Consider the following 112,332-nt stretch of genomic DNA (forward strand, 5'->3'; position numbering starts at 1 on the left):
TACAGAGCCCGATCAACCTCACCCCGTAGGAGCCGGCTTGCCGGCGAAGAGGCCCGCAAGCCTTGCACCGCCCTGGCAGCCGTCTTCGCTGGCAAGCCAGCTCCTACAGAGCCCGATCAACCTCACCCCGTAGGAGCCGGCTTGCCGGCGAAGAGGCCTACAAGCCTTGCACCGCCCTGGCGGCCGTCTTCGCTGGCAAGCCAGCTCCTACAGTGGCATTTGCGTGGGGGGGACCTTGGCGGCGGAGCACTCAGCCGAGGGCATCCTTGAGAAAGCCGGGGGCGATGTAGCGCTGGTAGTGGGCTTCGGACAGCAGGAAGAATTCCCGATCAATGGCGTCGCGCAACTCCGGCAGGGCCCAGTCGCGAAACTCAGGCAGCAGCACCATCCCATAGGCATCGAGCTGGTTGATCACCCGCGCGCCACGGGCAATCAGCTGGTAGGCCCAGCAATACTCGGACTGATGGGGCACGAAGCGGATCTTGCGCTGCTCCAGCTGCTCGCGCAGGCGCACCGGATCGAAGACTTCCAGCTTGGCCGCCATCACCTGCACCAGCAGGTGCTCAAGACGCAGCCAGACCGCGCGTTTTTCCTCCTCGTTGTAACCATTCCAGTTGATCACTTCATGGTGGAAACGCTTGCAGCCACGGCATACCAGATCGCCGTAAACCGTGGAACAGAGGCCGACGCAGGGGGTCTTGATGGTCTGATTGGGCATAGATAGACAACGCACGCAAAAGCAAAACAGTGGGCAATGTTAGCCCTTTGTCTAAGATTGATCACCCCTCAAACTTCAATACAGCAACTTACGTTGAGGCTTTTTTTACCGTAGAATCAGCCAGCCTTTTTAGGCGCCAATGTCCGTTTGAAGCTGTTTTCAAAGCGTCACGAGCACAGTCGTTCCTTCAGAGCGGTGTTGGCGAGGGGTTTTTCCAGCGGGGAAAAACCCAACGCCAACCCTCATCAGCTCCCCGTTCTGCAGGCGTAAAACTTTGAAAGCAGCTTCTGTAAGGAATTGTCGGTAATTCTGGCTAAGTGGCCCACAACGCCACGCAGCGCATGAGTACGGCAATTTCGGGATGAGCGTCCCGGACACCCATTTGGGACCACTGATGAGGGTAATAACTGTGCTTGAAGCCTACCGCAAACATATCGAAGAGCGTGCAGCACTGGGTATCGTTCCCCAGCCGCTTAACGCCGAACAAACTGCAGGCCTGGTCGAGCTGCTGAAGAATCCCCCGGCTGGCGAAGAAGCTTTCCTCGTTGACCTGATCACCAATCGCGTTCCACCAGGAGTCGACGAAGCCGCCTACGTCAAGGCCGGTTTCCTCTCCGCGCTGGCCAAAGGCGAAGCCTCCTCCCCTCTGATCGACAAGAAGCGCGCCGTTGAACTGCTGGGCACCATGCAGGGCGGCTACAACATCGTGACCCTGGTGAACCTGCTGGACGACGCCGAACTGGCGCCAGTGGCCGCCGCTCAACTCAAGCACACCCTGCTGATGTTCGACGCCTTCCACGACGTCGCGGAAAAAGCCAAGAACGGCAACGTTCACGCCCAAGGCGTACTGCAATCCTGGGCCGACGGCGAGTGGTTCAAGAACCGCCCGGTACTGGCCGACAAGATCAGCCTGCGGGTGTTCAAGGTCACCGGCGAAACCAACACCGACGACCTCTCCCCTGCTCCTGATGCCTGGTCCCGCCCGGACATCCCGCTGCACGCCCTGGCCATGCTGAAAATGGCCCGTGACGGCATCGTTCCGGACGAGCAAGGCAAGACCGGCCCGATGAAGCAGATCGAAGAAATGCGCGGTCAAGGCTTCCCGATCGCCTACGTCGGCGACGTGGTCGGCACCGGTTCCTCGCGTAAATCGGCCACCAACTCGGTGCTGTGGTTCTTCGGCGACGACGTGCCTTATGTTCCGAACAAGCGTGCCGGCGGCTTCTGCTTCGGCAGCAAGATCGCCCCGATCTTCTACAACACCATGGAAGACGCCGGCGCCCTGCCGATCGAATTCGACGTGTCGAAGATGAACATGGGCGATGTGATCGACCTGTACCCGCACGCAGGCAAAGTCTGCAAGCACGGTACCGACGAAGTCCTGGCCACCTTCGAAATGAAGACCCCGGTCCTGCTCGACGAAGTCCGTGCCGGCGGCCGTATCCCGCTGATCATCGGCCGTGGCCTGACCGAGAAGGCTCGCGCCGAACTGGGCCTGCCTGCGTTCGACCTGTTCAAGAAGCCCGAAGCCCCTGTTGAAAGCACCAAGGGCTTCACCCTGGCGCAGAAGATGGTCGGCAAGGCCTGCGGCCTGGCAGAAGGCAAAGGCGTTCGTCCTGGCACCTACTGCGAACCGAAGATGACCACCGTGGGCTCCCAGGACACCACAGGTCCAATGACCCGTGACGAACTGAAAGACCTGGCGTGCCTGGGCTTCTCCGCTGACCTGGTGATGCAGTCCTTCTGCCACACCGCGGCGTATCCGAAGCCGATCGACGTGACCACCCACCACACCCTGCCTGACTTCATCATGACCCGCGGCGGCGTTTCCCTGCGTCCGGGCGACGGCATCATCCACTCGTGGCTGAACCGCATGCTGCTGCCGGACACCGTCGGTACCGGTGGTGACTCCCACACCCGTTTCCCGATGGGCATCTCGTTCCCGGCCGGCTCCGGCCTGGTGGCGTTCGCCGCTGCCACCGGCGTCATGCCGCTGGACATGCCGGAATCGATCCTGGTGCGCTTCAAGGGCAAAATGAAACCTGGCATCACCCTGCGTGACCTGGTCCATGCCATTCCTTACTTCGCCATCCAGAACGGCCTGCTGACCGTCGAGAAGAAAGGCAAGAAAAACGCCTTCTCCGGCCGCATCCTGGAAATCGAAGGCCTGGAAGGCCTGACCCTGGAGCAGGCGTTCGAACTGTCCGACGCCTCGGCCGAACGTTCGGCTGCCGGTTGCACCATCAAGCTGTCGAAAGAGTCGATCACCGAGTACCTGCAGTCCAACATCACCCTGCTGCGCTGGATGATCGGCGAAGGCTACGGTGACGCACGTACCCTGGAACGTCGCGCTCAAGCGATGGAAGCCTGGATCGCCAACCCTGAGTTGATGGAAGCCGACGCCGACGCCGAATACGCCGAAATCATCGAAATCGACCTGGCCGACATCAGCGAGCCGGTACTGTGCGCGCCGAACGACCCGGACGACGCCCGTCTGCTGTCCAGCGTTGCTGGCGAGAAGATCGACGAAGTGTTCATCGGTTCGTGCATGACCAACATCGGTCACTTCCGCGCTGCCGGTAAACTGCTGGATCAGGTCAAGGGCCAGCTGCCAACCCGTCTGTGGCTGTCGCCGCCGACCAAGATGGACGCTCACCAACTGACCGAAGAAGGCTACTACGGCATCTACGGCAAGGCCGGCGCACGCATGGAAATGCCAGGCTGCTCGCTGTGCATGGGTAACCAGGCACGCGTCGAGCCGAACAGCACCGTGGTGTCGACCTCGACCCGTAACTTCCCGAACCGTCTGGGCGATGGCGCCAACGTCTACCTGGCTTCGGCCGAGCTGGCGTCGGTGGCTTCGATCCTGGGTCGCCTGCCGACCGTCGAGGAGTACATGGAATACGCTGGCAAGATCGACAGCATGGCGGCCGATATCTACCGCTACCTGTCCTTCGACCAGATCGCCGAGTTCCGTGAAGCGGCTGCCAACGCCAACATCCCGGTGGTGCAAGCCTAAGGCTGTAGCGTTGTAAGAAGGAACGCCGCGTATTCCACGATACGCGGCGTTTTTTTATGCCTGGGAAATAGCCCCGGCCTTCCAGCCCCGCAGGCTCTCCTGCAGCGTGTCGTCGACGCTGGTGCCGCTGAGCAGCACCTGGTACTCGCGGCTCGACGGCAGCAGTGCCAGGGCGTCCTTGGCCTCGTGCTTGAGCCGCGCCAGGGCCAGGTGCTTGTGCTCCAGGCTGACCTGGCGGAAGAACTCGTCCAGGGCCTCGATGCTGGTGCCGTCCAGGTCCGGGGACTCCTCCAGGCTGAGGATGATGCTGTGGATCGGCGCCTGCACATGGCGGATCAGGCGCAGGGCGCCGCCGAGGATGCGTTCGGCGTTGGCGAAGAACAGCGCCTCCCCCGGCCGCAGGATCAGCACGCCGGGCACCTGCCGGGCCTGAGGATGACGGCTGAGATCGACAAAGTCGTGGCCGCTGCCCAGTTGCCCGAGGATCTGGATATCCGCCGCCGACATCTGCCGCAGCAGCAACAGGATGCTGATGCCCACTGACAGCAGCAGCCCGTCCAGCACCCCCAGCACCAGCACCGCGCTGACCGCGCAGATCACCAGCACCCGGTCACGCCGCCAGATGAAGTAGCGCCCCAGGGGTTGCAGGCTCAGGCCATGGCCCAGGGCGTACATGACAATCGCCGCCAGCACCGGCTCCGGGGTCAGGGCGATATAGGGCAGCACGGTCAGCACGATGAGCAGCATCACCGCCGCCGCGGTCAGCCCTGCCAGGCGCGAGCGCGCCCCGGCCGCTTCATTGGCGGAGGTGGCCGAGTAGCCGGCCCCCGCGGGCATGCCATGGAACAGCCCCGAGAGCAGATTGGAAGCGCCCAGGGCCAGCAGGTCGCGGTTGGAGGAAACCCGGTCGCCATGCTTCAGGGCAAAGGAGCTGATGGAACCATAGGATTCGGCATACAGGATCATCACCAGGGCGAACGCCAGCTCCCCCAGGCGCAGCCAGTCGGCAAAAGGCAGTTGCGGCAGGCTCGGCACCTCCAGCTTGAGTTCGATGACCCCGATCAGGTCGACGCCATGGGCCGGCAGGTTGAACCACTGGCCGGCGCCAATGCCGATCACCACCGCCACCAGCCCGCCGGGCACATAGGGAATTCGCGAGCAGATCCCCAGCACCAGCAGCGCCACCGCCGCCACCGCGGCGCCGGCCCAGTTCCATTGCGGCCACTGCTCCAGCAACTGCGGCAGGAAGCGCACCAGGTTACCGGTGCTCAGGTGCACCCCGACCACGGTGGCGAACTGCTTGAGGACAATGGTCAACGCCAGGCCGAAGGCAAAGCCGCGCAGCACCGGCTTGGCAATGAAGGCGGTCACGCCCCCCAGGCGGAACAGCCCGGCCAGGAGGAAGAACACCCCAGTGAGCAGCACCAGGGCAAAGGCCAGGCTCAGGCGCAGCTGGGCGTCGCCACCGGCCAGGGACAGGGTGGCCGCCGCCAGCACCGCGGCCGACGATGAAGTGGCAGAAACAATGGCAAAGCGGCTGGTGCCCAACAGGCCGTAGCACAGCAACCCGGCAAACAGGGCAATGACCCCGGCCTGGGGCGGCAAGGCGGCGATGCTGGAATAGGCTACGGCTTCCGGCAACAACAGGCCGGCAATGGACAGGCCGGCCAGCAGGTCGCGGGTGCGCTTGGGTGCAGCGGTTGGGTGGGTCAGGGGTTCAGTGGCCAATCGGGTTCATCCGTGACAACGCAAAATCCAGATTCAGGGGGTGTCGCCCAACGGAATAAACGTGTTTGGGCAGGCTTGCAGCCAGAGGGGCGGGAATGGCCACGGGCGGGTTCCTGGCAGCAATAAGAGCACCAGCTTAGCCCTTTATTCAAGGCAGCAAACAATCCTGATCAATGCCTTGAACGACAACGCCGCCGGTACAGTGAAGTACCGACGGCGTTGTGTGCAGCAGCGGGTTCGCCAGGGAGGCGTCCGCGCGCCTTGCAGTTGGCTTGCGGGCCTCTTCGCCGGCAAGCCGGCTCCTACCGGAAGGCGCCGGGAGGCTGTCAGGACGCCAGGGAGTACACCAGGGCAGTAATGGCCACCAGGCCCACCAGGGTCACGAAGACGTTGGAAGCCTGGCCGCGGTAGCGGGCCATGGCCGGCACCTTGCGAATGGCGTACATCGGCATCAGGAACAGGATCGCCGCGATCACCGGGCCGCCCATGGTCTCGATCATCGTCAGGATGCTCGGGTTGAGGGTGGCCACGGCCCAGCAGATCACCAGCATGAAGGCGGCGGTCACCCGGTCCAGGGTTTTCGTGCCCGGGCGCCGGCCGCTCTTGCCGATCAGGCCCTTGAGGCCTTCGCTGGCACCGATGTAGTGGCCCAGGAAGGACTTGGCGATGGCCACGAAGGCAATCAACGGCGCGGCGAAGGCGATGGTCGGATTCTGGAAATGGTTGGCCAGGTAGGACAGGATCGACAGGTTCTGCGCCTTGGCTTCCGCCAGCTGCGCCGGGTTCAGGGTCAGTACGCAGCTGAAGACGAAGAACAGCACCATGCCCACCATCAGCAGGTGGGCGCGGGAGAGAATCTGCGAACTGCGCTCTTCGGCGTGCACGCCATAGCGGCGCTTCTGGTCCACGGCAAAGGCCGAGATGATCGGCGAATGGTTGAACGAGAAGACCATCACCGGAATCGCCAGCCACAGGGTATGCAGGAAGGCCGAAGGCGCCGGGACATCGCTGACGGTGGCGAGGATGCCGCCATTCCAGTGCGGGATCAGGAACACCGCGAGGAACAGCAGGGCCACGATGAACGGGTAGACCATCAGGCTCATGGCCTTGACGATCACCTGCTCGCCGCAACGCACCACCACCAGCAGGCCGAAGATCAGCACCAGGGCCAGGATCGCCCGCGGTGGCGGCGCGATGTGCAGTTGGTTGGTCATGAAGCTGTCGACGGTGTTGGTCAGGGCCACGCTGTAGATCAGCAGGATCGGGAAGATCGCCAAAAAGTACAGCAAGGTGATCAGGGCACCGGCGGTGAGGCCGAAATGCTCTTCCACCACGTCAGTGATGTCCGCACCGTCACGCCCGGAAAGCACGAAGCGGGTCAGGCCGCGGTGTGCATAGAAGGTCATGGGGAAGGCCAGCAGCGCCAGGATCAACAGCGGCCAGAAACCGCCGATGCCGGCATTGATGGGCAGAAACAGGGTACCGGCACCGATGGCCGTGCCAAACAGGCCGAGCATCCAGGTGGTGTCTTGGCGGTTCCAGCGGGTTAGGGTCGCTGGGGCCGCGGTTTCAAAGCGTTGATCAACGCTGTTGGCCTGATCATTCATCCGGTGGGATCTCCACATTCCGGTCGTTTGCCATTCACCCGGGCGTATCGGAGTACCCGACAGGCAGTGCCCGAGCGAAAAGAGGGGGCGCGATTGTCCGGGATTCCAAGGGCGCTGCATAGACTCAGCTGAGGAACGGTTTATGCGCTGCAGGTATTTTTTCGTTTGATGGGAAAGCGTCTGGCCCGGCCCTCTCCCGCTCAATCCGGGTTCCGCAGGAGCTGGCTTGCCAGCGAAAGGCGCCCGCCTGAAGACGCCATTCGCCGGCAAGCCGGCCCCTAGTAGGCCGCGTTGACAAGCCTCACGGGCAGGCGGCATGATCGGACCCCATGAATATCTACGCGCTGAACCCTACCTCCACCACCACGACTGCCTCCGGCGGGTCGTGTGGTGGCTGTGCGGGATGACACAAGCACAGTAGAACCAAGGCCCCGCCAGCAATGGACGGGGCCTTTTGTTTCTCCGTCCAGCTGGCACTACAAGGAGAGACAAGATGCCTTTATCCAACGCCAAGCGTGCCCTGCTGGTGATCGACATGCAGGTTGGCCTGTTCAATGGACCGGACAAGCCCTACAAGCGCGAGCAGGTCCTGGAAAACATCAACCAACTGATCCGCCGCGCCCGCCAGGCCGGAGCGCCGATCTTCGCCGTGCGCCATACCGGCCCCGCCGAATCCCCGATTGCCGCTGGCAGTGCATTCTGGCAACTGCTGCCGACCCTGGAAGTGGATGAAGAGCTGGACTGCGTACTGGACAAGACGCGCCCCAGTTGCTTTGTCGGCACCGGGCTGGCCGAGCGCCTGCAGGAGGCCCAGGTCAATGAACTGGTGATCGCCGGCATGAAGACCCAGTACTGCGTCGATACCACCTGCCGCGCCGCCGGCGACCTGGGCTTTGCCGCCGTGCTGGTAGAGGACGCCCATACCTGCATGGACACGCCGCTGATCGGGGCAAGAACCATCATCGCCCACCATAACGCCACCCTGAACGGCCCCTTCGTGCGCCTGGCCACGACCGCCGACGTAACCTTCTGACCCCATCGTCCCCACACCGCCCCGGGCACGCCGAACATGGCGTGATGCCCCCGGGAACGGTGCCGGCGAGCATTGCCAAAATCCCTCGCAACCCGCACCCTTGAGCCTTCGCCCCTGCCCGTATGGAACCCTCCATGAGCGCCACGACGATCGCCGGCTGCCTCCTCTACAGCCTTGATCCACCTTCCCTCGCCCGCTTCTATGCCGAACTGCTGGGCTGGCCCATCACCGAACAGCAAGCCGACTACCAGCAACTGGCCCACCAGGGCTTCGAGCTGACCCTGGTCCAGGTGCCGCCAGCGATTGCTGCGCGCATCGTCCTCCAGGAACCGCCGCTGCCCCGCAGCGATTGCGCCTGCAAGCCGCTGTTCCAGGTAGACGACCTGGCCCGGGCCCGGCAGCGCGCTGCCAAGGCCGGTGGCCGGGTGTACGAAGCCGAGCGCGAATGGCAATTCAAGGACGCCCGGGCCTGCGACGGCATCGACCCGGAAGGCAACATCTTTCAATTGCGCCAACCCCTGCCCCGCTAACCCACGAGGAGTCCGCCATGCGCGCCACCGTTCTGGTCCTGGTTGAAAACGTCAACGCCTACCTGCCGCACCTCGAAGACCTGGGTTTCAGGCTGATCCTGGCGCCCACCCCACAGACCCGGGCCCAGGCGATCCGGGACCACGCCGGGCAGATCGATGCGGTGCTGACCCGTGGCCCCCTGGGGCTGAGCGCGGCGGAAATCGCCGCCCTGCCCCGATTGCAGATCATTTGCGTGATCGGCGCCGGCTATGAGCAAGTGGACCTGCAAGCGGCGAGCAATCGCGGGATCGCAGTAACCAATGGCGCCGGGGTCAACGCCTCGTCCGTGGCCGATCATGCCCTGGCCCTGCTGCTGGCCCTGGTGCGCGGCATTCCCCAGTCCGACGCCGCGGTACGCCAGGGGCACTGGCCGAAGGTGCTGCGCCCGTCCCTGGCCGGCATGCGCCTGGGGGTGCTCGGCCTCGGCGCCGTGGGCCAGGCCATCGCCCGGCGCTGCGCCCTGGGCTTCGACATGCCGGTGAGCTACCACAGCCGCCAGCCACGCCCCGACCAGCCCTACCGCTTCTGCCCGACCCTGGTGGAACTGGCCCGGGACTCGGACGTCCTGGTAATCGCCACCCCGGGCGGCGCCGACACCCGGCACCTGGTGGACCAGCCGGTGCTGGAAGCCCTTGGCCCCGAAGGTTTCCTGGTGAACATCGCCCGGGCCAGCGTGGTGGACACCAACGCCCTGCTGCAGGCCCTGCAGCAGCGGCGGATTGCCGGCGCGGCCCTGGATGTGTTCGATGACGAACCCCAAGTCCCGGACGCCCTCAAGGTGCTCGACAACGTGGTGCTCACGCCCCACGTCGCCGGCCTTTCGCCCCAGGCCAGCCGCGATACCGTGGCGATGGTCGGCCAGAACCTGCTGGCCCACTTCGAAGGCCGGCCACTGCTGACCCCGCTGGCCCTGCCGGCACCGAACTGACCCAGCCCCGAGTCAACGCCTATGCTCGTGGGGCGGACAACCTCTGTGCCTGCATGACTGGTGTAGGAGCCGGCTTGGTCTCATCGGGTCGTAGACACACGGGGCTAAATTCAAACGCTTGTATCAAAAGCAATGATTGTCCGGCAACACGCGCACCTATAAAGGCCCGCCGCGATTGTGAGGGGCCGGTAGGCGCATTAGATTAGCCAATAATCTCTGGCCTCCAGAATAAGCAGAAGGGATAAGCATGGCGCTTACAGACCAGTCCACCCGCACTCGCTCCGGCGAGGAACTCGATGCCAACCTGATCGACCCGTACCTCAAGGCGCACATTCCCGGCCTGAGCGGTACGCCGCAGATCAGCCAGTTCCCGGGCGGTGCCTCGAACCTCACCTACCTGCTGGAATACCCCGGGCAGGAGTTTGTCCTGCGTCGCCCGCCCTTCGGCCACAAGGCCAAGTCGGCCCACGACATGGGCCGCGAGTTCCGCATTCTCAACCAGCTCAAGGACGGTTTCCCCTACTGCCCCAAAGCCTACGTGCACTGCACCGACGAGTCGGTGATCGGCGCCGAGTTCTATGTCATGGAACGGGTCAAGGGCATCATCCTGCGCTCCGACCTGCCGCCGGAGCTGGGCCTGGATGCCGGCCAGACCGAGGCCCTGTGCAAGAGCTTCATCGATCGTTTCGTCGAGCTGCACCGGGTCGACTACAGCGCCTGCGGCCTGGGTGACCTGGGCAAGCCCGAAGGCTATGTGCAGCGCCAGATCAAGGGCTGGAGCGACCGCTACGAGAAGGCCCTGACCCCGGACGCGCCGCACTGGGAAAAGGTCAAGGCCTGGCTCAACGAGAAGATGCCCGCCGACCACCCGACCTCGAGCATCGTGCACAACGACTACCGCTTCGACAATGTGATCCTCGATCCACAGAACCCGATGCAGATCATCGGCGTGCTGGACTGGGAACTGACCACCCTGGGCGACCCGCTGATGGACCTGGGCAACACCCTGGCCTACTGGATCGAGGCCGGCGACCCGGCGCCGGTGCAACTGATGCGCCGCCAGCCGAGCAACGCCCCGGGCATGCTCACCCGCCAGCAGTTCGTCGACTACTACGCCGAGCGCGCGGGAATCGAAATCGGCAACTTCGACTTCTACTACACCTACGGCCTGTTCCGCCTGGCCGGCATCGTGCAGCAGATCTACTACCGCTTCTACCATGGCCAGACCCAGGACAAACGCTTCGCGCAGTTCATTCACATGAACAAACTGCTGGAGCAGATGAGCCTGCAGGTCATTCACAAATCCAGCCTCTGACCGCGCCCCGGCGCTCGACAGCCAAAACAAGGAAAAACCATGTCCAAGACTCAGTTGTTCGACCTCGACGGCAAGATCGCATTCGTCTCCGGCGCCAGCCGCGGCATCGGTGAGGCCATTGCCAAGTTGCTGGCCCAGCAAGGCGCCCATGTCATCGTGTCGAGCCGCAAGCTCGAAGGTTGCCAGCACGTGGCCGACGCGATCATCGCCGCCGGCGGCAAGGCCACCGCCATTGCCTGCCACATCGGTGAAATGGAGCAGATCAGCCAAGTCTTCGCCGGCATCCGCGAACAGTTCGGGCGCCTGGACATCCTGGTCAACAACGCCGCGACCAATCCGCAATTCTGCAACGTCCTGGACACTGACCTGGGGGCCTTCCAGAAGACCGTCGACGTCAACATCCGCGGCTACTTCTTCATGTCGGTGGAAGCCGGCAAGCTGATGCGCGAAAACGGCGGCGGCAGCATCATCAACGTGGCCTCGATCAACGGCATCTCGCCGGGGATCTTCCAGGGCATCTACTCGGTGACCAAGGCCGCGGTGATCAACATGACCAAGGTCTTCGCCAAGGAATGCGCGCAGTTCGGCATCCGCTGCAACGCCCTGCTGCCGGGCCTGACCGACACCAAGTTCGCCTCGGCCCTGGTCAAGAACGACGCCATCCTCAAGACAGCCCTGGCGCAGATCCCCCTCAAGCGCGTGGCCGACCCCAGCGAAATGGCCGGCGCGGTGCTCTACCTGGCCAGCGACGCCTCCAGCTACACCACGGGTGTCTCGCTCAATGTGGACGGCGGCTTCCTCTCCTGAGGCCCGCTTGCACCACAAAAAAGGCAGCCTCCGGGCTGCCTTTTTCATTTCCCGAAGGAGCTGGCTTGCCAGCGAAGAGGGCCTTGAGCCCAGCGCAACCCAAGCGGCCCCTTTCGCCGGCAAGCCGGCTCATGCAAGCGCCTTTCAAAATTTCAATTCCACCAATTGCAATTAAAGAATATTTATTCCATAACTAGCCCTCCCTAGAACAATGATTCTGCAGGTGCGGTTATGGACGAGCTCGGCATTGGTTTGATCGGCACCGGTTTCATGGGGCGTGCCCACGCCCTGGCGTTTCGCAGTGCCGGCGCGGTCTTCGAATTGCCGGTGCGCCTGCACTTGGCGGCCCTGGCCGACGCCGACGCCCAGCGCGGCGAACACTGCGCCGGCGCCTGGGGCTTTGCCCAGGCCCATGCCGACTGGCAGGCCCTGGTGGCCAACCCCCGGGTCAACCTGGTGGCCATCACCACCCCCAACCACCTGCACTTCCCCATGGCCATGGCGGCGCTGGCCGCAGGCAAGGCGGTGTACTGCGAAAAGCCCCTGGCGGTCAGCGTCGAACAGGCCCGGCAGATGCACCACGCGGCCCAGGCCGCCGGGGTGGTGACCCGGGTGGGCTACAACTACCAGCACAACCCGGTGATCGCCCAGGCCAGGGACATGATCGGCAACGGCGAACTGGGGCAACTGGTGAGTTTCCAAGGCGAGTTCAGCGAAGACTTCATGGCCGACCCGGATGCCCCCTGGTCCTGGCGTTGCGAGCCGCAGCACGCCGGCGGCGCCCTGGCGGACCTGGGCAGCCACCTGCTGGCCATGGCACGCTTTCTCATGGGGCCGGTGCAGGCGGTGTGCGCCGATACCCAGACCGTGCACCTGCAACGCCCCACCGAAGCCGGCAGCCAGGAACGCCGCGCCATCGCCGTGGATGACCAGGCCCATGCCCTGCTGCGCTTTGCCAATGGCGCGCGGGGTACGCTGAGCAGCAGCTGGATCAAGCATGGTTACAAGAACCACCTGAGCTTCGAGATCAGCGGCACCCTCGGCACCCTGGCGTTCGACCAGGAACGCCTCAACGAACTGCGCCTGTACCGGGTCGGCCAGAAGGGTTTCCAGCACCTGCTGGCCGGGCCCGCCCTGCCCGGCTACGCGGCCTTCAGCCCGGCCCCGGGGCACCAGCTGGGCTACAACGAACTCAAGACCCTGGAAGTTCACGAATTGATCATGGCCCTGTGCGGCCAGGGCCGGGACGGCACGGATTTCGCTGAAGCCTGGGAAGTGGAGCGCCTGGCCGCGGCGATCCGCACTGCCGCCGCCGAACAGCGCTGGGTGGCACTGTAGGAAGCGGCTTGCCGGCGAAGGCGATCTTGCGGGCGCCTTCGCTGGCAAGCCAGCGCCTACGGTTGGTGGTTGGCCAGGCGCGCGGCCAGGGCCTTGGCCTGCAGGGCAACGTCGGTGACGGCGGTGCTTTCCCACCACAGGCCGCGCAGGGGCGGCCCCATGGCGAACAGGCGCTCGCAGGCCTGGCCCTGGGCGTTGTGCACGGCACCATCGGGTGCGGCGCTGATGCCCAGGGCCAAAGGCCCGGGTGTCACCAGGCCGCGGGCCAGCAGCTGGCGCGGCAAGGGCCGCGCCACCCGGCGCCAGTCGTATTCGATGCCGCTGGAGTTGATCAGGGCATCGCCCGCCATGCGCACGCTGTCCTGGCTGCCGCGGTAGCGCAGGCGGATCGCCAGCCGGCCTTCGTCGCCCGGCTCCAGGCCCTGGTAGCAAGCGGCATGAATCCGCAACCGCCCTTCTTCATGCAGGCGCGCCACCAGCTCGGCGCTCAGGGGCGGCGAGCGATGGTGATGGCTTTCCCACCAGGGCCGTACATGGCGCACGAACTGGCGTTTGTGCACCTCGCTGGCCTGGCTCCACAGGCGCCCTATATGCACCCGCACCGTGTCCAGCGGGGCCTGCCAGTCGATGCCCTGGGCCTCGGCCACGCGGCATTGCTGGCGCAGCGCCCGCAGCAGTTGCCGAGGGCTGCGGATGCTCGGGTCGGCGCCGAGAAAGTCTTCCCAGGCCGGGGGCTGGCGGCGCACGTGCGGCAGCAGCCCATGCCGGGAAAACACCTCAATCGGCCCACGATGCCCGGCCTGCTCCAGGGACACCACGGCGTCCACCATGGTCAGCCCGGAACCGATGATCAGCACCGTCGCCCGGGGATCGAGGCGGGCCATGGCGGCCACATCCCAGGGGTCCAGCGCCGCGGCATTCAGGCCGCTGGAGCGGGTCTGCGGGGTACGCGCCGCCGGGAACATGCCGGTGGCCAGCACCGCCACCGCGCCGGGCAGTTGCCGGCCATCGGCCAGGGTCAGTAGCACGCCGTCAGGGCCGGTTTCCAGGTCCACCGCCTCGCCCTGCACATGGCTCAACGAGGAGCCCTGCGCCCGGCCCTGCACCTGGGCCTCGGCCAGGCGCTGCTGGACGTAGACACCAAACAGCCCGCGAGGTGGAAACAGTTCGCTGACCGGCACATGCTGGCGGTCCGACTCGGGCCAGCCGCCCTCGGCAATGTGTCGGGCCAGCCATTGGGTCAGGTCGTCGGCGTTGTCCGGGTCGACGCTCATGCGCGCGGCGTTGCCATTGAGGGTGTGCCCCAGCTCCACGGCGCTGTAGGCCTCGCCGCGCCCCAGCTCGCTGCGCGGTTCTATGACCAGGATCCGTCGCTGGCCCGGCAGGCGCAGCAACTGGGCGGCCAGCAAGGCGCCGCTGAGGCCGCCGCCGACAATCAGGATTGGCGCATCACGGGTGGCAGGGGTTGCCTGTCCGGTGTGGGTTTGGCTCATGGAATGCTCACGGTCAGTGTTTGCCCAGGTAGAAATCCTGCAGGTCGCCCCGGGCCAGCAGTTGCTCGGCGCTGCCGGACAAGGCCACCCGGCCGGTGTCCAGCAGGTAGGCATGGGAAGCGTACTTGAGCGCCAGATTAATGCTTTGCTCGGCGATCAGAAAGCTCACCCCCGCCTCGCGATTGAGCTGGGCGACGATCTGGAAAATCTCCTGGACGATAATAGGCGCAAGGCCCATGGACGGTTCATCCAGCAGTACCAAAGTAGGACGAGTCATCAACGCCCGGCCGATGGCCAGCATCTGCTGCTCGCCACCGGAGGTCAGCCCGGCGCGCACCCGGCGCTTGGTCAGCAGCCGCGGAAACCAGCTGTAGATACGCTCCAGGTCCTGTTCCAGCTGGCGCCGGCCCAGGCCACGGACAAAGCCGCCGGCGCGCAGGTTGTCTTCCACCGTCAACTGGGGGAAGACGTGGCGCCCTTCCAGCACATGCACCATGCCCTGGCGCACCCGCTGGCTGGGGTCGACCCCGGCCAGGTCCTGCCCGGCAAAGGCGATGGCGCCGCGGCTGAGCTCGGCACGCTCGGCCCGCACCAGCCCGGAAATGGCCTTGAGGGTGGTGCTCTTGCCGGCGCCATTGGCCCCCAGCAAGGCGACGATGGCCCCCCGGGGCACGCTCAAAGATACCCCGGCCAGCGCCAGGATCACGCCGTCGTAGATCACCTCGATGTCCTGTACCTGCAGCAAGGTCTCGGCCGTCGCGGCCGTAGCGCTGTGGCTCATGGTTCAGTCACCCTCGTTGCATGTACGGGGCACCAGGCGCTTCTCCTTGGCAAAGGCCGCGGCCTTTTCGTCGATCAGCGGCCGTAGCAGCGCGCGGTCGGCGGCAATCCACTCGCTGATCAGGGTCCAGTTGGCGCCGTCCCATTGCTGCACCCGGGCCGCGCCGCCACCTTCGTGATCGCGGCAGGACAGCTTGAGGTTCTGCATCAGCCCCAGGTAACCCATGTCCTTGAGCCGGGCGTCGTCGATGTTCAGGTGTTCCAGGCCCCAGCGCCCTTCCTCGCCATTGAGCGGGCGCTTGCCGAACTTGCCCTGGGCGGTCCGGATCGCCTCCACCGCCACCGCCGCGTTCACCAGGCCGGAGTTGTAGTACACGCTGCCGAAATTCTTCAGGTCCTTGAGGTCGCTCTTGCCGGTATCGAGGATGTACTGCTTCAGGCGCTTGTGGATCTCGAAGTCACTGCCCGCCGGGTAGGGCGTCAGCGCCAGGTAGCCCTTGGCCGCGGCGCCGGCCGGCAGCACGTCTTCGCTGGAGCTGGCCCAGATATCGCCGATGATGTGGTCCACCGGGAAGCCGAAGCGCGCGGCGGTCTTCACCGCCACCGGGGTGGACACGCCCCAGGTGCGCAGGAACACCCAGTCCGGGTTCTGCTGACGGATCTGCCGCCATTGCGCCGATTGCTCGTTGCCCGGGTCGGCCACCGGGATCTGGATGTTCTCGAAACCGTACTTCTCGGCCAGCAGCTTGAGCGGCCCGAGGGTTTCCCGGCCATAGGCGGAGTCGTGATAAAGCGTGGCGATCTTCTTGCCCTTGAGCCGGTCGAACCCGCCCTCGCGCTGGGCGATGTAGTTCACCAGGGTCGAGGCCTCGCTGTAGAAGGTCAGCATCACCGGGAAGTTGTAGGGGAACACCGTGCCGTCGGTGGCTTCGGTGCGGCCGTAGCCCAGGGTGATCAGCGGGATTTTGTCCACCTCGGCACGCTCACTCAGGGCATAGGCCGCCGGTGCGCCGTTGGGCTGGTAGACCGCTACCGGTGCGCCATCCAGGCCGTTCTTGAAGCGCTCGTAGCACTCGATGCCCTTCTCGGCGGTCCATTCGGTCTCGCACTCCTGCCACACCAGCTTGACCCCGTTGATGCCGCCCTCCACCTGGTTGATGTAGTTCAGGTAGTCGATCATCCCGGCCCACACCTGCACCCCGCTGGAGGCATAGGCGCCGACCCGGTAGGTGGCCAGGGGGAAGAATTGCTGGTCCGGCCCGGCCTGGGCTGCCGGGGCAACGGCCGCCGCCAGCAGCAACGCCGCGCCGGCCAGGGAAGCTTTCAAGGATGCACGCATGTTGTCTCTCTGTTCTGGGAGGAGGAATTCAGAAGCGCAGCGGCCAGTGCCGCAGGCGCTCGCGCAAGTTGCCCAGCAAGCGGATCAGGCCCTCGGGTTCCTTGATCAGGAACAGGATGATCAGCACGCCGAAAATGATTTTCTGCAGGTTCTGCAACTGCCCGGCGTCCACCGCCCCGCCCAGCAGCGCCTGCCCGGCATGGCTGAGGAGAATCGGCAACAGACTGATGAAGGCCGCGCCGACGAAGTTGCCGGCCACGCTGCCCATGCCGCCGATAATGATGATGAAGAGGATCTGGAACGAACGATTGATATCGAAGCTGCTGGCGCTGGCGGTGCCCAGGTAGGCGAAGGCCCACAGCGCACCGGCGATGCCCAGGTAGAACGAGCTGACGGCAAACGCCTGGCGTTTGTAGCGGGCCACCGGGATGCCGATCACTGCGGCGGCGGTGTCCATGTCGCGGATCGCCATCCAGTTGCGCCCGACCTGGCTGCGCACCAGGTTCTGCGCGACCCAGGTCAACAGCAGCACCGTCACCAGGGTCAGCAGGTAGCGCCCCTGGGGGTGGTTCAGGTCATGGCCCAGCAGGCTCAACTGCGGCGCCGAAATGGTGCCCGAGGAACCGTAGTTGTAGAACCAGGGAAACTTGACGAACAGCCACTCCAGGAAGAACTGCGCCGCCAGGGTGCTGACCATCAGGTAGAAACCCTTGATCCGCGAGCTGGGCAGGCCGAACAGCCAGCCCACCAGGGCGCTGATCAGGCCGCCGCCGAGCAGGGCCAGGGGCAGCCCCAGCTGCGGCAGGCGCAGCAGAATACCGTAGGTGGCAAAGGCCCCCACGGCCATGAAGCCGGCGGCGCCCACCGAGGTCTGGCCGGTGTAGCCGGTCAGCAGGTTGAGCCCGAGCCCGGCCAGGGACAGCACCAGGAACGGAATCAGGATCGCGTTGAGCCAATAGTCGTTGCCCAGCACCGGCACCACGCCGAAGGCCAGCAGCAACAGGCCGGCCAGGCCCCAGGGCAGGCGGCGCTGGACCAGCAGCAAGGGGGCGGTTTGCCGCGTCAGAAGAAGGGACATCAATTCACACTCGCTCGATGGCCCGCTCGCCGAACAGGCCGGCGGGGCGGATGTAGAGGAAGGCCAGGGCCAGGACATAGGCGAACCAGGGGCTGATGCCGCCGCCAATCAGCGGGCCGATATAGACCTCCGCCAGGTTTTCGGCGGCGCCGACGATCAGGCCGCCGGCAATCGCCCCGCCGATCGAGGTGAAGCCGCCGATGATCAGCACCGGCAGCGCCTTGAGCACCACCAGCGATAGAGAGAACTGCACCCCCTGGCGTGCCCCCCAGAGCAGCCCGGCCACCAGCCCCACCACCCCGGCCACCGCCCAGACGATCTGCCAGATGCGGTTGAGGTTGATGCCGATGGACAGCGCCGCCGTGGTGTCGTCGGCTACCGCCCGCAGCGAGATGCCGATGCGGGTCTTGTTGAACAGCAGCGCCAGCACCGTCACCAGCACCAGGGCGGTGGCCGCGGCAATCAGGTCGAACTGGCTGACCATCAGCGGCCCGAGGAACAGCGGCACATCGTCGATGCCCAGGTCCAGGGCCCGCACCTGGGAGCCCATCAGGCCCTGGGCCAGGCCCTCGATGATGAACGACAGGCCCAGGGTGGCCATAAACAGGGTGATCGGCGAACGGTTGACCAAGGGTCGCAGCACCAGGCGTTCGATCAGCCAGGCGCCGAGGATCATCACCAGCACCGTCAGCAACAGTGCCAGGGCGAAAGGCACGCCCTGCTCGTGCAGGCTGACGAAGGTCAGCGCGGCGAACAGCAGCATCGAGCCCTGGGCGAAATTGAACACGCCACTGGCCTTGTAGATCAGCACGAAGCCGATGGCCACCAGTGAATACAGGGTGCCGGCCAGCAGACCGCCGAGCAGGGTTTCGAAGAAGAATGCCATCAGTGCACGGCCCCCAGGTAAGCGGCGATCACCTCGGGGTTGGCCTGGACCTCGGCCGGTGTGCCATCGCCCACCTTGCGTCCGTAGTCGAGCACCACCACGTGGTCGCACAGGTCCATGACCACCGCCATGTCGTGCTCGATCAGCACCACGGTGGTGCCCAGGTCACGGTTGATGTCGGCGATGAAGCGGGCCATTTCCTGCTTCTCCTCGGCATTCATTCCGGCCAGGGGTTCGTCCAGCAGCAACAGGCTGGGCCCGGCGATCAGCGCCCTGCCCAACTCGACGCGCTTTTGCAGGCCATAGGCCAGGTTGCCCACCGGCACATCGCGCAATGCCTGCAATTCCAGAAACTGCAGGATGCCTTCGGCCAGCTGGCGGAATGCCCGGGCTTCACGGCGTGCCCGGGGCAAGCCCAGGGCCTGTTCGATGAAGCGCGCGCGGGAGTGGCGCGAAAGGCCGGTGAGCAGGTTGTCCAGCACGCTCATCTTCTTGAACAGCGCGTTGTTCTGGAACGTCCGGCCGATGCCCCGGCGCGCGGCGTCCAGCGGGTCGATGCGCTGCAACGGCTGGCGCTCGAACACGATGGTCCCGGCGTCAAAGCGATAGACCCCGTTGAGCACGTTGAGCAGCGAACTCTTGCCCGCGCCATTGGGGCCGATCAGGGCACAGATCTCGCCCCGGCGCACCTCGAACGACAGTTGATTGATGGCCTTGACCCCCTTGAACGACAGGGAGATGTCACTGACTTGCAAAATGGATTCGGCGTGGCTCATGCAATGTTCCGTGTGAATTCGACGATCCAGGCCGGGGTGGCCGGTGGCGTCGTGGCCTGGGGGGCCTGCCAGATGAATTGCAGGCGAGAAAAGCCCAGCAGGCGGCGCACCCGATGCTTGAGCAGGCGCGCCAACAGGCCCTGGGGATGGGCCAAGGCCCACTCGCACAGGCGTCGGCGCCAGCTGTCGGGGGGCGCCAGGCGGCTCTCGACCTCGTCCGCCAGGCGTTGCAGGCGCTGGGGCGACAGCAGCAGGCCGCTGGGGGCTACCTCCCGCCGGTCGCGGCTGGTCGAGCCGCGGCTTTCGGCGAAGGCCAGGCACTGGCCACTGCCCAGCCATTGCTCCAGCAGCACCGTCAGGCCCTCCTGCCATTGCGTGCCCTCCTCGCTCCACAATTGGCCGCTGCCGACCGGGGCGCGCCAATTGGCCTGGCGCCGGGGTGGCTCGCCCCGGCCCAGCAGCTCGCGCAATTCCAGCAGGGGCAGATGCGCGCCTTCCGGCAGGCGCGGCAAGGCTTGCCCGGCAATCAGCAACTGCGGGGCCAGAGCGTTTTCACTGGCGGCGACCCAATCCAGCACCTGCTGGCGCGAATGCACGAAGGCGTGGCTCGGTTGCAGGCGCCACAGGGTCTGGCGCAGGGCTTGGGGCGGCAGCTCGTCGTCCAGGCTCAGCACCTCGGCGCCAAGGCTGTGGGCCGCCAGGGCCAGCAGGAGCAGGTCCGGTTCGAAGCGGGCGCTGACTGCCAACCGCGAATCCGGCGTCAGGCCCTGCTGGCGCAGGCCGTCGGCCAGGCGCTCGACGTCCCGCAGGGCGTCGATCCAGCGCCAGGCGTACCAGTGGCCGTGGCGCTTGTGGCGCAAGGCGTTGTGCAACGGGCTGACCTGGGCCCAGTGGCGCAACCGCTCCAGGGCCCCGCTCAACTGCAGCCGGGCCTGGGGCGCTGGCGAATCCGCGCTCGGCGCACGCTTGAGTTCATGCACGCTCATGAGTTGACCTCGATCTCTTGGCAATCGCGTGCGGTGGTCCGCTGGCTGGAAATGAACGGGGGGCCTTGTGGGCCTTTTCGCTTGTAGGAGCCGGCTTGCCGGCGAAGGCGTGGACCCCTTCGCTGGCGAGCCAGCTCCTACAGGGCGCGGGGTTCAGGCGCTGGCACGTTGTGCGGCTGCTTGGCGTTGCCCGCCCAGGTTGCGCCAGGCGCTGCCCGGGTGGCTTTCGGGCAGGCGCGGGCCGGCGCCGAAGAGTTTTTCCCGCAGGGTGCCCGGGGCGTATTCGGTCTTGTAGACGCCCCGCTTCTGCAACTCCGGCACCAGCAGTTCCACGGCGTCGATAAAGCTTTCGTGGGTCAGCGCATACGCCAGGTTGAAGCCGTCGACGTCGGTTTCTTCCACCCATTCCTGAAGCAGGTCGGCGACGGTTTCCGGGCTACCGACGAACAACGGGCCAAAGCCGCCGATGCCCACCCAGTCCGCCAGTTCATGGGGTGTCCAGACCTTGTTCGGGTCTGCCGTGGAGAAGGCCTCCACCGCCGACTGGATGGCGTTGGTGTGCACGTGCTTGAGGGGCTCGTCGGGCTTGAAACGGCTGAAGTCGATGCCGGTCCAGCCGGAAATCAGCGCCATGGCGCCCTCGTAGCTGACCCAGGATTTGTATTCCTCGAACTTGGCCTTGGCCTTGGCGTCGGTCTCGCCCAGGATCACCGTCTGCAGGTTGAAGATCAGGATCTTCGACGGATCGCGCCCGGCCTCGGCGGCCCGGCGGCGGATGTCGGCCACGGTCTTTTTCAGCAGCACCTTGGACGGCGCGGCGACGAACACGCATTCGGCCTGCTCGGCGGCGAACTGCTTGCCCCGGCTGGATGCCCCGGCCTGGTAGAGCACCGGGGTACGTTGCGGCGACGGCTCGCAGAGGTGGATGCCCGGCACCTGGAAGTGTTTGCCGACATGGCGGATCTCGTGGATCTTGCTCGGGTCGCTGAAGATCCGTCGCTCGCGGTCGCGCAGGATCGCGCCGTCTTCCCAACTGCCTTCCCAGAGCTTGTAGCAGACCTCCAGGTACTCCTCGGCGTAGTCGTAGCGAGCGTCGTGTTCGGTCTGGGCCTGCTGCCCGATGTTCTTGGCCCCGCTCTCCAGGTAGGAGGTGACGATGTTCCAGCCGGCGCGGCCCTTCGTCAGGTGATCGAGGGTGGATAGGCGCCGGGCGAAGGGGTACGGGTGCTCGAAGGACAGCGACGCGGTGAGGCCGAAGCCCAGGTGCTCGGTGACCAGGGCCATGGGCGGGATCAGCTGCAGCGGGTCGTTCACCGGGACCTGGGCGGCCTGGCGGATCGCTGCCTCGCCGTTGCCGTTGTAGACGTCGTAGATACCCAGCACATCGGCGATGAACAACCCGTCGAACTTGCCCTTTTCAAGGATTTTCGCCAGGTCGGTCCAGTACTCCAGGTCCTTGTACTGCCAGGAGCGGTCCCGGGGGTGGGCCCAGAGGCCCGGCGACTGGTGGCCGACACAGTTCATGTCGAAGGCATTGAGGCGGATTTCACGGGACATCACACAACACTCCTGAAACCTTGGGGTGGCACGCCATTGAGGCGGTAGTTGCCGATCAGTTGGTATTTCCAGCGCAGCGGGTCATCCAGGGTCTGGGGCTGCGGGCTGCGCTGACCGGTGAGTTCGAACTCGGCGTCGCTGGCCGCCAGCAGTGCCTGGCCCGCGGCAATCGCCGCCTCGGCCAGGGCCACCGCAACTTCCGCCGGGTCCGGCTCTTGTTCTATCTGGCGCTGGGCCCGCTCCTGCAGGGCCGCGGCCAGGTCGATGCGGATGTTCAGGTCGCCAAAGCGGCTGATCACATAGGGGTCGTCGCTGGCCCTGGCCAGGCCGCTGCCGCTCCAGGGCCGGGCCTGCTCGCGGATGAAATCCAGGGTTTGCTGCAGCAGGACGCGGGCCCGCTGCAGGACCTGGGCGTTGTGTTCCAGGGCCGCTTGGGGGGTGTCGGGGCGGGTCAGTGCATTCATGGCGCAGTCCTTCAGTTCCAGGCGTGGCGGGCCGGCTTGATGCCGTTGAGCAGGTAGTTGCCGATCAGGTGATATTTCCAGCGCGCCGGATCGTGCAGGGTGTGGGTGCGGGCGTTGCGCCAGTGGCGGTCGAGGTTGTACTTGCCCGACACCGAACGGGTGCCGGCCAGTTCGAAGAGTTTGCTGGCGGCGAGCAAGGCACTCTCCGCCGACAGCACCTTGGCCTGGGCCACCACCAGGGAGGCCTGGGCGACGCTGTCTTCACCGGGCTGGGCCAGGGCCTGATCGACCGCCTCGGCGGCCTTGGCGAGGATCGCCTCGGTGCCGTGCACCCGCCATTCCAGGTCGCCGATGGCGGCGATGGTGAACGGGTCCTGCCAGCCATGGTCCAGGCCGCTGTCGATCCACGGCCGGGATTGCCGGGCATGATGCTTGGCGTCTTCCAGGGCGGCGACGGCGATGCCGGTATCCACCGCGGCCTGGATGATTTGCGAGATCGGGCCATCGGCGGTGGGCTGGTCGAAGGCCCGATGGGCCGGGATCACCGCGCTGCGCGGCACCCGCACCGCCTTGAGGCTGACCCCGCCGCTGGCGGTGGTGCGCTGGCCGAAGCCGTCCCAGCTGTCGACCACCGTGAGGCCAGGGTTGTCGCGCTCGATAAAGGCAATGTGCGCCTGGTTGTGTTCGTCCACCGCCACCGTCGGGACGATGTGGGCGAACAGCGCCCCGGTGCAGTAGAACTTCTCGCCGTCGATCCGCGCCTGGTCGCCGGTGAAGCGGATCTGGGTTTCAAAGGCGCCGACGTGCTTGCTGCCGGCCTCGGAAAACGCATTGCCGAAGCGGTAGCCCTGCAACACCTTGGCGAAGTAGTGCTGCTTCTGCTCTTCGCTGGCGGTCTGCAGCAGGATGTCCACCACCCCCAGGTGGTTCTGCGGCAACTGGCCGAGAGACGGGTCGGCGGCGGAAATGAGCTTGATGACTTCCACCAGGGTGGCGTAGGACACCCCGGCACCGCCGTACTCTTTGGGGATGGTGATGCCCCACAGGCCGCTGGCGGAAAATTCGTCGAGCTCTGCCCGGGGCAGGCGCCGTTCGCGGTCGCGCACCGCAGCCTCCACGGCAAAGCGCTGGGCCAGGGCCTGGGCCACGCTGATGGCCTCGGCATCGCTGCGGATGATGTGGGCACTGCGAGAGGGTTGGGCTGGGACTGTCATGGGCCGACTCCGCTTCCTGAAGATCAAGATGAACACCGCTCGGGTGCTCGCTATCAGGACAATTGCAGGAGTCGTGCCTAAATATAATTTCTTTTATTATCAGTAAGTTAATGAGTTATCTAGAGAAAGCTCATCAACTGAAAAAAGGCAAAATGTTCAACCACTGTTGGTCAGCCAACAGTGGCCGGCACGCGAGGGGAATCAGAACACCACGTTGCGCACGAAGCGCGTGGCCTGGGCGCCGTCATTGCGATAGCCGTGGGGAACATGACTGGCGAACATGAAGAAATCGCCGCTTTCCAGGCGCCGTTCAGTGTCGCCAAAGAACACCGTCAGGCAGCCCTCGAAGACGTAGATCTGCTCGCTCCAGCCTTTGGCATCGCATTCCGAGTGATAGACCTCGCCGGGCTCCAACTGCCACTCCCACAGCTCCACCTCGCGACTGGCCTCGGCCTTGGCCAACAGCACCGCCTTGCTGCCCGGGATGGCACCGGCCCAGGCCAGCTCATTGATGCGGCTCGGGTCCCGGGCATCCGGGGCCTGGATCAGGTCGCTGAAGGCCACGTTCAAGGCTTCCGCCACCCGGTCCAGGGTGCCGAGGCTGACGTTCTTCTCCCCCGCCTCTATCGCCACCAGCATCCGCCGGCTGACATTGGATTTTTCCGCCAGGGCGCTCTGGCTCAAGCCCGCGGCATTGCGCAGGCGGCGGACGTTGAGGCTGACATGTTGCAGGACCGAGGCCCGCTGGACGTTTTCTTTGTGCACTATATTGCTCACTCCCGGGGCCTGCGCAGTATACTGCCCAACTTCCGGCGCATTGTGCGTCCCCCTCAGGTAGCACGCAAGGCCATGACAGCAACGCCCTCCCGCGGATTCCAGTTCAAGTTGAGCAAGGCCGAAGCCGTGCTGGTGCTGATCACCATGATCTGGGGCGGCACCTTCCTGCTGGTGCAGAACGCCATGAGCGTCAGCGGGCCGATGTTCTTCGTCGGCCTGCGCTTTGCCGCAGCGGCGTGCATGGTCGGTGCATTCTCACTGCGCCACTTGCGCGGCCTGACCCTGTTCGAACTGCGCGCCGGGGCCTTTATCGGCACCGCGATCATGCTCGGCTACGGTTTGCAGACCGTGGGCCTGCAAAGCATTCCCAGCAGCCAGTCGGCGTTCATCACCGCCCTTTATGTGCCCTTCGTGCCGCTGCTGCAATGGCTGTTCATGGGCAAGCGCCCGGGGTTGCTGCCGAGTATCGGCATCATGCTGGCGTTCACCGGGCTGATGCTGCTGTCCGGGCCCAATGGCGCCTCCCTGGACTTCAGCCCCGGGGAGATCGCCACCCTGATCAGTACCGTGGCCATTGCCGCGGAGATCATCCTCATCAGCAGCTTCGGCGGGCGGGTGGATGTGCGCCGGGTCACCGTGGTGCAACTGGCGGTCACCTCGCTGCTGGCGTTCGCCATGGTGTGGCCGACCGGGGAAGCGCTGCCGGGGTTTTCCTGGCTGCTGCTGGCCAGCGCCCTGGGCCTGGGGGCTGCCAGCGCGGTGATCCAGCTGGCAATGAACTGGGCGCAGAAAAGCGTCTCGCCGACCCGCGCCACCCTGATCTATGCCGGCGAGCCGGTGTGGGCCGGGATTGTCGGGCGCATCGCCGGGGAGCGCCTGCCGGGGCTGGCGTTGCTGGGCGGCGCCTTGATCGTGCTGGCGGTGATCATCAGCGAATGGAAGCCCAAGGCAGAAGCCGGACAGCAGAGCGGCGAGGCGGTGGAGTCCTGAGCAACGGCCCGCTGCGGGGGGTGGCTTGCTGGTGAGGGAGCTCTTGAGGGCCCTTTCGCTGGCAAGCCAGCGCCTACGGCTGGCTGGGGTAGTGGTGGGGACTGTAGGAGCCGGCTTGCCGGCGAAGGTGCTCTTGCAGGCGCTCTCGCTGATAGGCCAGCGCCTACAGTGCGGGGTCCCCGGGGGCGTAGAGCCAGGTGGGGACGGTCAGGGAGCCCTTGTGCTTGGGCTCCAGCAGTACCCGGTCATTTTCAGGCTCGCCGTGATAGTAGAAGTAGGCGTGGTAGAGCGCATGCCCCTCGGCAAAGGCGCGGTCGAAATAGAGCACCGTGCCAGGCGGCAGCACATAGTTGCGCTCATCCCCCTGCGGGCCTTCGATGACCAGCGCCTGGCGGGTCTTGAGCATATCGGGGCGGTCCAGATAATGCTCCAGGCCAATGCCCGATGCCGCACCGAAGGCGGTGAACAGCACGGCGAACGCGCCCCGTCGAAACAGCCGGCCCAAGGCCGATCCTTTAATCATGTGCACCCTTGTCGATCCTTGTGGCGGCTTGAGCTGGGCAGGGCATTTGCCCCACAGCACCCGGTGAACGGGCGCATCAGGCATTTGTCTCCTACCTTTGAAAGCGTATGTAACATTTCTTAGGGGGCCCGGGCCGCGCATGGCGGTTGGTGATCCAGGGCCTGGCACGTATTATGCGTCATACTTTTCCGCAGATTAGAAGCCTATGTCCCTGATAGTTCTACTGCTTCTGCCATTCATCGGCAGCTGTCTGGCGGCCCTGTTGCCGCACAACGCACGTAACACCGAATCTCTGCTGGCCGGCCTGGTGGCACTCATTGGCACCATCCAGGTGGCTCTGCTGTACCCACAGATCGCCGATGGCGGGGTGATTCGCGAGGAGTATGCCTGGCTGCCGAGCCTGGGGCTGAACTTCGTGCTGCGCCTGGACGGCTTCGCCTGGCTGTTCTCGCTGCTGGTGCTGGGCATCGGCAGCCTGGTGGCGCTCTACGCGCGTTATTACATGTCGCCGCAAGATCCGGTGCCGCGTTTCTTCGCCTTCTTCCTGGCCTTCATGGGGGCCATGCTCGGCCTGGTGATTTCCGGCAACCTGATCCAGATCGTGTTCTTCTGGGAGCTCACCAGCCTCTTCTCCTTCCTGCTGATCGGCTACTGGCACCACCGCTCCGATGCCCGCCGCGGCGCCTACATGGCGTTGATGGTCACCGGTGCCGGGGGCTTGTGCCTGCTGGCCGGGGTCATGCTGCTCGGCCATGTGGTGGGCAGCTACGACCTGGACCAGGTACTGGCTGCCGGAGACAAGATACGCGCCCACGCGCTCTACCCGATCCTGTTGCCCCTGATCCTGCTGGGCGCCCTGAGCAAGAGCGCGCAGTTCCCCTTCCACTTCTGGCTACCCCACGCCATGGCCGCGCCGACCCCGGTCTCGGCCTACCTGCACTCGGCGACCATGGTCAAGGCCGGGGTGTTTCTCCTGGCCCGCCTGTGGCCGTCGTTGTCCGGCACTGAAGAATGGTTCTACATCGTCAGCGGCGCCGGGGCCTGCACCCTGGTGCTGGGCGCCTACTGCGCGATGTTCCAGAACGACCTCAAGGGCCTGCTGGCCTATTCCACCATCAGCCACCTGGGGCTGATCACCCTGCTGCTGGGCCTGAACAGCCCGCTGGCCGCGGTGGCGGCGGTGTTCCACATTCTCAACCACGCCACGTTCAAGGCCTCGCTGTTCATGGCGGCCGGGATCATCGACCACGAAAGCGGCAGCCGTGACATCCGCAAGCTCAACGGCCTGATCAAGCTGATGCCCTACACCGCGACCCTGGCCATGGTGGCCAGCGCCTCCATGGCCGGGGTGCCGCTGCTCAACGGCTTCCTGTCCAAGGAGATGTTCTTCGCCGAGACGGTGTTCATCAACTCCAGCGCCTGGGTGGAAATCGCCCTGCCGGTGATCGCTACCATCGCCGGGACCTTCAGCGTCGCCTACGCCCTGCGCTTCACGGTCGACGTGTTCTTCGGGGAGCCGGCCACCGACCTGCCGCACACGCCCCACGAGCCGCCGCGCTGGATGCGTGCCCCGGTTGAACTGCTGGTGTTCACCTGCCTGCTGGTGGGGATCTTCCCGGCGCAGATCATCGGCCCGCTGCTGGCCGCCGCGGCGCTGCCGGTGGTGGGCGGGACCCTGCCCGAGTACAGCCTGGCCATCTGGCACGGCCTCAATGCCCCGATGATCATGAGCCTGATCGCCATGTCCTGCGGCATCGTCCTCTACCTGCTGCTGCACAAGCCGCTGGTGGCGGGCCGTTTCGCCTACCCGCCGGGCGTGGGCCGTCTCAACGGCAAGCTGTTGTTCGAGCGCAGCCTGGTGGGCATGACCCGCCTGGCCCGGCGCCTGGAACGCCGCTTGAGCACCAAGCGCCTGCAGACCCAGCTGTTCGTGCTGATCCTGGCGGCGGTGATCGCCGGGCTGATCCCCATGCTCTACAGCCAGCTGACCTGGGGCGACCGGCCGAAGATCCCCGGTTCCATCGTCTTCGTGACCTTCTGGCTGCTGGCCATCGCCTGCGCCCTGGGCGCCGCCTGGCAAGCCAAGTACCACCGTCTGGCCGCCCTGACCATGGTCAGCGTCTGCGGCCTGATGACCTGCGTGACCTTCGTCTGGTTCTCGGCGCCGGACCTGGCCCTGACCCAGCTGGTGGTGGAAGTGGTGACCACGGTGCTGATCCTCCTCGGCCTGCGCTGGCTGCCACGGCGGATCGAGGACGTCTCGCCCCTGCCCAGCAGCGTGCCCAAGGCGCGCATCCGCCGCCTGCGCGACCTGAGCCTGTCGGTGGCCGTGGGCCTGGGCATGGCAGTGCTGTCCTACGCCATGCTGACCCGCCCCACTCCCAACGACATTTCCTCGTTCTACCTCAGCCGCGCCCTGCCCGAAGGCGGCGGCACCAATGTGGTCAACGTGACCCTGGTGGACTTCCGCAGCTTCGACACCCTGGGCGAGATCACCGTGCTGGCGGCGGTGGCCCTGACCGTGTTCGCCCTGCTGCGCCGCTTCCGCCCGCCCAAGGAAAGCATGCAGTTGCCGGCGCAGCAGCGCCTGCTGGCCCCGGACGTGGTCACCGACCTGGTCAACCCGCGCCAGGCCAGCGACACCGCCCTGGGCTTCATGATGGTGCCGGCGGTGCTGGTGCGCCTGCTGCTGCCGATTGCCCTGGTGGTGTCCTTCTACCTGTTCATGCGCGGGCACAACCTGCCGGGTGGCGGTTTCGTCGCCGGGCTGGTGATGTCGGTGGCCTTCATCCTCCAGTACATGGTGGCGGGCACCCAGTGGGTCGAGGCGCAGATGAGCCTGCGGCCGCTGCGCTGGATGGGCACCGGGCTGCTGGTTGCCCTGGCCACCGGCCTCGGCGCCCTGGCCTGGGGCTACCCGTTCCTGACCACCCACACGCTGCATGTGGACCTGCCGCTGTTCGGTGATATCCACATCGCCAGCGCGCTGTTCTTCGACATCGGCGTGTACGCCGTGGTGGTGGGTGCGACCCTGCTGATCCTCACGGCCCTGGCGCACCAGTCGGTGCGGGCCCACAAGCCGGCCAGCCAGGCCAAATCCCTGACTCAGAACGGAGCCGCCTGATGGAAGAAGTCATCGCAATCGCCATTGGGGTCCTCGCCGCTTCCGGAGTCTGGCTGGTGCTGCGCCCGCGGACCTTCCAGGTGGTGATGGGCCTGTGCCTGCTGTCCTATGCGGTCAACCTGTTCATCTTCAGCATGGGCAGCCTGTTCATCGGCAAGGAGCCGATCGTCAAGGACGGCGTACCCCAGGACCTGCTGCACTACACCGACCCGCTGCCCCAGGCGCTGGTGCTCACGGCCATCGTCATCAGCTTCGCCATGACTGCGCTGTTTCTGGTGGTGCTCCTGGCTTCCCGGGGCCTGACCGGCACCGACCACGTCGATGGCCGGGAGCCCAAGGAATGAATCCGTTGTCGCACCTGATCGTCGCCCCCATCCTCCTGCCGCTGCTGACCGCGGGCATCATGTTGCTGCTGGGGGAAAAGCATCGCCCGCTGAAAGCCCGGATCAACCTGCTCTCCACCCTGCTGGGCCTGTGCCTGGCGGGCTACCTGCTGTACTGGACCCAGGTCCAGGGCGCCACCGGTTCCTTCGGCGTGTACCTGCCCAGCAACTGGCAGGTGCCGTTCGGCATCGTGCTGGTGGTCGATCGCCTGTCGGCGCTGATGCTGGTGCTCACCGGTATCATCGGGGTCAGCGCGCTGCTGTTCGCCATGGCCCGCTGGGACGGCGCCGGGGCCAGTTTCCATGCCCTGTTCCAGATCCAGCTGATGGGCCTCTACGGGGCCTTCCTGACCGCCGACCTGTTCAACCTGTTCGTGTTCTTCGAGGTGCTGCTGGCGGCGTCCTACGGCCTGATGCTGCACGGCTCGGGGCGCGCGCGGGTGTCTTCGGGGCTGCACTACATCACCATCAACCTGCTGGCCTCGTCGCTGTTCCTGATCGGCACGGCGATGATCTACGGGGTCACCGGGACCCTGAACATGGCCGACCTGGCGATGAAGATCCCCCTGGTGCCGGAAGCCGACCGCGGCCTGCTGCACGCCGGTACGGCGATCCTGGCGATCGCCTTCCTGGCCAAGGCCGGGATGTGGCCACTGAACTTCTGGCTGGTGCCCGCCTACTCCTCGGCCAGCGCGCCGGTGGCGGCACTGTTCGCCGTCATGACCAAAGTCGGTGTGTACACCGTACTGCGCCTATGGACCCTGCTGTTCTCCGGGCAAGCCGGGGCCTCGGCCTATTTCGGCAGCCAGTGGCTGGTGTACGGCGGCATGGCGACGATCTTCTGCGCGGCCCTGGCGATTCTTCCGGCCCAGCGCCTGGAACGCATGGCCAGCCTGAGCATCCTGGTGTCGGCCGGCATCCTGATCTCGGTGATCGGCTTCGCCCAGCCGGCCCTCACCGGCGCGGCGCTGTTCTACCTATTCAGCTCGACCCTGGCGATGTGCGCGCTGTTTTTGCTGGCAGAACTGATCGAGCGTTCGCGCTCGGCCAACGAGATCCCCCTGGAGGATGAAGGCGAGATCCTGCCGCGGCCCATGGAGTCGCTGCACCCGCCACGGGGCAGCAACCTCGACGATGAACAGAAAGTGGTGGTCGGCCAGGTGATCCCCTGGACCATGGCCTTCCTCGGCCTGAGCTTCATCGCCTGCGCCTTGCTGATCATCGGCATGCCGCCGCTATCGGGCTTCATCGGCAAGCTCAACCTGATTGCCGCCCTGCTCAACCCCGAGGGCCTGGGGGCCAGCGAGGGCGCGCCGATCACCCCGGCGGCCTGGTGCTTCCTGGCGCTGTTGATCCTCTCGGGCCTGGCCTCGCTGATTGCCTTTGCCCGCCTGGGTGTGCAGCGCTTCTGGACCCCGGAGGAACGCCCTTCGCCGGTGCTGCGGCGCCTGGAGTGCCTGCCGATCGTGGCGCTGCTGGGGCTCTGCGTGCTGCTCAGCTTCAAGGCCGAGCCGTTGCTGCGCTTCACCCAGGCCACCGCCGACAGCCTCAACCACCCGGAGCATTACGTGATGGCGGTGCTGGGCACCCGCACCGTGCTCAGCCCTGAATCCAAGACCGCAGCGGCAGTGGAGGTGCACCCATGAAGCGCCTGTTCCCCGCGCCATTCCTGTCCCTGGCACTGTGGCTGCTCTGGCTGGTGCTGAACCTGTCCCTCAGCCCGGGCAACCTGCTGCTGGGCGCCCTGCTGGGCTTTCTCGCACCGCTGCTGATGCAGCCCCTGCGGCCCCTGCCGATCCGCATCCGCCGCCCGGGCACCATCCTGCGCCTGTTCCTGGTGGTGGGCCGCGACGTGCTGGTGTCCAACCTGCTGGTGGCCTGGGGCGTGCTCAACAACGGCCGGCGCCCGGTGCACTCGGCCTTCGTCAAGATCCCCCTGGACCTGCGGGACGCCAATGGCCTGGCGGCGCTGTCCACCATCACCACGGTGGTGCCGGGCACGGTCTGGTCCGAGCTGTCCCTGGACCGCAGCCTGCTGTTGCTGCACGTCTTCGACCTGAAGGACGAGGCGCAATTCATCCAGCACTTCAAGGCCACGTACGAGCGTCCGCTGATGGAGATTTTCGAATGAGTGTCCTGCTGACCAACGCGATCTTGCTGAGTCTGTTCATTTTCTCCCTGGCCATGGTCCTGACCCTGGTGCGCCTGTTCAAGGGCCCCTCGGCCCAGGACCGGGTTCTGGCCCTGGACTACCTGTACATCCTGGCGATGCTGATGATGCTGGTGCTGGGCGTGCGCTACGCCAGTGACACCTACTTCGAGGCGGCGCTGCTGATCGCCCTGTTCGGCTTTGTCGGCTCCTTCGCCCTGGCCAAATTCCTTCTGCGTGGCGAGGTGATCGAATGAACAGCCTGGAACAATTGCCACTGTGGGTGGAAGTGCTGGTGGCCCTGCTGCTGGTGATCAGCAGTGTGTTTGCCCTGATCGGGGCCCTGGGCATCCTGCGCATGAAGAGCTACTTCCAGCGCATGCACCCGCCGGCCCTGGCCTCCACCATGGGCTCCTGGGCCGTGGCCCTGGCGTCGATCCTGTACTTTTCCGCGCTCAAGTCCGGGCCGGTGCTGCACGCCTGGCTGATCCCGGTGCTGATGTCCATCACCGTACCGGTGACCACCCTGCTGCTGGCGCGGGCCGCGCTGTTTCGCAAGCGCATGGCCGGCGACGATGTGCCGGCGGAAATCAGCAGCAAACGCAGCGAAACCGGCAACTGAGCACATCCGCTGCACCTAGGAGCCGGCTGCCGGCGACGAGGCCCGTGAGCCTTGCGGCGACTTCGAAAACGCCTTCGCTGGCAAGCCAGCTCCTGCACTGGCCAGCGCCGGCTGACTGCCCTCAGGCCCAGGCCAGCACCAGCAACCCGGCCCCCAGCACCACGCACAGGGGGGAATAGAACAGGGTGTCGAGGCGGGCGAATTTCGAATCCCGGACTTCCTTGAAAAAACCCACCAGCTCGGAGTCGCCGATGGCCCGGGCGAACATCAGCAAGGCAATGGCGCTGATCACCCACTGCAGAGACGGAAGGGTCACGGTCGGCAGGTAGAGCCCGACCCTCAGGCACACCAGCATCGCCACCAGCAACAAAGCCACTGCCACCAGCATCGTGGCCAGGGCCGGCGGGCGGAACGCCGGCTGGGTCATGCCGGGCCCTGGCCCCGGCACTTCGGGGATCACTGCATCACTGCCACGCTTGCCACCCGCAGCCCAGTACAGATGGATCAGACTGATCAACAGGAAGCTGCCAGCCACCCCCTGTGCGAGCAGAAGATTCATGTTCAGACGTCCGTGCAGAAAATGTCGCTGAAGAATGGACTCGATTGACCGTTTTTGTAAGTACGTTCGTCGCCTTCGATGATAAAGTGCCGCCCCATGAAATTTGCCCGTTCCGATCGCTCGCTCGTTGCCTGGATGCTCTATTGCTGCGTCCTGTTCAACGTGTTCGCCTGCAGCATCGGCCACGGGCAGATGCTCGGCATGCAGCTCAACGGCATCGGCGGGCAGTTCTGCAGCGTCGACCCTGCCACCCAGGCGCCGCTGCAGAAACCGGCCGACCAGGGCTCCCTGCCCACTCTATCCAAAGCCTTCGGTTGCCCGCTGTGCTCCACCGGCGGCATGGGCCCGGCCCTGAACTCCAGCCTGACCCTGGCCCTGCTGCCGCAGCCCCAGGCCCCGCCTGCGCGCACCCTGGCCAAGACCGACCTCCCCGCCCGCTCCACCTGGCCCGCGGCCCATCCCCGGGCACCGCCTCTCGCCTGATTCCTGCTCGTGCTCAACCTGCCCACTGCGCTGTCGCGCGGCGCGCGTTCGTGGGCCTTTTCCTAGCCAAGAATTCAGGATGCACCGATGAAACACCTTCCTTTGCTGGCGAGCCTGCTGGGCTGCCTGTCGATCAATGCCTGGGGCCAGCCGAGCCTCGAACTGGCCCCCACCACCATCGGCGCCGATGAGGCCGATGCCGAGCCGGGCCTGAACCTGGACCAGTCCAGCGGCATGGCCTCGCGCCTGGGCCTGAGCCTGCGCGAAACCCCGGCCTCGGTGGCCGTGGCCAGCCGCCAGGACCTGGAGCGAAGCGGCGCCCGCACCTTCCAGGAAGCGGCCAACGCCCTGCCCGGGGTCAACGCCAGTGCGCCGCCGGGGTTCGGCGGCTTCGTCTCCTACCGTGGTTTTACCAGCAGCCAGATCACCCAGATGTTCAACGGCATCAACGTCGCCACCGGCCTGGCCCGGCCCGTGGACGCCTGGATCTACGACCGGGTGGAACTGGTGGGCGGCCCCTCGTCGCTGATCAATGGCGCCGGCTCCGTGGGCGGTTCGCTGAACTACGTGACCAAGCTCGCGGACCGCCGCGAACAGGCTGCCGAAGGCCTGCTCGGCTACGGCAGCTACGACACCACGCAGACCGCTTTCGGGGTCAACCACGCCCTCAGCCCGGCCGGCGCCGAGGTGCAGCACTACGCGCGCTTGGACGTCAGCCACAACACCAGCAACGGCTACATCGACCGCCAGGAAAGGGATGCCTGGAGCCTGGCCTTCTCCCTGCTCAGCGACCTGACCCCGGACCTGTCCCACACCCTGGCGGTGGAATACCAGGATGAACACGAGGACAGCCCCTACTGGGGCACCCCGGTGCTCAATCCCAAGGCCGGTGAGCTGAAGATCGACAAGCACAACCGCTTCAACAACTACAACGTCGCCGATGGCCTGTATGAACAGCGCACTGTGTGGCTGCGCTCGATCATCGACTACCGGATCAACCCCAGCACCAGCCTGCGCAACACCCTCTACCACCTGGACAGCCAGCGCGACTATCGCAACCTGGAGACCTACCAGTACAACGCCGACAACAGCCGGGTGAACCGCTCGACCGCCTACCTGGTACGGCACCAGGGCCAGCAGGACGGCAACCAGTTCGAACTGCGCCACGATGATCAGCTGTTCGGCCTCGACACCACCTGGTCCGGGGGGTTTGAGTACAAGGTCAACAGCACCACCAACTCGCCCTGGAACGTGCCGGCCAGCAACAGCGTCGATCCCGGCAACTTCCAGCCGGGGTACTTCTATGACCTGAAGGGCACCCGCCAGGGCTGGGCCAAGGACAAGACCAACCAGGTCACCACCCGCGCCCTGTTCGTCGAGAACCGCCTGGCCCTGACCGACGAGCTGTCACTGCTCAGCGGCCTGCGCTACGACGCCATCGACCTGGACGTGACCAACCACCGGCTGATCACCGCCAGCAACCCGCGCCACCTCAAGCGCAGCTGGGAACCGGTCACCGGGCGCCTGGGCCTGACCTGGCAGTTCCTGCCCAGCGCCAATGTCTACGTGCAGTACAGCACCGCCGCCGAGCAGCCCAGTGGCACTCAGAACTTCGAGGTGTCCACGGGCAAGCAATGGGAAGTGGGCAGCAAGTTCGACTACCTGCAAGGACGGGGTTCGGCGACCGTTGCCGCCTATCGCATCGAGCGCAAGGACTTTGCCGTCACCGATCCCCTGGACCCGGCCAACAGCATCCCGGTGGGCCAGCAGACCTCCAGGGGCATCGAGCTGGCCAGTTCCCTGCACATCACCCCCAAGCTACTGGCGCAAGCCAACTTCGCCTGGGTGGATGCCGAGTACGGCGAGTTCAACGAGAAGATCGCCAGCGGCGCGGTGGTCTCCCGCAAGGGCAACACGCCGACCAACGTACCGGACCGGCTGGCCAACCTGTGGCTGACCTATGACCTGTCGCCCAACTGGCAGACCGGGGTCGATGCGCGCTACGTGGCCTCGGTATACGCCGACAACGCCAACACCCTGCGGATGCCCGCCTACACCCTGTACGGCAGCTTCCTGCGCTACAAGGTCGACAGCCACACCACAGTGACCGGCCGGGTGCGCAACCTGACCAACGAGGTCTATGGCCAGTTCGCCCATGTGTCCCCGGCGTACTACCTGGGCCAGCCGCGAACCTTCGAGGTGGCGGTGCAGACCCGCTTCTGACCCCTGCCCTGCACCCGTCGGGCGCAAGGTTCAAGGGCCCATTCGCCGGCACGCCGGCGCCTACAAGGTGGCGGCGATCCTGTCCGCCACGTCCCGGGGCACCCAGGCGCGCCAAACGTCGGGGTGCTGCTTGAGGAAGGCCCGGGCCGCGTCCCGCGGGGCACTGTGGTTCTCGCTCATCTGCGCCAGGGCGCGGTTCAGGGGCTCGATGGGCAGGTCGACCTTGGCGAAGAACTGCGCCAGTTGCGGGTACTGCTTCTGGAATGGCGTGGACACCCCGATCGACAACCTGGAGTCCAGGGAACGGGTTGGCCGGGGGCTGGGGTTGGCGGCGTCGGTCAGGGTCTTCCAGGCTTCGGCGTCAAAGGGCGGTTCTTGCAGTTGCACCAGCTTGAAGCGCCCGAGCAGCGGCGTGGGCGACCAGTAGTAGAACAGGATCGGCTTGCCGCGACGGATCGCCGAGCTGATCTCCGCATCCAGGGCCGCTCCGGAACCGCTGCGAAAATTCACGTAGCTGTCCTGCAGGCCATAGGCCTTGAGCTTCTGCTGGTTGACGATCTCCGAGGTCCAGCCGATCGGGCTGTTGAGGAAACGCCCCTTGTCCGGGCTCTCCGGGTCCTTGAACACGTCCTTGTAGCGGGCCAGGTCGGTCACGCTGCGCAGCTCCGGCGCCAGGGGCTTTATACCCTTGGCCGGGTCGCCCTTGATCACGTATTCCGGCACCCACCAGCCTTCGGTGGCGCCCTTGACCGTATCCCCCAGGGCCTGCACCTTGCCTTCGGCCTCGGCCTTGACCCACACCGGGCTGCGCCCCGCCCACTCTTCGCCGATCACCTGGATGTCGTTGTTGGCCAGGGCCGTTTCCAGGGTGATGGTGGTGCCGGGCAAGGTGTCGGTGGGCAAGCCATAGCCCTGCTCCACCATGATCCGCAGGATCTCGGTGATCAGGCTGCCGCTTTCCCAGTTCAGATCGGCGAAATGAATCGGTTGCGGCGCCGCCACAACCGGCTGCGCCGTACTCAGGGCGGCAAGGCTCAACAGGCTGCTGGCCAGCAGCGCGCGGATTCCTTTCATCGGGGTACACCTCTTGGGTCAGGACCTGGGCCACAGGGGCAGGCAGCGCCTAAGCGCACGGCCCCCAAAGCATTAAGTCAACTGACTGTAGTAGAGGTTCAGTAGTTTCAACCCCAGGCCATTCCCGGATGGCCGCTCAAGAGGCCGGAGGCTCCTGCAACCGCTGCAACTCGCGGCGCACCATGCTGGCGTAGGCCGCAGGGCGCAGGTTGTACAGCTGGGCGGCGACCCAGTTCAGCCAGGCGCCCTGGAGCACGGTCTTCTGCGCGAACAGGCGCTGGGCTTCAGCGCTCGCGGCCTGTTGATGTTCATGGTGAAACGCGGCGCGGCCCTGGCTCATCACTCGCTGGCCTTGAAGCTCACCAGTTCGCCCTTGCGCCATTTGGCGGCCTTGGCGGTCACCGCCTTGAGGGTCTTGGTCAGGCCTTCCTGCAACTGCTCGTTGGCGGCAAACACGGTCACCACCGAATGGCCTTCCTTGAACAGGATGCCCTGCCCCAGGGGGCTGCTGACAAAGGCGTAGTCGCCCAGGCCGTAGACCGTCAGCTTGATCTCGCGAAAGCGGATCTCCATCTTGCCGCCTTCACGGCTGGGCAGCACGGCGGCGCGAAAATGATCGCCGACCTTGAGTTCAAGGCGCGGCTTGTCGTCCACCACCAGGGCCGTCTCGGTGTCGATCTCGGCGACGTAGATGCCTTCGGCGGACTGTTCGGTGAGGTAGACAAAACGAGATTGGAACTGCTTGACCAGCTTTGCGCGCAAATCACCCAACACGAACAATGCATGCATTTCAAGATTACTTACTGCCAAGGAACACTCCCCGATACTCAAAATGATGTCGCCCGGAAAAAAACGGACGGCACGAAAAAACCGCCATGACGGCGTAGTCACCCCAATCGGTTACCCAATACACACAAGTGCAGCTGGCACTCCTGGCCACGACGCTGGCGGCGGCACTGAGCAAGGGGCATTTCGCCGATGCATCAGGCACATGTCGAAGGCGTGAGGAGTGAGCTCTGACCCGCAAAGCGTGGCGGCGCGTCGTCGGGGGTGGGTGCTGGAACAGGCCTGCTGGCCGGATGCACCCGGGTCACGATTCCCCCGGTCGGCAGCCACTTCGGGTTGCAGAGGCAATTCTAGAGCAACTTTGTGCATTTCGACTATTTAAAGCGCACACCGGCTTCGCGCGCACCCACTTCAGCAAAAGCCGGAGTTGACGCGCAGCCGGTAATATTACCCAGCAACAGAAGCAGGAAGTTTCAGATTAGATCATCAGAATAATCGCCACCTAGAATCCAAATGATATAACTCAGCCCGCCATCACCCAACAACTGCCATACTCCGCCATTGATTGAATGCCCCCCTCTTGGGGGGCGTTCAAGCACTCACTCATCTCCAAGGGAAGGCTAGAAGTGACCGAACTAGATATTGGCGAGTTTTTCATTCGTGGCGAGTGCAGAGAAGTCGAAGGCGAGTTCCAGGCCGTGATTGCCATGCGCGCCAAACCCCCACTGACCCAGGTCACCTTCCACCAGGTGGAACGCGATCGCTGGTTCAAGACCTCGGAAGACGCTGCCGCGGCTGCCAGAGCGTCGGCCAAGGCCCTCAAGCAGGCCATCGACCAGGGCGCCCTGAACGCCTGACAGACAGCGCCAGTCAAGGATCCGACAGCGCGACCGATACAAAGGCGAGATCCGTTTAAGAGCATCATGATGATCGACTTGAAACCCCCATCTCGCCTGGCCGACTTTCTCAAGCCGGATCCAAGCACTGCGGTACTGGAAGCCTCGGACGACGGCGAGACCCTGGTCCTGAGCCGCTCCAGCGCGCAAACCCCGGAAGAGGCGCTGTTGCTGGCGAAGAAGAAACGCATCCGCCAACTGAAAAAGCAGATCGAGCTGCTGCAACAGAAACTGCAACGGGCCAAGGCCCGCCTGGCCACGGTCAAGGGCGCCAGTTCCGGCTCCGACACCGGCCGGGCCATGGCCCTGTCGTCCGCCCGGGCCCAGGTCATGGCCTACAGCACTGCCCTGTCCATGGCCCAGACGGCGTTGTTCCAGGCCGAGAGCGGCACCCTGGCCTGAACCCTTGGATCGAACTTGCGCGCCTGCCATGCCTCAGATGCACTGAGGCAGCGCCGGTGCTGCCCGTCACCCAAGGAGATCACCATGGAAGCGCCCACCCATAACCTCGAAGGGCTGTTCGACCAGTTGGGCCTGGATTCCAGCCCCGCCGCCATCGATGGTTTCATCGCCCGGCACTCGCCCCTGGACGAAGACCTGAAAATGATCGACGCCCCCTTCTGGACGCCCCAGCAAGCGGCCTTTCTCAAACAGCAACTGCGCGAAGACGCCGACTGGGCGCCCGTGGTGGACGAGCTCAATCTGCGCCTGCACCAGGCCGGTTAAGCCGAATGCCGCAGGTGCCGGCCGCCGGGCAGCAGCACCTGCAGCTGCTGCTGCCAGGCCAGCCGGCACTCCTCGGCCTCGGCGCGGCTGGCAAAGGCCGTGCCGCGCTGTTCGCCATTGACCAGAACCACCCAGCACGCACGACGGCCCTCGGCCCGCAGGCTGGCTGGCACGCCGCTGCCAATCATCACCGCTACATCGACTTTGCTGTGCATGGAGCTACCTCCAGAAAATTAGTTAGCTGCCTAACGATGTTGGCATACTAACTAACTTGCCGGCCCCTGGAACAGCCTGTTCCTGCATTGCAGCATTACCGATGGCGTAACAATGGAGGCCTCAGCCCTTGCCCGAGCCTGGCGCCTGCTCGGGTTTGTAACCCAGGCGCAGCCCGCCCCAGTGCCGGCCGCGGACCATGATCGGCACCGAAAGGTCATGCATCAGCTCGCCGGTATCCCGGGTATAGGTCTGCAGAAGCAGCGGTTGCTGGTGGCTGCCACAGCGGATCCCCGTGCGGTCGGCGAACTTGCGCTTGCTGCGGTTATGCAGGTTGTCCACCTCGGGGTCGCCGGTCAGCGGCTGGGAAAAAACCTTGTTGTGGGTCGGCACGTAGCCTTCCTGGGTACAGGCGATGGCGAACACCAGGCCATCGTGGCGCGGCAGCAGGGATTCCTGGATCGGCGGCAGCACCTGATCGGTGTAGCGGTCGAAGCGGGTCTGGTATTTGGCCGGGTCGGTGTTGGCGATCAACTGGTAGTGACGATCGAACAGATCGTCGAGGCTGATGCGGTTCTGCTCCAGGTCGGCCTCGAACTGCTCGGCAATGCGCCGCGCGCCTTCGCGGGCCAGGTCGTAGATGCGCTGGTGATAGTCATCCAGGCCCACCGCCGCCAGGCGTTCGCTGATGGTTTCCGCCTGCCCTTCCATCTGCACCGCGGCCTGCGCCAGGCTGCGGGTCTGCTGGTCGCTGACCGCCAGGTCGCTGCGCATCTGCTCCACGGCATGAAACAGGCTGTCCAGTTGCTCGCGGTTGGTCTCGGCGCCCCGGGCGATCTCGCTGACCTGCCCTTCCACCCCGGCCGCCAGGCGCGCGATGTTGTCCAGGTGACGACCGGTGTGCTCCACCTGCTCGACCCCCAGGTTGAGGTCGTCGGCCAGCTGGCGGATCTGCTCCACCACGTCGCTGGTGCGCTGCTGGATATCCGCCACCATCACCCCGACCTCGTCGGTGGCCGCGGCGGTGCGCCCGGCCAGCCCGCGCACCTCATCGGCCACCACCGCGAAACCGCGCCCGTGTTCCCCGGCCCGGGCTGCCTCGATGGCCGCATTCAGCGCCAGCAGGTTGGTCTGGCTGGCGATGGACTGGATCACCAGGGTCACCCGCTGGATCTCCTCGCTGCGCTGGCTCAGGGCCTCGATCAGCTCACGGCTGCCATTGGCGCGCTGGCTGAGCAGGTGCATGCGGCTGATGGATTCCCCCAGCACCGTGCGCCCTTCGGCGCTGCTGGCGTGGGCCTCGCTGGCGGCGCCCAGGGCCTGCTGGCTGAGTTGGGAGGTGACCTGCTCGGTCTTGATCATCACTTCGGCGTTGCCGACGATGCGCGCGGCGGCGTCGAGCTGGGATTGCAGCTTGCCTGCCAGCTGGGTCACCGAGTAGGCCACGCCCGCCGCGGACAGTGCGTTATGGGTGGTGCTGTAGGACAGGTCGCGGGTCAGCGCCGACAACTGATCGTCAGCCGTCGCGTTCGCCACCAGGGGCCGCCCGCGCCCGCGCAACCGCGGCAGCCAGATCACCAGTACCGCCACGGGCAGGCACAGGTACAGCGACCAGCCGCCCAGGGCCTGGCCGGCGAACAGCGCCATCAGCGCCGCGCTCTGCAAGGACGGCGCCCACCAGCGGGCGGCGGTTTCGGGTGTTGCCAGCGGCTGTGCGACCGGCGCCGCTAGAGATCCATCTCTTGACATCTGTGTCACCCCACATCGTTCTAATTGTTTGCGGCATTAGACGCCACTAGAGGGCCATTATCCATGGTCCCTTAGTCGCGGGTTTGCAGCAGATCAAGAGAATGTGCGGGCGGGCACTGCCCGAAAAAACAGAGCCCCCGCTGTGGCGGGGGCTGGCGATCAGGCTTGACGCTGATGCTTGTCGATCTGCTCGTGGCGCTCTTGGGCCTCGATGCAGTACTTGGTGGTGGGGCTGATCAGCAGGCGCTTGAGGCCGATCGGCTCACCGCTGTCGTCGCACCAGCCGAAGCTGTCGTCGCTGATCCGGCCCAGGGCCTGTTCCAGTTGCGGCAGCATGCGCTGGTCGCGATCAATGGCGTTGACCAACCAGGTGCGCTCTTCTTCGACGGAAGCGGCGTCGGCCGGGTCAGCCGGGGTGTCCAGGCTTTCAATGGCGATCCGGTTCTGTTCGATGCGCTCGTGGGTTTCCACCTTCATGGCTTGCAACAGGTCGCTGAAAAAAGCGTGCTGCTCGGCATTCATGTAGTCATCCGCCGGCATGGCCAGCAACTTTTCCTTGGTCATTGATTTCTCTATAAAAAATACGTGCATTAAGGCGAATTCAAACTGTTTCCGGTTGACCCGTCAGGTCATCAGAAAGGCGCCATACCTTCCAAGCGCCACCCGGCACTCAATTTACGAGGGGCGGCAGTCTAAGGCCGGTTTGAGGGCGCAGCAACTGAAATGACAGCGAATCTGTCCGACAAACCGCACAAAGCCCGCAAATGCGGGCTTTGGTGGCGTTTATTGGAGTGCGTTTATAACAAAAAATTCCATAGCCATGGGTCTGTTAGAAGACAAACGGCAGTGCCGGACGGCGGATTCTGGCCGTTTTCAACGATTTCCAGGGGCACCGGCCGGCCGGCGAAGAGGCCTTTGGAGCGGGCCAGGGCTCGGGAGCGTATTCGCTGGCACGCCGGCTGCTGCACCAGCCGGCGCCTCTCCCCTGCTCAGCGCTTGAGCTTGCGCTTGTTGCGGTACTGGTCGATGACCACCGCCACCACGATGATCAGGCCCTTGATGATGTCCTGGATGTAGGCATCGACCCCGACAAAGGTGAAGCCACTGGCCATGACCCCGAGGATCAGCGCGCCGATCACGGTGCCGGTGATGCGCCCCACCCCGCCGGCCAGGCTGGTGCCGCCGATCACTGCCGCGGCAATCGCGTCCAGCTCGTAGGACATGCCCATCCCCGCCTGCCCGGTGGCGGCCCGCGCCGAGGCCACCACCCCGGCCAGCCCCGCCAGCAGCCCGGCAATGCTGTAGACAATCACCAGGTGGCGCTTGACGTTGATCCCCGAAGTCCGCGCCGCCTGCATGTTGCCGCCGATGGCATAGGTGTACTTGCCGTACTTGGTGTAGCGCAGGGCGATATGAAAGATCAGCGCCACCACCAGGAAGATCACCACCGGCATCGCCCCGTGGCCGATGGCGGTGTAGGAATCGGAGAGCATGCTCACCGGCTGGCCCTGGGTGTAGTAACGCGCCAGCCCCCGGGCCGAGACCATCATTCCCAGGGTGGCAATAAAGGGAGGAATGCCGGTCAGGGCAATCACACTGCCGTTGATCGCCCCCGCCAGGAGGCCGACCCCGAGCCCGGCGAGCACCGGGATCCACACCGGCAGGTCGGTCAGCGAGGGAAACACCGCCCGGGTGAAGTCCGAGGTCTGGGCCAGGCTTGCGGCAATCATCGCCGACAGGGCCAGCACCGAACCGGAAGACAGGTCGATGCCGGTGGTGATGATCACCTGGGTCACGCCGATGGCCAGCAGGCCGATCACCGAGACCTGGAGAATCATCAGCACCAGGCGCTGGGAATTGAGCAGGAAACTCTGGTCGCGGACGATCCAGCCAAACAGCTCGAACACCAGGCCGATACCGATCAGCACCAGGAAGATGCTCAGCTCGGTGGGCAGTCGTCGCCGGGGCTTGACTGCCACCGCCGCGGGTTTGTTGTCGATTATCGCGTTCATTGCCAGCCACCACCCTTGGGTTGAATGTCGTCTAGTTCAGGCCCGAAGCCAGTTGCATGACCCGTTCCTGGGTCGCCTCGTTGCGGTCCAGGGTGCCCATCAGCTGCCCTTCGTGCATGACCATGACCCGGTCGCTCATGCCCAGCACCTCGGGCAGTTCCGAGGAAATCATGATCACCGCCATGCCCTCACCGGCCAGACTGGCGATCAGGCGGTAGATCTCGGCCTTGGCCCCCACGTCAATGCCCCGGGTCGGCTCGTCGAGAATCAGGATCCGCGGCTGGGTCATCAGCCAGCGCGCCAGCAGGGCCTTCTGCTGATTGCCCCCGGACAGGGTATCGATGCATTGCTCCAGGGACGGGGTCTTGACCCGCAGTTTCCTGCACATGTCCTCGCACAAGGCGCGCAAGGCCTTCTGCTGGACAAAACCGCCGCCGGCGTAGTGCGGCAGTACCGCCACTTCCATGTTTTCCAGGACCGACAGGCAGGGGAACAGGCCACTGAGCTTGCGATCCTCGGTCAGCAGGGCAAGGCCCTTCTCGATCGCCCGGTGGGGGTCGCCGATGCGCAGGGGCTGGCCGTCGAGGACAATCTCGCCGCCATCGCTTGGGGTGATGCCGAACAGGGTTTCGGCGACATTGGTCCGCCCCGAGCCCATCAGCCCGGCAATGCCGAGGATCTCCCCGGCATGCAGGTCGAAGGACACGCCCTTGAACACGCCGTCCAGTCGCAAGTCGCGGACCTTGAGCAGCAGCTCGCCGATAGGCTTCTCGCGCTGGGGAAACAACTGGCTCAGCTCGCGCCCCACCATCATCGAGATCAGGCTGTCACCGTCCAGGCTGTCGGCCCGTTGCAGGCCGATGTAGGCGCCATCGCGAAACACCGCCACCTCATCGGCGATGGCGAACACTTCGTTCATCTTGTGGGTGATATAGACGATGCCCTTACCCTGGGCCTTGAGGTCGGCAATGATCGAGAACAGGTGCGCCACCTCCTTGTCGGTGATGGCCGAGGTCGGTTCGTCCATGATCAGCACGTCGGAGTCGTAGGACACCGCCTTGGCGATCTCCACCATCTGGCGCTCGGCGATGCTCAGGTTGCCCACCTGCTCCTCGGGGTCCAGTTCGATGCGCAGGCGCGCCAGCAAGGCGGCGGTGCAACGGTGCATTTCCCGGTGGTCGATCAGGCCCAGGCGGTTCTGTTGCTCGCGGCCGATCCAGATGTTCTCGGCGATGCTCATGTGCGGCATCAGGTTGAGTTCCTGGTGGATCATGGCGATCCCCGCCTGCAGCGCCGCCAGCGGCGTGGCGAAGGTCACCGGCCGGCCCTTGAGGCGCAGTTCGCCGGAGTCGGGCTGATAGATGCCCGCGATGATCTTCATCAGGGTCGACTTGCCGGCACCGTTTTCGCCCATCAGCGCCAGGACCGTGCCGGGGCGTACCCGCAGTTGCACGTTGGCCAGGGCCACCACCCCGGGAAAGCCCTTGCTGACATTCAGCACTTCCAGCAGGTAGGGCTCCTGGGGCGCCACGGCCGGGCTCAGGGAGTGCAGGCTCGAAGCAGTAGCACAAGCGTTCATGATCAGCTACTCCAGCGGCCGGGCAGCCAGCGCCGCCCGGCCCGCGTGTGATTGAAGGGCCGGCGCCTACTTGAACTGGGCGACCGTTTCCGGGGTGATCAGGCGGTAGGGAATCCACACCGCGGCGTCCACCGGCTGCTTGTTGGCCATCTTCACCGCGGTTTCCACCGAGCCGTCGGCCTGGCCCTTGGCGTCCTGGAACACCGACACCGCCAGCTCGCCGCGCTGCACCGCGCGCAGCCCGTCGGGGGTGCCGTCGACCCCGGCGATCAGCACGCTGCCCTTGGCCACCCCGGCCTGGTTCAGGGCCATGGCCGCACCGATGGCCATCTCGTCGTTGTTGGCCACCACCGCATTGAACTCGCGGCCCTGGGTCAGCCAGTCGTTGACCAGGGTCATGCCCTTGTCCCGCAGCCAGACGCCGGTCTGTTCCTGGTCGACCTTGATCCCGGGGTACCGGGCCAGCACCTCCTTGACCCCCTTGGTGCGATTGGTGGTGGAGTTGTTCGCCAGGTCGCCGAGAAGGATCACGATGCTGCCCTTGCCGCCCATTTTCTCGGCCAGGTACTGCATCTGCATCTTGCCTGCCTCCAGGTCGTCGGAGGCCACGGTGACCACGCCCTTGGGCAGGTTCAGGTCGTCCGGGCGACGGTTGACGTAGACCAGGGGAATCCCGGCCTTGACCGCCGCCTCGGTGATCTTGCGAGTGGCGGCAGTATCCACCGGGTTGACCACGATGGCGTCGACCTTCTGGCTGATGAAGCTTTCCACCTGGCTCAGCTGCTTGACCACGTCACTGCGGGCGTCCTCGAACTGCAACTGCACGCCTTCGGGCATGGACCTGGCCTTCTGGTCCATGGACTCGCGCAGGTAGGTCAGCCAGGTGTCGTCGAACTGCGACATGCTCACGCCGATGCGCACCTGGGCCAGCGCCGCGCCACTGAACAGCATCAGCGACAGGGCAAGACACGCCACTCGGTTCTGAATGTTCATTAAGAGTCGTTCTCCACATGCTTGTTGGTGGGTGGCCGTGCTCAGGCCGGCGAATACAGAACCGGGGCCCCGGGCATGCAGCCCAACAGCGCGCCCTGGTGTTCGACACACAGGCCGCTGAGCAGGGTCAATAAACGAGAGGACCAGGGAGTGAAGGGCAGATTGCGGGAGGCGGCGCCCCGGGTACGGGACAGCCATTGCAGAGCAGAGCGGAAGGTTTTCATCGACGGCACCTGTTTGTTCTTGTTGGTGGGTTCTCCAGGGCTCAAGCGGGGCTTGAAGGCCATGGGAACCTTGTAGGGTCGGCTACCTGGAAACGACTTTATTGGAAAATAATTTCTATATCAACTCATTTTAGAATTTTACTGCAATTGCATTTCCAGCAGCCAGATCCCTCGCTTTCCGCAGGAGACGGCTTGCCGGCGAAGGGGCCCGCACGCCTTGCAGCGCCCTGGAAAACACCTTCGCTGGCAAGCCAGCGCCTACAGAAATCCCGGGGTTCAGGCGTAGAGCGCCGGGCGCTGGGGCAGGCTGATGGGGACGATCGCCCCGCTCTGCTGGGCCTCGATGCAGGCGTCGGCCGCCACCGCCGCGGCCAGGCCGTCCCAGGCCGAGGGCCCACCCACCCGGCCAGCGCGCACGCCATCGACAAAGGCCTGCAGCTCGACGTCATAGGCGGCGATGAAGCGCTCCTTCCAGTCCATCAGGATCGCGCTGGACAGGCTGGCCGCGCTGCGCAGCTGGACCTGGGGCGGCTCCGGCAGGCGGGCGATGCCGCTCTCGCCCACCACTTCGCACTGGATGTCGTAGCCGTACTGGCAGTTGACGAAGATCTCCACGTCGATCCGCGTGCCCCGGGCGGTTTCCAGCAGCACGATCTGCGGGTCGCGCAGTTGGGCGTGGGCCTTGCCGGTCTTGCGCGGGAACAGCACCTGCACCGACACATAGTCGTCCGCCAGCAGCCAGCGCAGCACATCCAGTTCGTGGATCAGGGTGTCGGTGATGGCCATGTCGGTCTTGTAGTTCTCCCCCACCCGCGGGTTGCGGTGGGCGCAGTGCAGCATCAGCGGCTCACCGATGCGCCCGCTGTCCAGCACCGCCTTGAGCGCCTGGTAGCCGGCGTCGTAGGGGCGCATGAACCCCACCTGCACCAGGCGCCGGCCGTGGGCAATCTCGGCCTCGACGATGCGCCGGCAGCCGGCGGCGGTCACCGCCAGGGGCTTTTCGCAGAACACCGGCTTGCCGGCGGCGATGGCCGCCAGCACGAACTCTTCGTGGCTCGGGCCCCAGGACGTCACCAGCAGCGCCTGGACCTCCGGCGCCTGGATCAGGGCATGGCCGTCGGGGTAGACCTCGGCCTCAAGCGTGAGCCCGGCCAGCACCCGGGCCGCCTGCTGCGGGTCGATGTCGGTTACCGCCACCACCCGGCAGCCTTGCAGGGTCTGGCTGCAACGCCGAATGTGATCCTGACCTATGGCACCAGTGCCGATAACGCCTAGCTGCAAAGACATGGGTGTACTCCTGTGGTTGTTCGGTTGGGGAGTTTCAGTACTGGCGCGCCTTGGCCAACTGCTGATCGATGGCGGCGGCCGCGGCGGCCACCCTCTCACTGCCGCTGACCTCGGCCACCGCCACATGCCACCAGGACAGGTAGCCGTGGAGCATGGTCTTGGGCAGCACCTTGATATCGATCAGGGTCGAGACCCGCTGCAGCCGGGCGTCCGCCAGGGCGGCGTGGAGCTGCTCCAGGTTCCTCACCTTGTAGGTCTTGCAGCCGTAGGCCGCGGCGCTCATGGCGTAGTCCACCGGGATCAGGCCGCCGTCGAGCTGGTCGCTGTCTGGGTTGCGGTAGCGGAACTCGGTGGCGAAGCTGTCCAGGCCCTGGCCCAGTTGCAGGTTGTTGATGCAGCCGAAGGCCATGTTGTCCAGCAGCACCACGTTGATCTTGCGTTGCTCCTGGATCGAGGTCAGCAGCTCCGAATGCAGCATCAGGTAGGAGCCGTCGCCCACCAGGGCATAGACCTCGCGCTCGGGGGCAGCGAGCTTGACCCCCAGGGCCGCGGCAATTTCATAACCCATGCACGAATAGCCATATTCCACGTGGTAGGTGTTGAGCCCCTTGCTGCGCCAGCTGCGTTGCAGGTCCCCGGGCAAACTGCCGGCAGCGGCGACAATCACCGCATCGTCGGCCAGGGTCTGGTTGAGCACCCCCAGCACCTGGCTCTGGGTCAGGCAGGAGCCGGTCAGCTCGATGAACTCGCGCAGCACCGCCGGGTCCAGCGCGTCGTTGACCTCTGGCACAAAATCCTCGCCCTGATAATGCACGCCGTGGACCCGCTCCAGCTCGGCATCCAGCTGCGCCCTGGCCTCGGCCACCCGAGTGCCCCAGCCGGCGCGGTAGGCGCTGCCGGCCAGGGCCTCGCCCAGTGCCTGCAAGCCGGCCCGGGCATCGGCCAGCAGTTGCACGCCATCGAGCTTCACGGCATCACCGGGGTTGATATTGAGGTTGAGAAACTGCACCTGGGGGTGCTGGAACAGCCACTTGGACGAGGTGGTGAAATCGCTGTAGCGGGTACCGACGCCAATGATCAGGTCGGCCTCCCGGGCCAGCAGGTTGGCCGCCAGGCAGCCGGTTTCACCGATGCCGCCCACGTTCAATGGATGGCTGGACAGCAGCGCGCTCTTGCCGGCCTGAGTCTCGGCCACCGGTATCGCGAAGCGCTCGGCAAAGGCCTGCAGGGCCTGGTTGGCCGCGGCGTACTTGACCCCGCCACCGCAGATCAGCAACGGCTTGCGCTTGCCCCGCAGCAGCGCCACGGCGTCCGCCAGCATCGCTTCGGTGGGTGGTCGCCGGTCGATGCGATGCACCCGTCGGGCGAAGAAGCTCAGCGGGTAATCGTAGGCCTCGGCCTGCACATCCTGGGGCAGCGCCAGGGTCACCGCGCCGGTCTGGGCCGGGTCGGCCAGCACCCGCATCGCCTGCAGCGCCGCGCTCATCAACTGCTCCGGGCGGTTGATCCGGTCCCAGTATTTGCTCACCGCCTTGAAGGCATCGTTGGTGCTGATGCCCAGGTCATGGAACTGCTCGATCTGTTGCAGCACCGGGTCCGGCTGGCGGCTGGCGAACACGTCGCCGGGCAACAGCAGCAAGGGAATGCGGTTGGCCGTGGCGGTGGCCGCGGCGGTCAGCATATTGGCCGCGCCGGGGCCCACCGAAGCGGTGCAGGCATAGACCTTGCGCCGCAGGTGCTGCTTGGCAAACCCGATGGCGGCATGGGCCATGCCCTGCTCGTTGCGGCCCTGGTGCACCCGCAATTGGCCCGGGGCCTGCTGCAGCGCCTGGCCGATGCCCAGCACATTGCCGTGGCCGAAGATCGTAAAGACCCCGGCAACGAACCGGCTCTGCTGCCCGTCCACCTCGACGTACTGGTTATCGAGGAATTTCACCAGGGCCTGGGCCATGGTCAGTCGAATCGTGCTCATCTGTGTTCCTTCAATGGCCATACAGCACTCTCACTGTTCTTTGTGCAGAAGCCGGCTTGCCGGCGCCTACAAGGGGGGTCAGGCCAGGGCCTGGCGCAGGTGCCGGATACTGCGCTCCAGAGCCTGCTGCAGGTCCGGTCGATCGTGAACGCTCGCGGCAAAGGGCTCGAAGGACAGGTAGCCGCGGTAACCACCCGCCAGCAACGCGGCGATCTGCGTCGTGTTGCCCAGCCGGTCCGCCGCGCCCACCAGCACCCGATGACCGTCCCGCAGCGCTGCCAGAGGCAGTGGCGGGCCCTCGACACCGGAGAGGTGCACCAGCCCGGTGAGCTCGGCGAACAGCTGTGGTTCGCCGGCCAGTGTGTGGTGGAAGGTGTCGTGCACCAGGCTCAGCACATCCAACGCGCCAACGGCGCGGATCGCTTCCACGGCGCTGCGCTTGTCACGCAGGGCGCACTCGGCAAACCCCAGGGGTTCGACAAAACCGCGCAGGCCATGCTGGCGAAGAACCTCCGCGATCCGGGTCAGGGCGGCCGCCAGCCCCTGGGCCCGCTGGCCCGCGCTGCGCCGGTCGCCGGGGTCGTTCAGCGGGCACAGCACCAGGCCCTCGGCACCGCAGGCGCGGGCATAACCGGCCAGGCGCAGCAACTGCTGGCGGCGCTGTTCATCCCACAGGTCGAAGGGGTACAGGGCATTGATCGACAGCAGCCGGATGCCACGCTGCTCACACAGCTCGCGGACCTGCTCGGGGGGCGTGCCATCCTCGATCTCCACACCCTTGAGGTCATTGCGCAGCTCCACCCCATCGATCTTCAAGGCCAGTGCCAGGTCAAGAAAATCCGCCAGAGGCAGGTGCGGTGCGACCATTCGGTTCAAGGCAAAACGCAAAGGCTGAGTCATGTTCCAGCTCCCCGAAAATCGGCAAAGGTGCGTCGTTCACAGATCCAGCAGCCAGCTGTGCCGGGGGTCGTTATGGAACTGCCAGACCCGCTTCGGCCCGGCCATCACGTTCAGGTAATAGGACTCGTAGCCATAGGGCACGCTGACCGGGTGGTACCCCCTGGGCACCACCACCAGGTCGTGGTGCTCCACCGCCATGGCCTCGTCCAGGCTGCGGTCGTCGGTGTAGACCCGCTGGAAGACAAAGCCCTGGGGCGGGTTGAGCTGGTGGTAATAGGTCTCTTCCAGAAAGCTCTGGTGCGGCAGGTCGTCGGTGTCGTGCTTGTGCGGCGGGTAGCTGGAGGAATGCCCGGACGGCGTGCGCACCTCCACCACCAGCAGGGAATGGGCCGGCTCGCTGTCGGGCAGGATGTCGCAGACGTAGCGAGTATTGGCGCCCTTGCCGCGCACGCTGCGCCTGCACTGTTCCGGGCGGATCAGCCGAGGGCCGAGGTCGTTATCGACTGCCCCCGGGGCGGCACACACAGCGATCTGCACATCGCTCAAGGCGGTGACCCGGGCCTGGCTGCCCGGCGGCAGGTAGGCGGCAAAGGGGGATTTGTCTTCGAACACCGATTGCCGGTCACCCAGGTTGGGCCACTGGAAGGCGCCCTGGGGCGCTTCGCCCTGCACATCGATACGACCGCTGAGCAGCACCAGGCACAGCTCCTTGTCGCCGGCGCTGACCGGCAGGCTTTCCCCCAGGCCCAGGCGGTAGGCACTGAACCCCACGTACTCCAGGGCGCCCTCTTGCAGCTGGACCATGGTCCGGCCCTTTGCAGCGCTTTTAACCAGCAGGCTCATTGGGCAGCCCTCCTGCGTTGCAGGCCAGCGTCCAGCAGGGCCCGCAGGGTGTCGTAACCTTTTTTTGCGTAGACGTAGCTCGGCGCCACCGCCGGGTCCTGCTCGGCCTCCACCACCAGCCAGCCCTGGTAGCCTGCGTCCAGCAGCACATCGAGCAAGGGAGCGAAGTCAATGTCGCCATCGCCGGGCACGGTGAAGGTGCCGTTGACGATGCAGTCCGGGAAGCTCCACAGGTTGTTGCGCGCCAGTTGCACCACCGGCTTGCGCACGTCCTTGAAGTGCACATGGCACACCCGCCCGATATGCCGGCGCAGCACCTCCAGGGGTTCGCCGCCGCCCATGTAGCAATGGCCCGAATCGAACAGCAGGCCGACTTCCTCGCCGGTCAGGCGCATCAGCGTGTCGATGTCCGCCGGGGACTCGACGTAGGCGCCCATGTGGTGGTGATAGGCCAGGCGCACGCCCTGGGACAGGGTGAAACGCGCCAGCTCCGTGAGTTTGTCGGCGTAATCCTGCCAGGCCTGTGCACTGTGCCAGCGCGGGCGCTCGATCAGCCGCACCGGTGAGCCCTGGATCGAGTCGGCCACTTCGCCGTAGACCAGCACCGAGGCGCCGTTGCGCTTGAGCAGTTCGACGTGGCTGGCAATGGCGTCGATTTCCTCGGCCACCGAACGCCGGGCCAGGCGGCTGGAGTACCAGCCCGAGACCAGCGCCAGGTCATAAGGGCGCAACACATCGCCCACGCCCTTGGCATCCTTGGGGAACTTGCCGTTGAGTTCGAAGCCTTGGTAACCGATCTCGCGCCCTTCGCTGAGGGCGGTGCTCAAGGGCGTTTCCCCGCCCAGGGCCGGCAGGTCGTCGTTGCTCCAGGAGATCGGGTTGATGCCAATTCGGATCGCGGGCATGGCTGCACCTTTTGTTGTTATTCATGAAAGCGTGGAGAACGGCCTCGCACTGGTAGGAACTGGCTTGCCAGCGAAGGCGTCGGCGGGCCTGGCTCCAGACTCAAGACCCACTTCGCCGGCAAGCCGGCTCCTACACAGGGCGGGCGCTGCGCCAGGCGTTGATCAGTTGCTCGAAGGTGCCCTGCACTTGCCGGATCAGGGTGTCGTCGTCGATCTCCCCCGCCAGCCACGCTCGGCTGGGCTCCTGGAAAATCGTGCGGCCCACGGCAAACCCCCGGCAGGTGCGGCTGTCGGCCGCTTGCCGGAAGCCCTCGGCGAGGGCTTCGGCCGAGGCATTCAGGCCCAGCAGCACCACGCCACGGCAATAGGGGTCGCGCTCCTGGATCAGCTCATCGAGCTTTTTCCATTCCTCGGCCGACTGCGCTTCGATCTTCCACCACGCGGGGTAGATGCCCAGGTTGTACAGGCGCTTGAGGCTGCGGTAGAGCACCTCGGGATGAGCGCCGGGCAGGTCCCTGGGCGGGATGATTTCCAGCAGCAGTTCATGCCCGCTGACTTGGGACGCCTGGTACAGGCCCCGGATCTGTGCTTCCTGCTCCAGGCGCAGCAGGGGTTCGTCGTCCGGGTGAAATTGCACCAGGCACTTGATGATCTGCTCCTGGGGCCAGGCGATCAGGTTGCTGCCCACCGAACGCCCGTGCTCGAACGCCAGGGGCCGCGAGCCCTGCACTTCCACCGGCCGCGCCACCCACCAGCCGCGCCCGGTGGCGGCGTTCAGCGCCTCCTGGCCGAAACGCTGGTCGGCCAGCAGGCCGACATCGGCCTCGATGCCCTGGCGCCGCAGGTCGGCTTCGACCCGCTGCACCGCGTCTATGAAGAGTTGCTTGAGTTGACCGATGGCCTTGAGCTCGCGACCGGCTTGTTGGGCCAGCTCCACCAGTTGCCCACGGTGGTCGAAGGCAAAGACGAACAGGGGCTTCCAGGCCTTGCGCGGCACGCTGACCTGATGCAGGCGTTGCAGCACCGGGTCCTGGTCGGGACGGGTGATGGGCACCGGGCTGCTGAACAGGTAGTCCAGTTCGGCCCGGGTCGGCATCGCCGGGGCGCAGGCGTGGCGCGACACCACCAGGCCTCCGCAGGCGTTGGCCAACTGGCAGCAGCGCTCATCGCTGGCCTCTTCCAGCCAGCCACTGAGGAAGCCGGACATGAAGGCATCGCCGGCGCCCAGCACGTTGAGCACCTCCACCCGCACACCGGGGTAGATCGCCCCGTCTTCCAGGCGCTCCGGAATCTCGCCGTGGATCACCGTGCAGCCCTGCGGGCCAAGCTTGACCACCAGGGTCGCGGCACTCAGTGAACGCACGGTGCGCAGGGCCGTCAGCAGGTCGTCGCTGCCACCGGCAATCAGGAACTCCTCTTCGGTGCCGACGATCAGGTCGAAGCGCGGCAGGATGCCCTGCACATGCTGGCTGACCTGCGGGTCGGCCACGAACCGGGTCTGGCCGTCGGCCTTGCCCGCCAGGCCCCAGAGCACCGGCCGGTAGTCGATGTCCAGGACCCGCTTGACCCCGTGCTTTTGCGCGTAGTCCAGGGCCTGGAGGCTGGCCCGGTAGACGCCGTCGGTGGAGAAATGGGTGCCGGTGATCAGCAGGGCCTTGCTGGAGGCAATGAAGGCTTCGTCGATGTCGGCGGCGCACAGCGCCATGTCCGCGCAGTTCTCGCGGTAGAACACCAGGGGGAAGGTTTCACGGTCCTTGAGGCCCAGCAGGACCAGGGCGGTGAGGCGCTGCGGGTCGACCTTGACGGCGCTGACGTCACAGCCTTCGCGCACCAGCGACTCCAGCAGGAAGCGACCCATGTGGTCATCACCGACCCGGCTCAGCATCGCCGACTTGAGGCCCAGCCGCGCAGTGCCAAAGGCAATGTTCGCCGACGAGCCGCCGAGGTATTTGGCAAAGCTTGCGACGTCCTCCAGCCGGGCCCCCACTTGCTGCGCGTAGAGGTCGACGCCCAGGCGTCCGAGGCAGATCAGATCCAATTGACGCCCACTGGCAAAACGAGTCTGGCCCATGCTGGCTCCTGTTATTTTTATCAGCCGCTGCCTGCCGTCGCGCACTGCCCCGGCAGGCCTACTTGGTGGATGCAGACTAGAACGTCTCCCGGCACCAATCAATATTTATTCTATAAATTTTTTACGTGGAATATTTTTTCCATTAAACTTTTCTGCAATGCCCAAGGCTGCGCCGTGCATCGTTTCAGCAAGGCGCCCGGGGCCCGGCCCCTCAAGATTTTCCCGGCGCCGACCCTGTAGACTGCCCGCAGCCCATTTATTGTCAGGGGGCGACGCCCGCGGTCGCTCCCATCAGTACCCTCAGAAGGATCCGTTATGTCCCGCACCGATCAGCCGGCCCTGTCCGATCGCACGCCCGAGAGCGACCTTGCCAGCCCTCCGGCCAATGCCGAGCGGCTGCTGCAGTTGATCACCGAGGAGTACGAGAGCCTGCCGCGCCAGCTCAAGCGCATCGCCAGCTACATGAGCCAGCAGAGCGACCGGATCATGGTCGACCGGATCAGCGATATCGCCCGCGAGTGCGAGGTGCACCCTTCGGCCATCGTGCGTTTTTCCCAGCGTTTCGGCTTCAGCGGCTTCAGTGAAATGCAGGCGCTGTTCCGCCAGGCCTACACCCACAAGGCCACGCCGGTGCAGAACTACCAGCAGCGCATCCGCAGCCTGATCGCCAACAAGTCGCAGAAGGCCAGCGACGGCGACCTGGCGCGCGACTGCATCAGCGCCACCCTGTCGGGGATCGAGCGCCTGGGCCTGGAGCTGGACGACGCGGCCTTCGAGCAGGCCGTGGACCTGGTGGTCAACACCGACAACATCTACGTGGTGGGGGTGCGCCGCTCCTTCGCCGTGGCCGACTACCTGGTGTACAACCTGCAGCACACCAACAAGCGCATCCACCTGGTGTCGGGCCTGGGGGGCAGCTACCGCGAGCAGATGCGCAGTATCCGTCCCAACGACCTGGTGATCGCCATCAGCTTCACCCCCTACGCCAAGGAAACCCAGCACTGCCTGCGCATTGCCCAGCACAACCAGGCCAAGACCCTGATCATCACCGACAGCACCCTGTCGCCCCTGGCCAAGCGCGCCAACAGCGTGCTGCTGGTCAACGAGGGCAGCTCCTTCGCCTTCCGCTCACTGAGCGCCACCCTGTGCCTGTGCCAGGCGCTGTTCATTGCCGTGGCCTACCGCCTGGAACTGAAGATGGACGAGATTCACGAACAGGGCGGCTTCGACGACTAGCCCTTCGGCTGGCGCGGCGCTATTCGTAGATCTTGCCGCAGTACAGGAACACCGCGAAGCGCTGCCAGGGCGAAGCCTCCACCAGCCCCTGGGTGGCACCGATGCCGGTGGCCTCGGCCCAGGCGTGGGCGCCGTCGAGAAAATCCTCGATGCAATGGTTCTGCCAACTGTCGGCCTCGCCGGCCTGGGCCATGCGCTGCGCCTGGCGGCGGTCGGCAATCAGCGCCTGGACGAAGTCGAGGAAGCTCTGCTCGTCATGCACCTGCTGCAAGCGTTGTTCAAGGTCCATTGGGGCTCTCCGGCGTCAGGATGTTGCCTGGAGCGCCAGGCCCTTGCGCAGCAGTTCCTTGCGCAGGATCGGCCGGCCCGGGCAATGCACGCCGTCCAGGGTGCTGCACTCTAGCAGCCGTTCCAGCTTGCGGGCACTGCCCGGGCTGCCGGTCAGCAGGTAGCTCGTGCCTTCGCCGAGGCTGATCAGGTTCAGCAGCCAGTCATCGCCCCACTGCCCCAGCACCTGCTCGATCAGGCTGCGCTGGCGCACCAGCAGGCCCTGGGCATGCCACAGGGTCAGTTGGGCGAAACGCCGCGGCAGGTTGCTGGACGCTTCGAACACTTTCAGGTCCTTGAGCAGGGCCTCGGGCAGTTGCGCTTCGATCTGCTGCTGGCACTGCTTGAAATAGTCTTCGGGCCAGTCGGGGCCCAGGCCGGCCAGCGCGGCCAGGTCGGCGTAGGCCTGGCGGTCCGCCGCGGTGCACCCCTGGTCGGTGAAGTTCAGGGTGTTGTCGAGAATGCCCGCCGCCAGCAGTTGCGCGCTGTCGCGGCTGATCCTGGGGAGCAACCCGGAGTCGCGCCAGCGCTGGTAGACCTGGGTACAGGCGGCACCGATCTGGCGGATATCCGCGTGCTGGCCCAGGCGCTCGTTCCAGAAGGCCTCGAAACCCGGGTGATGGTCGATGACCTCCACCACCCGGTCCAGGTCCACCAGTGGGTCCAGGTGCAGGTGGTTGGAAATGTCCACCAGAACGAACTGCTCGGTCCCTTGCGGAACATGGGCGTCCAGCCCCTTGAGACGCTGGCGGAAAGTGCCCGGGATGCTCTCGTTGAGCGGCGCGCTGCTCAGGGCCCGGGCCGGGCGGCCGCTGAGGTTGAGCCATTCGGCATAGGCAATGCAGCCGGCGTAGGCGTCGATATCCAGATAGGCCGCGCCGGCGGTGACAATGATCATGACGTCCCTGTGATCCACAAAGGCCGGAGGCCGGGGCGCCGAGGGTGCCTGAGCCACATGACAGCCAGATGACAGTCAGCGGCCCTCTACAGGCCCTGCCTCGGCCACCAGCAGCGCCGCCAGCCGCGAGCCGCTGAAGCGGATCTGCGCCAGGCTCAGGGCCGCGTAGCCGACGATCACCGCCGCCGGCCGGCGCACCTGCTGGCAGTGCTCGGCCAGGCCCTGCAACAGCAGGCCCTGCTGGGCCGCGCGCTGGCGAAAGCGCGCCTCATCGCTGCCCGGCGGCAACGTCAGCAGCAGATGCAGCCCGGCCTGCTGGCCGCTGATGCTGTAGCAGCCCGGTGCTTCACTGGCGAGGATCGCCAGCAGCAGGTCGCGGCGTTCCTGATAGGCCTGGCGCGCCGCCCGCAGATTGCGCAGGAAGGCGCCGCTGGCGATGTAGTCGGCCAGGGCCAGTTGCTCGATCACCCCCACCGAGCGCCCGGTGTCCTGCAAGGTGGCTAGCAACCGCGGGCGCAGGCGCTCGGGCAGCAGCATGAAGCCCACCCGCAGGCCGGCGAACAGGGTCTTGTTGAAGCTGCCGCAGTAGATGACGCGGTCGTCCCGGTCCAGGGACTTGAGGGCCGCCAGGGGCGCGCTCTGGTAGTTGAATTCGCTGTCGTAGTCGTCCTCCACCACCCAGGCCTCGCTGTGCCGGGCCCACTCCAGCAGGGCCAGGCGCCGGGACACCGGCATGGTCATGCCCAGGGGCGCCTGATGGGCCGGGGTGACATAGACCATGCGGGCATCCTGATGGTGTTGCAGCTGCTGTACATCGATCCCGTCCTCCTCCACCGGAATCGGCACCAGCCGCGCTCCGGCCAGGGCGAACAGGCTCCGGGCCGACAGGTAGCCGGGGTCTTCGAGGCACACCTTGTCGCCCGCTTGCAGCAGGCTGCGGGCCAGTAGGTCGAGGCCATGGCGGATGCCGGTGGTGATCATCACCTGCTGCGGCTCGCAGGCGATGCCCCGGTGCTGCCCCAGGTACTGGGCGATCTGCTGGCGCAGGGCCGGCAGGCCGCCGGGGTCGGCGTCCCACAGCGACTGCGCCGAGGCATTGCCCAGGGCCCGGGTCAGGGAGCGGGTCCAGCGTTGCAGGGGAAACAGCGCCGGGTCGGCCAGCCGGGCGACAAACGGTTGGCCGGCCCGCACGCTGAGCGGCGGGTACGGCGTCTCGCTCTCGCTGACGATGGGTGCCGCCGCCCGTGCCGGGGCGCTCAGGTACAGGTCCGGCACCACCGCGCAGACCCGGGTCCCGGAACCGCTGGCCCGGCTTACATAACCTTCGCTGCGCAAGCGGTCGAAGACCACTTCCAGGGTGCCCCGGGACAGGCCCCAGCGCTGGGCCAGGGTACGGGTCGAGGGCAAGCGGCAGCCGGCCGGCAGGCGTTTTTCCAGGATCGCCTGGCGCAGGGCACTGTAGGCGCTGTCCTGTTTGCCCGGGGCTTCATCGCAGTGCTGGGGCAGCGGCAGGTCGAGGGGCACGGGGTGTTTTCCACGGCTCATAGTGGTCCAGTCAAAAGCGGCCTAAATGGTGCTCGGCATTAAACCACAAACCCCTTAATTTCAGCGCCATCGCCCTCTGCCCCGAGCCTGCCATGCCGCCCGCCAGCCCCATCACCACCCGCTCCATCGCTGTTGAACGCCCCCTCGCCCCCTGGCTCTGGACCCTGTTGCTGCTGGTGGTGGTCTGCCTGCCGCGGATCAGCATCGACCTGTACCTGCCGGCGCTGCCGGCCATGGCCGACCAACTGGGGGCCAGCGACGCCCAGCTGCAACTGACCCTGAGCCTGTACATGCTCGGCTATGCCCTGTCGATGCTGCTGGGTGGCCCGCTGTGCGACCGCTATGGCCGGCGCCCGGTACTGCTGGCGGGCACAGCGCTGTTTCTCGCGGCCAGCCTGGCCTGCATGCTGGCCGCCAGTGTCGAAGTACTGATGGGCGCCCGCCTGCTGCAGGCCCTGGGCGGTTGCTGCGGCACCCTGGTGGGCCGGGTCATGGTCCGCGACCGCTGCCCGCCCGAGGAGCAGCCGCGGCTGCTGGGGCTGTTGTCCATGGGCATTGCCCTGTCGCCGATGCTGGCACCGCCCCTGGGCAGCCTGATCGACCAGTTGCTGGGCTGGCGTGGCCTGTTCCTGTGCCTGAGCCTGGTGGCCGCTGCGGCCTGGCTGCTGATGTTCAAGCGGCTGGCCGAAACCCGCCCGCCGCAGCTCGCGCCAGTGGCCGTGAAAAGCCTGCCGCGCCTGTACCTGCGCCTGCTGGGCGAGGCCTACTTCATGCGCTATTCCCTGGCCATCGGCTGCCTGTACTGCACCTACTTCCCGTTCATTGTGCAATCGCCGGCCCTGTTGCAGCGCCAGCTGGGGCTGTCGCCCACGGCCTACGCCCTGGTGTTCGCCGCCACCGTGGCCGGCTACCTGATGGGGTCGCGACTGTTCCAGCGCCTGGGGGTACGCCACAGTGCCGACCGCCTGATCACCGCGGCCTGCCTGTTGAACCTGGCCGGCGCCGGCCTGTTGCTGCTCACCCGCAGCCTGTGGCCCGACAGCCTGTGGGCCATCGTGCTGCCGATGCTGGCGCTGATGCTCTCGGTGGGCCTGGCGATTCCCGCCTGCCAGCTGGCGATCCTGCAGCCCTATGCGGCGGTGGCGGGCACCGCCTCGGGGCTGTTCTTCTTTATCCAGATGGCCATGACCGCCGGCTGCGGGCTGCTGGCCAGTCTGCTGGCGGACAGCCCGGCGGGCTCGCTGCAGGCCCTGACCGGCCTGTTCAGCCTGGCCCTGGGGCTGGCCTGGTGGTGCCTGCGGCCACGGCGGCGGTAGGCGCCGGCTCGGAACGCCTTCATGCACCCCTGTAGCCGCTGCTGAGCCAGCGAAGCTGCGAAAGGCCGGGCCGCGTTCGGTACGCAGGGCCTTGCTTGACGGTCTCCAGCCGAACCTCTAGCGCCTTCAAGATCCCCGCGTCTTCTTCGAAGCCGTTCGCAGCCTGCGGCAGCGGCTACAGGTTTGCACTGTGCAAGGCCGCTTCAATACCGCTAAATTGGCCGCGCCTTTCCCATCCGTTGTGCCGTTCAAGACAAGGAAATACGTGATGAAGCTTATTGGAATGCTCGATTCACCCTACGTGCGCCGCGTCGCCATCAGCCTCAAGAGCCTGGGCCTGCCCTTCGAGCATCACTCGCTTTCGGTGTTCAGCACCTTCGAGCAGTTCAAGGCGATCAACCCCGTGGTCAAGGCCCCAACCCTGGTCTGCGAGGGCGGTGAAGTGCTGATGGATTCGAGCCTGATCATCGACTACCTGGAAACCCTGGCCGGCCCGCAACGCAGCCTGATGCCCACCGCCCTGCCCCAGCGCCTGCGTGAGCTGCGGCTGGTCGGCCTGGCCCTGGCGGCCTGCGAGAAGTCGGTACAGATCGTTTACGAGCGCAACCTGCGCCCCGCGGAGAAACAGCACGGCCCCTGGCTGGAGCGGGTTGGCGGCCAGTTGCAAGCCGCCTATGGCGAGCTGGAGCAGGAGTTGCAGAAACAGCCGCTGCCCCGGGATGGCTCCCTGGGCCAGGCCGGCATCAGCCTGGCGGTGGCCTGGAGTTTCAGCCAGATGATGGTGGCGGACCAGTTCAACCCCGGGCAATTCCCGGCAGTACGCGGCTTTGCCGAGTACGCCGAACAATTGCCGGTGTTCCTCGCCACCCCCGCCACCTGAGCCACACCCTCCCCGTAGGAGCCGGCTTGCCGGCGAAGAGGCCCGCAAGCCTTGCAGCGCCCTCGAAAACGCCTTCGCTGGCAAGCCAGCTCCTACAGCAACCCCATATCCCCGTAGGAGCCGGCTTGCCGGCGAAGAGGCCCGCAAGCCTTGCAGCGCCTTCGAAAACGCCTTCGCTGGCAAGCCAGCGCCTACAGAGCGGTCAGGCCGGTTCGGGCTGTTTCTTCACGGCGGCAGTGGCGAAGCGCCGGGCCAGGAAGGGGGTGATGTCCAGCGGCAGGGCTTCGTCGTTCACCAGTTTGTCCAGCAACACGCCGGTGATGGCCGAGGTCAGGATGCCGGTGCGGAAGTGCCCGCAGGCATTGAGGTAGCCTTCGACCCCATCCATCGGCCCGAGGATCGGCAGCTCATCCGGCGAACCCGGGCGCAACCCCGCCCAGCAGCGCTTGAGGTTGACATGGGCCAGCTCCGGTACGCAGCGCACTGCGCCCTGCACCAGGCCGTTGATCTCCGGGTAGGTGGTGGTGACGTCGAAGCCCTTGTCCTCGGTGGTACTGCCGATCAGGATCTCGCCGTTGTCCTTCTGCGCCATGTAGCAGTCGCTGGTGGTCAGGCAGCCGTTGAGCAGCTTGGGCATGCGCTCGGTGAGAAGGATCTGGCCCTTCACCGGCTTCACCGGAATCTCGATGCCGGTGGCCTGCAGGCTCAGCTCGGCGGCCCAGGCGCCGGCGGCGTTGATCAGGGTCGTGCAGCGGAACAACCCGGCAACGTCGGTCTTCACCCCGCTGACCCGATTGCCCTGGTGCAGGACCCCGGTGACGTTGGTGTTGAAGTACACATCCACGCCGTTCTGGCGTGCGCCTTCGGTGTAGGCGTCGGTGAGGCGGAACGGGTTGACCTGGTGGTCGCAGAGGAACTCCAGGGCGCCCTGGGCTTCATGGCTGACATTGGGTTCCGAGGCGCGCAGGGCCGCCTGGTCGAGCCAGCGTACCTGGTCGCTCAGGTGCGGGATGCAGCCGACGATGTGCTCGGCGTACAGCCGGTCTTCCTCGTCATAGATGACGAACTTGAGCCCGGTCTGCTCGAACTTGAAATCCATGTTGTGCAGGCCCATCAGCTCGCGGTGCAGGCGCGGGTACAACTCGTTGGACTGCAGGGCGAAGTCGAAGAACGACTGCGGCAGGATGTGCGGAGTGCTGGAATCCACCACCACCGCCGAACCCTGGGCCTCGCGCTTGCGGTTGGCCGACATCATGCGAAAGAAGATCACCCCGCAGCCCAGCCCAACCGACTCGCCGATGGCCCACAGGCCGCCGGCCGAAGCGCGGCTGGCGTTGCCCGGGCGCTTGGCGTCGATCAGCGCCACCTTCAGGTCCTTGCGCTTGGACAACTGGTAGGCGCAGGAAGCGCCGATCACGCCGCCACCGGCAATGACCACGTCGTAATGCTTAATCATGCTGGGAGACCTCCTGGTCAGACGGCGGGAACGCGGAAAACGGAATCGGGTCCAGGGGGAAGCGCGGGCGGATCCAGCCCACGTCCTTGCGCCCGGTGGCCTGGCGCAGGCGGTCGCTGCAATAGCCCACGCACATCCGCCCCTGGCAGTCGCCCATGCTCACCCGGGTGCGCATTTTCAGGCTGGCCATGTCCTGCACGCCCTGGCTCAGGGCACGCTCGATGTCGTTGCGGGTGGTGTGTTCGCAACGGCAGATCACGGTGTCGCCCTTGGGCAGCTCTACCTGCCCGGCGCCACGCGCGGTATAGCGGTCCACCGCACCACGAAAACGCAGGATCGAGGCCAGCTTGCGCTCGTAACCCTGGCGCCGTTGCAGGGCCGCTTCGTTGCTCAGTACGCCACGCTGCATGAGGATCGACAGCGCGGCGATACGCCCGCTGAGCATGGCCGCCTCGCCGCCGCGGATGCCGCCCATGTCGCCGGCCAGGTGCACGTGGGGCTCGCTGCTCTGCTGCCAGGCGTTGGCGCTGGCGCGCAGGTAGCCGTCGTCGCTGAAGTTGTGTTCCAGGCCCATCTGCTGGCTCAACTGGGTGCGCGGGATGAAGCCGTAGCCCACCGCCAGGGTCTGGGCAGCAATGCGCTGGGCCTTGGCCATGTCCGGCTGCCAGTCGCTGGAGTACGGCGCCACGGTGACCACGCTCAGGGCGTCCTGGCCCTGGGCTTCGACCACGCCCCAGCCATAGCGCAGGGCAATGCCGTGCAGCTTGAGGTAGGCGAGCATGCTCAGGCCGTCGAGAAACAGTTGCGGCTTGTTGAGCATGGCCAGGCTCTGCTTGGCGATCTTGCCCAGGGCACAAGCCTCGTAGACCCCCGCCACGCGCACGCCGGAAGCATGCAGCTGGCACGCCACCAGGGGCAGCAAGGGGCCGGTACCGGCGATCACCACCGGGCTCTGGGGCTTGACCACCCCGCTCTTGATCTGCAATTGCAGGCCACCCAGCAGCTTGACCCCGGGCAGGGTCCAGCCGGGGAACGGCACACTGCGCTCATGGCAGCCGGCGGCCAGTATCAACTGCTCGTAGCTGACCTGCTGCACCTGCTCGTCGCCATCGAGCAGCACCAGGCTCTGGGTGCCCTCGGCGCCCACTACCCGGCTGTTGAGGCGCACGTCGATCATCTGTTCGTGGTCGGCGAAATCGCCGTGCAGCTTGGCCAGCATTTCGCAGTAGCGCGGCCCCAGGTAATCCAACTGCACGCCGTCGCGCAGCGGCCCGCGGTAGACCACGCCCCCCAGGCGCGAGGCCTCTTCGATCAGGGTGCTGCGCACGCCGTGCTCGGCCAGTTCGATGGCGGCCGCCATGCCCGCCGGCCCACCGCCGACGATCACCGGGTTCAGGCTCATAACGTGGGCTCCGTTTCAGTGATGCGGTTGCTCAGGGTCTGCACCTGCATCCCCGGTTTGACCAGGGTCTGGCAGGCTCGGCGCTTGTGCCGGCCGTCGATCTGCACCAGGCAGCAATGGCATACGCCCATGCCGCAGTAGGCGCCGACCAGTTGCCCGTGATCGTTGCGCGCCACCTGGCGCAGGCCGGTGGCCTGGATCACGCTGAGGACGGTTTCACCCAGGGCGGCAGTGACTGGCTGGCCATTGAGGCTGATGGTCATGTCCGCATGCTGCAGCGGCTGAATATCGAAGTTGCGGTCTATCTGACGCATTGTGGGTTCATCCGTGAAAAATGAATGGGGTTGCCGGCGTCCCGCCGTCCATGCTGCTGCGGTCGGGACCGGGCAACGTCCCGGTCCCAAGCTGTTTGTCAGAACCGAGCGCGGGCCAATCTAGTCGGTTTGTCGGACACGGATATTGATCTGGGCCAAGCAAACGGCTGCCTCGCACCCGACGGTGGCCAGCCCTTGCAAAACTGCGATACCGCGCACAAAAACGCCGCTGGCGGCAATGGCCGGCAGCGGCGTTCGGGAAGGCCCGGGCCCGTCCGGGCCGGGCTTTATAGCTTGAATCAGTGCATGAACAGGGCGATCAGGATAATCACCGGGATCGGCACACCGAGGAACCACAAGAGTAATGAGCGCATGGGAAATCTCCTGGATCAGTGAACGGGGGTGGGGGCTACGGTGCGCGGCTGGACATCGCTTTCAAGCCAGACCACGGCGTCCCGACGACGACCGCCAAAGGTCGCCGCGAGGCTGGCGAAGAAGGCCCCGCACAGCAGCGCGATAAACATCCACAGCGACGACCAGGCAGCCACCTTGGCTGCGGTGTCGGCAGCTTCCTTGGCGGCCTGCTTGGCTTCTTCCACGGCCTGGCGGGTCTTGGCGAAGACTTCATCGACCCGACGCTCGGCATCGGCCTGGCTGAGGTTGGTACGCTGGGCCACCAATTGCGCCAGGTAGCTGCGGTCCTCAGGGGCCAACTGGCCGTCGTTGCTCAGGGTGCGCACGAAGATCCGCGATACCGTGCCACGGGCCGCGTCATCGCTGACCGCCGCCGGGCGATCGTCGCGGAACAGGCTGTCGACGAAGTAGCCGTAGTCATCCTGGGAACCCTGGGCGGCAGCATGGCCGGCCACCTGGGTCATGGCACCGGCGGCGCCGGAAGCCACCTGGGCGCCGGCATGCACGCCGCCGCTGATGACGCTGCTGACCGACCCCACCACCAAAGTCGCGGTGACCAGGGTGGCCACGGCCCAGGCCAGGAAGCCATGGGCGGTGTCGCGGAAATACACTTCATCGCCATGCAGGTTGGCCCACTTCACCCGCAGGCGCCCGGCGATGTAACCGCCCAGGCCGGCAGCGATGATCTGCGTCACGGCCAGCCAGACAATGCTGGAAATGCCCAGGCCCTTGGCGCTGATGCCGCTGCCGGCCCAGGGCGAAACCGCGGAAAAGCCCAGGCCGAAGCCCAGCAACAGGAGGATCAGCGAAAGAGCGGCGGCCGCCGCGGCGCCAGCAAAGATCGCCGCCCAGGACACGCCCGAGTGATGACTCGAGGCATCTGCGGTGGCCAGCAGGTGTTCAGAGGGTCTGTTCATTGTTGTTCAGCTCCAGGCATGAAAAATGGTGTTACACGTCTCGAAGGGACAAGTGCAGCCACCGTGCCAGTTGCACGAACTTTATAAGCGCTTTTATTTCAATGACTTGCGATAAGCAGACAATCCCGGATCGTGCAATTTACCGGCCCGGGAGTTTTCGGGCGGGCGTTCTGCACGGCCCGCCCGGTGCTCAGGCCTGCCGGCTCCGGTAGAGCTCCCGGCCGCGGGTCCAGCACAGGTGCACCACCAGTACCAGGATCCACAGGGCCAGCAGCAGGTTGCCCACCAGGGCCAATTGCCCGATACCCTGCCCCCACAAGGTAAAGAGCGGCAATGCCAGCCAGGCCGAACGACGAAAATCCAGCAGCCGCATGATTCCCGGCACGGCCACCGCCATCAGGGCGATGACCAGGACGTCCAGGCCGCGATACGCCAACATCCAGCGCGCATAGCGAGGGTCGGCAGCATAGGCTTCCAGGTAACCCGGCAGGCGCAGCGCCAGATCCACGGCGAGGCTCAACAGCAGGCTGGCCACCAGCAGCCACAGCAGGCCTTTGAAACGTGATGCGTAGTTCATTGCACAACACCTTGATACACAGAAGGTCAATCGGGTTTTCAATGCCGCTTGTAGCTCTTGTTGCCACTGGGGGTCAGGCAGTACACCCCGCCCCGGGGCCCGGTGCAGAAACTGCCGCTGCCACAGCTGCATCCCTGGGCGTCGCGCAGCAGGGGCTCGGCCCGGGGGGTAGTGGAGCGCTGGCCGGACATCAGGGCGCAGTTCTTTTTCGACGCGCTGATGGAGCCGTCGTTGCACAGGAACAGCTCGCCGTCGCAACGGGCGATGCCGCCCTTGCGCCCGGAACAGGGCTGGTTGGCCGCCAGCACCGCGCTGCTGCACAGCACCATCAGGCAGAAAAAGGACAATGGCTTCCAGCCAACCCGGGGCAGGCCCGTCATGGATGTGCCTCCTGGCCATAAAAGTGGCGCGATAATATCAGGCAGCGCGGCCTCTGGCAGGGGCTTGTTCAAGGTCTGGACAGAGTCCTGGAGGCGCAGATGAAAGTTTTTTTAGAATTGCGGCCGCCGTTTCTTGGCAAAATGCCCGCCTGTGTCACGAACCGCCAAACAGGTAACGCCTATGACCCGCATTCTGACCATCGAAGACGACGCCGTGACCGCCCGGGAAATCGTCGCCGAACTGAGCAGCCACGGCCTCGACGTGGATTGGGTGGACAATGGCCGTGAGGGCCTGGTGCGCGCCGTGAGCGGCGACTACGACCTGATCACCCTGGACCGCATGCTGCCGGAACTGGACGGCCTGGCCATTGTCACCACCCTGCGCACCATCGGTGTGTCGACACCGATCCTGATGATCAGCGCCCTCTCCGACGTCGATGAACGGGTGCGCGGCCTGCGGGCCGGGGGCGACGACTACCTGACCAAGCCCTTCGCCTCCGACGAGATGGCGGCCCGGGTCGAAGTGCTGCTGCGGCGCAAGAACACGGTCAAGGATTTCGACACCAGCCTGCGGGTGGCGGACCTGGAACTGAACCTGATCAGCCGCGAGGCAACCCGCGCCGACCAGTTGCTGAGCCTGCTGCCCACCGAATACAAGCTGCTGGAATTCCTCATGCGCAACACCGGGCAGATCCTCTCGCGGATGATGATCTTCGAGGAGGTCTGGGGCTATCACTTCGACCCCGGGACCAATTTGATCGACGTGCACATCGGCCGCCTGCGCAAGAAGATCGACCCGCCCGGCATGACCCCGTTGATCCGCACCGTGCGAGGCTCGGGTTATGTCATTGCTGAACCCCTCTAAAGGCTGGCGTTCCTCCAGCAGCCGCCTGCTGGCGCTCTACAGCACGCTGTTCGTGGCCTGGAGCTGCATCCTCATGGGGGTGCTGTACTACGAGGTCTCCACCTACCTGGACAGCCTGGCCAAGCACTCGCTGATGCAGCGCCAGCACCTGTTCGCGCGCTTCGAGGGCGACCAGCTGGTGGAAGCCCTGACCACCAGCATGACTTTCGACATGCGGGCCATCGACGCCTACGGCCTGTTCGATGAGCAGCGCCGGCCCCTGAGCGGGCCGATCCGGCAGATACCCGACGACCTGCCCCTGGACGGCAAGATCCACGAACTGAAGAACTGCATCGACTCCGACGACCCGAGCCTGCCCCGCGACAGCTGCGACGCCGTGGCCACCCACACCCGGGATGGCCGCTGGCTGGTGCTGGTGCGCGACAACGGCTCGCTGTTCGCGGTGACCCGGATCATTCTCCACGCCCTGCTCTGGGGCATTTCCCTGACCATCATTCCCGGCGCCGCCGGCTGGCACCTGCTGCGCCGCCGGCCCTTGCGGCGCATCCGCCAGATCCAGGCCAGCGCCGAAGCCATAGTCGCCGGCGACCTGACCCGGCGCCTGCCACTGTCGGACCGGCGCGACGAGTTGGACATGCTGGCGGCCATCGTCAACGCCATGCTCGAACGCATCGAACGGCTGATGCATGAGGTCAAGGGCGTGTGCGACAACATCGCCCACGACCTGCGCACCCCGCTGACCCGCCTGCGGGCCCAGCTCTATCGCCTGCAGCAACAGGCCGAGGAAGGCTCGCCCCAGGCCCTGCAGATGGACCAGTTGCTGGCCGAGGCCGACACCCTGATGGCACGCTTTCGCGGGTTGCTGCGGATTTCCGAACTGGAGGACCAGCAGCGGCGCTCGGGCTTCCTGGTGCTCGACCCCCTGCCCCTGCTGCACGAGCTCTATGACTTCTACCTGCCCCTGGCCGAGGAAGGCCAGTTGACCCTGGTGCTGGATGTACCGGCGAGCCTGCCCAGCCTCACCGGTGACCGCGCCCTGTTGTTCGAGGCCCTGGCCAACCTGCTGAGCAACTCCATCAAGTTCACCCCACCGGGGGGCGAAGTGATCCTGCGGGGGATCGACGACGACGGCAGCCCGCGCCTGGAAGTGCTCGACTCAGGCCCCGGAATACCCGCAGCGGAACGGGCGGCGGTGTTCCGGCGCTTTTACCGGGTGGATGAAAACAATGCCCAGGGCGGGTTTGGCCTTGGCCTGTCGATCGTCGCGGCGATTGTCAGCCTGCACGGTTTCAAGCTTGAGGTGGGCAGCAGCGAACGCGGCGGCGCGCGCCTGAGCCTGGACTGCCGGCCGAGCCTGATTGCCGACAATTGAGCCCGGCCTCCACGCCCCTGTGATCCGGTGCCTGTGACCCTGTGATCCTGTAGCCGCTGCTGAGCCTGCGAAGCTGCGAAAGGCCGGGCCGCGTTCGGTACGCAGGGCCTTGCTTGACGATCTTGCGCCAAACCTTCCGCGCTCTCACGCTCCCGGTGTCTTCTGCGTCGCAATGCCGCCCAAGCCGTTCACAGCCTGCGGCAGCGGCTACAAGGCCTTGGGCAGTTGCCAGCCGTAGCGCACCGAGAGCATGCGCAGGGCGAAACAGACGGTGCCCGCCAGCCAGGCCGACCATAAAGGCGGCACGCCCAGGCGCCGGGCGATGACCAGGCTGGCCGCGCCGACAAAGGCCGAGCTGGCATACAGGTCGACCTGCAGCACCAGGGGAATGCGGGCCAGGACAATGTCGCGAATCACCCCGCCCCCCACCCCGGTCACCGTACCCATGAGCATCGAGACAAAGGGCGAGATGCCGAAGTTCTGCGCCTTCTGCGTGCCCGCCACGGCAAACAGCCCCAACCCCGCGGCGTCCAGCAGAATCAGCAGCGGCCCGGACCACCCCAGCACCCAGTCCCGTGCCACGAAGGCCAGCCCGCCCATCAGCAGCGCCAGCGCCGGGTACCGCCAGTCGGCCACGGCCTTGGGCGGCGTGGCGCCAATCAGCAGGTCACGGGTCACCCCTCCGCCAAGGGCAACGATAAAGGCGATCACCATCACCCCCAGCAGGTCCAGTTGGGCGCGCATGGCGCTGATCGCACCCTCCACGGCAAACACCGCAGTGCCCGCCAGATCCGCCACCAGCACGATGTTTTCCAGGCGCCGGGGCAAGCCCTGGGCCCGGGCGTTCATGGGCCCATCCAGAAAAGCGAGGTGATCAGGAAAATACGGCGCGGCAACAGGGTTGAAGGCATGCCCGGGCACCTGCAAAAGGCTGGAGATGACGGCCGGGAACCCGACCGTCGACCCTTTGCTTATAGTTCAGGCCGTGGGCTGTCGCCATCGACCGGCCCCGGTGCAAGGCTGGGTTCAGGGCGCCAGATCGAGCTGGCCCAGGGAGTTGCTGCCCAGCTCATAGAGCAGTTCGTCGATGATCTTCTGCACATCGGCCTCGCTCTGCAGCGCCCGGGCGCTGAGCCCGGTCACCACCAGGTCGACCCGGCCGCTGGCCGGCTCGAACACCCGCAGGGTCAGGGTGCCGTCACCGGCGTTGCTGAAGCTGCAGGCCAGGGGCGCCAGGTGCTGCTCGATACAAGCGCGCAACTGCGCCAGGGTGATGGCCGCCGGCATTTCAGCGGCGCCGCAGCAGCAGGCCCGCCAACAGGCCGACGCCGGCCAGCAGGGCCACGCTCAACAGCGGTTTGTCCCGTACCCAGCGAGCGCCCTGGTCCAGGGCCTGGCCGTACTTTTCCTGCAATTGCCCGGCGGCTTCCCGGGCCATGCCGCGGGCTTGCAGTTGCTCATCATCCAGCCACTCACCCACCACGGCCTCGGCCTTGCCGGCCACCTTGCCCACTGTGCCCTTGATCTGTTCGCTAGCCATGCTGGCGCTCCTTCTACTGCGGTTCATGAATGGCAGAGGCCCGATACAGAGCCCTGCGCAGAATCACAGGATAGAAAGGCCCGCCCCTAGGCAAAAGGCGCATTTGCACTGGTTGCACTGGTGCATTTGCACCGGGTCAGCCGGCACTGCCGGCAAACAGCCCGCGCTCCCGGGCCCAGACAATGGCCTCGCCACGGCTGTGCACATCGAGCTTGGAGTACAGGGTGGCCACGTGATTGCGCACGGTGTTGGGGGCCAACTGCAGTTGCGCGGCAATTTCCTTGTCCGCCAGCCCCTGGTAGATCAGCCCCAGGACCTCGCGCTCGCGGGTGGTGAGCTCGGCAGAGGTTACCGCCGGGGCTTGCGCGCTGCGGGTGTTGCGCACATTGGCGAGCTTTTCGATCAGGGTCTGGCTGAACCAGGAGGCATCACGCATCACCTCCTCGATGGCGCCCACCAGCTCCAGCTCCGAGCGCTTGCGCTCGCTGATGTCCATCAGCACCAGCAGGTAGCAGGGGCTATCCTGGATCAGCACGGTATCGGCGTAGGCCACGCAGTCCACCTGCTCGGCGCCCTTCTTGCGCACCTTGAGGTCCAGGCCCATGACGTTGCCGCTTTTCTCCAAGCGGCCGAACAACTGCTCGGCGGCCTGGGGCTCGGCGATAAAACCGATGTCCTGCACGGTCTTGCCCAGCAGCTCTTCGCTGCTGTAGCCGCAGGTGTCGAGAAAGGCTTCGTTGACATCGACGATCTGCTGCTCGGCGCTGCACACCAGGGTCGGCACCGGGGTCAGGCGGAACGACTTGGCGAAACGCTCCTCGCTCTGGCGCAGGGCGATCTCGGCCTTGCGCCGCGGCTCCAGGTCCATGAAGGAAAACAGCATGCAGTCCTCGTCGTTGATGTCCAGCGGCTGGCCGGCGACGATCACCAGCTTGCTGCCGCCCTCGGGCAGACGCAGCTCGGCCTGCATCTGCGGGATGGTCGCGCCCTGCCCCAGGCGTTCGACGGCCAGTTCCTTGTGCTCGGCGTCTTCCAGCACGTCCAGCTCGTACACCGAACGGCCGATCACCTGGTCCCGGGCATAGCCGGTCATCTCCAGGAAGCCCTGGTTGACCTTGATGTAGCGCAAATCCCCCAGGCGGCAGATCACCGCCGGCGCCGGGTTGGCGTTGAAGGTCTTCTCGAAGCGCTGCTCGGCGCTGGCCCAGTCGGTGGCGTCACTGAGGATCAGCACCAGGGACTCCGGCGCGCCATTGCGGTCCTCGAGGATCATGCTGCGCACCCGGTGCACCCAGTGCCGGGGTTCGCCGTCGATCTCGGCCTGGACCTCCACCACCACGTCGCTGAAGGTTTCTCCGGCAGCCACCCGGTTGATGGGGTAGCTGTCCAGGCCCAGTGGATGGTTGTTGCGGTAGCGCAAGGCATAGCGCCGGGCGTATTCGCGCAGATTGCCGCCCAACTGCTCGACCGTGCTGACGCCGTGCATGGCCAGGGCCGCTTCATTGGCCCAGAGCAGGGCCCGGGCCTTGTCGGTCTCGATCAGGATCACCCCGTCGGACAGGCCGGAGATGATCTGCTGCAATTGGCGGCGGTTGGTTTCGGTGGCAAGTACGGCCTGGCTCATGGCATCTCCGGAAGAACCCGACGCTGCGCCAAACATCCCGCACGCCGGTAAAAAGGGGGCTGCAACTACGACCACGGCGCGCCGCCATCGTGCCCCGGCCCGAACGCTGGAGCCCCTTTGGGCAACGGAGTAAGCTGCCCCGTCCGGATTGCGGGCCAGCCGCCAGCCCGGCGACACCGGCCAGCCGCCCCTCGAGGAATGACGCATGATCACCATCCGTGAAGCCGACAGCCGCGACATCGACACCCTCCAGGCCATTGGCTGCGCCACCTACCGCGAGCACTTCGCCGCGATCTGGAGCACCGAAGGCATGCAGCAGTTCCTGGCCCAGGACTTTGCCCCCGCCCCCCTGGAACAGTCCCTGGCCGACAAGCACCTGCACCTGTGGCTGCTGGCCCTGGATCCGCAGCAGCAGCCCATCGGTTTTGCCAAGCTCAACTGGAACCGGCCACTGCCCGATGGAGCCCGGCGCGGGGCCGAACTGCAGAAGATCTACCTGCTCAAGTCCGAGGCCGGCAAGGGCTATGGCCGCCGGTTGCTGGAGCATGTGCTGCAACGGGCCAGCGCTGCCGGTGAGCCCTGCCTGTGGCTGGACGTGCTCAAGAGCAACAGCGGCGCCCGGCGCTTCTATGAAAGCGCCGGCCTGCGGCAGGTCGACGAGGTGCCGTTCAGCACCGACCTGGAACAGATCGGCATGTGGGTGATGGCCTGCGACCTGCCCCTCCAGAACCACCCCGCCCAAGATTGAGGTGGCCCTGCCACCCTCGCCCGCCGCTACAGACCCAGGGCCTTGAGCCGCCGGTACAGGGTCCGCTCGCTCAGGCCCAGGGCCCTGGCCAGCTCACTGCGCGAACCCTCGAACACCTCCAGGGCATGGGCCAGTTGCTCCAGGTCCTTGTTGCCGCGGCGGCGGCCCGGCGGCGCTGGTGCCGGCGTGCTGCGCAGCTCCGGCGGCAGGTCCGCCAGGCGGATCACCCCGTCGTCGCTGAACAGCCGCGCCCGCTCGAGGATGTTGCGCAGCTCGCGGATATTGCCCGGGTAGGTGTACAGGCTCAGTTGGGCCAGGGCCTGGGGATCGACCCGCGGCACTACCCCGGGGTCAAGCCGGCGCAGCAGGCTGTCGATCAGCAGTGGCAGGTCGTCGCTGCGTTCGCGCAAGGCCGGCAGGCGGATCGGGAAGGCGCTGATGCGGTAGTACAGGTCCTGGCGGAAGGTGCCGGCGGCGACCATTTCCTTGAGCGGCTTGTGGGTCGCCGCCACCAGGCGGAAATCCGAGTGCACGGTGCGCAGGCTGCCCACCGGGCGAAAGCTGCCGGACTCGATCAGGCGCAGCAGTTTGACCTGCATGGCCAGGGGCACTTCGCCGATCTCGTCGAGAAACAGGGTGCCGCCATGGGCGGCTTCGGCCAGGCCGATCTTGCGCTGCAGGGCACCGGTGAAGGCGCCCTTTTCATAACCGAACAATTCGCTTTCCAGCAGGCTTTCGGTAAGCCCGGTGCAGTCCACCACCACCAGCGGCCCGCTGGCCCGGGGGCTGCCGTCGTGCAGGGCACGGGCGAACAGCTCCTTGCCGGTGCCGGATTCACCCTGGAGCAATACCGGGATCGGCGCCGGCGCCGCCCGCTGCAAGGCGCTCAAGGCTTCGTTGAAGGCCGGCGAGCGCCCCACCAGGCCCTTCTGCTGGGGTTGTACCGAGGCCACGGCCACCGAACTCAGGCGCTCGACATAGGCCACCACCGTGCCGTCTTGGCCAATGATCGGCCGCAGCTCCACGTCCACATGCTCCGGCCCCCGGGGCGTGTGGTGGATGTGCAGCATGCGTTCCGGTACGCGGCTGTCATGGGCCTTGCGCATCGGGCAATGCTCGCCGGCCTGGTCGCAGGGCACGGCGAACTGGTGGGACACCCGGTAGCACTTGGCGCCCACGTGGGGCTTGCCGGCCACGCCGAACTGACGCTGGTAGGCGGTGTTGGCGGCGATGATGTTGTAGTCGGTGTCCAGCACTATGGTGGGCTGCGGGTCGTGTTCGAGGTAGGACACCAGGGCGGACATCGGTGGCGGGACTAGGTCGGTGGCAATCAGGGACATGGGCAACTCCGGGGCAGAGGCGGCAGCTTAAAGCATGGGCGCCATCACTGCCATTTTCTGCCAGCAACTGCCAAATGACTGCCAAGCCCGGATGACAGTCCTGGCGACAACACATCACCAAGGGGTTGAAAAAGCGTCTAGACCAATGAACAGGCGCCAAACGACGCCGTTTCGGGTTGGCACGCTTATTGACACTTCAAGAAACGAGCGTCAGCGCAGACTGCCCTCACCTTCATTGCCTGGAGTGCCCCATGATCATCAGCGACACGCTGCGTGTAGAAGCCTTTTTCGACAGCCATACCTGGACCATCAGCTACCTGGTGATGGACCTGGCCAGCCGCCACTGCGCATTGATCGACAGCGTGCTGGACTACGACCCGAAATCCGGCCGCACCCACACCGAGTCCGCCGATCGCCTGATCGCCCGGGTGAAAGAGCTGGACGCCCGGGTCGACTGGATCCTGGAAACCCATGTGCATGCCGACCACCTGTCGGCCGCCGCCTACCTCAAGGCGCAGCTCGGGGCCCAGGTGGCCATCGGCAACCAGATCACCCGGGTGCAGAAGACCTTCGGCGCGCTGTTCAACGAAGCCCCGGCCTTTGCCCGGGACGGCAGCCAGTTCGACGTGCTGCTCGAAGACGGCGCCGAATTCGCCATCGGCGGCCTCACCGCGCGGGCCATGCACACCCCGGGGCATACCCCGGCCTGCATGACCTACCTGGTACAGGTCGGCGACGAAACCCTGGCCTTTGTCGGCGACACCCTGTTCATGCCCGACTACGGCACCGCCCGCTGCGACTTCCCCGGGGCCGACGCGCGGACCCTGTACCGCTCGATCGGCAAGATCCTCGCCCTGCCCCCCAGCACCCGGCTGTTCATGTGCCACGACTACCTGCCCAACGGCCGCGAGCTGCAGTACATGACCACCGTCGCCGAGCAGCGCGCCAACAACATCCACATTCACCAGGGGGTCGACGAAGACAGCTTCGTGGCCATGCGCGAAGCCCGCGACGCGACCCTGGACATGCCGGTGCTGATCCTGCCTTCGGTGCAGGTCAACATGCGCAGCGGGCACTTCCCCGAGCCCGAGGACAACGGCGTGAGCTACCTGAAGATTCCCCTGAACACCCTATAACTATTACCTACTCCACACGGAGACCTTGCCATGCGCCCCTTCAACCCGGCCCTGCCCACTGTCGACGGCAGCCACCAGGTGCTGATCGTCGGTGGCGGTGCCGCCGGCATCGCCGTTGCTGCCAGCCTCTTGACCCGCGATCCACACCTGGACGTGGCACTCATCGACCCTGCCCGGCACCACTATTACCAACCCGGCTGGACCCTGGTGGGCGCCGGAGTATTCAGCGCCCAGTCCACCGAGCGCGCCATGGCCGAGCTGATGCCCCAGGGGGTCAAGTGGATCCAGGACGCGGTCAGCCGCTTCGACCCGGAACACAACGCCCTCGTGCTGGAGGACGGCCGGGTGCTGGCCTATGACCAACTGATCGTCTGCCCCGGGCTCAAGCTCGACTGGGCCGCCATCGACGGCCTGCCCCAGGCCCTGGGCAACCACGGCGTGACCTCCAACTACCGCTACGACCTGGCGCCCTACACCTGGCAACTGGTGCAGCAACTGCAACAGGGCGAGGCGCTGTTCAGCCAGCCGCCGATGCCGATCAAGTGCGCCGGAGCGCCACAAAAGGCCATGTACCTGTCCTGCGACCACTGGCTGCGCCACGGCCGCCTGGGGCAGATCAAGCCGCGCTTCCTGAATGCCGGCGGTGTGCTGTTCGGCGTCGCCGACTACGTGCCGGCGCTGATGGAATACGTGAAGAAGTACGGCATCGAACTGGATTTCGGCCATAACCTGGTGGCGGTGAACGGCCCGGCCAAACGCGCGACCTTTGTCCGCACCCTGGCCGATGGCCGCCAGGAAACATTGGAACGGGCCTTCGATATGCTGCACGTGGTGCCTCCCCAGTGCGCCCCGGACTTCATCCGCCAGAGCCCCCTGGCGGACGCCGCCGGCTGGATCGACGTCGACCCGGGCAGCCTGCGCCACAAGCGCTACGTGAACATCCACGGCCTGGGGGACGCCACCAATACCAGCAATGCCAAGACCGCCGCCGCGGCGCGCAAACAGGCACCGGTGGTGGCCAACAATGTGCTGGTGGCCCTCAAGCGCCTGACCCGCCTGGCCGAATACGACGGCTACGGTTCCTGCCCGCTGACCGTGGAACGGGGCAAGATCGTCCTCGCCGAATTCACCTATGGCGGCAAGCTGGCACCGAGTTTCCCGCGCTGGCTGCTGGACGGGCGCCAGCCAACCCGTCGCGCCTGGTGGCTGAAGGAACGGATCCTGCCACCGCTGTACTGGCGCGGCATGCTCAAGGGCCACGAATGGCTGGCCCACCCGACCCTGGCCACGGACACCCCGAAAGCATGAGCGAACACAGTCTTCTGGGCGCCGGGCTGGGGGCGATCATTGGCGCGATCCTGGCCCTGACCGGGGCCGGTGGCGGCATCCTCGCCGTGCCGCTCCTGGTCTTCGGCCTGGGCCTGAGCATGGTCGAGGCCGCGCCCATCGGCCTGCTGGCGGTGGGCCTGGCAGCCAGCGTCGGCGCGGTGCTGGGTTTGCGCCAGGGCATCGTGCGCTACCGCGCGGCGGGGTTCGTGGCCGGCATCGGCATCCTCATGGCGCCGCTGGGCCTGTGGCTGGCCCACCGCCTGCCCAACCTGCCGCTGGCGCTGCTGTTCTCCCTGGTGCTGCTGTACGCCTGCGGGCGCATCCTGCGCAAGGCCAGCCTGGAACTGAAACAGGGCCAGCCGGCGCCGCGCCCGGCCTTCATGCCCTGCGTGCTCAACCCGGCCCAGGGCCGCCTGCGCTGGACCCTGCCCTGCGCCCGGGCGCTGACCTTCACCGGAATGCTCTCGGGGCTGCTTTCCGGGCTGCTGGGGGTGGGTGGCGGCTTCGTCATCATCCCGGCCCTGAGCCGCTACACCAACCTGGACAGCAAGAGCATCGTCGCCACCTCACTGGCGGTGATCGCCCTGGTCTCCCTGGGCAGCGTGGTCACCGCCAGCCTCAGCGGGATCATGCACTGGGCGGTGGGCGCGCCCTTTGCCCTGGGGGCGGTCCTGGGGCTGGTGCTGGGACGCCAGGTAGCCAGCCACCTGGCCGGCCCGCGGTTGCAACAGCTGTTCGCCATCACCGGGATCCTCGCTGCCCTGCTGCTGGCCGGCGGCGCCCTGGGGCTGATTGCCCCTTGACCCCTTCGCCAGCCGGCTCCTGCAGCATCGTGTACGCCCCCCGTAGGAGCTGGCTTGCCAGCGAAGGCGTACTCACAGGCGCCGCTGTCCTGACGTAAGATTCACGGTGCCTGATCCGGCCCTTTCGCCGGCAAGCCGGCTCCTACAGCATCATGTGCGCCCCCCGTAGGAGCTGGCTTGCCAGCGAAGGCGTGCTCACAGGCGCCGCTGACCTGACGCAAGATTCACGGCGCCTGGTCCGGCCCTTTCGCCGGCAAGCCGGCTCCTAGAGCATCATGTGCGTACCACCCGTAGGCGCTGGCTTGCCAGCGAAGGCGTGCTCACAGACGCCCCTGACCTGACGCAAGATTCACGGCGCCTGGTCCGGCCCTTTCGCCGGCAAGCCGGCTCCTACGCTGAGAACGACCGGGGAAATATTGGCCTCTGCCGGTCCAGCGCTCGGGTGGCGACCATGACCTGGACCCATGTCCCCCAGGAGTGCGCCATGTCCACCGCCCAGTCCCTTGAACTCTGTTTCTGGCGCAAGATCGGCCGCTATACCTCGCGCATCGGCCGGGCCTTGATCCAGAAAGCCCTATGGCTCTACTACGCCGCGCAACGACCGCAAACCCCGATCTGGGCCAAGACCACCATCTATGCCGCCCTGGGTTACTTCGTGCTGCCGCTGGACATCACCCCCGACCTGATCCCCGGGGCCGGGTACATCGATGACCTTGGACTACTGACCGGCTCAGTGGTGACAGTGGCCGCTCACATCAACGCCGAGGTGCGGGAACAAGCCAGCGCGCGCCTGGCCGACTGGTTCGGCAGCGAGTCGGAATGAGCCAGAGGTCGGCGCCAGGCTGGGCATTCGACTCACCAAGGCAGTGCAGCGCCCCGGACACCATGGCCACCCGACTCACCGCGCCTGGGTGTCCAGGGCATAGAACTCCTGCAACTTGGCCTGCAGCAGTTGCTTGTCCGGCAGTTGGGTCCGGTACTCGGCGATCAGCGCCGGTGACAGGGAACGGTTGAGGGCATATTCCACCACCTCGTCCTCCTTGCTGGCACAGAGCAACACGCCCAGGGCAGGGTTCTCGTGGGGCTTGCGCACCTGGCGATCCAGGGCCTCCAGGTAGAAGTCCAGCTTGCCCAGGTACTCCGGCTCGAAGCGCCCGACCTTGAGTTCAACGGCCACCAGGCAATTCAACCCGCGATGGAACAGCAGCAGGTCCAGGGCGAAATCGCGCCCGCCGACCTGCAGGGGATAGCCTGAAGCGACAAAGCAGAAGTCGCGCCCCATCTCGATCAGGAAATCCTTGAGTTGGCGCAGCAGCCCCTGGTGCAGGTCGGCTTCGTCATGCCCCTGGGCCAGGCCCAGAAACTCCACCATGTAGGCATCCTTGAAGACCTTCAGGGCCTCGGGACGGGCCTGCTTCAAGGTTGCCGAGGCATTGGCCGGGCGGGTCAGCGTGCGTTCGAACAGGGCGGATTTGATCTGCCGTTCCAGTTCTCTGCGTGACCATTGTTCCTGGACCGCCAAGCGCAGGTAGAACTCACGTTCACTGGGCCCTTTGCTCTGTCCCATCACCACCAGATGGTGGCTCCAGGACAATTGTCGCACCAGTGGTGCGACTTTCTCGTCAGCACGATAGGCCTCATAAAACTGGCGCATGCGAAACAGGTTTGCCCGGGTAAAACCCCCCAGGCCCGGCTGCTGCCGCGCCAGGTAATCAGCCAATTGCCGGACCACGCCATCACCCCACTCCGCCGCCTCGATCTTGCGGCTGATATAGGCCCCGACCTGCCAATACAGCTCCACCAGTTCAGTATTCACCGCGCGCACTGCCCGCTGCCGCGCGGCGGTGATCATTTGCGCCACTTCGCCAAATGCCACTTCGGTGGAAGAGATCGCCGCTTCAGCCTCTTGCTTCATGACGCACGCCCGCTTGCTGGGAGACAGGCCCCTATCATCCCGTGGCTCGTCATGGGCCTGAAGTCAGGCCCGTCTCTTTGTGGTGAGCGAAATGTCCTTGTTTGAGCGCGGTAAACAGCCCCGTCAGCCGGGCATGCAATTGAAGTCGTGGGTACTGGCTACCTGCTTGCCCTTGGCGTCATACAGGCGCGCCGACACCTCGTTCCCCAGGCTCGACTCCACCAGTGTGTAATGCTCCCCGGCCTTGAAGCCGCCGTAGCTGATGTGGCCGTCGCAGTCTTGCTGGTTGGAGTCGCCGACGTTCTCTTCAAACAGGGTCACGTCCAGGCGGTGAGCACCGGGCTTGACCTGGAAATAGCGACCATCGTCGATCTTCTGCCCGTCCACCCGTTCGGCCATCAGGTCGTTGGGCGCCTCTTCCTGCAGGCCGATCCAGGCCTCGCTGGGATCAGGCCGGGGCATGGGCCCGGCGCAAGCGCCGAGCAGGCACGCGAGGCCCAGGACGGGTATCAGCAGCAGCGGTTTGAGTGTCATGAAAATCTACCTTGGCAATGGAAAAAAAAAGCCCTACAGGCAACTGAACGGCCGGCTCTGGGCCACCTGCCGGCCCTGGGCGTCCAGCAGCCCGGCGCTGACGTCCTGGCCCTGGCTGGACTCCACCAGTCGGTAATGGCCCCCCGCCTGGAACCCGGCATAGTCCAAGCGCCCCAGGCACTCGGGTTGCGCCGAGTTGCCGTTGGCCCCTTGCAGCAAGGCCATCTGCAAGCGGTGCTGGCCGGGGCTGACCTGGAAGTAGCGGCCATCGTTCAGGCGCTTGCCATCGACGCTGTCGGCCAGCAAGTCGTTGGGCGACTCCGGAGCAAGATCGATCCAGGCCTGCTGCGGATCGGCCTTGGGCAGCGGCCCGGCACAGGCCGAAAGCAGGCACACCAGGCCCAGGCCCGGCAGCAGCAACAAGGGTTTGAGGGACATGGAAGCAACCTCGCAAATGACAGTCATGAGTGCGGCGCAAGCCCGGAAAAATCCCCTGCGCCGATGGCCACCAAGCTTGTCGAGGCCCTGGTGCGAGAACAAATGAATCCACATGAAAGGAAATACAGGCCTTACCTAAAACTTCCTTCACCTGGCTGAAAGCCGCGTGTTAGGTGGGTCGCTGCAGGCTGCCGAGGTTTGCAACCCCACTCCCTCGGAGGTTTTCGGCATGCTCGGGCTGGTCAAGACCGCACTGCTCAAGCCCTACACGTTCATCGTGCTGGCGATATTCATCTGCATCATCGGGCCCCTGGCGGCCCTGCGTACCCCCACCGACGTGTTCCCGGATATCGGCATCCCGGTGGTGGCGGTGGTCTGGCAGTACAACGGCCTGTCGCCGGACGCCATGGCCGGGCGGGTGATCTACACCTACGAGCGCTCCCTGAGCACCACGGTCAACGACATCGAGCACATCGAGTCGCAGTCGCTGCCGGGCATGGGCATCGTCAAGATCTTCTTCCAGCCCGGGGTCGATATCCGCACGGCCAACGCCCAGGTGACCGCGGTGTCACAAACCGTGCTCAAGCAGATGCCGCCGGGCATCACCCCACCGCTGATCCTCAACTACAGCGCCTCGACGGTGCCGATCCTGCAGATGGCGTTTTCCAGCCCGACCCTGTCGGAGGCGAAGATCCGCGACCTGGTGCAGAACAACATCCGCCTGCCCCTGAGCTCCCTGCCCGGCCTGGCCATGCCCACCCCCATGGGCGGCAAGCAGCGCCAGATCACCCTCGACCTGGACCCGCAAGCCCTGGCCGCCAAGGGCCTGTCGGCCCAGGACGTGGGCAATGCCCTGGCGGCGCAGAACCAGATCATCCCGGTGGGCACCGCCAAGCTGGGCAGCGATGAATACACGGTGCTGTTGAACAACAGCCCGACCGCCATCGAGGAGCTCAACGACCTGCCGATCAAGACCGTGGACGGCGCGCTGATCACCATCGGCCAGGTGGCCCACGTGCGCGACGGCTCGCCGCCGCAGACCAACATCGTGCGGGTCGACGGACGCCGCGCGGTGCTGATGCCGGCCCTGAAGAACGGCAATATCTCCACCCTGTCGATCGTCGACGGCATCCGCCAGATGCTGCCGCGCATCAATGAGACCCTGCCGCCAGCGCTGAAGACCTCACTGCTGGGGGACGCCTCGGTGTTCGTCAAGCAGTCGGTGGGCAGCGTGGCCCAGGAAGGCATCATCGCCGCCCTGCTGACCAGCGCGATGATCCTGCTGTTCCTCGGCAGCTGGCGCTCCACACTGATCATCGCCGCCTCGATTCCCCTGGCGGTGCTCTCGGCCATTGCCCTGCTGGCGCTCAGCGGCCAGACCCTGAATGTGATGACCCTGGGCGGCCTGGCCCTGGCGGTGGGGATCCTGGTGGACGACGCCACCGTGACCATCGAGAACATCAACTGGCACCTGGAGCAGGGCAAGGCGGTCAAGCAGGCCATCCTCGACGGCGCCAGGCAGATCGTCGGCCCGGCCTTCGTCTCGCTGCTGTGCATCTGCATCGTCTTCGTGCCGATGTTCCTGCTGCAGGGCATCGCCGGCTACCTGTTCCGGCCCATGGCCCTGGCGGTGATCTTCGCCATGGCCAGCTCGTTCATCCTCTCGCGGACCCTGGTGCCCACACTGGCCATGTACCTGCTCAAGCCCCACACGCCGGAAGCCGGCCCCGGGCACCACCCGGAAGATGCCTTCATCAACCACCACGAAGGCGAACAGCACGCCAAGCCGCGCAATGCCCTGGTACGCGGGCTATTGGCCCTCCAGCAGGGCTTCGAGGCGCGTTTCTCCACTGTGCGCGACACCTACCACGGCCTGCTGCACCTGGCCCTGGGCCGGCGCAAGACCTTCATCCTCGGCTTTCTTGCCTGCGTGCTGGCCTCCTTCGCCCTGCTGCCGAGCCTGGGCCAGGACTTCTTCCCCGCCACCGACGCCGGGGCCCTGGCCCTGCACGTGCGGCTGCCCCTGGGCACACGGATCGAGGAAAGCGCGGCGGCCTTCGACCGCATCGAAGCGCGGATTCGCGAGGTGATCCCGGCCGAGCAACTGGACAGCATCATCGACAACATCGGCATCCCCTTGAGCGGCATCGACATGGCCTACAGCAACAGCGGCACCATCGGCCCCCAGGACGGTGATATCCAGGTCACCCTCAAACCCGGCCACACCCCCAGCGCCGACTATGTGAAACAGCTGCGTGAAGCCTTGCCGGAAAGCTTCCCCGGCAGCCAGTTCGCCTTCCTGCCGGCAGACATCAGCAGCCAGATCCTCAACTTCGGCGCCCCGGCCCCCCTGGACGTGAAAATCTCCGGGCCCGACGCCGCGGCCAACCGCGCCTTCGCCCTGCAACTGCAGCGGCGCCTGCAACATGTGCCGGGCATTGCCGACCTGCGCATCCAGCAGTCCACCGGCTACCCGTCCTTGCAGGTCAAGGTCGATCGCCTGCGGGCCAATGGCCTGGGCATCACCGAGCGCGACGTGACCAACAGCATGGTGGCGTCGCTGGCCGGCAGCTCCCAGGTGGCGCCGACCTTCTGGCTCAACCCGAAGAACGGCGTGTCCTATTCCATCGTCGCGGCTACCCCGCAGTACCGCCTGGACAGCCTGCCGGCCCTGGAGGCGCTGCCGGTCACCGGCAGCAACGGCCAGTCGCAGATCCTCGGCGGCCTGGCGGACATCTCCCGGGTCGAGAGCCCGGCGGTGGTCAGCCACTACAACATCCAGCCGACCCTGGACCTGTACGCCAACGTGCAGGGCCGCGACCTGGGCGCCGTGGCCCACGACATGCAAAAGGTTCTGGACGACGCTGCGGCCCTGCGGCCCAAGGGCTCCACGGTCAGCCTGCACGGGCAGATCGACGCCCTGCACGAAGCCTTCAGCGGCCTGAGCCTGGGCCTGCTGGGTGCGGTGGTACTGATCTACCTGCTGATCGTGGTCAACTTCCAGTCCTGGGTCGATCCGTTCGTGATCATCACCGCGCTGCCGGCAGCCCTGGCCGGGATCGTGTGGATGCTGTACTTGAGTGGCACCTCGCTGTCGGTGCCGGCGCTGACCGGGGCCATCCTGTGCATGGGGGTGGCCACCGCCAACTCGATCCTGGTGGTGAGTTTTTGCCGCGAGCGCCTGGCGGAACACGGCGATGCCCTCAAGGCCGCGCTGGAAGCCGGCTACACGCGCTTTCGCCCGGTGTGCATGACCGCCCTGGCGATGATCATCGGCATGCTGCCCCTGGCCCTGTCCCAGGAACAGAACGCCCCACTGGGCCGCGCGGTGATCGGCGGGCTGATCCTCGCCACCGTGGCCACCCTGATCTTTGTCCCCGTGGTCTTCAGCCTGGTCCACGGCCGCCGTCCCCAATCCGCTGTTGCTGGAGAAAACACCCATGTCGCCTGATCACACCCCTTCGCGCAAACGCCTGATGCTGCTGGGCATCGGCGGCCTGAGCCTGGCTGCTCTGCTGGTGGCCAGCGGCCTGGCCGCGCGCACCCGGCATGAACGGGCCGTCGTTGCCTGGACCGAAACCGCTGCCGTGCCGCAAGTGCTGGTGTTCCAGCCGCAGCACAACGTGCTGGGCGACACCCTGCGCCTGCCGGCGCACCTGGAGGCCTGGAGCAAGGCGCCGATCCATGCCCGGGTCAGCGGCTACCTCAAGGACTGGACCCAGGACATAGGCACCCACGTGGCCGCCGGGCAGGTACTGGCCCATATCGACAGCCCCGACCTGGACCAGCAAGTGGCCCAGGCCCGGGCGCGGATGACCCAGCAGCAAGCCAATGCCCGGCTGGCCCAGACCACCGCCGAGCGCTGGCAGAACCTCTTGGCCAGCCACTCGGTATCGCGCCAGGAAGCCGATGAAAAGACCTCCAACGCAGCCGCCGCCAAAGCCAATGCCGAGGCGGCCGCCGCCGACTATGCGCGGCTCTCGGCGCTGGAGGACTACAAGACCATTCGTGCGCCGTTCGCCGGCACCATCACCGCCCGCCACACCGATATCGGCCAGTTGATCAAGGCCGACAACGACAGCGACCCGGAGCTGTTCGACCTGGCGGACACCCACAAACTGCGGCTCTACGTGCCGATTCCGCAGAACTACGCCAGCGTGATCCACCCGGGTCTGCAAGCGCAGCTGACCGTGCCCGAGCACCCTGGCCAGCACTTCAGCGCGCTACTGCTGGGCGACTCCACCGCCATCGACCCACGCTCCGGCACCCTGCTGGCGCAGTTCGTCGCCGCCAACCCCGACGGCGCGCTGATGCCCGGCGACTATGCCGAAGCCACACTAGCCATCCCTGCCGACACCCACGGTGTGAGCATCCCCGCCAGCGCCCTGATCTTCCGCGCCCAGGGCACCCAGGTGGCGGTGATCGACGGTTCCCGCCACGTGCACCTGCGCAGCATCCATATCGGCCTGGACCTGGGCGAGCGGCTGGTGATCGACCAGGGCCTGCAAGCGACCGACCAGGTCATCGACAACCCGCCGGACGCCCTGCGCGAAGGTGATCTGGTGCAACTGGCGGACGCGGGAGGCGAACATGCGCCCAAGGCTTAAGCCCCTCGCCGCCCTGCTGTTGCTGGCCCTGCACGGCTGCTCCCTGGCGCCCCACTACCAGGTGCCGCCCATCGACCTGCCGGCGCAGTATCGTGAACAGAACTCCGACGGCCCCTGGCACCCGGCCGCCACGCCCCAGGTCATTGCCGAACAGTGGTGGCTGCTGTACCAGGACCCGCGTCTCAACGACCTGCAGCAGCGCCTGCTCCAGGCCAACCCGGACCTCGCCGCGGCCTTGGCTCACTATGACGGCGCCCAGGCCTACGCCAGCCAGCTGCAGGCCGGGCTGTTCCCGCAGATCAGCGCCAGCGCCCAACCGTTGCGCCAGCGTCAGTCGGACAACCGCCCGCTGCGCGGCAGCACCCAGCCTTCGGTATACAACAGCAACACCGCCGGTTTTGCCCTGGGCTTGGACCTCGACCTCTGGGGGCGGATTCGCAATCAAGCGGCGGCCGGAGACGCCCAGGCCCAAGCCTCCGGTGACGACTTGGCAGCGGCGCGCCTGAGCCTGCAAAAACAATTGGCGAGCCTGTATGTGCAACTCAATGGCCTGGACGCCCAGAGCCGCATCCTCAGCCACTCCCTGGAGGATTACGCCCAGGCCCTGCAACTGACCCGCGACCGCTACCAGGGGCAGATCGCCTCGGAACTGGACCTGACCCGGGCCCAGAGCCAACTGGCCAGCGCCGAAGCCGAACTGGACGAAGTACGCGCCCAGCGCAACCTCACCGAACACGCCATCGGCGAACTGGTGGGCGAGCCGGCCAGCCAATTCCACCTGGCGCCCTCTGCGCAACTCTTGAGCCTGCCGAGCATTCCCCAGCAACTGCCCAGCACCCTACTGCAACGAAGGCCGGACATTGCCGCCGCTGAACGCCGCGTGTATGCCGCCAATGCCGGCATCGGTATCGCCCGCGCCGCCTGGTATCCGGATTTCAGCCTGACCGGCATGCTCGGTGGCCAGACCCAGGGCGTGGGCAACCTGCTGGCCGCGGGCAATCGTTATTGGGCCCTGGGGCCGTTGGTGAACCTGCCGATTTTTGATGGCGGGCGGCTGAGCGCCAATGAGCGCCAGGCCCACGCCGAGTTTGAAGAGGCTGCCGCCCATTACCGTGGGCAAGTGCTGCGGGCGGTGCGCGAGGTGGAGGATAACCTGGGGCAACTGCGGGATTTGCGCCAGGAAGCGCTGGACCAACAGGCGGCGGTGAATGCTGCCGAGCACACGCAGACCTTGGCGATGAACAGCTATCAGGCCGGAGCAGTGAGTTATCTGGATGTGGTGACGGCGCAGACCGCAGCCTTGCAGGCCCAGCGGGGGTTGCAGGCGGTGCAGACAAGGGAGTTGCAGGCCAGTGTGGGGTTGGTGGTGGCGTTGGGTGGGGGGTGGAACGGGTGAGTTTTTGAGGAGGGTGTACATATCCGTTGCTGCGGGTGTGGCGGATATTGGTTCCGCTCTTACAGCGGCTCACTTTTGAAAAGCGCAAAAGTAAGCAAAACGCTCTGCCCCTCCACTCGGTGCCTCGCCTAGGCTCGGCATGCCCTCACTCCGGCATTGATCCGTGGGCCGCCGCCACAGGCCATCCATGGCCTGGGGCGGCTAACCCGGCATCCCTGCCGGGTTACCCACGGCTCAATGCCTGCGTTCGGCCATCGTGGTTAACGGGGCATTCAGATCAAGATCAAAATCAAGAGCGCGACGGCGGCCTGCCGGCCGGCCTGGAGCTGGAGCTGGAGCGGCGTGTAGCGCCCCCCGTGTAGGAGCTGGCTTGCCAGCGAAGGCGTCCGCCCAGACGCTGCATGACTCACGGGCCTCTTCGCCGGCAAGCCGGCTCCTACGAAAAGCGCGTAAAACGCGCTTGGCTTTTGCTTTTGATCTTGATCTTGATCTTGATCTTCAGGCCCCTTCCCAGCCGGCCGAGCGTAGGCGTTGCGTAGGGGGCAGCTCGGCAGGGATGCCGAGCTAGCCGCCACCCGGCCAGGGATGGCCGGTTGGCGGCGGCCCCCGGAGCAATGCCGAAGTGAGGGAACCCCGAGCCTTAGCGAGGGGCCCATGGAGGGGCAAGCGTTTTTGGTTCCTTTTTAGGCGTTTGTAAAAAGGGACTCGCCGTAAGGGCGAAACCATAAGTGGCCACACCCGCAGCAACGGATATGTCCCCTATCAAAACCCAACCACACCCACCACACCGAACACCCGGTGTTCTACCTCGACACCGAAGCCCCCTTGAGCGACCTGGCCAGCTCCTACAAAAGCCTGCGTACCTGCAAACGATCAAATGTGGCAACTGCTCAGGCCATTCTTCTCCAGGTAACGCTGGTGCGCTTCATCCGCCAGGTCGAAACGGCCCAGGGGCACGATCACCGTGGCCACGGGTTTGTTGAGGCGTCCGGAGTCTTGCAGGGCGGTCTTGGCCGCCCTCGCCTGTTCGGCCTGCACAGCGTTGGTGTGGAAGATCGCCGAGCGATATTTCACCCCGCCATGCTCGCCCTGGCGATCCACCGAGGTGGGATCGTGCAAGCCCCAGAAGTGTTCGATCAGGGTCGAATACGCCAGCACCTGCGGGTCGAAATCCACCTGCACCACTTCAATCTGCAAGGCTTCGTCCGCCGCTTCCACGGCGTAGCCGACGCGGCTGTCCACGACGCCAGGCAGCGCCCGAAACGCGGCTTCCGCGCCCCAGAAACACCCGGCGCCGAAGGTCGCCTGTTCGAGGCTGTTCACCGGCGCCCCACTCATTGCGCCACTCCCACTTTCTCGCCGCTGGCACCCAGCCAGCCATCAACGATCTGCGGATGGGCCGCGACCCACTCCTTGGCCGCCTGCGCCGCCGGTTGCTGTTCCTTTTCGATCTTGAGAATCAGGTCGTTCAGGGCCTGAGGTTCGATGCTGAAGTTCTCCAGGAACGCGGCAATTCGCGGTGCGCGTTTTTGCAGGGCAGTGGACGCCAGGACATACACCCGGGCATCCGGGTAGGCACAGGTGATCTTGCTCTTGCTCAGCCAGTCGGCATCCACCGTCGGGCTGATGAATTTCCAGCAGCCGTCGGCCTTGTACAGCGGGTCGCCCTTCTTGTTGTCCTGGGCGTAGCCGTCGAACGCCGGTTCATCCAGGCGGCGCAGGTCGAAGGCGGAGAAGATCCAGTCCGGGGTGTAGGCGTAGAAGACCACGCCGCGCTGGGCCTTGTAGGCCGCGGCAAGCTTGGCGTAGGTCACCGAGGCTTCGGTGGACACCGATTCGAATTTGTCGGCAAAGCCAAAATCCTTGGCCTTGATCTCGCCGATGTAGGTCGATTCCCAACCCGCCGGGCCCACCAGCAGTTGCGCCTTGCCGCCGCCCAGGGGTTCGAAGAGTTTCGCCACTTCGGGCTTTTGCAGGTCGTAGACCGACTTCACGCCGTATTTGTCTTGCAGGTAGCCGGGGATGTAGAAGCCCTGCACCCCCAGGTACGGCTGCTTGTTGGGCACCAGGGAGCGGGTGCCGCCGGTGACGTATTTGGCCCAGGCGGCGGACTGGTTGGGCAGCCAGATATCGGTGAGCACGTCCACCGAGCCATCGCCCTTGGCAGCGGCGGCGAACAGCACCGGCACGTCACCGGCGAGGTAGGAAACCTCGCCGTCGAGGCGGCTCTTGATCACTTCGCCAAGGATGTTCTGGATGGCGATGGCGCCGGTCCAGTTCTGCTCGCCAATGACGATCTTGTCCTTGGCCAGCACCGGCAGGGACAACCCCAACAACAGCGCGGCGGCGCCAAGGGTACGGGTAAACGACTTGTTCAAGGGACACCTCATGATTGATGCAATGTGCGATCCCGCTGGCGCAGGGTCGCTTGAATGATGCGGTCGGGAATCAGCGCGCAGAACACGATCGCGGCGCCGGCCAGCATGCCCTCGCCGCCCTTGATGTTGCGCAGCGCGGTCATCACGTCGTAGCCCAGGCCGCCGGCGCCGATCAGCGCCGCCACCACCACCATCGACAGGCTCATCACCAGGGTCTGGTTGATCCCCAGCAGCAAGGAGCCCGCAGCCAGGGGCAGTTCGACCTTGGTCAGGATCTGCCACGGCGTGGCGCCGTGGGCCAGGGCCGCCTCGACGGCGGTCTTGGGCACTTCCTGAATCCCCAGGGCGGTGAGGCGGATCATCGGCGCCAGGGCGAAGATCACCGTCGCGATCACCGCCGGGGTCTTGCCCACCGAGAAGAACGCCACCGCCGGGATCAGGTACACGAAGGTGGGCAAGGTCTGCATCACGTCCAGGAGCGGAGTGATCAGGCGCCGGGCCAGGGCGCGCTTGGCCAGGAGGATGCCGGCGGGTACGCCGATCAACAGCGAGATCAGCACCGAGGAGCCCACCAGGGCCAGGGTGGCGATGGTCCGTTCCCAGAAACCGAACAGGCCGATGTAGAGCAAGGCCGCGGCACTGGTCAGGGCCAGGGCGGCGCCGGCGCTGCGCCAGGCCAGCAGCACCAGGGCCAGGGCCGGCACCGGCCAGGGCAACCAGCCCAGCAGGCTTTCGATGCTTTCGATCACCGTGCGCACGGCGACTATCACGCCGACGAAGGTGCTTTCGAACGTCACCTGGGACCAGGCAATCAGTTGATCGATGGCCGCGGCGGTGCCCAGCAGCACTTGCCGGTCGGCGGGAAATTGCAGCCAGGGGCCAGAGGCATCGGTGGCCAACACCCGCCATAGCACCAGGGCCTGGGACAGCAGCAACACCAGCCACGGCAGACGCCAGTCCGAACGCCCCAGGCGGCTGGGGCGGCGGGCCAGGGCCAGGCTCAACAGGCGGCTGAGCAGCAAGCCGATGAGCGCCAGGGCGGCCCAGGCGAAACTGGCCGTGGCCAGCCCCTGCCCCAAGGCTGCGGCCGCCCCCAGTTCCAGGGCGAAGCCCAGCCAGTACAGGCCACCGCGACCGCTGGCGGCCAGGGCGGCGGGCCCCAGCAGCAGGGCCTGGGCAGAGGACAGTCCGGGGCTGACCGGCGCCGGGGTCGTCGCGCTCTTGCGCGGGGCAATCGTCGCCACCGGCGTGGCGCTGCGGGCGCCGTGTTCCTGGAAGAAGTCCGCCACTTCGGCATCCGCCGGCTGCTTCAGCAATTCCTCGGGCGTGCCGACCTGAATCAGCTGGCCGTGGCGCAGCACGGCGATGCGGTCCGACAGGCGCAGGGCTTCGGCCGGGTCGTGGGTCACCAGCAAGGTGGTGATGCCGCGCTCGCGCACCACCTGCAGAAAGTGGCTTTGCAGGTCGCGGCGGATGGTCGGGTCCAGGGCGCTGAAGGGTTCGTCCATCAGCAGGATGTCCGGCTCGCTGACCAGGGCCCGGGCCAGGCCGACCCGCTGCTGCATGCCGCCGGACAGCTCATGGGGATAGTGCTCGCCCCAGCCTTCCAGGCCCATGGCCTGCAGTTGCACGTCGGCTGCGGCATGGCGCAGGGCCTCAGGCTCGCCGCGCAGTTCCAGGGGCAAGGCGACGTTGTCGCGCACGCTGCGATGGGGCAGCAGGCCGAAGTGCTGGAACACCATGCCGATGCGCCGCGAACGCAAGGTGCGCAGTTCCCTGGCCGAAAGCTGGCTGATGGCCGAACCGTCGATCAGCACTTCGCCGCTGCTGGGCTCGATCAACCGGTTGATATGGCGCAGCAAGGTGGACTTGCCGCTGCCGGAGGTGCCCATCAGGCACAGCACCTCGCCACGGCGCACCTGGAGGCTGACCTGCTCAACCGCAGGCGGAGCGGACTGGCCATGGCGGCGGGCGTAGTGCTTGGTCAGGTGGCGCAATTCCAGCACCACGTCGTCGTTAACCGCGGGCGGGCTGATTGAGGCAGGGACGGCAAAGGCCTCTTGGGGGTGAACGGCAGACACGGGAACTCCTGACGCCGGGCGCGGGGTGGCGTAACCGGCGGTGAACAAGAAAAAGGGGGGGACCTGTTCGCCGGCAAGCCGGCTCCTACAGGCGAAAGCAATCTAACGGTCAATTACAACGATTTCGGGCTCCACAACTGCACGGCCCGGGCATCCACCGGCTTGGGCAGGAGTTTTTCCTGATAGAAGGCATCGGCGATTTTCTGCTGCTCGCCCAGGGCGTCGGGCTTGACCGCTTCTACCTTGTAGGTGCGGCGGCTGTTGGCCAGTTCCACCGTCGGCACATCCAGGTTGCCCCACAGCGGGCCCAGCAGTTTTGCCGCCTCGGCCGGGTGCGCCTTGACCCAGGTGCCGGTCTTCTGCAACTCGGCGAACACTTGCTGCAGCACCTCGGGATGGGCCTTGGCGTAGTCGTTGGAAGCCAGGTAGTAACGGCGATAGCTGGCCAGCCCCTGGCCGTCGTGCAGCACCCGCGCGCCCTGCTGGCGCTGGGCGCTGGCGACAAAGGGTTCCCAGGTGACCCAGGCATCGACCTTGGCGGTTTCCAGCGCCGCGCGGCCATCGGCCGGGGTCAGGTACACCGGCTGGATATCGGCGAAGCTCAAGCCCGCTTCGCGCAAGGCGGCGATCAGCAGGTAGTGGCTGCCGGCGGCCTTGGTCACGGCGATGCGCTTGCCCTTGAGGTCGGCCAGGGACTTGAGCGGCGAATCCTTGGGAATGACGATGGACTGGGCCGCCGGGGAGGGAGTCTCGCTGGCGAAATAGGTCAGCTGGGCCCCGGCGGCCTGGGCGAAGACCGGTACCGTGTCGGCGACATCGGCGCTGATATCGACATTGCCCACATTCAGCGATTCCGCCAACGGCAGGCCACTGGTGAACTCGTGCCAGGTGATGTTGACGCCCTGCCCCGCCAGCTGTTTTTCCAGGGTGCCCTGGGCCTTGAGCAAGGCCAGCAGGGTCGAGGATTTCTGATAGCCGATGCGCAGGTCGGTATCGGCCTGGGCATTGAGGGCCATGCCCAGCGCCAGGCCGGCCAGGGCGGTGATCGACAAGCTACGACGCAAAGCAAAGGGCAGGCGCATGGGGGCGAACCTTCTGGGAGACAGGAAAGTCGCTAAAAGCTAATCGATCTAACAAACCTAAAATAAATACTTTTTAGGAATTAGCTTAGGTTCGGCTGGCAGCTCTATCTCGGCCCTGCCCCCCTACGCCCGTGCCGGGCGTGCGCAGCCTGCGGCAGCGGCTACAAAAACCCAGCTCACCACAGACCCTGTAGCCGCTGCCGAGCCCGCGAGGCTGCGAAAGGTCGGGCCGCGTTCGGTACGCAGGGCCTTGCTTTTGGCTACCGACCGCACGGTGTCGAACCGCCGAACTTTGTAGCCCGCAGGCAGAAGAAACTGTCCTTTTTCAGGGTCATCGGCGCCACTGCGCAGGGCAGCAAGGCCTGGTTGACCTCGATCGACAGCTGTTCGCCCTGCAACTCGCGCGGGCCCAGGTCGATGATGCACAGGCCTTCGCCGCTACGCCGCGAGAAGCCAACTGCCTGAATGGGCCGGTTGTCCAGCTTCAGCAGCAGAGGGTTTTGCGCAGGCGAAGCACATGCCATCAGGCTGGGGTGACTGGCCCTGATCCATACATGGCCGTCATCGTCCGACGCGGAAAACAACGGGATGAAGAACAGCGATAAAAGTTGATGGGAGGCGTGGGTCTCCACGTTCACATAGAGTGGGCTGCCCCCGCAGGCCAGCTGGAACGCCGTGCCTTTGTCGAAACCGACAACGCTTGCGTCTTGCCAGCCGCCCGGACTGTCGGCCTTCCAGTCGTGGCCCCATTTGTAATCGATACAACCGCCCAGGCTCAGAGCCAGGGCCAGACAGAGCACCATCCTGTGCATATTCGGCATCCCATGGGAAAAGTTCGCCAGTGTACGCCAGGCAAAGCACCTCACGCGGCCCCATGCAGGAGCTGGCTTGCCAGCGAAGACGTCGGCATGGGCGGTGCTCGTCTGGAGGGCCCCTTTGCCGGCAAGCCGGCTCCTACGGAAATGGCGGTGTGGGCGGGTTCGTGAAAACACCGCAAGCCCACGGTAGGAGCTGGCTTGCCAGCGAAGGCGTCGGCATGGGCGGTGCACGTCTGGCGGGCCTCTTCGCCGGCAAGCCGGCTCCTACGCTTGGCGCTGGGCTATGGCCTGGGAGGCGGCGAGCATGGCGCGCAGCAGCACCGCGCAGCCGGCGGCGAGGTCGTCGGGGTCGGCGTTCTCGATTTCGTTGTGGCTGATGCCACCTTCGCAAGGCACGAAGATCATCCCCGCCGGGCCCAGCTCGGCGACGAAGATCGCGTCATGCCCGGCACCGCTGACGATGTCCATGTGGGACAACCCCAAACCCTGCGCGGCGCCGCGCACCGCATCGACGCACACCGGGTCGAAGTACAGCGGCGGAAAGTCCGCGGTGGGGGTCAGTTCGAAGCTCAGGCCGTGTTCTTCGCAGGTGTTGTCGATCACCTGGCGCACCTCGGCAATCATCGAGTCCAGGCGCGCCGGCTCCAGGTGGCGGAAGTCCAGGGTCATGCGCACCTCGCCCGGAATCACGTTGCGCGAACCCGGGTAGGCTTGCAGGCAGCCAACGGTGCCGCAGGCGTGAGGCTGGTGGCCGAGGGCGGCGCGGTTGACCGCCGCCACCACGGCGGCGGCGCCCACCAGGGCGTCCTTGCGCAGGTGCATGGGGGTCGGGCCGGCATGGGCTTCGACACCCCGCAGCTTGAGATCGAACCACTTCTGCCCCAGGGCGCCGAGCACCACGCCTATGGTCTTGCGCTCATCTTCCAGGATCGGGCCTTGCTCGATGTGCGCTTCAAAATAGGCGCCCACCGGATGCCCGCTGACCGGGCGCGTGCCGGCGTAGCCGATGGCGTTCAGGGCCTCACCGACGCTGATGCCATCGACGTCGGTCTTGGCCAGGGTGTCCTCCAGGGTGAACTTCTCGGCGAACACCCCGGAGCCCATCATGCACGGCGGAAAGCGCGAGCCTTCTTCGTTGGTCCACACCACCACTTCCAGGGGCGCCTCGGTTTCCAGCTTGAGGTCGTTGAGGGTGCGCAGCACTTCCACCCCGGCCAATACGCCGAAACAGCCATCGAACTTGCCGCCGGTGGGCTGGGTGTCGATATGGCTGCCGGTCATTACCGGCGGCAGGTGCGGATTGCGCCCGGGGCGGCGGGCGAAGATGTTGCCGATGCCATCCACCGTGACCGCGCAACCGGCCTCCTCGCACCATTGCACGAACAGATCCCGGGCCTGGCGGTCGAGGTCGGTCAGGGCCAGGCGACAGACGCCGCCCTTGACCGTGGCGCCGAGCCTGGCCAGTTCCATGAGCGACTGCCACAGGCGGTCGCGGTTGATGTGCTGATGGCTGGATTGCAGAACCTCGACGGCAGCGTTCATGGTGATTTCCTCAGGCGTTTCTTCTGATTTTGTCGGGGGATGCGTGGCGCAATCGCCCGGGATAACGGCCTAGCAACAATCGGTAGGAGCCGGCCGGGCGGCGTTACGCTTGCCGGCGAAGGGGCCCGCAAGATGTGCGTCGCCCGTGCCGACGCCTTCGCTGGCAAGCCAGCTCCTACGGGACGGGGGTGGTGCCCGCGAGCACGCTGGCTGGGTGTTCATGTTGGGGTCTTGGCGGTGGCCACCTGGGGGCTGCGCAGGCTGCACAGGCCGTAGTAGATCAACCCGCCCAGGGCCGAGCCGGTGAACCAGCCGTAGCTGTAGAACCAGTTGAAGGCGCTGCTGCCCAGGGACATCAGGGTCAGGGCCACCGGTACGCCGAAGGCGATGAAACCGTGCCAGTTCCACGCCGGGTAGACGTCGTCGCGGTACAGGCCGGCCAGGTTCAGGCGCTGTTTCTTGATGATGAAGTAGTCCACCACCATGATCCCGGCAATCGGCCCCAGCAGGCTGGAATAACCCAGCAGCCAGTTGGAATACACGGTCTCCAGGCTGACGTCGGAAATCAGCAGGCCGAGTTTTTTCAGCAACTCGTGGCCCATCAGCGCCAGCCCCACCAGGCCGGTGAGGATCACCGCGGTGGTGCGGCCGATCAGCTTGGGCGCCAGGTTCTGGAAATCGTTGGTGGGCGAGACGATGTTGGCCGCGGTGTTGGTGGACAAGGTGGCGATGATGATCAGCGCCATGGCCAGGGCCACCCAGCCCGGGCTCTGGATGTGGCCGATCAGGCTCACCGGGTCGGACACCGTGACCCCCACCAGTTTCACCGAGGCGGCGGTCATCACCACCCCCAGGGCGGCGAACAGGAACATGGTCAGCGGCAAGCCGAAGATCTGCCCGAGGATCTGGTCCTTCTGGCTTTTCGCGTAGCGGCTGAAGTCGGGAATGTTCAGCGACAAGGTGGCCCAGAAACCCACCATCGCCGTGAGCCCGGCCATGAAGTAGCCGGTGACGCTGGCGCCTTCGGGACGCTTGGGCGGGATCGCCAACAGCTCAGTCAGCGACACGCTGGGCAAGGCCCATACCAGCAGGCCGATGCCCACCGCCACCAGCAGCGGCGCGGACAATGTTTCCAGCCACTTGATCGACTCGGCGCCGCGCAGCACCACCCACAGGTTGAGGGTCCAGAAAATCATGAAGCCGATCACCTCGCCGGTGCCGCCCAGGGCCTTCCAGCCCTCGAAGATCGAGCCCAGGAACAGGTGGATCGCCAGCCCGCCGAACATCGTCTGGATGCCGAACCAGCCGCAGGCCACCAGGGCGCGGATCAGGCACGGCACGTTGGAGCCGATGATGCCGAACGAGGAGCGCAGCAGCACCGGGAACGGAATGCCGTACTTGGTGCCGGCAAAGGCGTTGAGGGTCAGGGGCACCAGCACCACGATATTGGCCAGCAGGATCGCCAGCAGCGCCTCGCCGACACTGAGGCCGAAGTAGGCGGTGAGCACCCCGCCCAGGGTATAGGTGGGCACGCAGATCGACATGCCGATCCACAGTGCGGTGATGTGCCATTTGTTCCAGGTGCGCTCCTGGACCTGGGTCGGTGCGATGTCGTGGTTGTAACGGGGGCTGTCGAGTACGTCGCTGCCGGCGTCCAGCTCGTACAAGCCAGCGCGCTCGGTCACCTGGGATCTGATCTGTTGCATGGCCGCTCCACTGTTGTTCTGATTATTTTGCTCATCAGGCCGGCGCACCAAGGGACAGCGCGCCGGACGATGGCCGGAGAACTTACGACTTCCACCCTCCGGCACATCGACCTGCGGCGGCACTCAATAAAGATGCCAAGTACTTGCGCGGTCGTTGCTGCACGGCTGGCGGAATCCATGTAAACAACTGATGTCATTGGGTTTTATGCAAGCAACTTTCAAGCCCCTGGTTAGTTGCCAATCCACTCAGGCCGGGTGTTTGGCAAGTTGTCCATTCGATCAGGACCCAAAGCAGTGCACGGTTATTTTTCTAGTTATTTCCCGGCCTTCCCAGCGCCTCCTCAAGCAGCTGATTTGACATAGGAAATCTCGACTATTTTTCGATCCTGTCAAGTGCGTCAAAATGGTGAGAGGCTGCACCATTTTGCAGATTTGAACTTTTAATCATTATATTTCAACAAGTTATATTGAATATAAGCTTATAAAAAATATTCTTGATGTTTCTTTGAAGTGCGACTAGCTTCTAATCCTGTCACCTATGACAGGATTGTTTAAGTTATCAGTGCGTTCAATAAAAAAGTTAGAACCGACAGCAGTCGGTCATGCCTGCGAGGAACTCCGAATGTCTCTGTTGATCCGTGGCGCCACCGTTATTACCCATGATGAAAGTTATAAAGCCGATGTGCTCTGCGCAGACGGTCTAATTCGCGCCATCGGCAACAATCTGGATATTCCCGTCGGTTGCGAAGTGCTCGATGGCAGCGGCCAATACTTGATGCCCGGCGGCATCGACCCCCATACCCACATGCAGCTGCCCTTCATGGGCACCGTGGCCAGCGAAGACTTCTTCAGCGGCACGGCGGCGGGCCTGGCGGGGGGCACCACCTCGATCATCGACTTCGTGATTCCCAACCCCCAGCAGTCGTTGCTGGAGGCCTTCCAGCAGTGGCGCGGCTGGGCGGAAAAATCCGCCAGCGACTACGGCTTCCACGTGGCCATTACCTGGTGGAGCGAGCAGGTGCGCGAGGAAATGGCCGAGCTGGTGCAGCACCACGGCATCAACAGCTTCAAGCACTTCATGGCCTACAAGAACGCCATCATGGCCGCCGACGACACCCTGGTGGCGAGCTTCGAGCGCTGCCTGGAACTGGGGGCGGTACCCACGGTACACGCGGAAAACGGCGAGCTGGTGTATCACCTGCAACGCAAGCTGCTGGCCCAGGGCATTACCGGGCCGGAAGCCCACCCGTTGTCGCGGCCTTCGCAAGTCGAAGGCGAAGCCGCCAGCCGGGCCATTCGCATCGCCGAGACCCTGGGCACGCCGCTGTACCTGGTGCACGTCTCGACCCAGGAAGCCCTGGACGAAATCAGCTATGCCCGGGGCAAGGGCCAGCCGGTCTACGGTGAAGTGCTGGCCGGGCACCTGCTGCTGGACGACAGCGTGTACCGCGACCCGGACTGGCAGACCGCCGCCGGCTACGTGATGAGCCCGCCCTTCCGCCCCCGTGGCCATCAGGAGGCCCTGTGGCGCGGCCTGCAATCGGGCAACCTGCACACCACCGCCACCGACCACTGCTGCTTCTGCGCCGAACAGAAAGCCGCCGGCCGCGACGACTTCAGCAAGATCCCCAACGGCACCGCCGGCATCGAGGACCGCATGGCCGTGCTCTGGGATGAAGGGGTGAACAGCGGGCGCCTGTCGATGCAGGAGTTCGTCGCCCTGACCTCCACCAACACCGCGAAGATCTTCAACCTCTACCCGCGCAAGGGCGCGATCCGCGTCGGCGCCGACGCCGACCTGGTGCTCTGGGACCCGCAAGGCAGCCGCACCATTTCCGCCAAGACCCACCACCAGCAAGTGGACTTCAACATCTTCGAGGGCAAGACCGTGCGCGGCGTGCCCAGCCACACCATCAGCCAGGGCAAGCTGGTGTGGGCCGACGGCGACCTGCGGGCCGAACGCGGTGCCGGGCGCTACATCGAGCGCCCGGCCTACCCGGCGGTGTTCGACCTCTTGAGCAAGCGCGCCGAGCGGCACAAGCCGACGGCGGTTAAACGCTGAGACCGGGGGGGGCGTTGCCCCCCTATCGCGAGCAAGCTCGCTCCTACAGAAACCCATGCCCCCTGTAGGAGCTGGCTTGCCAGCGAAGGCGCCCGAAGATCCCTTGTAAGAGTCAAAGGCCTATTCGCCGGCAAGCCGGCTCCTACGGATATGGGTGATCCCAGCTATAGAAAATGCCCGTCAGAGGCAACCAAGAAACGAACCGTGAGGCCAAAACCGTGATCAAGACCTTGAACCACTTGCCCCACCCGACCCTGGACAACGCCACCCTGGCCGGCCACTTCAGCGACCTGGCGCCGCCGCTCAACGCCCGCCAGGCCCACCTGGAAGCTTCGCGCTGCCTGTATTGCTACGACGCGCCCTGCGTCAACGCCTGCCCCAGCGAGATCGACATTCCTTCGTTCATCCGCAATATCCACACCGACAACGTCCAGGGCGCGGCGCAGAAGATTCTCTCGGCCAACATCCTCGGCGGCAGTTGCGCAAGGGTCTGCCCCACCGAGATCCTCTGCCAGCAGGCCTGCGTGCGCAACAACGCCCAGGAGTGCGCGCCGGTGCTGATCGGCCTGCTGCAACGCTATGCCCTGGACAACGCGCACTTCAGCGAGCACCCATTCCAGCGCGCCGCACCTACCGGCAAGCGCATTGCCGTGGTCGGCGCCGGCCCGGCGGGTTTGTCCTGCGCCCACCGCTGCGCCCTGCACGGCCACGAGGTGGTGATTTTCGAAGCCCGGGAAAAAGCCGGCGGCCTCAACGAATACGGGATCGCCAAGTACAAGCTGGTGGATGACTTCGCTCAGCGGGAACTGGAGTTCCTGCTGGGCATTGGCGGCATCGAGATCCGCCATGGGCAGAAACTCGGCGCCAACCTGAGCCTGACCGAGCTGCATCAGGAGTTCGACGCGGTGTTCCTCGGCCTCGGGCTGGCCGCCAGCAAGCAACTGGGGCTGGAGCATGAAGACGCCCCCGGGCTGCTGACCGCCACCGACTACATTCGCGAATTGCGCCAGGCCGACGACCTCAGCCAGTTGCCCCTGGCCGAGCGCTGCATCGTGCTCGGCGCTGGCAATACCGCCATCGACATGGCGGTGCAGATGGCGCGCCTGGGTGCCAGTGACGTCAATCTGGTGTACCGCCGGGGCGTCGAGGACATGGGCGCCACCGAGCATGAACAGGACATCGCCAAGGCCAATCAGGTGCGCCTGCTGACCTGGGCCGCGCCGCAACAGGTGCTGCTGGATGACCAGGGCCGGGTGCGCGGCATGCGCTTCGCCCGTACCCGCATGGTGGAAGGCCGCCTGCAAACCACCGGCGACACCTTCGAACTGGCCGCCGATGCGATCTTCAAGGCCATCGGCCAGAGCTTCGACGCTACAGCCCTGAGCGACCCGCTGGCCCGGGAGCTGCAACGCAGCGGCGAACGTATCCAGGTGGACGAACACCTGCGCACCAGCATTCCCGGAGTCTACGCCGGCGGCGACTGCGTCAGCCTCGGCCAGGACCTCACCGTGCAGGCGGTACAACACGGCAAGCTGGCCGCAGAAGCCATGCATGCCCGACTGATGCTCAACCAGGAGGCGGCATAAATGGCCGATCTGTCGATTGTCTTCGCTGGTATCAAGGCGCCCAACCCGTTCTGGCTGGCCTCCGCGCCGCCCACCGACAAGGCCTACAACGTGGTCCGCGCGTTCGAGGCCGGCTGGGGCGGTGTGGTCTGGAAAACCCTGGGTGAAGACCCGGCGGCGGTCAACGTGTCGTCGCGCTACTCGGCGCACTTCGGGCCCAACCGCGAGGTCATGGGGATCAACAACATCGAGCTGATCACCGACCGCTCCCTGGAGATCAACCTCAAGGAAATCACCCAGGTGAAGAAGGACTGGCCGGATCGGGCGCTGATCGTCTCGCTGATGGTGCCCTGCGTCGAAGAGTCGTGGAAAGCCATCCTGCCGCTGGTGGAAGCCACCGGTGCCGACGGCATCGAACTGAACTTCGGCTGCCCCCACGGCATGCCGGAACGGGGCATGGGCGCGGCGGTGGGCCAGGTGCCGGAGTATGTCGAGCAGGTGACCCGCTGGTGCAAGACCTACTGCTCGCTGCCGGTGATCGTCAAGCTGACGCCGAACATCACCGACATTCGCATGGCCGCCCGCGCCGCCCATCGTGGCGGGGCGGACGCGGTGTCGCTGATCAACACCATCAACTCCATCACCAGCGTCGACCTGGAGCGCATGGTGGCCCACCCCATGGTGGGCAGCCAGAGCACCCACGGCGGTTATTGCGGCTCGGCGGTCAAGCCGATCGCCCTGAACATGGTCGCGGAAATTGCCCGCGATCCGCAGACCCGCGGCCTGCCGATCTGTGGCATCGGCGGCATCGGCAGCTGGCGCGATGCGGCGGAGTTCGTCGCCCTGGGCTGCGGCGCGGTGCAGGTGTGCACGGCGGCGATGCTGCATGGCTTTCGCATCGTCGAGGAAATGAAGGATGGGCTGTCGCGGTGGATGGACAGCCAGGGCTATCGCAGCCTGCAGGACTTCTCCGGGCGCGCGGTGGGCAACACCACCGACTGGAAGTACCTGGACATCAACTACCAGGTGATCGCCAGGATCGACCAGCAGGCCTGCATTGGCTGCGGCCGCTGCCATATCGCCTGCGAAGACACCTCGCACCAGGCGATTGCCAGCCTCCGGCAAGCCGACGGCAGCCATGTATATGAAGTGATCGACGACGAATGCGTGGGCTGCAACCTGTGCCAGATCACCTGCCCGGTGCAGGACTGCATCGAGATGGTGCCCCAGGACACGGGCAAACCGTTCCTCGACTGGCTGCACGACCCGCGCAACCCCTACCGCGAAGCTGTTTGAGAGAGAGGCCTGCTCTTGCCGGCGAAGGTGGTCTTGCGGGCCTCTTCGTTGGCAAGCCAGCTCCTACGGCTGGCAGGAATATCGCGGGAGGTTCTGTAGGAGCCGGCTTGCCGGCGAAGGCGGTCCTGCGGGCCCCTTCGCTGGCAAGCCAGCTCCTACGGGAAGCGGCGATGCAGGTTCAGGGTTCCAGGCCGATGCCGCGCAGGATGACGCTGGTGACGGTCTGCACCGCCCGTTCGAATTGCAGGTCCGACAGGGGCTGGTGGTCGTTGAGGATCATCACTTGATGATCGAAGTCGGCGTAATGCTGGGTCGAGGCCCAGATCATGTACAGCAGGCTCGACGGCTCCACCGGCAGGATCCGCCCGTCCTCCACCCACTGGCGGATCTTCGCTTCCTTCATCTTCGCCCAGTCGTACAGGCTGGCATCCAGGGTCTCGCCCAGGGTCGGGGCGCCGTGCATGATTTCGTTGGCCCAGACCTTGGAGCCATAGGGCCGGCTGCGTGAATGCTGCATCTTGGCGCGGATGTAGCTGCTGAGCACCACCCGCGGGTCATCGAACATCTCGAAGCACAATGCGTCCTGTTTCCACACATCCAGCAGGTCCAGGAGCACAGCGCTGTACAGCTCGTTCTTGGTGCTGAAGTAGTAATGCAGGTTGGAGCGCGGCAGTTGCACTTCTTCGGCAATGTCGGCCATGGCGGTGCCGGCATAGCCTTTTTCAGCGAAGATTTTCTCGGCACCCAGGAGGATCTTTTCCACGTTGCTGCGACGAATCTCGATCTTGTGATTGCCCATGAGGGCTCCTACGAAAACAGTCTGGGGCAAGACTAGCATCCGCCCGCCCGCTGCGGGGAGCTGTCAAGCCTGCGACATCGCCGGCCTGCGTCGGTCTTTCGCCACCCGGCCATATTGGGTAGGATCGGCCTCCCGCTCATTTGCAGCAGCCACTGCGGTGCTCCGTCCAGGCGTTAATTCGCGACACGGGCATACAGGTCTCTGCCCGAATGCCGGCCCTGCACCATCGCCGGCCATCTGTCCTGTTACCGATGGAACATGCTCATGAAGATTCGCCCTCGCGTCGCTGCGGACGACGCCCTGCTGACCGCGCTCTGGGAGCGTTCGGTCCGCGCCACCCATGACTTTATCGCTGAAGACGATATCCAGCGCCTGTACCCGCTGGTACGCGACAGCTACCTGCCGGCCCTTGAGGCCTGGGTCTGGGAGAACCCCGACGCCAGCCCCGGCGGTTTTATCGCCACCAGCGACGACACGGTACAAATGCTGTTCATCGAACCGGCCCAACGGGGCCAGGGCATCGGTCGAAAGCTCCTGGATCACGTACGCCGTCCCGGCCTCAAGGTCGACGTCAACGAACAGAACCCCCAGGCCCATGGTTTCTACCGTCGCTACGGCTTCGTCGACTGCGGTCGTTCGGAAACCGACGGTGAAGGCCGGCCGTTTCCGATCATTCACATGCAGTTGCAAGACCAATGAGCCCCATTCTCTTTAAAGGTAAACCTGCCATGTCCCTGAAAAACCTCTTCACCACCACCGCCCTGCTGTCCTCCCTGCTGGCCGCCAGTTCGGTGTTCGCCCACGCCCACCTGAAAAGCTCGACCCCGCCGGCCCAAGGCAGTGTCAGCGCGCCCAGCGAGCTGCGTCTTGTATTCACCGAAGGCGTGGAAGCGGCCTTCACCCAGGTCAAGCTGAGCAAGGACGGCGCCCCGGTGGAGGTCAAAAGCGTCGCCACCGAAGGCGCGGACAAGAAGACCCTGGTGGTCACCCCGGCCGCCACGCCGCTGCGCGCCGGCGAGTACAAGGTGGAATGGCACGCCGTGTCGGTGGATACCCACAAGAGCGAAGGCAGCTACAGCTTCAAGGTGAGCCAGTAATCCATGGCGTCATGGCTGGTGCTGTGCCGCTTCGTGCACTTTGCGGTGGTGCTGACCCTGGTCGGGGCCTGGGTGTTTCGCCCGCTGCTGCTGGGCCGTGATTCAGCACACAACGGCCATGGCGCCGTGCATCGACAGCTCGACCGGCTCAGCCGCTGGCTGGCGCTGGCCGGCCTGGGCAGCGGCCTGTGCTGGTTGCTGCTGATCACCGCCAGCATGGCCGGCTCCTGGTCGGCGGCGCTGGACCCGGCGACCGTGCAGTTGGTGCTGGGCAAGACCTTCTTCGGCCAGGTGTGGAGCTGGCACCTGTCGCTCAACCTGCTGTTGCTGGGCCTGCTGCTGACCCCGCTGGGCCGGCGCCTGCCACTGCAACTGGGCCTGGGCGCCCTGCTCCTGGCAACCCTGGCTCCGGTGGGCCACGGTGCCATGCTCGATGGGTTGGCGGGGCAGTTGCTGATCCTCAATCAGATCGTGCATTTAAGCAGCGTCGCCATCTGGTTGGGGGGCTTGCTGGTGTTGTTGCTGGTGTTGCGGCAACCCGCTGGGCTGTCTGTCGAGCCCTTGTTAAAACGCTTCAGCGGCGTAGGTTATGGGCTGGTAACCGGCTTGCTGCTAACCGGCCTGATCAACGTGCGGGTGCTCACCGGGCAATGGTGGCCGACTCCATTGTTCAATGGTTTTGCCCTGATCCTGCTGATCAAGGTGCTGCTGGTGGCGGGGATGCTGGGGCTGGCGCTGTTCAACCGCCTGCGAATCCGCGGTTGCGACCAGCGCCTGTCGAGCCTGCGCAACAGCGTGCAGCTGGAATGGCTGCTGGGTGTGGCCGCAGTGGCGGCGGTCTCGTTGTTGGGCACCTTGCCGCCGATGCAGGCGGTCTAAACCTCAGCCTGTAGGAGCTGGCTTGCCAGCGAAAGCGTCGGCAGCATCGCTGCAAATCTTACGAACCGCTTCGCCGGCAAGCCGGCTCCTACGCAAAGCATCGAGCCTTGGGAAAACCCAGCCCTTGCAGGAGCTGGCTTGCCAGCGAAGGCGTTTGCAGCATCGGTGCAAATCTTGCCGGCCCCTTCGCCGGCAAGCCGGCTCCTACGTGAGGTGCTGTGTCGGCTATTGGCTGGTATCAATGCTGACCACCACCGACAACCCCGGGCGCAGGCGTTCAAGCTCTGGCTGGTCCGGGTCGACGGTGATCCGCACCGGCACCCGCTGGGCAATCTTGACGAAGTTGCCGGTGGCATTGTCGGCCTGCAGCAAGGCGAACTCGGAACCGGTGGCCGGGGAGATCCGCTGCACCTTGCCGGTGAATTTGCGGTGGTTCAGGGCGTCCACGGTAAAGCTCACCGGCTGCCCGACCCGGACGTTGTCCATCTGGGTTTCCTTCATGTTGGCAATCACCCACAGCTGGTTCGGCACCAGGGCCATGAGCTGGGCGCCGGAGTTGACGTAGGCCCCCAGGCGCACGCCGATCTGCCCCAGATGGCCGTCCCGCGGGGCGAGGATGCGGGTGTTGGACAGGTCGATCCGCGCCAGTTCCACCGCGGCTTCGGCGCTGGCCACCGCCGCTTCCAGGGAGCCGCGGTTGACGATCACGGTCTGCAGGTCCTGGCGGGCTATTTCCAGTTGCGCCTGGGCCTGGGCCACGGCGGCCACGGTCTGGGCATTGGCCGCGCGGGTCACGTCCAGTTCACGCCGGGACACCGAGCCGTCGGCAATCAGTGCTTCGTTGCGTTGCAGGTCGGCCGCGCTCTTGCGCGCCTGGGCCTGGCTGTCGGCCAGGGCCGCCTGGCGCAGCTTGATGGTGGCTTCGGCGCTGTTGCGCTGTTGCAGGGCATTGGCCAGGGCCGCCTTCTGCACCGCCAGTTGCGCCAGGGACTGGTCCAGGCGCTGCTGGTAGATGCGGTCGTCAAGGCGCACCAGCAGGTCGCCGGCCTTGACCTGCTGGAAGTCCTGCACCGGCACCTCGAACACGTAGCCACTGAGCTGCGGGCCGATGATTGTCACCTGCCCCCGCACCAGGGCGTTCTCGGTGCTTTCGATGGCGCTGGAGAAGGGTGGCAGTTGCCAGGCGTAGAGCACGATCAGCACACCGACGATGGCGATGGCGGCAAAGCCCAGGGACGAGATGATGCGCACCGCCAGCGGCCGTGGCTCGGTGGCCGGCATGGTCGGCGGGCCGCTGGGCTCGGGAGTCGAGGCAATGGCGTTGGTGGTGGGGTTGACGGTTTCGCTCATGAAGAAGAGGCACCACTTTGTTGAACGGGAGCCGGGGCGGCAGGCGCGACCGCTTGGGTCGTGCTCATCAGCCACAGGCTGCGAATGAATATCCAGATCATGGTCAGTACCGCAATCACCGCGATCAGCATGAATACATCGTTATAGGCCAGTACGTTGGCTTCGCGCGTGGCCGCGGTGGCCAGGCTGCGTATGCCTTGCAGGGTGCGCAGGTCCGGGTCGGCGATGACCTTGCCGTAGGCCGCCCCGCCGCTCTGTACCCGGGCCAGGACCTGGGGATCGAGCAGGGTCAACTGCTCGACGATATGGCTGGAATGGTACTTCTCGCGCACGATCTGGAAGGTCCCGAGCAAGGCCGAACCGATCAGCCCGCCGAGGTTCTGGCAGATGCCGAACAGCACCGAGAAGCTCACCAGGTTGCGCGGGTTGGTCAGCACGTTGCGGGTGCCCAGGACCATGGTCGGGCCAAGAAAGAACGTGCCGCCGAAGGCCAGCAGGAACTGGCTGAAGTACATGTTGGCCGGGCGCGTGAGGTTGCTCGAAAAGCTGTCCATTACCGACCCCACGGCCATCAGCGCCAGGGAAATGACCAGTGGCATCAGCAGGTGCGCCGGGTTGATGGTCAGGGCGCTGGTGGCCAGCCCGGCAATGCTGCCCAACAGCATCACGCCGTAGAGCATGCGCATCTGCTGGCTGCTCATGTTCAGCGCCTGGAGAAAGCCTACGGCGCCGGTGGACTGTTCCGACAGCACCATGCGAATCAGTATCACTGCCAGGGCCAGACGGATTATCGCCCCGCTGCCCAGCCAGCGGGTCATCAGCATCGGGTTGCTGCGGTTATGTTCGATGCACAGCCCCGCCATGATCAGCAGGATCGAGGCGGCGCTGGCGTAGCCGATCCACGGCGCCTCCAGCCACCAGTCGATGCGCCCCAGGGACAGCACCGCGCACAGCAGGGCCACGCCAGTGGCCAATAGGGCAAAGGTCAGGAAATCGAGTTTCTCGAAGGTACGGAAGCGGTCCCCCGGCGGCAGCTTGAGCATGAACACGCAGCCCAGGGAGGTCAGCGCCAGGCCCAGTTCGAACAGGTACAGGCCGCGCCATTCGGCAATCTGCAGCAGGTCCTCGGAAAACAGCCGGGCCAGGGGCAAGGCCAGTTGCGAGGCGCCCAGCCCTAGCACCAGGGCCTTGAGCCGCCACTTCGCCGGGAAGGCCTGGACCATGTAGTACAGGCCCAGGGAGCTCAGCGCCGCGCCGACCATGCCGTGGGCCGCCCGCACGGCGATGGCCGAGCTCAGGTCGTTGACGAACAGGTGGCCGAAGGTCACCAGGGCGTAGAGCACCAGGAACACTTCGGTGAAGGCGCGCAGGCCGAACTGCTGGCGAAACTTCACCAGCAACAGGTTCATCGACACGTTGGTCATCACGTAGGCGGCCGGCAGCCAGGCCATTTCCGCGGTGGTCGCCCCCAGCGCCCCCTGCAGGTACGGCAGGTTGGCGATCACCAACGAGTTGCCCAGGCCACCGGTGATGGCCACCAGCAAGCCCACCAGCGCGTAGGCCAGGCGCTTGTGGGTAGGGTGCAACGGTGTCGAGGGGGAGCCGGGCAAGCTGGGCTTTTCGTGGGGCTGCCAGTTGCGCGGGGCGTAGTGATCCATGCCATGACCTTGTGCTGTGCCGGCCGCTGTTGCGGCGGTCGGCGATATTCCCGGTGGTCCGGCAGTGTGCCGGAAAATCCCGCCGCCCAGGCAATGCCCGGGCTTGCAGGATGAATTTTATTTTAAGGCGCTGGCGTCGGTGGCTTTTTTTCGGAATCCTGCATGCGCTGCCCCCCGCCCTTCCCTGCCCTCGCCTGTTGGAGCCCGAATGCCGCTGAACTTTGTGAAGATGCACGCCAATGGTGACGACTTCGTGCTGATCGATGCCCGTGGCCGCACCAACCCGATCACCCGCGAGCTGGCCAGGGCCCTGGGGGACCGCCGGCGTGGCATCGGTTTCAATCAGTTGGTGGTGCTCGGCGATTGCAGCGACAGCGCGGCGCAACTGACCTTCTTCAACGCCGATGGTTCCAGCCTGGACACCTGCGGCAGTGCCACCCGGGGCGCCGCCGACCTGCTGATGCAGGAAAGCGGCGTCACCTCGGTGCAGGTGAAAACCGCCCGCGGCCTGCAGCAATGCCTGCGCATTGAGGATCGGTCGGTGTCGGTGGAAATGGGCCTGCCTTCGTTCGACTGGCAGTCCATCCCCCTGGTCCGAGAGCTGGACAGCCTGCACCTGCCACTGCCGGGAACACCGGCGGCGTGCAGCATGGGCAACCCCCATTGCAGTTTTTTCGTCGACGACCTGGCACCGCTGGACATTGCCACGCTGGGCCCACAGATCGAGAGCGACCCGCTGTTTCCACACAAGACCAATGTGCACTTCATCCAGGTGATCGACCGCCAGACCATCCGCCTGCGCATCTGGGAGCGCAATGGCGCCATCCCCCTGGGTTCCGGCTCCTGCTCCTGCGCAGCGGCAGTCAACGGCATCCGCCGCGGCCTGCTGGACAGCCCGGTGCGGGTGCTGTGCGATGGCGGGCCGGTGACGGTGAGCTGGGACGGCCAGGGCAAGGTGCGCCTGGCCGGCAGCGTGACCCGGGTGTTCAGCGGGTCACTGTGAAGGGATTTACTTTTCCTACATCCAGCCCAGCCATTTCCACCAGGTCATGGCGAACACCAGCATCAGCAGGTAGCCGATCAGCGTCACCAGCAGCCCGACCTTGGCGAACTGCCGCGCGTTGAAGGTCTCGGTGCCCAGGCAGACCATGTTCTGCGGCGCGTTGATCGGCAGGATGAAGCCGTAGCTGACCACAAAGCCCAGGAGCATGGTCATGCCCAGGCGGCTGAACTCACCCGGCAGGGTCTGCAGCACGGCGATCAGGATCGGCAGCAAGGCCGAAGTCAGCGCCGTGGCGCTGGCGAACCCCAGGTGGATGAGGATCAGGAACGCCGCGAGAATCGCGAACACCGCCAAAGGCCCCACCTGGTCCAGGCCGGTATGGGCCACTACCTGGCTCCCCAGCCATTGCCCGGCCTGGGTGCTGAGCAGCGCCGACCCCAGGCTGATGCCGACGCCGAAGACGATCACCGTGCCCCAGGGAATGCGCGACTGCACATCCTTCCAGGTCATGATGCCGATCCGCGGCAGCAGCAGTATCACCAGCCCGGCGTAGGTGGTGGTCGTGGTGTCGAAGGGGTGCAGCTTGCCTTCGGTGGACCAGGCCAACAACAGCAGCACCGACACCGCCAGCAGGCGTTTCTGCGGCCCGGTCATGGGCCCGATGTCCGCCAGGGACTGGGCCACCGCCTCCTTGCCGCCGGGAATGCTGTCGGTTTCAGGCGGCAGCAGTTTCAGCACCAGCCACAGCAGCACCAAAGACATGATCACCGCCCAGGGCGCCCCGGCGATCAGCCAGTCGAGCCAGGCCACGCGCTGGCCGAGCATCTTGTCCATGAAGCCCACGGTCAGCAGGTTCTGCGCCGCAGCGGTCTGGATCCCGACGTTCCAGATGCTGGTGCCCTGGGCCACGACGATCATCAGCCCGGCGGCGATATTGGAGCGCTTGTCGACGCCGAAGGCGGCAATCACCCCCATCATGATCGGCACCACGCAGGCACTGCGGGCCGTGGCGCTGGGCACCAGCAGGCTGAGAAGGATGGTCACGGCAATAGCCCCGATAAGGATGCGCCGGGTGCTGGTGCCGACCCGGGTCAGGGTCACCAGGGCGATGCGCCGGTCGAGGCCGGTGTGGGTCATGGCGGCGGCGATGAACAAGGCACCGGCCACCAGGGCCAGGGCCGAATTGGAGAACCCGGTGAGGGCCAGGCCGATGGCCGCCGAGCTGCCATAGAGCTGGCTCGGGTCCTGCAGGGTCGGCGCGGTGCCGATGAGGAAGGCCATCAAGGCGGTGATCATGATCGCGCTGGCCTCGTAGGACACCGCCTCGCTGATCCACACCACCACGGCAAAGGCCAGGATCGCCAGCATCCGGTGCCCCGCCACCGGCAGGTCGGCGGGCAGTGGCAACAGCAGCACGGCAACCATCGCCAGCACGGCGATCAGCAATCCAATCGGTAATACAGCCTTGGCCGTGGGCGCCGTTGTTTCAGGCTTGGACATGGGCCTTTTCCTTTTCAATTGGACAGGCGCCGAGCATGGCGCAAAACCCCGGAAAGCGCCTTGATGAAGGTCAAGCACGGCGTCCTGCAAGGGCTCAAGCTGTCTGCGGGCTGAACAGGAAAACACCCGTAGAAATATTTTTTTACATCTATGCAGATTTTTCACAACTTTGAGATCAGAGTGATATCAAGGCGACAAGGAGTCGAAACGTACTTGGCTGTATCACTCCAACCTGCAAGGTGCCTTTATGGTGACAAGAAACATGAAACTGACTTCCAGGGCGCTACTGAGTTTCGGCGCCATCTGTGTACTGCTGATTGGTCTGGGAGGGCTGGCACTGTGGAAAATGGGACAGATTCACGACGCGGCACTGGATCTGCAAACCAACTGGCTGCCCAGCGTCAGGCAAGCCACGAAAATCGAATCCGGCACCTTGCGCGTGCGCCTGGAAGCACTGCACTACGCCACTGAGAACGATGCCCAGAAAGCCGCTTCGCTGGACAAGCTGGGGACCCTGAAGGCCAGCCTGGCCCAGGCCATCAAGGATTACGAACCGCTGGTTTCCAGCGCCGAGGAAAAAACCACCTTTGATCAGGTCAAGCGCGGCGCCCAGGACTACCTGGACAAGCTGGCGGTGCTGATCGAGAGCAGCAAGACCAACACTGCACAACAGACCAGCGACTACATCAACCAGGTCACCGTGCCCCTGGCCAACACCCTGCAGTCCGCCATCGAGGCACTGATCGCCATCAACGAAAACGGCGCCGAGCACTCCGCCAACCAGGCAGGCCAACAGTTCGACACCGGCCTGACCCTGACCTCGGTGATCATCGTCCTGGCGATTGTCCTGACGATCCTCATCGCCACCCTGTTCACCCGCAGCATCATCCGCCCGGTACTGTCGCTGCTGGCCACCACCCAGAAGATCGCCGAGGGCGACTTGCGGGCCCAGGTGGAAGTCAGCGGCCAGGACGAGCTGACCGACCTGCAGAAATCCACCCAGGCCATGCTCGACAGCCTGAAATCCACCATCCGCCACATCGCCGATTCGTCCACCCAACTGGCTTCCGCGGCCGAGGAAATGAGCGCCATCACCCGCGAGTCCAACGCCGGCATCCAGCAACAGAGCATGGAGACCGACCAGGCCGCCACCGCGGTCAATGAAATGACCGCTGCGGTGGAGGAAGTGGCGCGCAACGCGGTGTCCGCCTCGCAATCCACCCAGGCCTCCGAGCGCTCGGCCGGGCTGGGCAAGGAGCGGGTCGAGCAGACCATCCACTCCATCGAGAAACTCACCGGCACCGTGGAACACACCCGGCTGGAAATGGCCGGCCTGGCCCAGCAGGCCCAGGACATCACCAAGGTCCTGGATGTGATCCGCGCCATTGCCGAGCAGACCAACCTGCTGGCCCTGAACGCCGCGATCGAGGCCGCCCGGGCCGGGGAACAGGGCCGCGGCTTCGCCGTGGTGGCCGATGAAGTACGCGCCCTCGCCCACCGCACCCAGCTCTCGACCCAGGAGATCGAGCAGATGATCCAGGGCATCCAGAGCGGTTCGAGCAAGGCTATGCTGTCTATGCAGCAAAGCAGCGAGGACGCCAGCCAGACCCTGGCCATCGCCCACGAGGCCGGCGCCGCCATCGGTCATATCACCCAGGCCATCAGCGAAATCAACGAACGCAACCTGATGATCGCCACCGCCTCGGAGGAACAGGCCCAGGTGGCACGCTCGGTGGACCAGAACCTGATGAGCATCCGCGACCTGTCGCTGCAAAGCTCGTCCGCCGCCAGCCAGACTTCCATCGCCAGCAGTGAACTGTCGTCACTGGCGGTCAGTCTGAACAAACTGGTGGCACGCTTCTCCCTCTGACCGGGCGCGACCGGTCAAGCGGTTCAGGATAAGTAACGGCAAGGAGCGTTATCGATCAGCCAGCCCGGGCCGCCTCTTGGCGCCCGGGCCGGTCTGAATCAGGTGGGGGGCTCGACCGTGCTCAAACTCATTTCCGTGCAGCAGTTGCAGATGGGCATGTATATCCACCAGTTCTGCGGTTCGTGGCTGGACCATTCGTTCTGGAAAGCCGGCTTCGTGCTCAATAGCCACGCCGACCTGCAGCGCCTGCGCCAGTCCAATGTCAGCAGCCTGTGGATTGACTCGGACAAGGGCCTGGACCTGCCGGCGAACCCGCAGCCCAGCGCGCCGGCCGCCCAGCCGCCGCTCAAGGGCGAAGCCCCGCTGCGGGTCGAGCGGGCCGAGGAAATCCAGCGTGCGCTGAAGATCTGCGCCCACTCCAAGAAGGCGGTGATGCAGATGTTCCAGGAGGTGCGCATGGGCCAGGCCATCGAGCTGGTCCAGGTGGACGAGCTGGTGCACAACATCTCCAGCTCGCTGCTGCGCCACCCCGACGTGCTGATCAGCCTGGCCCGGCTCAAGACCGCCGACGACTACACCTACATGCACTCGGTGGCGGTCTGCGCGCTGATGGTGGCGGTGGCCCGGCAACTGGAGCTGCCGGTGGAGCAGGTGCACCAGGCCGGAGTCGCCGGGCTGCTGCACGACATCGGCAAGCTGACCATCCCCGACAGCATCCTCAACAAACCGGAAAAACTCTCCGCCGACGAGTTCGAGCGGGTCAAGCTGCACCCTGCCGCCGGTGGTGCCATCCTGCGCCAGAACCCGCAGCTGGACGCGCTGGTGCTGGATGTGTGCCTGCACCATCACGAAAAGATCGACGGCAGCGGCTACCCGCACCATCTGGCGGGGGAGCAGATCAGTCTGTTCGCACAGATGGGCGCGGTCTGCGACGTGTATGACGCCGTGACCTCGACCCGCCCCTACAACCGTGGCTGGGACCCGGCCGAAGCCTTGCAGCGCATGTCCGGCTGGACCGGGCATTTCGGCCCGCGGGTGTTGCAGGCCCTGGTCAAGTGCGTGGGCATCTACCCGGTGGGTTCCCTGGTGCGCCTGAACAGCGGCAAGCTGGCGGTGGTCCTGGAGCAGAACAGCGAGTCGCTGCTACTGCCCAAGGTCAAGGTGTTCTTTTCCACACGCTCGAAGATGCCCCTGCCGCAACGGGTCCTGGACCTTTCACGGCTGCAGGGCGAGGAACACATCGTCGCCCGGGAAGCGCAAGAGGCCTGGGACTTCAAGCAACTGCAACAGCTGTGGAGCGAAGTCCCGGCCTGAACCTCAGGTGCCCAGGGTCAGGCCGTTGGCCGGCAAGGGCAGCGCGGTCTTGTAGCGCACCTGTTTGAGGGCAAAGCTGGAACGGATATTGGCCACCCCGGGGACCTTGGTCAGGAAGTCCATCATGAAGCGTTCCAGGGACTGGATGCTGGGCACCAGCACCCGGATCAGATAGTCCGGATCACCGGCCATCAGGTAGCACTCCATCACCTCCGGGCGGTCGGCGATGGCCTCCTCGAAGTGCTGCAGGGCCTCTTCCACCTGCTTCTCCAGGCTGACGTGGATGAAAACATTGACGTGCAACCCCAACAGGTCGGCATCCAGCAGGGTCACCTGCTCGCGGATCAGCCCCAGCTCCTCCATGGCCTTGACCCGGTTGAAGCACGGGGTGGGCGAAAGATTCACCGAGCGGGCGAGGTCAGCGTTGGTGATGCGGGCATTCTCCTGAAGACTGTTGAGAATGCCGATATCGGTACGGTCCAGTTTGCGCATGAGACAAAACAACCTGTTTTTTATGTTTATGCAGATTTTTTATCTGCAAATACCGTCCAGCGCAATGAAACAGAGATAAATATTCTTCTACGCCCGGCCTATGATGTTTGTAGGACAAGATTTCTCTTACCCAGGGAATGACTGTCAGCTAGCGCGCCCAATTACAAGAAATCCACAAGATCGAGCGTAGAAAGCCATGACCCCAGCGTATGCACCGCTACGCCTGCACGTTCCCGAGCCCTCGGGGCGTCCCGGCTGCAAGACCGACTTCACCTACCTGCGTCTGAACGATGCCGGCCTGGCCCGCAAACCTCCTATCGATATCGAACCTGCCGACTGCGCCGACCTGGCCCGTGGCCTGATCCGCGTGCTCGACGATCAGGGCAACGCCCTGGGCGACTGGGCCGCGGACGTGCCTGTGGAGATCCTCCGCCAGGGCATGCGCGCCATGCTCAAGACGCGGATCTTCGACAACCGCATGGTGGTCGCCCAACGGCAGAAGAAGATGTCCTTCTATATGCAGAGCCTGGGCGAGGAAGCCATCGGCAGTGCCCAGGCCCTGGCGTTGAACATCGACGACATGTGCTTCCCCACCTACCGCCAGCAAAGCATCCTGATGGCCCGGGAAGTGCCGCTGGTGGAGATGATCTGCCAACTGCTGTCCAACGAGCGCGATCCGCTCAAGGGGCGCCAGCTGCCGATCATGTACTCGGTGAAGGAATCCGGGTTCTTTACTATCTCCGGCAACCTGGCGACCCAGTTCGTGCAGGGCGTGGGCTGGGGCATGGCCTCGGCGATCAAGGGCGATACCAAGATCGCCTCGGCCTGGATC

The 112,332-nt window shown here is 65.6% G+C and carries 103 protein-coding genes (1 of these 103 only partly in view); 42 read left to right on the plus strand and 61 right to left on the minus strand.

The features are described from left to right. Positions 1 to 250: 250 nt before the first annotated feature. On the minus strand, positions 251 to 718 hold the full coding sequence (locus AC1RCO_RS25280; RefSeq protein WP_011060930.1) for a DUF1289 domain-containing protein: 468 nt from the start codon (positions 716 to 718) through the stop codon (positions 251 to 253). A gap of 409 nt (positions 719 to 1,127) precedes the next feature. Between AC1RCO_RS25280 and acnB the strand changes: the two genes are divergently transcribed. Further along, complete coding sequence (gene acnB / locus AC1RCO_RS25285) at positions 1,128 to 3,737, plus strand: bifunctional aconitate hydratase 2/2-methylisocitrate dehydratase (RefSeq protein WP_019094305.1); 2,610 nt, start codon at positions 1,128 to 1,130, stop codon at positions 3,735 to 3,737. Positions 3,738 to 3,791: 54 nt separating this feature from the next. On the opposite strand, the gene AC1RCO_RS25290 is transcribed toward acnB, so the two are convergent. Further along, positions 3,792 to 5,465, minus strand: coding sequence for a SulP family inorganic anion transporter (locus AC1RCO_RS25290; protein WP_019094304.1), 1,674 nt, complete (start codon positions 5,463 to 5,465; stop codon positions 3,792 to 3,794). A 326-nt stretch (positions 5,466 to 5,791) separates the two neighbouring features. Continuing rightward, positions 5,792 to 7,072, minus strand: a complete 1,281-nt coding sequence (locus AC1RCO_RS25295; RefSeq protein WP_011060927.1) for a serine/threonine transporter — start codon at positions 7,070 to 7,072, stop codon at positions 5,792 to 5,794. Between the two features lie 493 nt (positions 7,073 to 7,565). Between AC1RCO_RS25295 and AC1RCO_RS25300 the strand changes: the two genes are divergently transcribed. The 6 genes from AC1RCO_RS25300 to AC1RCO_RS25325 all read left to right on the plus strand — a co-directional run bounded on the left by AC1RCO_RS25300 (position 7,566) and on the right by AC1RCO_RS25325 (position 13,063). Next, the gene (locus AC1RCO_RS25300; protein ID WP_123473253.1) at positions 7,566 to 8,105 is read left to right on the plus strand and encodes a cysteine hydrolase family protein; all 540 of its coding nucleotides are present in this window, start codon (positions 7,566 to 7,568) and stop codon (positions 8,103 to 8,105) included. Between the two features lie 134 nt (positions 8,106 to 8,239). Next, positions 8,240 to 8,635: a VOC family protein gene (locus AC1RCO_RS25305; RefSeq protein ID WP_019094301.1), complete on the plus strand. Its 396-nt coding sequence runs from the start codon at positions 8,240 to 8,242 to the stop codon at positions 8,633 to 8,635. Between the two features lie 17 nt (positions 8,636 to 8,652). Then, on the plus strand, positions 8,653 to 9,603 hold the full coding sequence (locus tag AC1RCO_RS25310) for a 2-hydroxyacid dehydrogenase (protein WP_065363844.1): 951 nt from the start codon (positions 8,653 to 8,655) through the stop codon (positions 9,601 to 9,603). Between the two features lie 247 nt (positions 9,604 to 9,850). Further along, entirely contained in the window at positions 9,851 to 10,918 is a 1,068-nt protein-coding gene (locus AC1RCO_RS25315) for a phosphotransferase family protein (RefSeq protein ID WP_011060923.1), read from the plus strand. Between the two features lie 39 nt (positions 10,919 to 10,957). Then, positions 10,958 to 11,725, plus strand: coding sequence for an SDR family oxidoreductase (locus AC1RCO_RS25320; RefSeq protein ID WP_011060922.1), 768 nt, complete (start codon positions 10,958 to 10,960; stop codon positions 11,723 to 11,725). A 231-nt stretch (positions 11,726 to 11,956) separates the two neighbouring features. After that, positions 11,957 to 13,063 carry a Gfo/Idh/MocA family protein gene (locus tag AC1RCO_RS25325; protein ID WP_492618147.1) on the plus strand — a complete coding sequence of 369 codons (1,107 nt, stop codon included), beginning with the start codon at positions 11,957 to 11,959 and terminating at the stop codon, positions 13,061 to 13,063. Positions 13,064 to 13,119: 56 nt separating this feature from the next. Here the strand turns inward: AC1RCO_RS25325 and AC1RCO_RS25330 are convergent, their stop codons facing one another. The 11 genes from AC1RCO_RS25330 to AC1RCO_RS25380 all read right to left on the minus strand — a co-directional run bounded on the left by AC1RCO_RS25330 (position 13,120) and on the right by AC1RCO_RS25380 (position 24,401). Continuing rightward, entirely contained in the window at positions 13,120 to 14,556 is a 1,437-nt protein-coding gene (locus AC1RCO_RS25330; RefSeq protein ID WP_019094299.1) for an FAD/NAD(P)-binding protein, read from the minus strand. 13 nt (positions 14,557 to 14,569) lie between these two features. Beyond that, positions 14,570 to 15,337, minus strand: coding sequence for an ABC transporter ATP-binding protein (locus tag AC1RCO_RS25335; RefSeq protein ID WP_015635334.1), 768 nt, complete (start codon positions 15,335 to 15,337; stop codon positions 14,570 to 14,572). A gap of 3 nt (positions 15,338 to 15,340) precedes the next feature. Then, positions 15,341 to 16,675 carry an ABC transporter substrate-binding protein gene (locus AC1RCO_RS25340; RefSeq protein ID WP_011060918.1) on the minus strand — a complete coding sequence of 445 codons (1,335 nt, stop codon included), beginning with the start codon at positions 16,673 to 16,675 and terminating at the stop codon, positions 15,341 to 15,343. Between the two features lie 28 nt (positions 16,676 to 16,703). Next, positions 16,704 to 17,753 (minus strand): branched-chain amino acid ABC transporter permease, encoded by a 1,050-nt coding sequence (locus tag AC1RCO_RS25345; protein WP_011060917.1) that lies wholly within the window; start codon positions 17,751 to 17,753, stop codon positions 16,704 to 16,706. 4 nt (positions 17,754 to 17,757) lie between these two features. Beyond that, on the minus strand, positions 17,758 to 18,639 hold the full coding sequence (locus AC1RCO_RS25350) for a branched-chain amino acid ABC transporter permease (protein WP_011060916.1): 882 nt from the start codon (positions 18,637 to 18,639) through the stop codon (positions 17,758 to 17,760). Next, positions 18,639 to 19,415 carry an ABC transporter ATP-binding protein gene (locus tag AC1RCO_RS25355; protein ID WP_011060915.1) on the minus strand — a complete coding sequence of 259 codons (777 nt, stop codon included), beginning with the start codon at positions 19,413 to 19,415 and terminating at the stop codon, positions 18,639 to 18,641. Before AC1RCO_RS25355 ends, AC1RCO_RS25350 begins: the two co-directional genes overlap by 1 nt. Beyond that, positions 19,412 to 20,401 (minus strand): AMP-binding protein, encoded by a 990-nt coding sequence (locus AC1RCO_RS25360; protein ID WP_262214771.1) that lies wholly within the window; start codon positions 20,399 to 20,401, stop codon positions 19,412 to 19,414. Before AC1RCO_RS25360 ends, AC1RCO_RS25355 begins: the two co-directional genes overlap by 4 nt. Positions 20,402 to 20,554: 153 nt before the next feature. Next, complete coding sequence (locus AC1RCO_RS25365) at positions 20,555 to 21,958, minus strand: LLM class flavin-dependent oxidoreductase (RefSeq protein WP_019094297.1); 1,404 nt, start codon at positions 21,956 to 21,958, stop codon at positions 20,555 to 20,557. Next, the gene (locus tag AC1RCO_RS25370; RefSeq protein WP_011060912.1) at positions 21,958 to 22,422 is read right to left on the minus strand and encodes an acyl-CoA dehydrogenase; all 465 of its coding nucleotides are present in this window, start codon (positions 22,420 to 22,422) and stop codon (positions 21,958 to 21,960) included. The genes AC1RCO_RS25365 and AC1RCO_RS25370 overlap by 1 nt, the downstream gene beginning before the upstream one ends. Before the next feature lie 11 nt (positions 22,423 to 22,433). Beyond that, the gene (locus AC1RCO_RS25375) at positions 22,434 to 23,636 is read right to left on the minus strand and encodes an SfnB family sulfur acquisition oxidoreductase (RefSeq protein ID WP_492618148.1); all 1,203 of its coding nucleotides are present in this window, start codon (positions 23,634 to 23,636) and stop codon (positions 22,434 to 22,436) included. A gap of 201 nt (positions 23,637 to 23,837) precedes the next feature. Then, on the minus strand, positions 23,838 to 24,401 hold the full coding sequence (locus AC1RCO_RS25380; protein ID WP_065363838.1) for a helix-turn-helix domain-containing protein: 564 nt from the start codon (positions 24,399 to 24,401) through the stop codon (positions 23,838 to 23,840). On the opposite strand from AC1RCO_RS25380, the gene AC1RCO_RS25385 reads away from it, so the two are divergent. Then, positions 24,396 to 25,403, plus strand: coding sequence for a DMT family transporter (locus AC1RCO_RS25385; protein WP_015635330.1), 1,008 nt, complete (start codon positions 24,396 to 24,398; stop codon positions 25,401 to 25,403). The two genes, AC1RCO_RS25380 and AC1RCO_RS25385, sit on opposite strands and share 6 nt — an antisense overlap. Positions 25,404 to 25,566: 163 nt before the next feature. On the opposite strand, the gene AC1RCO_RS25390 is transcribed toward AC1RCO_RS25385, so the two are convergent. Then, entirely contained in the window at positions 25,567 to 25,926 is a 360-nt protein-coding gene (locus tag AC1RCO_RS25390) for a hypothetical protein (RefSeq protein ID WP_169891825.1), read from the minus strand. A gap of 205 nt (positions 25,927 to 26,131) precedes the next feature. On the opposite strand from AC1RCO_RS25390, the gene AC1RCO_RS25395 reads away from it, so the two are divergent. The 6 genes from AC1RCO_RS25395 to AC1RCO_RS25420 are packed head-to-tail and all read left to right on the plus strand — an operon-like array spanning position 26,132 to position 32,204. Next, the gene (locus AC1RCO_RS25395) at positions 26,132 to 29,050 is read left to right on the plus strand and encodes a monovalent cation/H+ antiporter subunit A (protein WP_011060907.1); all 2,919 of its coding nucleotides are present in this window, start codon (positions 26,132 to 26,134) and stop codon (positions 29,048 to 29,050) included. Further along, entirely contained in the window at positions 29,050 to 29,394 is a 345-nt protein-coding gene (locus AC1RCO_RS25400) for a Na+/H+ antiporter subunit C (protein ID WP_011060906.1), read from the plus strand. Before AC1RCO_RS25395 ends, AC1RCO_RS25400 begins: the two co-directional genes overlap by 1 nt. Next, complete coding sequence (locus AC1RCO_RS25405; protein ID WP_011060905.1) at positions 29,391 to 31,079, plus strand: monovalent cation/H+ antiporter subunit D; 1,689 nt, start codon at positions 29,391 to 29,393, stop codon at positions 31,077 to 31,079. The genes AC1RCO_RS25400 and AC1RCO_RS25405 overlap by 4 nt, the downstream gene beginning before the upstream one ends. Continuing rightward, complete coding sequence (locus AC1RCO_RS25410) at positions 31,076 to 31,564, plus strand: Na+/H+ antiporter subunit E (RefSeq protein ID WP_011060904.1); 489 nt, start codon at positions 31,076 to 31,078, stop codon at positions 31,562 to 31,564. Before AC1RCO_RS25405 ends, AC1RCO_RS25410 begins: the two co-directional genes overlap by 4 nt. Beyond that, complete coding sequence (locus AC1RCO_RS25415; protein ID WP_011060903.1) at positions 31,561 to 31,839, plus strand: K+/H+ antiporter subunit F; 279 nt, start codon at positions 31,561 to 31,563, stop codon at positions 31,837 to 31,839. The genes AC1RCO_RS25410 and AC1RCO_RS25415 overlap by 4 nt, the downstream gene beginning before the upstream one ends. Further along, entirely contained in the window at positions 31,836 to 32,204 is a 369-nt protein-coding gene (locus AC1RCO_RS25420) for a Na+/H+ antiporter subunit G (RefSeq protein WP_011060902.1), read from the plus strand. The genes AC1RCO_RS25415 and AC1RCO_RS25420 overlap by 4 nt, the downstream gene beginning before the upstream one ends. Positions 32,205 to 32,325: 121 nt before the next feature. Here the strand turns inward: AC1RCO_RS25420 and AC1RCO_RS25425 are convergent, their stop codons facing one another. Beyond that, entirely contained in the window at positions 32,326 to 32,763 is a 438-nt protein-coding gene (locus AC1RCO_RS25425; RefSeq protein ID WP_492618149.1) for a DUF3995 domain-containing protein, read from the minus strand. Between the two features lie 96 nt (positions 32,764 to 32,859). On the opposite strand from AC1RCO_RS25425, the gene AC1RCO_RS25430 reads away from it, so the two are divergent. Both AC1RCO_RS25430 and AC1RCO_RS25435 read left to right on the plus strand, forming a co-directional pair. Then, positions 32,860 to 33,246, plus strand: coding sequence for a DUF2946 domain-containing protein (locus AC1RCO_RS25430; RefSeq protein WP_026020110.1), 387 nt, complete (start codon positions 32,860 to 32,862; stop codon positions 33,244 to 33,246). 87 nt (positions 33,247 to 33,333) lie between these two features. Beyond that, a complete protein-coding gene (locus AC1RCO_RS25435) occupies positions 33,334 to 35,469 on the plus strand; it encodes a TonB-dependent receptor (RefSeq protein ID WP_019094293.1) in 2,136 nt (711 codons plus the stop codon). Between the two features lie 60 nt (positions 35,470 to 35,529). Here the strand turns inward: AC1RCO_RS25435 and AC1RCO_RS25440 are convergent, their stop codons facing one another. The 3 genes from AC1RCO_RS25440 to AC1RCO_RS25450 form a co-directional block, all read right to left on the minus strand. Further along, complete coding sequence (locus tag AC1RCO_RS25440; protein WP_492618150.1) at positions 35,530 to 36,543, minus strand: ABC transporter substrate-binding protein; 1,014 nt, start codon at positions 36,541 to 36,543, stop codon at positions 35,530 to 35,532. Positions 36,544 to 36,679: 136 nt separating this feature from the next. Further along, on the minus strand, positions 36,680 to 36,883 hold the full coding sequence (locus AC1RCO_RS25445; RefSeq protein WP_015635322.1) for a hypothetical protein: 204 nt from the start codon (positions 36,881 to 36,883) through the stop codon (positions 36,680 to 36,682). Then, a complete protein-coding gene (locus AC1RCO_RS25450) occupies positions 36,883 to 37,353 on the minus strand; it encodes a hypothetical protein (protein ID WP_026020109.1) in 471 nt (156 codons plus the stop codon). The genes AC1RCO_RS25445 and AC1RCO_RS25450 overlap by 1 nt, the downstream gene beginning before the upstream one ends. A 602-nt stretch (positions 37,354 to 37,955) precedes the next feature. Between AC1RCO_RS25450 and AC1RCO_RS25455 the strand changes: the two genes are divergently transcribed. The 3 genes from AC1RCO_RS25455 (at position 37,956) to AC1RCO_RS25465 (ending at position 38,951) form a co-directional block, all read left to right on the plus strand. Continuing rightward, positions 37,956 to 38,186 carry a hypothetical protein gene (locus AC1RCO_RS25455; protein ID WP_026020108.1) on the plus strand — a complete coding sequence of 77 codons (231 nt, stop codon included), beginning with the start codon at positions 37,956 to 37,958 and terminating at the stop codon, positions 38,184 to 38,186. A 78-nt stretch (positions 38,187 to 38,264) separates the two neighbouring features. Then, positions 38,265 to 38,627 carry an HlyD family secretion protein gene (locus tag AC1RCO_RS25460; RefSeq protein WP_169891827.1) on the plus strand — a complete coding sequence of 121 codons (363 nt, stop codon included), beginning with the start codon at positions 38,265 to 38,267 and terminating at the stop codon, positions 38,625 to 38,627. An 84-nt stretch (positions 38,628 to 38,711) separates the two neighbouring features. Continuing rightward, complete coding sequence (locus AC1RCO_RS25465; RefSeq protein WP_011060895.1) at positions 38,712 to 38,951, plus strand: DUF2789 domain-containing protein; 240 nt, start codon at positions 38,712 to 38,714, stop codon at positions 38,949 to 38,951. Here AC1RCO_RS25465 and AC1RCO_RS25470 read toward each other — a convergent pair. From AC1RCO_RS25470 to AC1RCO_RS25530, 13 genes are all read right to left on the minus strand, one after another. Continuing rightward, the gene (locus AC1RCO_RS25470) at positions 38,948 to 39,166 is read right to left on the minus strand and encodes a hypothetical protein (RefSeq protein WP_015635320.1); all 219 of its coding nucleotides are present in this window, start codon (positions 39,164 to 39,166) and stop codon (positions 38,948 to 38,950) included. The two genes, AC1RCO_RS25465 and AC1RCO_RS25470, sit on opposite strands and share 4 nt — an antisense overlap. A 121-nt stretch (positions 39,167 to 39,287) precedes the next feature. Then, the gene (locus AC1RCO_RS25475) at positions 39,288 to 40,913 is read right to left on the minus strand and encodes a methyl-accepting chemotaxis protein (RefSeq protein ID WP_077933960.1); all 1,626 of its coding nucleotides are present in this window, start codon (positions 40,911 to 40,913) and stop codon (positions 39,288 to 39,290) included. A gap of 159 nt (positions 40,914 to 41,072) precedes the next feature. Beyond that, complete coding sequence (locus AC1RCO_RS25480) at positions 41,073 to 41,477, minus strand: TraR/DksA family transcriptional regulator (protein WP_011060892.1); 405 nt, start codon at positions 41,475 to 41,477, stop codon at positions 41,073 to 41,075. 425 nt (positions 41,478 to 41,902) lie between these two features. Next, complete coding sequence (locus AC1RCO_RS25485; protein ID WP_011060891.1) at positions 41,903 to 42,925, minus strand: ABC transporter permease; 1,023 nt, start codon at positions 42,923 to 42,925, stop codon at positions 41,903 to 41,905. Positions 42,926 to 42,956: 31 nt separating this feature from the next. Further along, entirely contained in the window at positions 42,957 to 44,504 is a 1,548-nt protein-coding gene (locus tag AC1RCO_RS25490; protein WP_072452259.1) for a sugar ABC transporter ATP-binding protein, read from the minus strand. Between the two features lie 66 nt (positions 44,505 to 44,570). Next, complete coding sequence (locus AC1RCO_RS25495; RefSeq protein WP_011060889.1) at positions 44,571 to 45,497, minus strand: sugar ABC transporter substrate-binding protein; 927 nt, start codon at positions 45,495 to 45,497, stop codon at positions 44,571 to 44,573. Between the two features lie 41 nt (positions 45,498 to 45,538). Then, positions 45,539 to 45,784: a hypothetical protein gene (locus tag AC1RCO_RS25500; RefSeq protein ID WP_065363832.1), complete on the minus strand. Its 246-nt coding sequence runs from the start codon at positions 45,782 to 45,784 to the stop codon at positions 45,539 to 45,541. Positions 45,785 to 45,997: 213 nt separating this feature from the next. After that, positions 45,998 to 47,008, minus strand: a complete 1,011-nt coding sequence (gene iolG / locus AC1RCO_RS25505; RefSeq protein WP_053157967.1) for a bifunctional inositol 2-dehydrogenase/D-chiro-inositol 1-dehydrogenase — start codon at positions 47,006 to 47,008, stop codon at positions 45,998 to 46,000. A 34-nt stretch (positions 47,009 to 47,042) separates the two neighbouring features. Then, positions 47,043 to 48,980, minus strand: a complete 1,938-nt coding sequence (gene iolD, locus AC1RCO_RS25510) for a 3D-(3,5/4)-trihydroxycyclohexane-1,2-dione acylhydrolase (decyclizing) (RefSeq protein WP_492618151.1) — start codon at positions 48,978 to 48,980, stop codon at positions 47,043 to 47,045. Between the two features lie 78 nt (positions 48,981 to 49,058). After that, positions 49,059 to 49,880: a TIM barrel protein gene (locus AC1RCO_RS25515; protein WP_492618152.1), complete on the minus strand. Its 822-nt coding sequence runs from the start codon at positions 49,878 to 49,880 to the stop codon at positions 49,059 to 49,061. Positions 49,881 to 49,916: 36 nt separating this feature from the next. Next, positions 49,917 to 50,723 (minus strand): 5-deoxy-glucuronate isomerase, encoded by an 807-nt coding sequence (gene iolB, locus AC1RCO_RS25520; protein ID WP_123473240.1) that lies wholly within the window; start codon positions 50,721 to 50,723, stop codon positions 49,917 to 49,919. Beyond that, positions 50,720 to 51,628, minus strand: coding sequence for a myo-inosose-2 dehydratase (iolE, locus tag AC1RCO_RS25525; protein WP_220224237.1), 909 nt, complete (start codon positions 51,626 to 51,628; stop codon positions 50,720 to 50,722). Before iolE ends, iolB begins: the two co-directional genes overlap by 4 nt. 130 nt (positions 51,629 to 51,758) lie before the next feature. Then, positions 51,759 to 53,699, minus strand: a complete 1,941-nt coding sequence (locus AC1RCO_RS25530) for a bifunctional 5-dehydro-2-deoxygluconokinase/5-dehydro-2-deoxyphosphogluconate aldolase (protein ID WP_220224236.1) — start codon at positions 53,697 to 53,699, stop codon at positions 51,759 to 51,761. Positions 53,700 to 54,014: 315 nt separating this feature from the next. Between AC1RCO_RS25530 and AC1RCO_RS25535 the strand changes: the two genes are divergently transcribed. Continuing rightward, on the plus strand, positions 54,015 to 54,935 hold the full coding sequence (locus tag AC1RCO_RS25535; protein ID WP_011060881.1) for a MurR/RpiR family transcriptional regulator: 921 nt from the start codon (positions 54,015 to 54,017) through the stop codon (positions 54,933 to 54,935). Between the two features lie 19 nt (positions 54,936 to 54,954). Here AC1RCO_RS25535 and AC1RCO_RS25540 read toward each other — a convergent pair whose 3' ends face one another. From AC1RCO_RS25540 to pdxR, 3 genes are all read right to left on the minus strand, one after another. After that, the gene (locus AC1RCO_RS25540) at positions 54,955 to 55,224 is read right to left on the minus strand and encodes a DUF7660 family protein (protein ID WP_011060880.1); all 270 of its coding nucleotides are present in this window, start codon (positions 55,222 to 55,224) and stop codon (positions 54,955 to 54,957) included. 15 nt (positions 55,225 to 55,239) lie between these two features. Further along, positions 55,240 to 56,160, minus strand: coding sequence for a DHH family phosphoesterase (locus AC1RCO_RS25545; protein ID WP_053157951.1), 921 nt, complete (start codon positions 56,158 to 56,160; stop codon positions 55,240 to 55,242). A gap of 75 nt (positions 56,161 to 56,235) precedes the next feature. Further along, on the minus strand, positions 56,236 to 57,705 hold the full coding sequence (gene pdxR / locus AC1RCO_RS25550) for a MocR-like pyridoxine biosynthesis transcription factor PdxR (RefSeq protein WP_077933954.1): 1,470 nt from the start codon (positions 57,703 to 57,705) through the stop codon (positions 56,236 to 56,238). A 92-nt stretch (positions 57,706 to 57,797) separates the two neighbouring features. Between pdxR and AC1RCO_RS25555 the strand changes: the two genes are divergently transcribed. Next, positions 57,798 to 59,021 carry a multidrug effflux MFS transporter gene (locus AC1RCO_RS25555; protein ID WP_065363825.1) on the plus strand — a complete coding sequence of 408 codons (1,224 nt, stop codon included), beginning with the start codon at positions 57,798 to 57,800 and terminating at the stop codon, positions 59,019 to 59,021. A gap of 268 nt (positions 59,022 to 59,289) precedes the next feature. After that, complete coding sequence (locus AC1RCO_RS25560) at positions 59,290 to 59,901, plus strand: glutathione S-transferase (RefSeq protein ID WP_011060876.1); 612 nt, start codon at positions 59,290 to 59,292, stop codon at positions 59,899 to 59,901. 202 nt (positions 59,902 to 60,103) lie between these two features. On the opposite strand, the gene hcnC is transcribed toward AC1RCO_RS25560, so the two are convergent. The 6 genes from hcnC to AC1RCO_RS25590 form a co-directional block, all read right to left on the minus strand. After that, the gene (hcnC, locus tag AC1RCO_RS25565; RefSeq protein ID WP_145713903.1) at positions 60,104 to 61,357 is read right to left on the minus strand and encodes a cyanide-forming glycine dehydrogenase subunit HcnC; all 1,254 of its coding nucleotides are present in this window, start codon (positions 61,355 to 61,357) and stop codon (positions 60,104 to 60,106) included. Then, the gene (gene hcnB, locus AC1RCO_RS25570) at positions 61,350 to 62,759 is read right to left on the minus strand and encodes a cyanide-forming glycine dehydrogenase subunit HcnB (protein WP_103291111.1); all 1,410 of its coding nucleotides are present in this window, start codon (positions 62,757 to 62,759) and stop codon (positions 61,350 to 61,352) included. Before hcnB ends, hcnC begins: the two co-directional genes overlap by 8 nt. Then, positions 62,756 to 63,073 (minus strand): cyanide-forming glycine dehydrogenase subunit HcnA, encoded by a 318-nt coding sequence (gene hcnA / locus AC1RCO_RS25575; RefSeq protein ID WP_011060873.1) that lies wholly within the window; start codon positions 63,071 to 63,073, stop codon positions 62,756 to 62,758. The genes hcnB and hcnA overlap by 4 nt, the downstream gene beginning before the upstream one ends. A gap of 389 nt (positions 63,074 to 63,462) precedes the next feature. Continuing rightward, positions 63,463 to 64,404 carry a membrane protein gene (locus AC1RCO_RS25580; protein WP_011060872.1) on the minus strand — a complete coding sequence of 314 codons (942 nt, stop codon included), beginning with the start codon at positions 64,402 to 64,404 and terminating at the stop codon, positions 63,463 to 63,465. A 190-nt stretch (positions 64,405 to 64,594) separates the two neighbouring features. Beyond that, positions 64,595 to 64,981 carry a hypothetical protein gene (locus tag AC1RCO_RS25585; RefSeq protein WP_072442213.1) on the minus strand — a complete coding sequence of 129 codons (387 nt, stop codon included), beginning with the start codon at positions 64,979 to 64,981 and terminating at the stop codon, positions 64,595 to 64,597. Between the two features lie 38 nt (positions 64,982 to 65,019). Beyond that, on the minus strand, positions 65,020 to 65,361 hold the full coding sequence (locus AC1RCO_RS25590; protein WP_011060870.1) for a YdcA family protein: 342 nt from the start codon (positions 65,359 to 65,361) through the stop codon (positions 65,020 to 65,022). Positions 65,362 to 65,542: 181 nt separating this feature from the next. On the opposite strand from AC1RCO_RS25590, the gene AC1RCO_RS25595 reads away from it, so the two are divergent. Together AC1RCO_RS25595 and AC1RCO_RS25600 are read left to right on the plus strand one after the other, a co-directional pair. Then, on the plus strand, positions 65,543 to 66,226 hold the full coding sequence (locus AC1RCO_RS25595; protein ID WP_011060869.1) for a response regulator transcription factor: 684 nt from the start codon (positions 65,543 to 65,545) through the stop codon (positions 66,224 to 66,226). Continuing rightward, positions 66,204 to 67,598: a sensor histidine kinase gene (locus AC1RCO_RS25600; RefSeq protein WP_011060868.1), complete on the plus strand. Its 1,395-nt coding sequence runs from the start codon at positions 66,204 to 66,206 to the stop codon at positions 67,596 to 67,598. The genes AC1RCO_RS25595 and AC1RCO_RS25600 overlap by 23 nt, the downstream gene beginning before the upstream one ends. A gap of 207 nt (positions 67,599 to 67,805) precedes the next feature. Here the strand turns inward: AC1RCO_RS25600 and AC1RCO_RS25605 are convergent, their stop codons facing one another. From AC1RCO_RS25605 to AC1RCO_RS25620, 4 genes are all read right to left on the minus strand, one after another. Continuing rightward, positions 67,806 to 68,447, minus strand: a complete 642-nt coding sequence (locus AC1RCO_RS25605) for a trimeric intracellular cation channel family protein (RefSeq protein WP_015635302.1) — start codon at positions 68,445 to 68,447, stop codon at positions 67,806 to 67,808. Positions 68,448 to 68,624: 177 nt separating this feature from the next. Further along, positions 68,625 to 68,885 (minus strand): DUF1652 domain-containing protein, encoded by a 261-nt coding sequence (locus tag AC1RCO_RS25610; RefSeq protein WP_011060866.1) that lies wholly within the window; start codon positions 68,883 to 68,885, stop codon positions 68,625 to 68,627. 1 nt (position 68,886) lies between these two features. Then, entirely contained in the window at positions 68,887 to 69,138 is a 252-nt protein-coding gene (locus tag AC1RCO_RS25615; protein ID WP_011060865.1) for a CsbD family protein, read from the minus strand. A gap of 136 nt (positions 69,139 to 69,274) precedes the next feature. Continuing rightward, on the minus strand, positions 69,275 to 70,762 hold the full coding sequence (locus tag AC1RCO_RS25620) for a PAS domain S-box protein (protein WP_492618153.1): 1,488 nt from the start codon (positions 70,760 to 70,762) through the stop codon (positions 69,275 to 69,277). 205 nt (positions 70,763 to 70,967) lie between these two features. Here AC1RCO_RS25620 and AC1RCO_RS25625 point away from each other — a divergent pair, with 205 nt between their 5' ends. Next, positions 70,968 to 71,510, plus strand: a complete 543-nt coding sequence (locus tag AC1RCO_RS25625) for a GNAT family N-acetyltransferase (protein ID WP_053151015.1) — start codon at positions 70,968 to 70,970, stop codon at positions 71,508 to 71,510. A 26-nt stretch (positions 71,511 to 71,536) separates the two neighbouring features. On the opposite strand, the gene AC1RCO_RS25630 is transcribed toward AC1RCO_RS25625, so the two are convergent. Next, positions 71,537 to 72,850, minus strand: a complete 1,314-nt coding sequence (locus tag AC1RCO_RS25630) for a sigma-54 interaction domain-containing protein (RefSeq protein ID WP_019094278.1) — start codon at positions 72,848 to 72,850, stop codon at positions 71,537 to 71,539. A gap of 251 nt (positions 72,851 to 73,101) precedes the next feature. Here AC1RCO_RS25630 and AC1RCO_RS25635 point away from each other — a divergent pair, with 251 nt between their 5' ends. From AC1RCO_RS25635 to AC1RCO_RS25650, 4 genes are all read left to right on the plus strand, one after another. Continuing rightward, positions 73,102 to 73,986: an MBL fold metallo-hydrolase gene (locus tag AC1RCO_RS25635; protein ID WP_011060861.1), complete on the plus strand. Its 885-nt coding sequence runs from the start codon at positions 73,102 to 73,104 to the stop codon at positions 73,984 to 73,986. A 30-nt stretch (positions 73,987 to 74,016) separates the two neighbouring features. Next, on the plus strand, positions 74,017 to 75,294 hold the full coding sequence (locus AC1RCO_RS25640; RefSeq protein ID WP_015635295.1) for an NAD(P)/FAD-dependent oxidoreductase: 1,278 nt from the start codon (positions 74,017 to 74,019) through the stop codon (positions 75,292 to 75,294). Continuing rightward, entirely contained in the window at positions 75,291 to 76,118 is an 828-nt protein-coding gene (locus AC1RCO_RS25645) for a sulfite exporter TauE/SafE family protein (protein WP_011060859.1), read from the plus strand. The genes AC1RCO_RS25640 and AC1RCO_RS25645 overlap by 4 nt, the downstream gene beginning before the upstream one ends. Positions 76,119 to 76,569: 451 nt before the next feature. Continuing rightward, entirely contained in the window at positions 76,570 to 76,941 is a 372-nt protein-coding gene (locus tag AC1RCO_RS25650) for a YkvA family protein (protein WP_492618154.1), read from the plus strand. A gap of 75 nt (positions 76,942 to 77,016) precedes the next feature. Here AC1RCO_RS25650 and AC1RCO_RS25655 read toward each other — a convergent pair whose 3' ends face one another. The 3 genes from AC1RCO_RS25655 to AC1RCO_RS25665 form a co-directional block, all read right to left on the minus strand. Next, positions 77,017 to 78,033, minus strand: coding sequence for a PDDEXK nuclease domain-containing protein (locus AC1RCO_RS25655; RefSeq protein WP_492618155.1), 1,017 nt, complete (start codon positions 78,031 to 78,033; stop codon positions 77,017 to 77,019). Positions 78,034 to 78,156: 123 nt separating this feature from the next. Beyond that, positions 78,157 to 78,567: a PA0061/PA0062 family lipoprotein gene (locus AC1RCO_RS25660; RefSeq protein ID WP_015635291.1), complete on the minus strand. Its 411-nt coding sequence runs from the start codon at positions 78,565 to 78,567 to the stop codon at positions 78,157 to 78,159. Positions 78,568 to 78,600: 33 nt separating this feature from the next. Continuing rightward, positions 78,601 to 79,005: a PA0061/PA0062 family lipoprotein gene (locus AC1RCO_RS25665; protein WP_492618156.1), complete on the minus strand. Its 405-nt coding sequence runs from the start codon at positions 79,003 to 79,005 to the stop codon at positions 78,601 to 78,603. Between the two features lie 229 nt (positions 79,006 to 79,234). On the opposite strand from AC1RCO_RS25665, the gene AC1RCO_RS25670 reads away from it, so the two are divergent. The 3 genes from AC1RCO_RS25670 to AC1RCO_RS25680 are packed head-to-tail and all read left to right on the plus strand — an operon-like array spanning position 79,235 to position 85,008. Further along, complete coding sequence (locus AC1RCO_RS25670) at positions 79,235 to 82,456, plus strand: efflux RND transporter permease subunit (protein WP_492618157.1); 3,222 nt, start codon at positions 79,235 to 79,237, stop codon at positions 82,454 to 82,456. After that, the gene (locus tag AC1RCO_RS25675; RefSeq protein ID WP_492618158.1) at positions 82,446 to 83,612 is read left to right on the plus strand and encodes an efflux RND transporter periplasmic adaptor subunit; all 1,167 of its coding nucleotides are present in this window, start codon (positions 82,446 to 82,448) and stop codon (positions 83,610 to 83,612) included. Before AC1RCO_RS25670 ends, AC1RCO_RS25675 begins: the two co-directional genes overlap by 11 nt. Beyond that, positions 83,596 to 85,008, plus strand: coding sequence for an efflux transporter outer membrane subunit (locus AC1RCO_RS25680; protein ID WP_492618159.1), 1,413 nt, complete (start codon positions 83,596 to 83,598; stop codon positions 85,006 to 85,008). The genes AC1RCO_RS25675 and AC1RCO_RS25680 overlap by 17 nt, the downstream gene beginning before the upstream one ends. An 873-nt stretch (positions 85,009 to 85,881) precedes the next feature. On the opposite strand, the gene msrA is transcribed toward AC1RCO_RS25680, so the two are convergent. The 7 genes from msrA to AC1RCO_RS25715 all read right to left on the minus strand — a co-directional run bounded on the left by msrA (position 85,882) and on the right by AC1RCO_RS25715 (position 94,615). Continuing rightward, positions 85,882 to 86,346 carry a peptide-methionine (S)-S-oxide reductase MsrA gene (msrA, locus tag AC1RCO_RS25685; protein ID WP_492618160.1) on the minus strand — a complete coding sequence of 155 codons (465 nt, stop codon included), beginning with the start codon at positions 86,344 to 86,346 and terminating at the stop codon, positions 85,882 to 85,884. Further along, positions 86,343 to 87,398: an ABC transporter substrate-binding protein gene (locus AC1RCO_RS25690; protein WP_053150975.1), complete on the minus strand. Its 1,056-nt coding sequence runs from the start codon at positions 87,396 to 87,398 to the stop codon at positions 86,343 to 86,345. Before AC1RCO_RS25690 ends, msrA begins: the two co-directional genes overlap by 4 nt. Next, a complete protein-coding gene (locus tag AC1RCO_RS25695) occupies positions 87,395 to 89,467 on the minus strand; it encodes an ATP-binding cassette domain-containing protein (RefSeq protein WP_492618161.1) in 2,073 nt (690 codons plus the stop codon). Before AC1RCO_RS25695 ends, AC1RCO_RS25690 begins: the two co-directional genes overlap by 4 nt. 113 nt (positions 89,468 to 89,580) lie before the next feature. Further along, a complete protein-coding gene (locus AC1RCO_RS25700; protein WP_019093858.1) occupies positions 89,581 to 90,549 on the minus strand; it encodes an aliphatic sulfonate ABC transporter substrate-binding protein in 969 nt (322 codons plus the stop codon). Between the two features lie 260 nt (positions 90,550 to 90,809). Continuing rightward, positions 90,810 to 91,361, minus strand: a complete 552-nt coding sequence (locus AC1RCO_RS25705; RefSeq protein ID WP_015635281.1) for a hypothetical protein — start codon at positions 91,359 to 91,361, stop codon at positions 90,810 to 90,812. A gap of 270 nt (positions 91,362 to 91,631) precedes the next feature. Further along, on the minus strand, positions 91,632 to 92,909 hold the full coding sequence (locus tag AC1RCO_RS25710; RefSeq protein ID WP_492583289.1) for a Zn-dependent hydrolase: 1,278 nt from the start codon (positions 92,907 to 92,909) through the stop codon (positions 91,632 to 91,634). 218 nt (positions 92,910 to 93,127) lie between these two features. Continuing rightward, complete coding sequence (locus tag AC1RCO_RS25715; protein WP_492618162.1) at positions 93,128 to 94,615, minus strand: NCS1 family nucleobase:cation symporter-1; 1,488 nt, start codon at positions 94,613 to 94,615, stop codon at positions 93,128 to 93,130. A 622-nt stretch (positions 94,616 to 95,237) separates the two neighbouring features. Between AC1RCO_RS25715 and hydA the strand changes: the two genes are divergently transcribed. From hydA to preA, 3 genes are all read left to right on the plus strand, one after another. Next, the gene (gene hydA / locus AC1RCO_RS25720) at positions 95,238 to 96,677 is read left to right on the plus strand and encodes a dihydropyrimidinase (protein ID WP_053150960.1); all 1,440 of its coding nucleotides are present in this window, start codon (positions 95,238 to 95,240) and stop codon (positions 96,675 to 96,677) included. Positions 96,678 to 96,895: 218 nt separating this feature from the next. Continuing rightward, complete coding sequence (locus AC1RCO_RS25725) at positions 96,896 to 98,263, plus strand: NAD(P)-dependent oxidoreductase (RefSeq protein ID WP_492618163.1); 1,368 nt, start codon at positions 96,896 to 96,898, stop codon at positions 98,261 to 98,263. Continuing rightward, the gene (preA, locus tag AC1RCO_RS25730) at positions 98,264 to 99,538 is read left to right on the plus strand and encodes an NAD-dependent dihydropyrimidine dehydrogenase subunit PreA (protein WP_011060842.1); all 1,275 of its coding nucleotides are present in this window, start codon (positions 98,264 to 98,266) and stop codon (positions 99,536 to 99,538) included. A 178-nt stretch (positions 99,539 to 99,716) separates the two neighbouring features. Here the strand turns inward: preA and AC1RCO_RS25735 are convergent, their stop codons facing one another. Then, the gene (locus AC1RCO_RS25735) at positions 99,717 to 100,337 is read right to left on the minus strand and encodes a TetR/AcrR family transcriptional regulator (RefSeq protein ID WP_011060841.1); all 621 of its coding nucleotides are present in this window, start codon (positions 100,335 to 100,337) and stop codon (positions 99,717 to 99,719) included. Positions 100,338 to 100,601: 264 nt separating this feature from the next. On the opposite strand from AC1RCO_RS25735, the gene AC1RCO_RS25740 reads away from it, so the two are divergent. The 3 genes from AC1RCO_RS25740 to copD are packed head-to-tail and all read left to right on the plus strand — an operon-like array spanning position 100,602 to position 102,313. Beyond that, positions 100,602 to 101,036 (plus strand): GNAT family N-acetyltransferase, encoded by a 435-nt coding sequence (locus tag AC1RCO_RS25740; RefSeq protein ID WP_011060840.1) that lies wholly within the window; start codon positions 100,602 to 100,604, stop codon positions 101,034 to 101,036. A 29-nt stretch (positions 101,037 to 101,065) separates the two neighbouring features. Further along, positions 101,066 to 101,434 carry a copper homeostasis periplasmic binding protein CopC gene (gene copC, locus AC1RCO_RS25745; protein WP_220224217.1) on the plus strand — a complete coding sequence of 123 codons (369 nt, stop codon included), beginning with the start codon at positions 101,066 to 101,068 and terminating at the stop codon, positions 101,432 to 101,434. Between the two features lie 3 nt (positions 101,435 to 101,437). Next, positions 101,438 to 102,313 (plus strand): copper homeostasis membrane protein CopD, encoded by an 876-nt coding sequence (gene copD / locus AC1RCO_RS25750; RefSeq protein WP_492618164.1) that lies wholly within the window; start codon positions 101,438 to 101,440, stop codon positions 102,311 to 102,313. 225 nt (positions 102,314 to 102,538) lie between these two features. Here copD and AC1RCO_RS25755 read toward each other — a convergent pair whose 3' ends face one another. Then, positions 102,539 to 103,663 (minus strand): HlyD family secretion protein, encoded by a 1,125-nt coding sequence (locus AC1RCO_RS25755; protein ID WP_492618165.1) that lies wholly within the window; start codon positions 103,661 to 103,663, stop codon positions 102,539 to 102,541. After that, positions 103,660 to 105,321, minus strand: a complete 1,662-nt coding sequence (locus AC1RCO_RS25760) for an MFS transporter (protein WP_011060836.1) — start codon at positions 105,319 to 105,321, stop codon at positions 103,660 to 103,662. The genes AC1RCO_RS25755 and AC1RCO_RS25760 overlap by 4 nt, the downstream gene beginning before the upstream one ends. Positions 105,322 to 105,529: 208 nt before the next feature. On the opposite strand from AC1RCO_RS25760, the gene dapF reads away from it, so the two are divergent. Then, complete coding sequence (gene dapF, locus AC1RCO_RS25765; protein ID WP_174395510.1) at positions 105,530 to 106,324, plus strand: diaminopimelate epimerase; 795 nt, start codon at positions 105,530 to 105,532, stop codon at positions 106,322 to 106,324. Positions 106,325 to 106,339: 15 nt separating this feature from the next. Here dapF and AC1RCO_RS25770 read toward each other — a convergent pair whose 3' ends face one another. Next, positions 106,340 to 107,824 carry a DASS family sodium-coupled anion symporter gene (locus AC1RCO_RS25770; RefSeq protein WP_065363802.1) on the minus strand — a complete coding sequence of 495 codons (1,485 nt, stop codon included), beginning with the start codon at positions 107,822 to 107,824 and terminating at the stop codon, positions 106,340 to 106,342. A gap of 262 nt (positions 107,825 to 108,086) precedes the next feature. On the opposite strand from AC1RCO_RS25770, the gene AC1RCO_RS25775 reads away from it, so the two are divergent. Further along, entirely contained in the window at positions 108,087 to 109,694 is a 1,608-nt protein-coding gene (locus AC1RCO_RS25775; RefSeq protein ID WP_492618166.1) for a methyl-accepting chemotaxis protein, read from the plus strand. Between the two features lie 117 nt (positions 109,695 to 109,811). Further along, on the plus strand, positions 109,812 to 111,008 hold the full coding sequence (locus AC1RCO_RS25780) for a cyclic di-GMP phosphodiesterase (RefSeq protein WP_342403576.1): 1,197 nt from the start codon (positions 109,812 to 109,814) through the stop codon (positions 111,006 to 111,008). 3 nt (positions 111,009 to 111,011) lie between these two features. On the opposite strand, the gene bkdR is transcribed toward AC1RCO_RS25780, so the two are convergent. Next, a complete protein-coding gene (bkdR, locus tag AC1RCO_RS25785; RefSeq protein WP_011060831.1) occupies positions 111,012 to 111,500 on the minus strand; it encodes a Bkd operon transcriptional regulator BkdR in 489 nt (162 codons plus the stop codon). Between the two features lie 196 nt (positions 111,501 to 111,696). Between bkdR and AC1RCO_RS25790 the strand changes: the two genes are divergently transcribed. After that, positions 111,697 to 112,332, plus strand: the 5' portion of a protein-coding gene (locus AC1RCO_RS25790) for a 3-methyl-2-oxobutanoate dehydrogenase (2-methylpropanoyl-transferring) subunit alpha (protein WP_065363800.1). The gene runs 600 nt beyond the window's last position; 636 of the gene's 1,236 nt are visible here — the first part of the coding sequence; it begins with the start codon at positions 111,697 to 111,699; its stop codon lies beyond the right edge, outside the window.

It is taken from the genome of Pseudomonas sp. GW823-FHT03E05, assembly GCF_058796855.1.

Bases quoted from the DNA above. Each gene is read 5' to 3' on its own strand.
- AC1RCO_RS25775 (WP_492618166.1), top strand. From the start codon at position 108,087: ATGAAACTGACTTCCAGGGCGCTACTGAGTTTCGGCGCCATCTGTGTA.
- copD (WP_492618164.1), top strand. From the start codon at position 101,438: ATGGCGTCATGGCTGGTGCTGTGCCGCTTCGTGCACTTTGCGGTGGTG.
- AC1RCO_RS25705 (WP_015635281.1), bottom strand. From the start codon at position 91,361: ATGCACAGGATGGTGCTCTGTCTGGCCCTGGCTCTGAGCCTGGGCGGT.
- AC1RCO_RS25310 (WP_065363844.1), top strand. From the start codon at position 8,653: ATGCGCGCCACCGTTCTGGTCCTGGTTGAAAACGTCAACGCCTACCTG.
- AC1RCO_RS25625 (WP_053151015.1), top strand. From the start codon at position 70,968: ATGATCACCATCCGTGAAGCCGACAGCCGCGACATCGACACCCTCCAG.
- AC1RCO_RS25340 (WP_011060918.1), bottom strand. From the start codon at position 16,675: ATGCGTGCATCCTTGAAAGCTTCCCTGGCCGGCGCGGCGTTGCTGCTG.
- hydA (WP_053150960.1), top strand. From the start codon at position 95,238: ATGTCTCTGTTGATCCGTGGCGCCACCGTTATTACCCATGATGAAAGT.
- AC1RCO_RS25595 (WP_011060869.1), top strand. From the start codon at position 65,543: ATGACCCGCATTCTGACCATCGAAGACGACGCCGTGACCGCCCGGGAA.
- AC1RCO_RS25300 (WP_123473253.1), top strand. From the start codon at position 7,566: ATGCCTTTATCCAACGCCAAGCGTGCCCTGCTGGTGATCGACATGCAG.
- AC1RCO_RS25350 (WP_011060916.1), bottom strand. From the start codon at position 18,639: ATGGCATTCTTCTTCGAAACCCTGCTCGGCGGTCTGCTGGCCGGCACC.
- AC1RCO_RS25440 (WP_492618150.1), bottom strand. From the start codon at position 36,543: ATGAAAGGAATCCGCGCGCTGCTGGCCAGCAGCCTGTTGAGCCTTGCC.
- AC1RCO_RS25660 (WP_015635291.1), bottom strand. From the start codon at position 78,567: ATGACACTCAAACCGCTGCTGCTGATACCCGTCCTGGGCCTCGCGTGC.
- AC1RCO_RS25605 (WP_015635302.1), bottom strand. From the start codon at position 68,447: ATGAACGCCCGGGCCCAGGGCTTGCCCCGGCGCCTGGAAAACATCGTG.
- AC1RCO_RS25395 (WP_011060907.1), top strand. From the start codon at position 26,132: ATGTCCCTGATAGTTCTACTGCTTCTGCCATTCATCGGCAGCTGTCTG.
- AC1RCO_RS25465 (WP_011060895.1), top strand. From the start codon at position 38,712: ATGGAAGCGCCCACCCATAACCTCGAAGGGCTGTTCGACCAGTTGGGC.
- AC1RCO_RS25435 (WP_019094293.1), top strand. From the start codon at position 33,334: ATGAAACACCTTCCTTTGCTGGCGAGCCTGCTGGGCTGCCTGTCGATC.
- AC1RCO_RS25335 (WP_015635334.1), bottom strand. From the start codon at position 15,337: ATGAGCCACAGCGCTACGGCCGCGACGGCCGAGACCTTGCTGCAGGTA.
- AC1RCO_RS25475 (WP_077933960.1), bottom strand. From the start codon at position 40,913: ATGTCAAGAGATGGATCTCTAGCGGCGCCGGTCGCACAGCCGCTGGCA.
- AC1RCO_RS25540 (WP_011060880.1), bottom strand. From the start codon at position 55,224: ATGGACCTTGAACAACGCTTGCAGCAGGTGCATGACGAGCAGAGCTTC.
- AC1RCO_RS25280 (WP_011060930.1), bottom strand. From the start codon at position 718: ATGCCCAATCAGACCATCAAGACCCCCTGCGTCGGCCTCTGTTCCACG.
- copC (WP_220224217.1), top strand. From the start codon at position 101,066: ATGTCCCTGAAAAACCTCTTCACCACCACCGCCCTGCTGTCCTCCCTG.
- AC1RCO_RS25645 (WP_011060859.1), top strand. From the start codon at position 75,291: ATGAGCGAACACAGTCTTCTGGGCGCCGGGCTGGGGGCGATCATTGGC.
- AC1RCO_RS25530 (WP_220224236.1), bottom strand. From the start codon at position 53,699: ATGGGCCAGACTCGTTTTGCCAGTGGGCGTCAATTGGATCTGATCTGC.
- AC1RCO_RS25495 (WP_011060889.1), bottom strand. From the start codon at position 45,497: ATGAACATTCAGAACCGAGTGGCGTGTCTTGCCCTGTCGCTGATGCTG.
- AC1RCO_RS25425 (WP_492618149.1), bottom strand. From the start codon at position 32,763: ATGAATCTTCTGCTCGCACAGGGGGTGGCTGGCAGCTTCCTGTTGATC.
- AC1RCO_RS25755 (WP_492618165.1), bottom strand. From the start codon at position 103,663: ATGAGCGAAACCGTCAACCCCACCACCAACGCCATTGCCTCGACTCCC.
- AC1RCO_RS25760 (WP_011060836.1), bottom strand. From the start codon at position 105,321: ATGGATCACTACGCCCCGCGCAACTGGCAGCCCCACGAAAAGCCCAGC.
- AC1RCO_RS25295 (WP_011060927.1), bottom strand. From the start codon at position 7,072: ATGAATGATCAGGCCAACAGCGTTGATCAACGCTTTGAAACCGCGGCC.
- AC1RCO_RS25555 (WP_065363825.1), top strand. From the start codon at position 57,798: ATGCCGCCCGCCAGCCCCATCACCACCCGCTCCATCGCTGTTGAACGC.
- hcnC (WP_145713903.1), bottom strand. From the start codon at position 61,357: ATGATTAAGCATTACGACGTGGTCATTGCCGGTGGCGGCGTGATCGGC.
- bkdR (WP_011060831.1), bottom strand. From the start codon at position 111,500: ATGCGCAAACTGGACCGTACCGATATCGGCATTCTCAACAGTCTTCAG.
- AC1RCO_RS25650 (WP_492618154.1), top strand. From the start codon at position 76,570: ATGACCTGGACCCATGTCCCCCAGGAGTGCGCCATGTCCACCGCCCAG.
- AC1RCO_RS25415 (WP_011060903.1), top strand. From the start codon at position 31,561: ATGAGTGTCCTGCTGACCAACGCGATCTTGCTGAGTCTGTTCATTTTC.
- AC1RCO_RS25670 (WP_492618157.1), top strand. From the start codon at position 79,235: ATGCTCGGGCTGGTCAAGACCGCACTGCTCAAGCCCTACACGTTCATC.
- AC1RCO_RS25580 (WP_011060872.1), bottom strand. From the start codon at position 64,404: ATGAACAGACCCTCTGAACACCTGCTGGCCACCGCAGATGCCTCGAGT.
- dapF (WP_174395510.1), top strand. From the start codon at position 105,530: ATGCCGCTGAACTTTGTGAAGATGCACGCCAATGGTGACGACTTCGTG.
- iolE (WP_220224237.1), bottom strand. From the start codon at position 51,628: ATGCCCGCGATCCGAATTGGCATCAACCCGATCTCCTGGAGCAACGAC.
- AC1RCO_RS25420 (WP_011060902.1), top strand. From the start codon at position 31,836: ATGAACAGCCTGGAACAATTGCCACTGTGGGTGGAAGTGCTGGTGGCC.
- AC1RCO_RS25405 (WP_011060905.1), top strand. From the start codon at position 29,391: ATGAATCCGTTGTCGCACCTGATCGTCGCCCCCATCCTCCTGCCGCTG.
- AC1RCO_RS25355 (WP_011060915.1), bottom strand. From the start codon at position 19,415: ATGAGCCACGCCGAATCCATTTTGCAAGTCAGTGACATCTCCCTGTCG.
- preA (WP_011060842.1), top strand. From the start codon at position 98,264: ATGGCCGATCTGTCGATTGTCTTCGCTGGTATCAAGGCGCCCAACCCG.
- AC1RCO_RS25535 (WP_011060881.1), top strand. From the start codon at position 54,015: ATGTCCCGCACCGATCAGCCGGCCCTGTCCGATCGCACGCCCGAGAGC.
- AC1RCO_RS25770 (WP_065363802.1), bottom strand. From the start codon at position 107,824: ATGTCCAAGCCTGAAACAACGGCGCCCACGGCCAAGGCTGTATTACCG.
- AC1RCO_RS25365 (WP_019094297.1), bottom strand. From the start codon at position 21,958: ATGTCCCGTGAAATCCGCCTCAATGCCTTCGACATGAACTGTGTCGGC.
- AC1RCO_RS25675 (WP_492618158.1), top strand. From the start codon at position 82,446: ATGTCGCCTGATCACACCCCTTCGCGCAAACGCCTGATGCTGCTGGGC.
- AC1RCO_RS25515 (WP_492618152.1), bottom strand. From the start codon at position 49,880: ATGACTCAGCCTTTGCGTTTTGCCTTGAACCGAATGGTCGCACCGCAC.
- AC1RCO_RS25410 (WP_011060904.1), top strand. From the start codon at position 31,076: ATGAAGCGCCTGTTCCCCGCGCCATTCCTGTCCCTGGCACTGTGGCTG.
- AC1RCO_RS25305 (WP_019094301.1), top strand. From the start codon at position 8,240: ATGAGCGCCACGACGATCGCCGGCTGCCTCCTCTACAGCCTTGATCCA.
- AC1RCO_RS25330 (WP_019094299.1), bottom strand. From the start codon at position 14,556: ATGAGCCAAACCCACACCGGACAGGCAACCCCTGCCACCCGTGATGCG.
- AC1RCO_RS25500 (WP_065363832.1), bottom strand. From the start codon at position 45,784: ATGGCCTTCAAGCCCCGCTTGAGCCCTGGAGAACCCACCAACAAGAAC.
- pdxR (WP_077933954.1), bottom strand. From the start codon at position 57,705: ATGAGCCGTGGAAAACACCCCGTGCCCCTCGACCTGCCGCTGCCCCAG.
- AC1RCO_RS25325 (WP_492618147.1), top strand. From the start codon at position 11,957: ATGGACGAGCTCGGCATTGGTTTGATCGGCACCGGTTTCATGGGGCGT.
- AC1RCO_RS25665 (WP_492618156.1), bottom strand. From the start codon at position 79,005: ATGTCCCTCAAACCCTTGTTGCTGCTGCCGGGCCTGGGCCTGGTGTGC.
- AC1RCO_RS25740 (WP_011060840.1), top strand. From the start codon at position 100,602: ATGAAGATTCGCCCTCGCGTCGCTGCGGACGACGCCCTGCTGACCGCG.
- AC1RCO_RS25545 (WP_053157951.1), bottom strand. From the start codon at position 56,160: ATGATCATTGTCACCGCCGGCGCGGCCTATCTGGATATCGACGCCTAC.
- AC1RCO_RS25430 (WP_026020110.1), top strand. From the start codon at position 32,860: ATGAAATTTGCCCGTTCCGATCGCTCGCTCGTTGCCTGGATGCTCTAT.
- AC1RCO_RS25635 (WP_011060861.1), top strand. From the start codon at position 73,102: ATGATCATCAGCGACACGCTGCGTGTAGAAGCCTTTTTCGACAGCCAT.
- AC1RCO_RS25560 (WP_011060876.1), top strand. From the start codon at position 59,290: ATGAAGCTTATTGGAATGCTCGATTCACCCTACGTGCGCCGCGTCGCC.
- AC1RCO_RS25715 (WP_492618162.1), bottom strand. From the start codon at position 94,615: ATGCAACAGATCAGATCCCAGGTGACCGAGCGCGCTGGCTTGTACGAG.
- hcnB (WP_103291111.1), bottom strand. From the start codon at position 62,759: ATGAGCCTGAACCCGGTGATCGTCGGCGGTGGGCCGGCGGGCATGGCG.
- AC1RCO_RS25390 (WP_169891825.1), bottom strand. From the start codon at position 25,926: ATGATTAAAGGATCGGCCTTGGGCCGGCTGTTTCGACGGGGCGCGTTC.
- AC1RCO_RS25610 (WP_011060866.1), bottom strand. From the start codon at position 68,885: ATGCCGGCGGCCATCACCCTGGCGCAGTTGCGCGCTTGTATCGAGCAG.
- iolD (WP_492618151.1), bottom strand. From the start codon at position 48,980: ATGAGCACGATTCGACTGACCATGGCCCAGGCCCTGGTGAAATTCCTC.
- msrA (WP_492618160.1), bottom strand. From the start codon at position 86,346: ATGAGTGGGGCGCCGGTGAACAGCCTCGAACAGGCGACCTTCGGCGCC.
- AC1RCO_RS25320 (WP_011060922.1), top strand. From the start codon at position 10,958: ATGTCCAAGACTCAGTTGTTCGACCTCGACGGCAAGATCGCATTCGTC.
- AC1RCO_RS25375 (WP_492618148.1), bottom strand. From the start codon at position 23,636: ATGACAGTCCCAGCCCAACCCTCTCGCAGTGCCCACATCATCCGCAGC.
- AC1RCO_RS25370 (WP_011060912.1), bottom strand. From the start codon at position 22,422: ATGAATGCACTGACCCGCCCCGACACCCCCCAAGCGGCCCTGGAACAC.
- AC1RCO_RS25360 (WP_262214771.1), bottom strand. From the start codon at position 20,401: ATGAGCGTGCATGAACTCAAGCGTGCGCCGAGCGCGGATTCGCCAGCG.
- AC1RCO_RS25470 (WP_015635320.1), bottom strand. From the start codon at position 39,166: ATGCACAGCAAAGTCGATGTAGCGGTGATGATTGGCAGCGGCGTGCCA.
- AC1RCO_RS25640 (WP_015635295.1), top strand. From the start codon at position 74,017: ATGCGCCCCTTCAACCCGGCCCTGCCCACTGTCGACGGCAGCCACCAG.
- iolB (WP_123473240.1), bottom strand. From the start codon at position 50,723: ATGAGCCTGCTGGTTAAAAGCGCTGCAAAGGGCCGGACCATGGTCCAG.
- AC1RCO_RS25345 (WP_011060917.1), bottom strand. From the start codon at position 17,753: ATGTCCCTTCTTCTGACGCGGCAAACCGCCCCCTTGCTGCTGGTCCAG.
- AC1RCO_RS25315 (WP_011060923.1), top strand. From the start codon at position 9,851: ATGGCGCTTACAGACCAGTCCACCCGCACTCGCTCCGGCGAGGAACTC.
- AC1RCO_RS25445 (WP_015635322.1), bottom strand. From the start codon at position 36,883: ATGAGCCAGGGCCGCGCCGCGTTTCACCATGAACATCAACAGGCCGCG.
- AC1RCO_RS25485 (WP_011060891.1), bottom strand. From the start codon at position 42,925: ATGAACGCGATAATCGACAACAAACCCGCGGCGGTGGCAGTCAAGCCC.
- AC1RCO_RS25590 (WP_011060870.1), bottom strand. From the start codon at position 65,361: ATGACGGGCCTGCCCCGGGTTGGCTGGAAGCCATTGTCCTTTTTCTGC.
- AC1RCO_RS25690 (WP_053150975.1), bottom strand. From the start codon at position 87,398: ATGAGGTGTCCCTTGAACAAGTCGTTTACCCGTACCCTTGGCGCCGCC.
- iolG (WP_053157967.1), bottom strand. From the start codon at position 47,008: ATGTCTTTGCAGCTAGGCGTTATCGGCACTGGTGCCATAGGTCAGGAT.
- AC1RCO_RS25400 (WP_011060906.1), top strand. From the start codon at position 29,050: ATGGAAGAAGTCATCGCAATCGCCATTGGGGTCCTCGCCGCTTCCGGA.
- hcnA (WP_011060873.1), bottom strand. From the start codon at position 63,073: ATGCGTCAGATAGACCGCAACTTCGATATTCAGCCGCTGCAGCATGCG.
- AC1RCO_RS25585 (WP_072442213.1), bottom strand. From the start codon at position 64,981: ATGAACTACGCATCACGTTTCAAAGGCCTGCTGTGGCTGCTGGTGGCC.
- AC1RCO_RS25700 (WP_019093858.1), bottom strand. From the start codon at position 90,549: ATGCGCCTGCCCTTTGCTTTGCGTCGTAGCTTGTCGATCACCGCCCTG.
- AC1RCO_RS25480 (WP_011060892.1), bottom strand. From the start codon at position 41,477: ATGACCAAGGAAAAGTTGCTGGCCATGCCGGCGGATGACTACATGAAT.
- AC1RCO_RS25680 (WP_492618159.1), top strand. From the start codon at position 83,596: ATGCGCCCAAGGCTTAAGCCCCTCGCCGCCCTGCTGTTGCTGGCCCTG.
- AC1RCO_RS25630 (WP_019094278.1), bottom strand. From the start codon at position 72,850: ATGTCCCTGATTGCCACCGACCTAGTCCCGCCACCGATGTCCGCCCTG.
- AC1RCO_RS25600 (WP_011060868.1), top strand. From the start codon at position 66,204: ATGTCATTGCTGAACCCCTCTAAAGGCTGGCGTTCCTCCAGCAGCCGC.
- AC1RCO_RS25655 (WP_492618155.1), bottom strand. From the start codon at position 78,033: ATGAAGCAAGAGGCTGAAGCGGCGATCTCTTCCACCGAAGTGGCATTT.
- AC1RCO_RS25710 (WP_492583289.1), bottom strand. From the start codon at position 92,909: ATGAACGCTGCCGTCGAGGTTCTGCAATCCAGCCATCAGCACATCAAC.
- AC1RCO_RS25735 (WP_011060841.1), bottom strand. From the start codon at position 100,337: ATGGGCAATCACAAGATCGAGATTCGTCGCAGCAACGTGGAAAAGATC.
- AC1RCO_RS25490 (WP_072452259.1), bottom strand. From the start codon at position 44,504: ATGAACGCTTGTGCTACTGCTTCGAGCCTGCACTCCCTGAGCCCGGCC.
- AC1RCO_RS25615 (WP_011060865.1), bottom strand. From the start codon at position 69,138: ATGGCTAGCGAACAGATCAAGGGCACAGTGGGCAAGGTGGCCGGCAAG.
- AC1RCO_RS25620 (WP_492618153.1), bottom strand. From the start codon at position 70,762: ATGAGCCAGGCCGTACTTGCCACCGAAACCAACCGCCGCCAATTGCAG.